The 115,343-nt window shown below is 37.3% G+C and carries 105 protein-coding genes, 1 pseudogene and 1 other annotated feature; of the genes and pseudogenes, 21 read left to right on the forward strand and 85 right to left on the reverse strand.

Annotation, left to right across the window (positions count from 1 at the left end; all coding sequences use genetic code 11):
- Positions 1–455: 455 nt before the first annotated feature.
- From secY to yfcE, 26 genes are all read right to left on the reverse strand, one after another.
- Positions 456–1,769, reverse strand: coding sequence for a preprotein translocase subunit SecY (secY, locus tag FYJ25_RS03810; protein ID WP_096241124.1), 1,314 nt, complete (start codon positions 1,767–1,769; stop codon positions 456–458).
- Complete coding sequence (gene rplO, locus FYJ25_RS03815; protein WP_005347555.1) at positions 1,769–2,212, reverse strand: 50S ribosomal protein L15; 444 nt, start codon at positions 2,210–2,212, stop codon at positions 1,769–1,771. The genes secY and rplO overlap by 1 nt, the downstream gene beginning before the upstream one ends.
- Positions 2,213–2,236: 24 nt before the next feature.
- Positions 2,237–2,419, reverse strand: coding sequence for a 50S ribosomal protein L30 (gene rpmD / locus FYJ25_RS03820; RefSeq protein WP_005347554.1), 183 nt, complete (start codon positions 2,417–2,419; stop codon positions 2,237–2,239).
- Between the two features lie 15 nt (positions 2,420–2,434).
- Positions 2,435–2,938, reverse strand: a complete 504-nt coding sequence (rpsE, locus tag FYJ25_RS03825) for a 30S ribosomal protein S5 (RefSeq protein WP_021907837.1) — start codon at positions 2,936–2,938, stop codon at positions 2,435–2,437.
- A gap of 16 nt (positions 2,939–2,954) precedes the next feature.
- The gene (gene rplR / locus FYJ25_RS03830) at positions 2,955–3,323 is read right to left on the reverse strand and encodes a 50S ribosomal protein L18 (RefSeq protein ID WP_005347549.1); all 369 of its coding nucleotides are present in this window, start codon (positions 3,321–3,323) and stop codon (positions 2,955–2,957) included.
- 16 nt (positions 3,324–3,339) lie between these two features.
- Positions 3,340–3,882: a 50S ribosomal protein L6 gene (gene rplF / locus FYJ25_RS03835; protein WP_154580584.1), complete on the reverse strand. Its 543-nt coding sequence runs from the start codon at positions 3,880–3,882 to the stop codon at positions 3,340–3,342.
- 99 nt (positions 3,883–3,981) lie between these two features.
- On the reverse strand, positions 3,982–4,383 hold the full coding sequence (gene rpsH / locus FYJ25_RS03840) for a 30S ribosomal protein S8 (RefSeq protein ID WP_154580585.1): 402 nt from the start codon (positions 4,381–4,383) through the stop codon (positions 3,982–3,984).
- A gap of 26 nt (positions 4,384–4,409) precedes the next feature.
- Positions 4,410–4,595: a type Z 30S ribosomal protein S14 gene (locus tag FYJ25_RS03845; RefSeq protein WP_021907835.1), complete on the reverse strand. Its 186-nt coding sequence runs from the start codon at positions 4,593–4,595 to the stop codon at positions 4,410–4,412.
- A 15-nt stretch (positions 4,596–4,610) separates the two neighbouring features.
- The gene (gene rplE, locus FYJ25_RS03850) at positions 4,611–5,150 is read right to left on the reverse strand and encodes a 50S ribosomal protein L5 (protein ID WP_021907834.1); all 540 of its coding nucleotides are present in this window, start codon (positions 5,148–5,150) and stop codon (positions 4,611–4,613) included.
- A 24-nt stretch (positions 5,151–5,174) separates the two neighbouring features.
- Positions 5,175–5,483, reverse strand: coding sequence for a 50S ribosomal protein L24 (gene rplX, locus FYJ25_RS03855; protein WP_005347539.1), 309 nt, complete (start codon positions 5,481–5,483; stop codon positions 5,175–5,177).
- A 13-nt stretch (positions 5,484–5,496) separates the two neighbouring features.
- Positions 5,497–5,865, reverse strand: coding sequence for a 50S ribosomal protein L14 (gene rplN, locus FYJ25_RS03860; protein ID WP_005347537.1), 369 nt, complete (start codon positions 5,863–5,865; stop codon positions 5,497–5,499).
- A gap of 22 nt (positions 5,866–5,887) precedes the next feature.
- Positions 5,888–6,091 carry a 30S ribosomal protein S17 gene (rpsQ, locus tag FYJ25_RS03865; RefSeq protein ID WP_154580640.1) on the reverse strand — a complete coding sequence of 68 codons (204 nt, stop codon included), beginning with the start codon at positions 6,089–6,091 and terminating at the stop codon, positions 5,888–5,890.
- 71 nt (positions 6,092–6,162) lie between these two features.
- A complete protein-coding gene (gene rpmC / locus FYJ25_RS03870) occupies positions 6,163–6,369 on the reverse strand; it encodes a 50S ribosomal protein L29 (RefSeq protein WP_021907833.1) in 207 nt (68 codons plus the stop codon).
- On the reverse strand, positions 6,356–6,796 hold the full coding sequence (rplP, locus tag FYJ25_RS03875; RefSeq protein ID WP_021907832.1) for a 50S ribosomal protein L16: 441 nt from the start codon (positions 6,794–6,796) through the stop codon (positions 6,356–6,358). Before rplP ends, rpmC begins: the two co-directional genes overlap by 14 nt.
- Positions 6,796–7,458, reverse strand: a complete 663-nt coding sequence (rpsC, locus tag FYJ25_RS03880; protein ID WP_021907831.1) for a 30S ribosomal protein S3 — start codon at positions 7,456–7,458, stop codon at positions 6,796–6,798. Before rpsC ends, rplP begins: the two co-directional genes overlap by 1 nt.
- Positions 7,459–7,469: 11 nt before the next feature.
- Positions 7,470–7,856 carry a 50S ribosomal protein L22 gene (gene rplV, locus FYJ25_RS03885; protein ID WP_021907830.1) on the reverse strand — a complete coding sequence of 129 codons (387 nt, stop codon included), beginning with the start codon at positions 7,854–7,856 and terminating at the stop codon, positions 7,470–7,472.
- A gap of 27 nt (positions 7,857–7,883) precedes the next feature.
- The gene (rpsS, locus tag FYJ25_RS03890) at positions 7,884–8,165 is read right to left on the reverse strand and encodes a 30S ribosomal protein S19 (protein WP_005347529.1); all 282 of its coding nucleotides are present in this window, start codon (positions 8,163–8,165) and stop codon (positions 7,884–7,886) included.
- 15 nt (positions 8,166–8,180) lie between these two features.
- The gene (gene rplB, locus FYJ25_RS03895; protein WP_147608911.1) at positions 8,181–9,023 is read right to left on the reverse strand and encodes a 50S ribosomal protein L2; all 843 of its coding nucleotides are present in this window, start codon (positions 9,021–9,023) and stop codon (positions 8,181–8,183) included.
- A 74-nt stretch (positions 9,024–9,097) separates the two neighbouring features.
- The gene (gene rplW, locus FYJ25_RS03900) at positions 9,098–9,397 is read right to left on the reverse strand and encodes a 50S ribosomal protein L23 (protein ID WP_096241127.1); all 300 of its coding nucleotides are present in this window, start codon (positions 9,395–9,397) and stop codon (positions 9,098–9,100) included.
- Positions 9,397–10,017, reverse strand: a complete 621-nt coding sequence (gene rplD, locus FYJ25_RS03905; RefSeq protein WP_021907828.1) for a 50S ribosomal protein L4 — start codon at positions 10,015–10,017, stop codon at positions 9,397–9,399. The genes rplW and rplD overlap by 1 nt, the downstream gene beginning before the upstream one ends.
- 25 nt (positions 10,018–10,042) lie before the next feature.
- Entirely contained in the window at positions 10,043–10,672 is a 630-nt protein-coding gene (gene rplC / locus FYJ25_RS03910; RefSeq protein ID WP_096241128.1) for a 50S ribosomal protein L3, read from the reverse strand.
- A 134-nt stretch (positions 10,673–10,806) separates the two neighbouring features.
- Positions 10,807–11,124, reverse strand: a complete 318-nt coding sequence (rpsJ, locus tag FYJ25_RS03915; protein WP_005347514.1) for a 30S ribosomal protein S10 — start codon at positions 11,122–11,124, stop codon at positions 10,807–10,809.
- Positions 11,125–11,553: 429 nt separating this feature from the next.
- Positions 11,554–12,753 (reverse strand): FAD:protein FMN transferase, encoded by a 1,200-nt coding sequence (locus FYJ25_RS03920; RefSeq protein WP_154580586.1) that lies wholly within the window; start codon positions 12,751–12,753, stop codon positions 11,554–11,556.
- A 1-nt stretch (position 12,754) separates the two neighbouring features.
- On the reverse strand, positions 12,755–13,240 hold the full coding sequence (locus FYJ25_RS03925) for a HEPN domain-containing protein (RefSeq protein ID WP_154580587.1): 486 nt from the start codon (positions 13,238–13,240) through the stop codon (positions 12,755–12,757).
- Positions 13,228–13,671 (reverse strand): nucleotidyltransferase domain-containing protein, encoded by a 444-nt coding sequence (locus tag FYJ25_RS03930; RefSeq protein ID WP_154580588.1) that lies wholly within the window; start codon positions 13,669–13,671, stop codon positions 13,228–13,230. Before FYJ25_RS03930 ends, FYJ25_RS03925 begins: the two co-directional genes overlap by 13 nt.
- 43 nt (positions 13,672–13,714) lie before the next feature.
- On the reverse strand, positions 13,715–14,308 hold the full coding sequence (yfcE, locus tag FYJ25_RS03935; protein WP_154580589.1) for a phosphodiesterase: 594 nt from the start codon (positions 14,306–14,308) through the stop codon (positions 13,715–13,717).
- A gap of 487 nt (positions 14,309–14,795) precedes the next feature.
- On the opposite strand from yfcE, the gene FYJ25_RS03940 reads away from it, so the two are divergent.
- The gene (locus FYJ25_RS03940; protein ID WP_243145678.1) at positions 14,796–15,326 is read left to right on the forward strand and encodes an Rpn family recombination-promoting nuclease/putative transposase; all 531 of its coding nucleotides are present in this window, start codon (positions 14,796–14,798) and stop codon (positions 15,324–15,326) included.
- A 458-nt stretch (positions 15,327–15,784) separates the two neighbouring features.
- On the opposite strand, the gene FYJ25_RS03945 is transcribed toward FYJ25_RS03940, so the two are convergent.
- The 18 genes from FYJ25_RS03945 to FYJ25_RS15120 all read right to left on the reverse strand — a co-directional run bounded on the left by FYJ25_RS03945 (position 15,785) and on the right by FYJ25_RS15120 (position 32,459).
- On the reverse strand, positions 15,785–16,501 hold the full coding sequence (locus FYJ25_RS03945; protein WP_154580590.1) for a hypothetical protein: 717 nt from the start codon (positions 16,499–16,501) through the stop codon (positions 15,785–15,787).
- Positions 16,502–16,964: 463 nt separating this feature from the next.
- Positions 16,965–17,387 (reverse strand): ATP synthase F1 subunit epsilon, encoded by a 423-nt coding sequence (atpC, locus tag FYJ25_RS03950; protein WP_154580591.1) that lies wholly within the window; start codon positions 17,385–17,387, stop codon positions 16,965–16,967.
- An 11-nt stretch (positions 17,388–17,398) separates the two neighbouring features.
- Positions 17,399–18,796, reverse strand: coding sequence for a F0F1 ATP synthase subunit beta (gene atpD, locus FYJ25_RS03955; protein ID WP_005347489.1), 1,398 nt, complete (start codon positions 18,794–18,796; stop codon positions 17,399–17,401).
- A gap of 31 nt (positions 18,797–18,827) precedes the next feature.
- A complete protein-coding gene (atpG, locus tag FYJ25_RS03960; protein WP_154580592.1) occupies positions 18,828–19,718 on the reverse strand; it encodes an ATP synthase F1 subunit gamma in 891 nt (296 codons plus the stop codon).
- Positions 19,719–19,733: 15 nt separating this feature from the next.
- On the reverse strand, positions 19,734–21,245 hold the full coding sequence (gene atpA, locus FYJ25_RS03965) for a F0F1 ATP synthase subunit alpha (RefSeq protein WP_408608958.1): 1,512 nt from the start codon (positions 21,243–21,245) through the stop codon (positions 19,734–19,736).
- Positions 21,242–21,760, reverse strand: a complete 519-nt coding sequence (gene atpH, locus FYJ25_RS03970; RefSeq protein ID WP_096241141.1) for an ATP synthase F1 subunit delta — start codon at positions 21,758–21,760, stop codon at positions 21,242–21,244. Before atpH ends, atpA begins: the two co-directional genes overlap by 4 nt.
- A complete protein-coding gene (gene atpF, locus FYJ25_RS03975; protein ID WP_021907809.1) occupies positions 21,738–22,190 on the reverse strand; it encodes a F0F1 ATP synthase subunit B in 453 nt (150 codons plus the stop codon). The genes atpH and atpF overlap by 23 nt, the downstream gene beginning before the upstream one ends.
- A gap of 43 nt (positions 22,191–22,233) precedes the next feature.
- Positions 22,234–22,464 (reverse strand): ATP synthase F0 subunit C, encoded by a 231-nt coding sequence (gene atpE, locus FYJ25_RS03980; RefSeq protein ID WP_005347476.1) that lies wholly within the window; start codon positions 22,462–22,464, stop codon positions 22,234–22,236.
- A 47-nt stretch (positions 22,465–22,511) separates the two neighbouring features.
- Positions 22,512–23,198, reverse strand: a complete 687-nt coding sequence (locus tag FYJ25_RS03985; protein ID WP_096241142.1) for a F0F1 ATP synthase subunit A — start codon at positions 23,196–23,198, stop codon at positions 22,512–22,514.
- A 304-nt stretch (positions 23,199–23,502) separates the two neighbouring features.
- Positions 23,503–24,405 carry a LysR family transcriptional regulator gene (locus FYJ25_RS03990; protein ID WP_096241143.1) on the reverse strand — a complete coding sequence of 301 codons (903 nt, stop codon included), beginning with the start codon at positions 24,403–24,405 and terminating at the stop codon, positions 23,503–23,505.
- Between the two features lie 419 nt (positions 24,406–24,824).
- Positions 24,825–25,331 (reverse strand): Gx transporter family protein, encoded by a 507-nt coding sequence (locus tag FYJ25_RS03995; RefSeq protein WP_154580593.1) that lies wholly within the window; start codon positions 25,329–25,331, stop codon positions 24,825–24,827.
- Between the two features lie 14 nt (positions 25,332–25,345).
- On the reverse strand, positions 25,346–26,209 hold the full coding sequence (locus tag FYJ25_RS04000) for a class I SAM-dependent methyltransferase (protein WP_154580594.1): 864 nt from the start codon (positions 26,207–26,209) through the stop codon (positions 25,346–25,348).
- A gap of 90 nt (positions 26,210–26,299) precedes the next feature.
- Complete coding sequence (locus FYJ25_RS04005; protein WP_154580595.1) at positions 26,300–28,669, reverse strand: transglutaminase-like domain-containing protein; 2,370 nt, start codon at positions 28,667–28,669, stop codon at positions 26,300–26,302.
- Positions 28,659–29,849: a DUF58 domain-containing protein gene (locus FYJ25_RS04010; RefSeq protein WP_154580596.1), complete on the reverse strand. Its 1,191-nt coding sequence runs from the start codon at positions 29,847–29,849 to the stop codon at positions 28,659–28,661. Before FYJ25_RS04010 ends, FYJ25_RS04005 begins: the two co-directional genes overlap by 11 nt.
- Positions 29,846–30,793 (reverse strand): AAA family ATPase, encoded by a 948-nt coding sequence (locus FYJ25_RS04015; RefSeq protein ID WP_167513771.1) that lies wholly within the window; start codon positions 30,791–30,793, stop codon positions 29,846–29,848. Before FYJ25_RS04015 ends, FYJ25_RS04010 begins: the two co-directional genes overlap by 4 nt.
- Before the next feature lie 113 nt (positions 30,794–30,906).
- Positions 30,907–31,746: a 4Fe-4S binding protein gene (locus FYJ25_RS04020; protein WP_154580597.1), complete on the reverse strand. Its 840-nt coding sequence runs from the start codon at positions 31,744–31,746 to the stop codon at positions 30,907–30,909.
- The gene (locus FYJ25_RS04025) at positions 31,746–32,237 is read right to left on the reverse strand and encodes an FMN-binding protein (RefSeq protein ID WP_096241149.1); all 492 of its coding nucleotides are present in this window, start codon (positions 32,235–32,237) and stop codon (positions 31,746–31,748) included. Before FYJ25_RS04025 ends, FYJ25_RS04020 begins: the two co-directional genes overlap by 1 nt.
- Before the next feature lie 117 nt (positions 32,238–32,354).
- Entirely contained in the window at positions 32,355–32,459 is a 105-nt protein-coding gene (locus tag FYJ25_RS15120) for an FMN-binding protein (protein ID WP_096241150.1), read from the reverse strand.
- Between the two features lie 146 nt (positions 32,460–32,605).
- Here FYJ25_RS15120 and FYJ25_RS14970 point away from each other — a divergent pair.
- Positions 32,606–32,860 (forward strand): annotated as a pseudogene (locus FYJ25_RS14970) (fibronectin type III domain-containing protein); the annotation flags it as partial.
- A gap of 587 nt (positions 32,861–33,447) precedes the next feature.
- On the opposite strand, the gene FYJ25_RS04040 reads toward FYJ25_RS14970, so the two are convergent.
- Positions 33,448–34,353, reverse strand: a complete 906-nt coding sequence (locus FYJ25_RS04040) for a DegV family protein (protein ID WP_154580598.1) — start codon at positions 34,351–34,353, stop codon at positions 33,448–33,450.
- A gap of 224 nt (positions 34,354–34,577) precedes the next feature.
- Positions 34,578–36,593, reverse strand: coding sequence for an HAD-IIB family hydrolase (locus tag FYJ25_RS04045; RefSeq protein ID WP_154580599.1), 2,016 nt, complete (start codon positions 36,591–36,593; stop codon positions 34,578–34,580).
- A gap of 259 nt (positions 36,594–36,852) precedes the next feature.
- Between FYJ25_RS04045 and FYJ25_RS04050 the strand changes: the two genes are divergently transcribed.
- Together FYJ25_RS04050 and FYJ25_RS04055 are read left to right on the forward strand one after the other, a co-directional pair.
- Positions 36,853–37,422 (forward strand): sigma-70 family RNA polymerase sigma factor, encoded by a 570-nt coding sequence (locus FYJ25_RS04050; RefSeq protein ID WP_154580600.1) that lies wholly within the window; start codon positions 36,853–36,855, stop codon positions 37,420–37,422.
- Positions 37,423–37,548: 126 nt separating this feature from the next.
- Positions 37,549–38,787: a DUF4179 domain-containing protein gene (locus FYJ25_RS04055; protein ID WP_096241154.1), complete on the forward strand. Its 1,239-nt coding sequence runs from the start codon at positions 37,549–37,551 to the stop codon at positions 38,785–38,787.
- 724 nt (positions 38,788–39,511) lie between these two features.
- On the opposite strand, the gene FYJ25_RS04060 is transcribed toward FYJ25_RS04055, so the two are convergent.
- The 3 genes from FYJ25_RS04060 to cbiM all read right to left on the reverse strand — a co-directional run bounded on the left by FYJ25_RS04060 (position 39,512) and on the right by cbiM (position 42,133).
- Positions 39,512–40,177: an energy-coupling factor ABC transporter ATP-binding protein gene (locus tag FYJ25_RS04060; protein ID WP_154580601.1), complete on the reverse strand. Its 666-nt coding sequence runs from the start codon at positions 40,175–40,177 to the stop codon at positions 39,512–39,514.
- Between the two features lie 121 nt (positions 40,178–40,298).
- Complete coding sequence (locus tag FYJ25_RS04065) at positions 40,299–41,126, reverse strand: energy-coupling factor transporter transmembrane component T (protein WP_096241156.1); 828 nt, start codon at positions 41,124–41,126, stop codon at positions 40,299–40,301.
- Positions 41,126–42,133: a cobalt transporter CbiM gene (gene cbiM / locus FYJ25_RS04070; protein WP_118380307.1), complete on the reverse strand. Its 1,008-nt coding sequence runs from the start codon at positions 42,131–42,133 to the stop codon at positions 41,126–41,128. The genes FYJ25_RS04065 and cbiM overlap by 1 nt, the downstream gene beginning before the upstream one ends.
- A 221-nt stretch (positions 42,134–42,354) precedes the next feature.
- Between cbiM and FYJ25_RS04075 the strand changes: the two genes are divergently transcribed.
- From FYJ25_RS04075 to FYJ25_RS04085, 3 genes are all read left to right on the forward strand, one after another.
- Entirely contained in the window at positions 42,355–43,563 is a 1,209-nt protein-coding gene (locus tag FYJ25_RS04075; protein ID WP_154580602.1) for an MYG1 family protein, read from the forward strand.
- Positions 43,564–44,433: 870 nt separating this feature from the next.
- Positions 44,434–45,063 (forward strand): uracil phosphoribosyltransferase, encoded by a 630-nt coding sequence (upp, locus tag FYJ25_RS04080; protein WP_154580603.1) that lies wholly within the window; start codon positions 44,434–44,436, stop codon positions 45,061–45,063.
- Positions 45,064–45,157: 94 nt separating this feature from the next.
- On the forward strand, positions 45,158–46,540 hold the full coding sequence (locus FYJ25_RS04085; RefSeq protein ID WP_154580604.1) for an NCS2 family permease: 1,383 nt from the start codon (positions 45,158–45,160) through the stop codon (positions 46,538–46,540).
- A gap of 767 nt (positions 46,541–47,307) precedes the next feature.
- Here FYJ25_RS04085 and FYJ25_RS04090 read toward each other — a convergent pair.
- From FYJ25_RS04090 to FYJ25_RS04100, 3 genes are read right to left on the reverse strand one after another with little or no spacing between them, the layout of a single operon-like run.
- Entirely contained in the window at positions 47,308–49,335 is a 2,028-nt protein-coding gene (locus FYJ25_RS04090) for a DUF6449 domain-containing protein (RefSeq protein ID WP_154580605.1), read from the reverse strand.
- Positions 49,310–50,209: an ABC transporter ATP-binding protein gene (locus FYJ25_RS04095; RefSeq protein WP_147607661.1), complete on the reverse strand. Its 900-nt coding sequence runs from the start codon at positions 50,207–50,209 to the stop codon at positions 49,310–49,312. The genes FYJ25_RS04090 and FYJ25_RS04095 overlap by 26 nt, the downstream gene beginning before the upstream one ends.
- Positions 50,206–50,577, reverse strand: a complete 372-nt coding sequence (locus FYJ25_RS04100) for a GntR family transcriptional regulator (RefSeq protein WP_005351150.1) — start codon at positions 50,575–50,577, stop codon at positions 50,206–50,208. The genes FYJ25_RS04095 and FYJ25_RS04100 overlap by 4 nt, the downstream gene beginning before the upstream one ends.
- 690 nt (positions 50,578–51,267) lie before the next feature.
- Between FYJ25_RS04100 and FYJ25_RS04105 the strand changes: the two genes are divergently transcribed.
- The 4 genes from FYJ25_RS04105 to FYJ25_RS04120 all read left to right on the forward strand — a co-directional run bounded on the left by FYJ25_RS04105 (position 51,268) and on the right by FYJ25_RS04120 (position 54,420).
- The gene (locus FYJ25_RS04105) at positions 51,268–51,597 is read left to right on the forward strand and encodes a PadR family transcriptional regulator (protein ID WP_005351149.1); all 330 of its coding nucleotides are present in this window, start codon (positions 51,268–51,270) and stop codon (positions 51,595–51,597) included.
- The gene (locus FYJ25_RS04110) at positions 51,587–52,201 is read left to right on the forward strand and encodes a DUF1700 domain-containing protein (protein WP_154580607.1); all 615 of its coding nucleotides are present in this window, start codon (positions 51,587–51,589) and stop codon (positions 52,199–52,201) included. The genes FYJ25_RS04105 and FYJ25_RS04110 overlap by 11 nt, the downstream gene beginning before the upstream one ends.
- A 1-nt stretch (position 52,202) precedes the next feature.
- Complete coding sequence (locus tag FYJ25_RS04115; protein ID WP_154580608.1) at positions 52,203–53,162, forward strand: DUF4097 family beta strand repeat-containing protein; 960 nt, start codon at positions 52,203–52,205, stop codon at positions 53,160–53,162.
- Positions 53,163–53,505: 343 nt separating this feature from the next.
- Positions 53,506–54,420, forward strand: a complete 915-nt coding sequence (locus FYJ25_RS04120) for a calcium/sodium antiporter (protein WP_154580609.1) — start codon at positions 53,506–53,508, stop codon at positions 54,418–54,420.
- A gap of 250 nt (positions 54,421–54,670) precedes the next feature.
- Here the strand turns inward: FYJ25_RS04120 and FYJ25_RS04125 are convergent, their stop codons facing one another.
- Positions 54,671–56,047, reverse strand: coding sequence for a TrpB-like pyridoxal phosphate-dependent enzyme (locus tag FYJ25_RS04125; RefSeq protein WP_005351131.1), 1,377 nt, complete (start codon positions 56,045–56,047; stop codon positions 54,671–54,673).
- Positions 56,048–57,056: 1,009 nt separating this feature from the next.
- Here FYJ25_RS04125 and FYJ25_RS04130 point away from each other — a divergent pair.
- A complete protein-coding gene (locus FYJ25_RS04130) occupies positions 57,057–58,073 on the forward strand; it encodes an aldose epimerase family protein (RefSeq protein ID WP_330578259.1) in 1,017 nt (338 codons plus the stop codon).
- A 109-nt stretch (positions 58,074–58,182) separates the two neighbouring features.
- On the opposite strand, the gene FYJ25_RS04135 is transcribed toward FYJ25_RS04130, so the two are convergent.
- From FYJ25_RS04135 to FYJ25_RS04215, 17 genes are all read right to left on the reverse strand, one after another.
- Positions 58,183–59,214: a galactose ABC transporter substrate-binding protein gene (locus FYJ25_RS04135; protein ID WP_154580610.1), complete on the reverse strand. Its 1,032-nt coding sequence runs from the start codon at positions 59,212–59,214 to the stop codon at positions 58,183–58,185.
- A 196-nt stretch (positions 59,215–59,410) separates the two neighbouring features.
- Positions 59,411–60,388 carry a sugar ABC transporter substrate-binding protein gene (locus FYJ25_RS04140; protein WP_154580611.1) on the reverse strand — a complete coding sequence of 326 codons (978 nt, stop codon included), beginning with the start codon at positions 60,386–60,388 and terminating at the stop codon, positions 59,411–59,413.
- The gene (locus tag FYJ25_RS04145) at positions 60,385–62,226 is read right to left on the reverse strand and encodes a cache domain-containing sensor histidine kinase (protein WP_243145679.1); all 1,842 of its coding nucleotides are present in this window, start codon (positions 62,224–62,226) and stop codon (positions 60,385–60,387) included. The genes FYJ25_RS04140 and FYJ25_RS04145 overlap by 4 nt, the downstream gene beginning before the upstream one ends.
- The gene (locus FYJ25_RS04150) at positions 62,213–63,811 is read right to left on the reverse strand and encodes a response regulator (protein WP_154580613.1); all 1,599 of its coding nucleotides are present in this window, start codon (positions 63,809–63,811) and stop codon (positions 62,213–62,215) included. Before FYJ25_RS04150 ends, FYJ25_RS04145 begins: the two co-directional genes overlap by 14 nt.
- A 331-nt stretch (positions 63,812–64,142) precedes the next feature.
- Positions 64,143–65,792 (reverse strand): galactose/methyl galactoside ABC transporter permease MglC, encoded by a 1,650-nt coding sequence (locus FYJ25_RS04155; RefSeq protein WP_021907961.1) that lies wholly within the window; start codon positions 65,790–65,792, stop codon positions 64,143–64,145.
- An 18-nt stretch (positions 65,793–65,810) separates the two neighbouring features.
- Positions 65,811–67,319: a sugar ABC transporter ATP-binding protein gene (locus FYJ25_RS04160; protein WP_154580614.1), complete on the reverse strand. Its 1,509-nt coding sequence runs from the start codon at positions 67,317–67,319 to the stop codon at positions 65,811–65,813.
- 215 nt (positions 67,320–67,534) lie between these two features.
- Positions 67,535–68,824, reverse strand: coding sequence for a substrate-binding domain-containing protein (locus FYJ25_RS04165; RefSeq protein WP_154580615.1), 1,290 nt, complete (start codon positions 68,822–68,824; stop codon positions 67,535–67,537).
- A 180-nt stretch (positions 68,825–69,004) separates the two neighbouring features.
- Complete coding sequence (locus tag FYJ25_RS04170; protein WP_154580616.1) at positions 69,005–69,799, reverse strand: HAD family hydrolase; 795 nt, start codon at positions 69,797–69,799, stop codon at positions 69,005–69,007.
- Between the two features lie 880 nt (positions 69,800–70,679).
- Positions 70,680–71,426 carry an amino acid ABC transporter ATP-binding protein gene (locus FYJ25_RS04175; protein ID WP_154580617.1) on the reverse strand — a complete coding sequence of 249 codons (747 nt, stop codon included), beginning with the start codon at positions 71,424–71,426 and terminating at the stop codon, positions 70,680–70,682.
- Positions 71,427–72,221, reverse strand: coding sequence for an amino acid ABC transporter permease (locus FYJ25_RS04180; protein ID WP_096241178.1), 795 nt, complete (start codon positions 72,219–72,221; stop codon positions 71,427–71,429).
- 21 nt (positions 72,222–72,242) lie between these two features.
- Positions 72,243–73,100, reverse strand: coding sequence for a transporter substrate-binding domain-containing protein (locus FYJ25_RS04185; protein ID WP_154580618.1), 858 nt, complete (start codon positions 73,098–73,100; stop codon positions 72,243–72,245).
- 339 nt (positions 73,101–73,439) lie between these two features.
- Complete coding sequence (locus FYJ25_RS04190; RefSeq protein ID WP_096241180.1) at positions 73,440–73,997, reverse strand: TetR/AcrR family transcriptional regulator; 558 nt, start codon at positions 73,995–73,997, stop codon at positions 73,440–73,442.
- 181 nt (positions 73,998–74,178) lie between these two features.
- A complete protein-coding gene (locus FYJ25_RS04195) occupies positions 74,179–75,648 on the reverse strand; it encodes a sensor domain-containing diguanylate cyclase (protein WP_167513772.1) in 1,470 nt (489 codons plus the stop codon).
- Between the two features lie 210 nt (positions 75,649–75,858).
- Positions 75,859–77,628: a threonine--tRNA ligase gene (gene thrS / locus FYJ25_RS04200; RefSeq protein WP_096241182.1), complete on the reverse strand. Its 1,770-nt coding sequence runs from the start codon at positions 77,626–77,628 to the stop codon at positions 75,859–75,861.
- A gap of 143 nt (positions 77,629–77,771) precedes the next feature.
- Positions 77,772–78,026: a binding site (T-box leader), on the reverse strand.
- A 46-nt stretch (positions 78,027–78,072) separates the two neighbouring features.
- On the reverse strand, positions 78,073–79,317 hold the full coding sequence (locus FYJ25_RS04205; protein WP_154580620.1) for an NAD(P)/FAD-dependent oxidoreductase: 1,245 nt from the start codon (positions 79,315–79,317) through the stop codon (positions 78,073–78,075).
- A gap of 510 nt (positions 79,318–79,827) precedes the next feature.
- A complete protein-coding gene (locus FYJ25_RS04210; RefSeq protein ID WP_096241185.1) occupies positions 79,828–82,065 on the reverse strand; it encodes a SulP family inorganic anion transporter in 2,238 nt (745 codons plus the stop codon).
- Positions 82,066–82,147: 82 nt separating this feature from the next.
- Entirely contained in the window at positions 82,148–82,600 is a 453-nt protein-coding gene (locus FYJ25_RS04215) for a DUF2798 domain-containing protein (protein WP_096241186.1), read from the reverse strand.
- A gap of 413 nt (positions 82,601–83,013) precedes the next feature.
- Here FYJ25_RS04215 and FYJ25_RS04220 point away from each other — a divergent pair, with 413 nt between their 5' ends.
- The 3 genes from FYJ25_RS04220 to FYJ25_RS04230 all read left to right on the forward strand — a co-directional run bounded on the left by FYJ25_RS04220 (position 83,014) and on the right by FYJ25_RS04230 (position 85,994).
- Positions 83,014–84,915: an OPT family oligopeptide transporter gene (locus FYJ25_RS04220; protein WP_154580621.1), complete on the forward strand. Its 1,902-nt coding sequence runs from the start codon at positions 83,014–83,016 to the stop codon at positions 84,913–84,915.
- A gap of 277 nt (positions 84,916–85,192) precedes the next feature.
- Entirely contained in the window at positions 85,193–85,567 is a 375-nt protein-coding gene (locus tag FYJ25_RS04225; protein WP_154580622.1) for a PqqD family protein, read from the forward strand.
- 61 nt (positions 85,568–85,628) lie between these two features.
- The gene (locus FYJ25_RS04230) at positions 85,629–85,994 is read left to right on the forward strand and encodes a hypothetical protein (RefSeq protein WP_173854301.1); all 366 of its coding nucleotides are present in this window, start codon (positions 85,629–85,631) and stop codon (positions 85,992–85,994) included.
- Between the two features lie 300 nt (positions 85,995–86,294).
- On the opposite strand, the gene FYJ25_RS04235 is transcribed toward FYJ25_RS04230, so the two are convergent.
- A complete protein-coding gene (locus tag FYJ25_RS04235) occupies positions 86,295–86,879 on the reverse strand; it encodes a 50S ribosomal protein L25 (protein WP_096241189.1) in 585 nt (194 codons plus the stop codon).
- Positions 86,880–87,327: 448 nt separating this feature from the next.
- Entirely contained in the window at positions 87,328–88,011 is a 684-nt protein-coding gene (locus FYJ25_RS04240; protein WP_096241190.1) for a Crp/Fnr family transcriptional regulator, read from the reverse strand.
- A 90-nt stretch (positions 88,012–88,101) separates the two neighbouring features.
- Here FYJ25_RS04240 and FYJ25_RS04245 point away from each other — a divergent pair, with 90 nt between their 5' ends.
- The 4 genes from FYJ25_RS04245 to pyk all read left to right on the forward strand — a co-directional run bounded on the left by FYJ25_RS04245 (position 88,102) and on the right by pyk (position 93,298).
- Positions 88,102–88,437 carry a cupin domain-containing protein gene (locus FYJ25_RS04245; protein ID WP_096241191.1) on the forward strand — a complete coding sequence of 112 codons (336 nt, stop codon included), beginning with the start codon at positions 88,102–88,104 and terminating at the stop codon, positions 88,435–88,437.
- A gap of 35 nt (positions 88,438–88,472) precedes the next feature.
- A complete protein-coding gene (gene hcp / locus FYJ25_RS04250; RefSeq protein WP_154580623.1) occupies positions 88,473–90,113 on the forward strand; it encodes a hydroxylamine reductase in 1,641 nt (546 codons plus the stop codon).
- Positions 90,114–90,463: 350 nt separating this feature from the next.
- Positions 90,464–91,756, forward strand: a complete 1,293-nt coding sequence (locus FYJ25_RS04255) for a homoserine dehydrogenase (protein ID WP_154580624.1) — start codon at positions 90,464–90,466, stop codon at positions 91,754–91,756.
- 120 nt (positions 91,757–91,876) lie between these two features.
- Positions 91,877–93,298 carry a pyruvate kinase gene (gene pyk, locus FYJ25_RS04260; protein ID WP_154580625.1) on the forward strand — a complete coding sequence of 474 codons (1,422 nt, stop codon included), beginning with the start codon at positions 91,877–91,879 and terminating at the stop codon, positions 93,296–93,298.
- A 1,156-nt stretch (positions 93,299–94,454) separates the two neighbouring features.
- Here pyk and FYJ25_RS04265 read toward each other — a convergent pair.
- The 5 genes from FYJ25_RS04265 to FYJ25_RS04285 form a co-directional block, all read right to left on the reverse strand.
- Complete coding sequence (locus tag FYJ25_RS04265; protein WP_154580626.1) at positions 94,455–95,384, reverse strand: GTP-binding protein; 930 nt, start codon at positions 95,382–95,384, stop codon at positions 94,455–94,457.
- Between the two features lie 105 nt (positions 95,385–95,489).
- Entirely contained in the window at positions 95,490–96,146 is a 657-nt protein-coding gene (locus FYJ25_RS04270) for a YczE/YyaS/YitT family protein (protein ID WP_154580627.1), read from the reverse strand.
- Positions 96,147–96,161: 15 nt separating this feature from the next.
- Positions 96,162–98,393 carry an alpha-galactosidase gene (locus FYJ25_RS04275; protein WP_154580628.1) on the reverse strand — a complete coding sequence of 744 codons (2,232 nt, stop codon included), beginning with the start codon at positions 98,391–98,393 and terminating at the stop codon, positions 96,162–96,164.
- A 23-nt stretch (positions 98,394–98,416) separates the two neighbouring features.
- Positions 98,417–99,841, reverse strand: coding sequence for a melibiose:sodium transporter MelB (gene melB, locus FYJ25_RS04280; RefSeq protein ID WP_154580629.1), 1,425 nt, complete (start codon positions 99,839–99,841; stop codon positions 98,417–98,419).
- Positions 99,842–100,058: 217 nt separating this feature from the next.
- Complete coding sequence (locus tag FYJ25_RS04285; protein ID WP_154580630.1) at positions 100,059–100,958, reverse strand: AraC family transcriptional regulator; 900 nt, start codon at positions 100,956–100,958, stop codon at positions 100,059–100,061.
- A gap of 397 nt (positions 100,959–101,355) precedes the next feature.
- Here FYJ25_RS04285 and FYJ25_RS04290 point away from each other — a divergent pair, with 397 nt between their 5' ends.
- On the forward strand, positions 101,356–101,730 hold the full coding sequence (locus tag FYJ25_RS04290) for a DUF6483 family protein (protein WP_005350747.1): 375 nt from the start codon (positions 101,356–101,358) through the stop codon (positions 101,728–101,730).
- Between the two features lie 19 nt (positions 101,731–101,749).
- On the opposite strand, the gene FYJ25_RS04295 is transcribed toward FYJ25_RS04290, so the two are convergent.
- From FYJ25_RS04295 to FYJ25_RS04330, 8 genes are all read right to left on the reverse strand, one after another.
- Positions 101,750–102,520 carry a TIGR03915 family putative DNA repair protein gene (locus FYJ25_RS04295; protein ID WP_154580631.1) on the reverse strand — a complete coding sequence of 257 codons (771 nt, stop codon included), beginning with the start codon at positions 102,518–102,520 and terminating at the stop codon, positions 101,750–101,752.
- A gap of 32 nt (positions 102,521–102,552) precedes the next feature.
- Entirely contained in the window at positions 102,553–104,061 is a 1,509-nt protein-coding gene (locus FYJ25_RS04300; protein WP_154580632.1) for a putative DNA modification/repair radical SAM protein, read from the reverse strand.
- 735 nt (positions 104,062–104,796) lie between these two features.
- Positions 104,797–107,529, reverse strand: a complete 2,733-nt coding sequence (locus FYJ25_RS04305) for a hybrid sensor histidine kinase/response regulator (RefSeq protein WP_154580633.1) — start codon at positions 107,527–107,529, stop codon at positions 104,797–104,799.
- A 564-nt stretch (positions 107,530–108,093) separates the two neighbouring features.
- Positions 108,094–110,127 carry an ABC transporter permease gene (locus FYJ25_RS04310; RefSeq protein ID WP_330578261.1) on the reverse strand — a complete coding sequence of 678 codons (2,034 nt, stop codon included), beginning with the start codon at positions 110,125–110,127 and terminating at the stop codon, positions 108,094–108,096.
- On the reverse strand, positions 110,117–110,884 hold the full coding sequence (locus FYJ25_RS04315; RefSeq protein ID WP_154580634.1) for an ABC transporter ATP-binding protein: 768 nt from the start codon (positions 110,882–110,884) through the stop codon (positions 110,117–110,119). The genes FYJ25_RS04310 and FYJ25_RS04315 overlap by 11 nt, the downstream gene beginning before the upstream one ends.
- Before the next feature lie 108 nt (positions 110,885–110,992).
- Positions 110,993–112,006: a sensor histidine kinase gene (locus FYJ25_RS04320; RefSeq protein ID WP_154580635.1), complete on the reverse strand. Its 1,014-nt coding sequence runs from the start codon at positions 112,004–112,006 to the stop codon at positions 110,993–110,995.
- A 15-nt stretch (positions 112,007–112,021) separates the two neighbouring features.
- The gene (locus tag FYJ25_RS04325; RefSeq protein ID WP_096241203.1) at positions 112,022–112,696 is read right to left on the reverse strand and encodes a response regulator transcription factor; all 675 of its coding nucleotides are present in this window, start codon (positions 112,694–112,696) and stop codon (positions 112,022–112,024) included.
- Between the two features lie 9 nt (positions 112,697–112,705).
- Positions 112,706–113,617, reverse strand: a complete 912-nt coding sequence (locus FYJ25_RS04330) for a selenium metabolism-associated LysR family transcriptional regulator (RefSeq protein ID WP_096241204.1) — start codon at positions 113,615–113,617, stop codon at positions 112,706–112,708.
- Positions 113,618–114,139: 522 nt separating this feature from the next.
- Here FYJ25_RS04330 and selD point away from each other — a divergent pair.
- The gene (selD, locus tag FYJ25_RS04335; protein ID WP_154580636.1) at positions 114,140–115,168 is read left to right on the forward strand and encodes a selenide, water dikinase SelD; all 1,029 of its coding nucleotides are present in this window, start codon (positions 114,140–114,142) and stop codon (positions 115,166–115,168) included.
- The last annotated feature ends 175 nt before the right edge of the window (positions 115,169–115,343 follow it).

The following is a 115,343-nucleotide window of genomic DNA, read 5'->3' on the forward strand; positions in this document are numbered from 1 at the left end:
AGAGCATTGTTTTGGTGTGCCGTCAAGGGTGGCGTACGCTGCCGAAAGCTAACATATCTGCAATTTTCAAGGTTCCGATGGAGCCTTTTTTTCAGCTCCATTTTTTCATAGGCTACTTTACACTACCTTCTCCTTTCTCATCTTGACTAGACGTTTGCAAAAACACTCATATCCATATACATACAGCAATTTTTTTGGCTATGGGTATTTCGTAATTACCTATTCTTCTTAAAATATCAACATTGATTTAATATTGTATTAAAGACAAATAATCTAACTTATTATATACTAATCTACATATAAAAAAAAGCCCGTTTTACTAATTCATAAAATTAATAAAAAGGGCTTTTTATTGTTATATTATAACGTTAGGGTCAAAAGGTATTCTGTCCCTAACTTGATGTCATGAATTATTCCGTAGCTAACGCTACTTCCGTAATTCTTACATCTACATATTATTCTGTTAAAAATCCGGTATACTGACGTACTAATGTCTGGGATTCAATCTGTTTCATTGTCTCTAATACTACACCAGCGATAATGATGATAGATGTTCCTCCAAAGGAGACATTCGCGCCGAAGAATCCGTTAAAGAAAATCGGAATTACTGCAACGATACAAAGACCAATCGCACCGATAAAAATAATATAAGTTAAAATTGAATTTAAATAATCAACGGTTGCTTTACCAGGACGTACACCTGGAATATAACCACCCTGTTTCTTCATATTATTAGATATTTCTAAAGGATTAAAAGTAATCGATGTATAGAAATATGCAAATACTACGTTAAGAAGCAGGTAAATGATTAAACCAATTGACCAGTTCCAATGATCTGGATTACACCAGTTAGACTGATTTAACGCGTTGAAAATAAATCCAGCAGTTCCTTTTGGATTAGCTCCAACGAGCTGCTTGATTACCAGTGGGAACTGTAACAGGGAAGATGAAAAGATAATTGGCATTACGTTTGCTGTATTTACTTTTACAGGTAATGTTGATCCTAATCCTCCAAGCTGGCTTCCACCCTGGATTTTTCTTGAATACTGCACAGGAATTCTTCTCTCTGCATCATTTAAAACAATTGTAAAAATAATTGTTCCAAGAATAACAAGGAAAATGATTACTCCGGCAATAATTACATTGCTAATCTGTTTACCTTCCATAAATTTCTGGTACAGATTAAATAAATCACTTGGCATACGGGAAACAATGTTACAAAGAAGGATAATGGAAATACCATTTCCTACACCTTTATCTGTAATCTGTTCACCGAGCCACATAACAAAGACGGAACCTGCTGTTAAACAGACAATCATCTCTATTACGATCAGCGGACCATAGTTTGACAAAAGTCCCTGTTTTCCAAAGCCAATTGCCAAACCAGCACTTTCAAGAACGGAAAGTGCAAGCGTAACAAATCTTGTAATATTGTTAATCTTTTTACGTCCATCCTCGCCATCACGATACAGCTCTTCCAATGCCGGAATGGCAATGGTAAGAAGCTGAATGATGATGGATGCTGTGATGTATGGTGTTACGTTTAACGCGAACAGTGACATAGATTCAAATGATCCGCCAGTAAAGGAATTCAAAAGGTTGAAAGAATCTCCTAACAATGAGTTTAAATACTGGCTGATTGTATCAGTGTCAATTCCCGGTATTGGAAGCTGACTGCCCAATCGGCAGATAACTAAAACTACTAATGTAAATAGGAGTCTCTTTCTAATATCCTTCACTTTCAGAGCATTTCTGAGAGTTTCGAACATTAAATCACCTCAGCTTTTCCGCCAGCAGCTTCAATCTTAGCTACAGCACTCTTAGAGAATGCGTTAACCTGAACTGTAAGCTTCTTGCTTAATTCTCCGTTTCCAAGAATTTTAACACCATCAAAGGTATTTTTTACTAAACCACTTTCAATTAAAGTGTCGATTGTTACAACGCTATCTGCTTCGAATCTTTCAAGTTCGGAAACATTGATTGCGATGATTTTCTTTGAGTTGATGCAAGTGAAGCCTCTCTTAGGAAGTCTTCTGTATAAAGGCATCTGTCCACCTTCAAAACCTACACGAACTTTTCCGCCAGAACGAGATTTCTGACCTTTCTGTCCTCTGCCTGCAGTCTTTCCGTTTCCTGAACCATGTCCACGACCTACACGGAAAGCATCGCTGTGTTTGGAACCTGCAGCAGGATGTAAATTAGATAAATTCATTTACGGGTACCTCCTTATCTGCAATTAAATTTCTTCAACTTTTACCAAGTGTCTAACATGCCAAATCATTCCGCGTACAGCATCGTTGTCAGGCATTTCAACTGTTTTGTTGACTTTTTTAAGTCCTAATGCTTCTACAGTTGCTCTCTGTTTAGGAATAGCACCGATAGGAGACTTAACTAATGTGATTTTTAATTTATCTGCCATCTTTCTTTCCTCCTTTTACAGTTCGTCAACTGATTTGCCACGAAGTCTTGCAACTTCTTCTGGAGTCTTGATTTCTTTAAGACCAGCGATTGTAGCAAGTACTACGTTCTGTTTGTTGTTAGATCCTAATGCTTTGGAACGGATATTCTTATATCCTGCAAGTTCAAGAACCGCACGAGAAGGACCTCCGGCGATGATACCGGTACCTTCTGGAGATGCTTTTAATAAAACTTCTGCACTTCCAAATTTTCCAATGAAATCATGTGGGATGGAACCTACTTCATTTACAGGAACCTTAACCAGTTTCTTCATAGCGTCTTCTTTTCCCTTACGGATAGCTTCAGGAATTTCAATCGCTTTACCTAAACCAGCTCCAACATGACCGTTTTTATCACCAACTACTACTAAAGCAGCGAAACGCATATTACGTCCACCTTTTACTACCTTAGTAACACGTTTGATTGATACTACTGTTTCTTCTAATTCTAATTGACTAGCATCAATTAATTCGCGCTTCATGTTATATCCTCCTTGTTTAGAAATTAAGACCAGCTTCACGGGCTGCATCTGCCAGTGCCTGAATCTTACCCTGGTAAATGAAACCTCCTCTGTCGAAGACAACTGTTGTGATACCTTTTTCAATTGCTCTCTTAGCAATTACTGTTCCTAAATGGGCTGCTGCTGCAACGTCATTCGTTTTTTCAAGCTCTGCCTTAACTTCTTTCTGTACTGTAGAAGCTGAAACGAGAGTTTTTCCAACGGTATCATCAATAATCTGAGCATACATATGATTGTTGCTTCTGAATACGGCTAAACGTGGAGTAGAAGCAGTTCCGCTGATGCGGTTACGAAGTCTTCTATGTTTTTTAGCACGAACTTCACTTCTTGATTTTTTATTAATCATTCTTACTTCCTCCTAATTATTTCTTACCTGTCTTGCCGACTTTACGTCTGATTACTTCATCAGCATACTTGATACCTTTTCCCTTGTAAGGTTCTGGTTTTCTCTTTTCTCTGATTTCAGCTGCGTACTGTCCAACTTTCTGTTTGTCGATTCCCTTAATAGTAATCTTGTTCTGTCCTTCTAATACAGACTCAAGACCTTCTGGGTCTTCTATTTCTACAGGATGAGAATATCCAAGAGAAAGAATAAGTTTCTTGCCCTGTTTCTGAGCTCTGTAACCAACACCGTTGATTTCAAGAACTTTTTCGTATCCCTTTGTAACACCTGTTACCATATTTGCAACCAGAGTTCTTGTAAGACCATGTAAAGATTTCATTTTCTTTAAATCGTTAGGTCTTGTAACAACTACCTGATTATTTTCAACTTTAATGTCCATCTCTACAGGAAGACTCTCTGTGAGTGTTCCTTTAGGACCCTTTACAGTCACAACGTTGTTCTCTGCAACAGTAATTTCAACACCTGCAGGAATTTCAACTGGTAATCTACCAATTCGTGACATATCGCACCTCCTTAAATTGTCGGAAAAGACTGCGTCTTTTCTGTTTTCAGTAGTATAAAATATCTATAATATCAGATGTAAAGTAGTTCTGTTGAAGAACTACCATACAAATGCTAATACCTCTCCACCTACGTTCATAGAACGAGCTTCTTTGTCTGTAACAACACCTTTATTTGTGGAAATAATTGCTACGCCTAAACCACCAAGTACTCTTGGCATGTTCTCAACGTCTGCGTATACTCGAAGTCCTGGTTTAGAGATTCTCTTTAATCCAGAAATAATTCTTTCATTCTTATCAGCACCGTATTTTAATGCAATACGGATTGTTTTGAATGCACCATCCTCGATGATGTCATAACCTTTGATGTATCCTTCTTTTAAAAGGATATCAGCGATGGAAATTTTCATTTTAGATGCAGGAACATCTACTGTATCGTGTTTTGCAGTATTTGCATTACGAATTCTAGTAAGCATATCTGCAATTGGATCGCTCATTGTCATTATTAGCTGCCTCCTTCCTAATATTTCTACCAGCTTGCTTTTTTAACTCCAGGAATCTGACCTTTATATGCTAATTCACGGAAGCAGATTCTGCAGATTCCGTATTTTCTTAAATAAGCATGTGGGCGGCCACAAATTTTGCAACGAGAATATTCTCTAGATGAGAATTTCTGATTACGCTGCTGTTTAACTTTCATTGCTTTCTTAGCCATTAGAAATCCTCCTAACTATTTTGCGTACGGCATTCCAAATAAAGTAAGTAATTCACGAGCTTCTTCATCAGTATGAGCTGTTGTAACGAAGATAACATCCATACCTCTAACTTTGTCTACCTGATCGTACTCGATTTCAGGGAAGATTAACTGCTCTTTAATACCAAGAGCGTAGTTTCCTCTTCCGTCAAATGCGTTAGGGTTAACACCTCTAAAGTCACGTACACGTGGTAAAGCAAGGTTAATAAGACGATCAGCGAATTCGTACATCTTATCGCCTCTTAAAGTTACTTTACATCCGATAGGCATTCCTTCTCTTAACTTGAAGTTAGCAACGGATTTCTTTGCTTTACAAACTACAGCTTTCTGACCTGTGATCTTTTCCATATCACCGATTGCAGAATCTAATAATTTATGATTTTCTTTTGCATCACCAACACCCATGTTTACAACGATCTTAACGAGCTTTGGAATCTGCATTTCATTTTTATAGCCAAATTTTTTCATCATGGCAGCCTTAATCTGGCTGTCATACTGTTCTTTCAGTCTACTCAACTTCGGTCAGCCTCCTCTCTTGAATTAGTCGATTACTTCGCCAGTTGATTTTGCGAAACGTACTTTCTTTCCATCTACAAATTTGAAACCAACTCTTGTAGGCTGTCCATTGTGGAGCAGCATAACGTTAGATACGTCGATTGCTGCTTCTTCCTGAACAATACCACCAGCCTGATTCTGCATGCTTGGTTTTGTATGTTTTGTAGCCATGTTGATGCCTTCTACAACAACTTTATGATTCTTAGCGTCAACGGAAAGAACTTTTCCTTCTTTATCAATATCTTTACCGGCAATAACTTTTACCATGTCATTTCTTTTAATTTTCTGAGCCACAGTAGTTACCTCCTTATAATACTTCCGGTGCTAAGGAAACAATCTTCATGAATTTCTTCTCACGAAGTTCTCTAGCAACTGGTCCAAAAATACGGGTTCCTCTTGGATTCAGGTCATCTTTGATGATAACTGCAGCATTTTCGTCAAATTTGATGTAAGAACCATCTTTACGACGAGCGCCTTTTTTGGTACGTACAACTACGGCTTTTACTACGTCACCTTTTTTTACAACACCGCCTGGTGTTGCATCTTTAACTGTAGCAACGATAGTATCACCGATATTAGCATATCTTCTTGTTGAGCCACCCATAACACGGATACAAAGAAGTTCTTTTGCTCCAGTATTATCAGCAACTTTAAGTCTAGATTCCTGTTGGATCATACTATATCTCCTTCCGTGCTAACTATTTAGCCTTCTCAACGATTTCAACAAGTCTCCATCTTTTATCTTTAGATAAAGGTCTTGTTTCCATTACTTTTACTCTGTCACCAATTCTACACTCATTGTTTTCATCATGAGCTTTTAATTTATAAGTTCTTTTTACGATCTTGTTATATAAAGGATGTTTTACGTTGTCTGTTACGCTTACAACGATTGTTTTATCCATTTTATCGCTTGTTACGAGACCTACACGAGTTTTTCTAAGGTTTCTTTCCACAACAAATTCCTCCTTCCCGATTACTCAGCACTATTCTGTTCAGCAATGATTCCCTGGATTCTGGCAATATTTCTTCTGACTTCTTTAATTCTGCTGGTGTTATCTAACTGATTTGTTGCGTTCTGGAATCTCAAATTAAATAATTCCTTTTTAGCAGCTACTAATTCTTCATTAAGTTCTGCGATGGATTTTGCTCTTAAATCTTCTACATACTTAGTTGTTTTCACTGTTATCACCGCCTTCTAAATCTGCACGAGATACGATTTTACATTTTACTGGCAATTTATGCATTGCAAGACGTAAAGCTTCTCTCGCTGTTTCTTCAGGTACTCCAGCAACTTCGAACATTACACGACCTGGTTTAACTACTGCTACCCAATATTCCAGTGAACCTTTACCAGAACCCATACGAGTTTCTGCAGGCTTTGCTGTAACCGGTTTATCTGGGAAAATTTTGATCCAAACTTTACCACCACGCTTCATATAACGAGTCATGGCTACACGGGCTGCTTCAATCTGGTTGGATTTAATCCAACATGGATCACAAGCTACCAGTCCGAAATCACCATAAGTGATAGTTGTTCCTCTTGTAGCTTTTCCAGCCATGGAACCACGGAACTGTTTACGACGTTTTACTCTTTTAGGCATTAACATTATTTATCGCTCCCTTCCTTAGTTTCCTTTGTAGGAAGTACTTCACCATGGTATACCCAAACTTTTACACCAACTTTTCCGTAAGTTGTGTTAGCTTCAGCGAAACCATAATCAATATTTGCTCTAAGTGTCTGCAGTGGAATTGTTCCCTCGCTGTAGAACTCTGTACGGGCCATATCTGCTCCACCTAAACGTCCGGAACAAGATGTCTTAATACCTAATGCACCGTTTCTCATAGTTCTCTGCATACAGGATTTCATTGCACGACGGAAGGAAATACGATTCTCTAACTGCTGTGCGATGTTCTCAGCTACTAACTGAGCATCTTTATCTACATCAAATCTCTTAACTTCTTTGATTTCGATGATGAGTTTCTTTCCTGTAAGCTTTTCAAGCTCTTTCTTTAACTCATCGATTGCAGAACCGCCACGTCCAATAACGATACCCGGTTTTGCTGTATGAATAATGATCTTTACACGATCGGAAGCACGTTCGATTTCTGTTCTAGAAATTCCTGCGCTGTATAAACGTTTTTTAATATATTTTCTGATTTTATCATCTTCAACAAGATTATCTGCGAAATCTTTTTCTGCATACCATCTTGAATCCCAATCCTTGATGATTCCGACTCTTAAACCATGAGGATTAACTTTCTGTCCCATTGTAAACCTCCTTATCTTTCATCCAGAACAACAGTAATATGGCACTGTCTCTTTTCGATTCTGTAAGCACGGCCCTGTGCTCTAGGCTGTATTCTCTTCATTGTAGGTCCTTTATCTGCGTAACACTCTGCTACATAAAGGTTCTCTCTATTCATGCCATTATTGTTCTCTGCGTTTGCAATGGCAGATTTTAATAACTTTCCAATGATTTCTGAAGCGTATCTTGGATTATATTCTAAAATTCCTAAAGCTGTTTCAACATCTTTACCTCTGATGGCATCAAGTACGAAACATGCTTTTGTTACAGAACATCTAGCGTAAGAAAGCTTAGCAGATGGTCTGGTATCTTTATTTGCATTTCTCTCTCTTTTAATCTGGGATCTATGTCCTTTTGCCATGGATGAACCCTCCTTTCAGGCTGTTATCTATCTAACTTTACTCTTCTTTTCGTCTTTTCCATGTCCTCTGTATGTTCTGGTTGCAACGAATTCTCCTAATTTATGTCCAACCATATCTTCTGTAACATATACAGGTACATGTCTTCTTCCATCATGAACTGCGAAGGTATGACCTACGAAGGATGGGAAGATAGTAGAACGGCGGGACCATGTTTTAATAACACTCTTGTCGCCGGACTGATTCATCGCATCTACTTTTTTTAATAAACTTGCATCAGCAAATGGTCCTTTTTTTAATGAACGAGCCATGAGTTACCTCCTTAATTATTTAACGTTCTTTCCGTCTCTTGTTCTTACAATCAATTTGTTAGACTGCTTGTTTTTCTTTCTGGTCTTTAAGCCGAGTGCCGGTTTACCCCATGGAGTACATGGACCTGGACGACCGATACTAGCTTTACCTTCTCCACCACCATGTGGATGGTCGTTAGGGTTCATAACAGAACCACGAACTGTAGGACGGATTCCCATGTGACGTTTACGTCCTGCTTTACCAATGTTGATCAGGTCATGTTCAATGTTTCCAACCTGGCCGATTGTAGCACGACAGTTCAGAGGAACCATTCTCATTTCTCCGGATGGAAGTCTTAATGTTGCATATTTTCCTTCCTTAGCCATAAGCTGTGCGGAGTTACCAGCGGAACGAACTAACTGAGCTCCTTTTCCAGGATGCATCTCGATGTTGTGAATTTCTGTACCAACTGGGATGTTCTCAAGTGGAAGGCAGTTTCCAATATGAATTTCAGCGTCTGGACCGTTCATGATTGTTGTGCCAACCTCTAATTTATTAGGTGCAATAATGTAGGACTTCTGTCCATCTACGTAACAGATTAAAGCAATGTTTGCTGTTCTGTTTGGATCGTACTCGATAGCAACAACTTTTGCTGGAATACCATCTTTATTTCTCTTGAAATCGATTAATCTATATTTCTTCTTAGCACCGCCGCCACGATGTCTAACTGTGATTTTACCCTGGTTGTTACGGCCGGAATTCTTCTTTAAAGAATAAGTGAGAGATTTCTCAGGACTTTTCTTTGTGATCTCTGAAAAATCAGATCCGGTCATATGTCTTCTGGAAGGTGTATATGGGTTATAAGTTTTGATTCCCATTACTTTCACTCCTTTCGTTTCCGAATATTTGATATCACGCTTTTATGCGTATAATTTCCTGTTATCTTTAAATCTTACAGACCTTCAAAAATCTGAATATCAGCGCTATCCTGTGTTAACTGAACAATGGCTTTTTTCTTGGCAGCAGTTCTTCCGTAAACCATGCCTCTTCTTTTCTTTTTACCTTTTAAGTTCATTGTGTTAACTTTAGCAACTTTAGCACCCTCGAACATTCTCTCAACTGCTTCTTTAACCTGAGTCTTAGTTGCATCTGGATTTACGTAAAATGTGTATTTCTTTTCGCCCATAGCAGTCATACTTTTTTCAGTAACGACTGGCTTTAAGATGACGTCATAATATTTTAAATCTGCCATTATGCGTATACCTCCTCGATTGCTGCAACTGCCTCGCTTGTAACAACAACTGTATCGTATTTAAGAATATCGTATACGTTGATGTTGTTTAATGCAGTAGTTGCTACTTTAGGTAAGTTGTTAGCTGACTTAACCACAACATCGTCTTTTTCTTTTGTTACGATTAAAGCCTTCTCAACTTTGAGATTATCTAAAACTGCTTTGATCTGTTTTGTTTTAATCTCAGCTAATTTTAACTCATCTAATACGATGAATTTGCTCTCATTAACTTTAGATGTTAAAACAGATTTCATTGCGAGCTGTTTTTCTTTCTTATTCATCTTTACGGAATAATCTCTTGGTGTTGGAGCAAATACAACTCCGCCGCCTGTCCACTGTGGAGCACGGATAGATCCCTGTCTTGCATGACCTGTTCCTTTCTGTCTCCATGGTTTTCTTCCGCCGCCTCTTACTTCAGAACGTGTTTTAGCTTTCTGAGTACCCTGGCGTTTATTTGCAAGCTGTGCTACAACAGCCTGATGTACTAAATGTTCATTCACAGGCACTGCAAAGATAGAATCGCTTAATTCGATTGTACCAACCTGAGCACCTTCCATATTATAAACAGATACTGATGCCATTTGTAAGTCCTCCTTCCTTAAGCGCCTACGCTTTAACTGCTGCTTTTAATGTTACTAAAGACTTCTTAGGTCCTGGAACGGATCCTTTTACTAAAATAACATTATTTTCTGCATCTATTTTAACTACTTCAAGATTCTGGATAGTGATCTGTACATGTCCCATCTGTCCAGGCATCTTCTTGCCTTTCATTACCTTGGATGGGTCAGATGCCATACCGTTTGATCCTGCATGACGATGGTATTTAGAACCATGTGTCTTAGGACCCGTATGCTGTCCATGTCTCTTGATAGCTCCCTGAAAACCTTTACCTTTTGAAATAGCAGTTGCATCAACTTTATCACCAGCTTCAAAAATATCAACTGTGATTTTCTGACCTAATTCGTAATTCTCTGCATCGTCTAATTTAAATTCTTTGACGAATCTCTTAACAGATACTCCTGCTTTTTCGAAATGTCCTTTCATTGGCTTTGTGGATAACTTTTCTCTCATATCCTGGAAGCCAACCTGTACGGCACTGTAGCCGTCATTCTCAACTGTTTTAACCTGTGTTACTTCACAAGGTCCAGCCTGTAATACTGTAACCGGAATTAATTCACCATCTTCTGCGAAGATCTGAGTCATACCGATCTTTGTTGCTAAAATAGCCTTCTTCATTTCGTCTTCCTCCTAATTTTCTACAGCGGATTGCTTCAAACATCTGATGCAATCATTCTAGTCTACAGCGGATTACCCTCTCAAAATGTCTTACGTTACCGTCTGGATAATCATACTAGCTATAGGACATAAAATTATTTCTGTTTCATCTTGATGTCGATGTAAACACCTGCTGGCATTTCGAGTCTTGATAATGCATCAACTGTCTTCTGTGTTGGTGTAATGATATCAATTAATCTCTTATGTGTTCTCTGCTCGAACTGCTCTCTGGAATCTTTGTATTTGTGAACCGCTCTAAGAATTGTAACTACCTCTTTCTTAGTTGGCATCGGTACTGGACCGCTCACCTTAGATCCTGTTTTCTTTACAGTTTCGATAATGCTCTTTGCGGATGCATCGATTAACTGATGATCATACGCCTTCAACGTGATTCTCATAATTTGACTTGCCATAAAAAAAGTCGCCTCCTTTTCGCACTTAATCTAGTACGACAAGCGGTGACTGTACACTCCTCCGTGTGTATCATCTAAGATACCACACTGCGTCTCTACGCTGAATTTGTAGATTGTAATTATTGTACAGTGACTTGTCGCCAGTTTCTAAACTTGACATTCGCTCCACGGAAAACCTGCAATGGATTTTTCCATCACAGCAACCTCTCGCTTCATCGCTATCATGTCACACAACGCTTTTTATTATACACGATTTTCCCGAGAAATCAAGTACTTTTTTAAAAAACTTTTGAAGTTATATCAAGAAGTTTTTTGTGCAGATTGACGAAAGAATTATTTTTATCATAGAGACAAAACTTCATGATATGCGGGAATCATGAAGTTTCGTTCTAAATACCCTGGGGACAATCCCATCTGTTTTGATTTTCTCTATTGTTTATATTCTTTATTCAGTATAGTAAATTTATCTTTGAGTCCTTTTGTAACAGTAACTTTTTTATTCTGGTCGATGAAGATGCCTTCGGCTCCGTAGGTTTCTAAAAGTTTTTGGCCTTTTTCTTTGCCGAGGACAAAACAGGCTGTAGATAGACCATCGGAGAGCAAGCCGCTATCGCTTACGATTGTTACGGAAATCAATCCGCTGTCTGCCGGATATCCAGTTGACGGATCAAGGATGTGATGATATCTTTTTCCATCCTGCATAAAATACTTTTCGTAATCTCCTGATGTGGAGACGTTGGTTGTGCCGGAGAGGGACAGGACGCCCATCGCTTCCCCGTCTTGTCCTCTTGGGTTTTGTACGGCAACGTTCCAATCGCTTCCATCTGCTTTACTTCCATATAAAAGGATGCTGCCTCCGACAGCGATAACTGCTCCACTTACTTCTTTTTGCTTTTTTAAATAATCCTGCACTACATCACAGGCAATCCCTTTTCCTACCGCTCCAAGATCAAGAGTGCATTTATCCCCTATATATATAGAAGAAACACTTTCATTTGTATTGGTATTTGTGCTTGTATCTTCGGATGTTTCTTTATTTTTAGCTGTATTATCTTTTATATCTTTATCTACGTTCTTTTTCGTATTCGCTGTATTCTGAGATTCTACTTTCTCCAGATGTATCTTAGTATACCCAGTATCTTCTAAAGTATTCTTTATTTCCTGTTTTGACGGAACTTTCTGGTTGTCCCCTTCTATGTTCCATAATCTTGTAAGTCTGCCGATTGTCGGGTCAAATGCTCCGTTACTTCGCTTTGCAAGTTCTAAAGAATCCTCTACCCATGAAGTCATATCAGAATCCAGTTTTGTCTTTATCCCTTTTTGTGCATCTGCATTAATCTTTGAAACAACGCTGTGATCCTCCCTCCAGGAAAGCTGATCTTTTTCAAGTTTATCAAGTTCTTCCTTTATATCTTGGGTAACATCTTTTGTTCCGTATATTTTTTCACTTAATACGGTACTCATGACGAAGTCAGTTTTGCTATATTCCTGAGGCGAGGAAGTTTCTATAGAAGCATCTGCTGTTGTTTGTTCGAATGCCGGTTTCATATTTCCCTTATCAGAAGAACAGGCTGTCATAGATAAGAGGAGGCAACCTGCCATAATAATAGATAAAATTTGTTTCTTCATATTAGATATCCCATTCCTCGTCTTCCACTATTGGAATATTCTCAGATATTAGTTCTTTCTCTTTATTTTTTTGCTTCTTTTTTCCATCTATACTCAACACTAGTTCTCTGCAAGCATCCAATCCTTCTTTACATATTTCTATGTCATCCTTACTTACAAAAAAAGAATTGTCTCCTGGATATCTTGCATTGAAATAATAGTCATTCAACGCATTAATATCACGTTTTACTCTCAATGGAATCTGAATACTCATTTCATTAGATAAATAATTCATCAACTGCGATAAATTATATGTTCGTAAAGTTCTCGTTCGCAAATCAAGTCTTTGCTCATCATGGTCATATTGGTCTATCAGGTGTTTTAAATACTTCTCGGCAGTATTCTGTGCATTCGCAGCCATATTATTGGCTACATATCCTGATTCATAACTATGCATAAAATATTTATAATCATTTTCTGCAAAATCTAAATAAGTCATACTGTCCATAATTCTAACCCCTCCTTTTTTATATTTGTATGGTATGTGCTATTTGATTTCAAAAAAATATTCCTATTTTCAAAGTGAATATCTATATCTATATCGTTAAACGAGCTGTTTTCTATACGAAACTTTCTACACTCTTCTGCCGTTAAATCATTATCGTTTAATACAATAAAAATATCCAAATCACTCATTCCATGTGCAGACCCTCTGGCAACACTTCCATAAAGATATACAGCAGATACTAATTTTTGATTATCCAATTCTTTAATCTTTCTTGCTATATGCCCTAACGCTTTCGCTTGCTTCTCATTCAGCTTAGTTAACACCTGATTATCTTTTACAATTTTAACTTCTCCTTTTTCATTGATTGCACCAAATAGTGAACGATGGAGTCTTCCATTTGCAAGATAAAGATATTGATCGGTTCTTTTCACAGCACACCTCCTGTCCTGTATTAATATCTCACATCTGATATTACTATCTATACTCCTCTCTGCAATACCCTCTTTCCGGCTTACTTCCTTTAAAATTAAGGTAAGTCTCACCGTCTAATGTCTTCCACCAGAACGCTCCAGTCTCCAGTATCATATAACTATGTTCCGAATTTTCCTTTGGAATAGATACGGAACCTGGATTCATGTAAGTATAACTTTCATGTACTCTGCATACTGGAACATGGGTATGCCCATGCAATAATATCAAACCCTCCTGTGTCTTTTCAAACATCGGCGGCAGCTTCTTTTCATTAAAATGATGACCATGAGTTGCAAAGATATTCAAATCTCCTTCTGTAATCATCACATAGTCTGCCATAATCGGAAATTCTAATACCATCTGGTCTACTTCCGCATCACAGTTTCCACGAACACAAAGAATCTTTTCTTTTATATTATTAAGCATCTCTATTACTTTTTTTGGTGCATATCCTTCTGGCAGGTCATTTCGTGGTCCATGATAGAGAATGTCCCCTAACAAAAGTAATTTATCTGCCTGTTCTCTTTTAAATGCCTTAAGCATCTTCTCGCAGTAAAATGCGGAACCATGTATATCTGATGCAATCATCCATTTCATTGTATTTTTCTCCCTGTTTTTTCTATCTGATTTTGCGAGGAAATCAAAATTCCAACTGTACTTTTTTGTATTATATACTCGATTTCATAACAGGTAAAGTCCTTTGCATTAAATAATAAGTTAGTCCAGGCAAAGCTGACGCTCTCCAAGAAAGAAGATATCCTATATTTGTGGCTCTATCACTGCGGGTTGAATATTCGCTTAATGGCTCACATTCAATCCTCGCTCTAAGGTCACAAATATAGGATATCTTCTTTCTTGGAGAGCTGGCATTGGCTGGAGGAAAAATTACTATTTAATCCCGGAGAAATTTGTTTTATTCCAAGTAAATATTACTGCGTCCACCGTATATTTTTTGTCAGATACTCAAAAAATGAAAGTGATCATTCTCCATTTGCGAAACTATACAAAAAAACATCTGTGAAAGGAAAATATTAGTAAATAAATAAGAAAAAGTATTTGCTATGAAGATATAGCATGAGCTATAATGAAAGATAACTTATCACAGGTTATTGTGAACATAGAAGCACAGAAAGCAGAACCATCGGCATATGATATAATAAATAGAGCAGTCTTCTATATTAGCAGAATGATTTCCTCACAGAAAGGCAGAGAGTTTATAAAGTCCAATTATAATGATATAAAACGAGTATATTCCATATGGCTTTGTATGAATATGTCTCAAAACTGTATGAATTATATTCACTTTACACAGGAAAGTGTAGTCGGTACTTATCAATGGAAAGGTGACATAGACCTTGCAAATATTGTTTTGATTGGTTTGGCAGAAGATCTTCCAGAAAAAGAAGAAAAATATGAACTTCATCGTTTACTTGGAGCATTATTATCTGCTAAACTGGATGTAAATACGAAATTAGATATTATAGGAAATGAATTTGATATTCCATTGGAAAGTGATATCAGAAAGGATGTAAATGATATGTGTAATCTGAGTCAGGGAATAAAAGAACAGGCATATGTGGAAGGTACTGAGAATGGAATCGCCATTGGAAAATAAGAAGGAATTGCCGAGACTATAATTAAGATGTACCGAAAAGGGTATAAACCAGCGCAGATAAGTGATTTATTAGATATGGAACTAGATGAGATACAGGAAATCATTGAGAATGAGTAAGCCAGTCCAATCTAATAAAAAAGAAACCGACATAACGCCGGCTTCTAAAGAGAGGAAAGTATGAAAAAATCTATCAAAAATCTGTTGTTGTTTTTGATGGTTTTATCATACTGTAGATTTGTGAACAGGTTGTGAGCAAAGAATGAAGATAATCTGACAAAACAGAAATCACTGACGTTTTTCTGTAAGAAATAAGAAATAGAATAAGTTAATAGTATTAAAAGTAGACCGCTAGGTTTGACAACTCATATCAAAATGAATGTCAAATCTAACGGTCTGTTTTATTTCTATGCTTTGAAGTATTAAGGTCTTGATAGTATTCTGTAAAATCACTATAAAAGCTATTTTTCCAGTAACCGTACTACATTTTCTGCTTCTTCATAACATGCTCCCTCTATAGCAATATCGTTCTCGGAATATTCTCCTAGTCCTGCTTTAATATGATACACATCCCCATCTGATGTGTAAGCCAGTGCTGTAAGATTGTAATCGTGGAACTCGTCTTGTCTTTTATCAAGTTTTTTAACTGCCTTTATAAACTGTTCTGTTTTCTTTGCAGAAAGCTGATATTCCTCATTATTGTATTTTACTATGATTCTCTCAATTTTATCAAAATCTGCCGTAGATAATACTCTATATCCAGTATGCTTCGTAATAAATTTTACAAGTTTCTTATTCGGCCCTATTCGATAATCTTCTCCTGAAGAATCGCAAAAATGTAATACGTCTCCTTTAAAAGTATTCAGCCACACATTCTGTACTTCTCCATGATTATTTTTATAGACAATACAGATTTTTGCATATTTTTCCTGCGTATTCTCTTTAACACCATAGTTACTGAGCGAATCGCCATCTTTTAAAATAGGACTTTCCTCAATCAAATCTATCAATTCAATAACCTCTTTTTTATTTAAAGATAGAAAAGTATCATTTGAGGCTTCTGTAGTAACACCTGTATCATTTACGGATGTAGAAACACTTTCCTCTTTTTTATTATGACAGGCTGATAAAATACACATTATTAAAATTATCGCAATACAACTATACCTTCTTTTCATTTTGCAACCACCCCTCTATGAATATCTAAAGTATCATCCTATTCAGTATTATATTTCTACAAGATCTATTTTTCTATATCCTGTCAAGAATTTTGTAAACTTTATTTTAAGAAGGAGTGGTTCTGTATAACCCAACATAACCAGAAATACTTTAAAATACACAGAAAATCGAACCCAACTCTCTACGCAGATGATTCGCTCAATACTTATAAATAGAAAAAGATTAAAAGCAAAAAAGAGGTTTTATGCCTTTGTGCTATGGAATTCTGACTCTGGAAACTTCGGACTGCTTTCTCCGAAGTTTCTGCTTTTTGAGGCAGAATGGAATGTTCAGCACAAGAGTATACAAACCTCTTTTTTGCTTTTAATCTTTTTCTCTTACATACCAACGAAGCGAATTGTCGCACCGATATATGAACTTTATTCGATTTTCGTCTGTCTTTCGTCAGCTTTCTAAAGCATCCTAAACATGTTTCTGTCTATGACCAACCCGAAGTCTCGCCATCGCACGGGAAAGGGAAGCCTGTATATGATAATACTCCTGAATACTCTGTTTCTGACGTATTTTTTCCAAAGCTCTCTCTTTTGCTTCCTGTGCTCTTGCAATGTCGATTTCTTCTGGGCGTTCCACGCTTTCTACGAGAAGGGTGACTCGGTTATTAATGATTTCGATGAAACCGATGCCGACTACGGCATACTGCCATTCGCTTTCCTCTTCTGGAAGGAAACGCATCTCTCCTTCATTGACAGCAATAACCATGTTTTCATGATGTGCCAGTACTTCTTTTTGTCCGTCATATCCCGGAACGATAATAGACTGGCATCTTCCTGTAAAAAATACACGATTGGCGGATATGATTTTTAAACTAAATGTATTTGAAGCCATATCTACCCCTCCTAGTTTGCTGCTTTCATTTCCTCAGCTTTTTTCTTTACGTCCTCGATTGTTCCGACGTTGAAGAATGCATTTTCCGGATATTCGTCCATTTCACCGTCAAGGATTGCCTTGAATCCACGAATAGTTTCTTTTACTGGTACATAAACACCTTTGATACCGGTAAAGTTCTCTGCTACATGGAATGGCTGGGAAAGGAATTTCTGAATCTTTCTTGCTCTGAATACGACTGTCTTATCTTCGTCAGATAATTCTTCCATACCAAGAATAGCGATAATATCCTGTAATTCTTTGTATTTCTGTAATGCTTCCTGTACTTTTCTGGCTACTTCGTAGTGTTCTTCTCCTACGATATCTGCCTCAAGGATACGGGATGAGGATTCAAGTGGGTCAACGGCAGGATAAATACCCTGTTCTACAATCTTTCTTGAAAGTACAGTTGTTGCATCTAAGTGAGCAAATGTTGTTGCAGGAGCCGGGTCAGTTAAGTCATCGGCTGGTACATATACGGCCTGTACACTTGTTACGGAACCGTTCTTTGTAGAAGCGATTCGCTCCTGTAATTCACCCATTTCTGTTGCTAATGTTGGCTGATAACCAACGGCGGAAGGCATACGTCCAAGTAAGGCGGATACCTCGGAACCTGCCTGTGTAAAACGGAAAATGTTATCAATGAATAATAACACGTCCTGTTTCTTTTCATCTCTGAAATATTCTGCCATAGTCAGTCCGGTTTCTGCTACTCTCATACGAGCTCCCGGGGGTTCATTCATCTGTCCAAATACTAAGGCTGTCTTCGCAAGAACTCCGGATTCTCCCATTTCTGTCCAAAGGTCATTACCCTCTCTGGAACGCTCTCCTACACCGGTAAAGATAGAATATCCACCATGTTCTGTTGCGATATTACTGATCAATTCCTGAATCAGTACGGTCTTACCTACACCGGCACCACCGAACAGACCAATCTTACCACCTTTTGCATATGGCGCAAGAAGGTCGATAACTTTAATTCCAGTTTCAAGAATTTCTACTGCCGGGTTCTGTTCTTCGAATGTCGGAGGTTCTCTGTGAATTACCATCTTTGGAGCATCTTTAATTGGTTCCCCATCATCAATCGTTTCACCGAGTACGTTAAAGAGACGGCCTAATGTTTTCTCTCCAACAGGTACTTTGATACCGCTTCCCTCAGCAGTAACTTCCATATCTCTGTGAAGACCTTCGCTGGCTGCCAGCATAATACATCTTACAACATGATTACCGATATGCTGTGCAACTTCCATCACACATTTTTTATCTCCATTTTGTACTTCGAGAGCATCTCTGATTGCAGGCAATTCTTGATTTTCAAATTCAACATCGACTACAGGTCCAAGAACCTGAATAATTTTTCCTGTTTTCATCAAAAAAGCCTCCTTATATTATTTCCGCTTTTTATTTCTTCTTTTTCTTCTGCGACTTCGCGCCGGCTATTACTTCGGTAATCTCCTGCGTGATCGCAGCCTGTCTGGCTCTGTTATATTCAATATCCAGTTCCTTTAACATTTGTTTCGCACTGTTTGTCGCACCTTCCATCGCCATCATTCTGGCATTTTGCTCACAGGAAAATGCTTCTACTAATGCACCATACACAAAACCTACTACATAGTTTGGAACGATGTGGTCCATAACCTCTTCAGCAGAAGGTTTTAATGAAAGTCCCTCTAATGGGATATCAATCGGAACCGGAATCTTAAAGTCTGCTTTTTTCAGCGGCAGGAGCTGTGCAACCTGTGCCTCCTCCTGCATTGCATTTACCATAGTTGTATATATAATGTAAAGTTCATCAAGTTCATTTGTATGGTAAAGCTTTAATAAATCCTCAGCAATTCTTCTAGCACGGCTTAAGGATGGATCCTGAACAACAAAATGGAACTGCTTATCAATATTAATTCCTTTCTGTTCAAAGTAATGCCGGCCTAACTCACCGAGAACAAACAGTTTATAATCGTCTCTTTTTGCAAGTTCTTCTTCTGCAATTTTTAAAATATTATGATTATAAGAACCAGCCAGTCCCTTATCTGCTGTAATGACGATATAGCCGGCTTTTCTTTTTCTTTCCGGAATCTCTGCATTTGTCTTAAAATAAATACTGTTCACGTCCGGAAGATGTCTTAAGATTCGGCTCATTTCAGACTGAAGGGTATAGAAATACGGCTCTGTGTCCGCTAACATTTTTTTTGATTTTTTCAGTTTGGAGGAAGAAATCATATACATTGCATTTGTAATCTTCAATGTATCTTTGATGCTTCGCATCCTGTCCTGAATTTCTTTTGCACTTGCCATACCAACACCTGCCTGTTATTTATCAGTGTATTCCTTTGCTGCTTCTATGATCTTTTTAACCATTTCGTCAGATAAATCTTTCTTTTCTTCGATTTCTTTTCCGATTTCCGGATGTTTGAGATCAAGATAAGAAAGAATATCTTTCTGATATTTCTTTACTTCTTTTGGCATAACGATATCAAAGATACCATTATTTGCGAGACATAACGTAATAACCTGTTCATGTAAGGATAACGGATGACATAATGGCTGCTTTAACAGTTCCATAATAGCACGACCATGTGCTAACTGTGCCTTTGTTGCATCATCAAGATCTGATGAGAACTGAGTAAATACTTCCATCTCTCGATACTGTGCCAGGTCAATACGAATACTTCCGCATGCCTTCTTCATTGCTTTTGTCTGTGCTGCTCCACCTACACGAGATACGGATAAACCAACGTTTACCGCCGGACGCATACCTTCGAAGAACAGATTACTCTCTAAGAAAATCTGTCCGTCTGTAATAGAAATTACGTTTGTAGGAATGTAGGCAGATACATCACCTGCCTGTGTCTCAATGATTGGAAGTGCTGTAATAGAACCTCCTCCCAGTTTATCACTAAGACGACTGGAACGCTCTAACAGTCTGGAATGTAAGTAGAATACATCTCCAGGATAAGCCTCACGTCCCGGTGAACGCTCTAACAAAAGAGATATTGCACGATATGCTACCGCATGTTTTGATAAATCATCATATACGATCAGCACATCTTTTCCCTGATGCATAAAATATTCTGCTAATGCGGTACCTGCATATGGTGCAATGTACTGCAGAGATGCAGGTTCACTGGCTGTAGAGGATAATACGATAGAATAATCCATTGCATCGTATTTTTCTAAAGTATTTACAATCTTAGCAACACTAGATGCCTTCTGTCCGATTGCAACGTAAATACAGATAACTCCTTTTCCTTTCTGGTTAAGGATCGTATCTGTTGCAATAGAAGTTTTACCTGTCTGACGGTCACCGATGATCAACTCACGCTGTCCACGTCCGATAGGGAACATAGAATCGATAGAAAGAATACCTGTTTCCATTGGAGTATTTACAGACTTTCTATCAATGATTCCAGGTGCTTCTTCTTCAATCGGGCGATAGCCATCTGCTTTAATCTCGGCACCGCCGTCAATCGGCTCACCTAAAGCATTGATTACTCTTCCGATATACTCATCACCTACAGGAATACCTGCTTTTTTCTTTGTTCTAACTACTTTTGTTCCTTCTTTGATTCCGGTATCACGTCCAAAAAGGATTACACCAATCTCATTCTGACGGATATCCTGAACCATTCCTTTTACTCCATTATCAAAAACAACAACCTCACCGTACATCGCATGGTCAATACCGTAAACCGTAACGATTCCGTCACCTACATATATGACCGTACCTGTCTCTTCACTTGTGTTGTCCACATCAAAATTTTCGATTTCACTCTGTATAATAGAGATTATATCTTCTGCACTGATTGCGCCCACAAGATTCACCTCCCTGTTAATTTTCTTTCTAACCGTCTGAGTTTTCCTTCATAACTGTGGTCGTACTCTTCATAGCCAACATGAACGACATAGCCGCCAAGAAGGGAAGCATCTGTCTTTTCTGAAAGAACGATTTTTTCTTTCGGATAAATGCTTTCTAACTGCTTTAAAATGGATGCTTTTTCTTTCTTTGTCTCCTCATCTGCGTAAATAACCTCCGCATGGAGAATGTGATTCCTTTCATCCCAGTATTTATAATAGCAGTTAAAAATATCTGTAATCTGCCCGATCTCACCAATCCGGCACATCATCTTCATAAAATTTCCAAGAAGATTCGGCAATCCACTCTGTCTTACGATTTTATCAAGCACTGCCTCTTTCGCTTCCTCGGAAACAACTGGATTTGTCAGTGTTTCAAGAAGGAAAGGGGCCTTCTTGAAAATTTTATGGGCTTGTTCCACATCACTTCTTAAAACATTCAGCCGGTATAATACTTTCGCATTATTTACTGCCTTCTGCGTCATGGGCCTCACCTGTCTCTATAATCTTTCTTGCGGCGATAAGTGCAAGCTTCGCAATCTCACCCTGCACTTCCTGCTGTGCCTGTTTCTGTTCTTTTTCGATATCTGCTTTTGCTTTCTCAATCATTCTATCTGTCTTAGCCTGCGTCTCAAGTATCGCATTCTCATGCTCTTCTTTTGCCTGATCTCTTGCTGCAAGAATGATCTGATCTGCTTTTACATTTGCCTGCTCTAATTTTTGTTCATAATCAGCTTTTAACGCAAGAGCATCATCCTGTGTCTTTTTCGCAGAATCAAACTGTCCCTGAATCAATTCTTCTCTCTGATGAATCACATTCATAACCGGCTTGTATAAGAACTTTCGAAAAATCGCATATAATACAAGAAGATTTATTACAATCATTACCATATTCCATGGATCTATATTAAGCATATTCTTCGTCCGCCTTTCTTTTTCCTAATGTTTATATATTCTATTATTTAAGGAAAAGGATGATTAATAACGCGATAACGAAACCGTAAATAGCTGTTGCCTCTGCTAACGCACAACCAAGTAATAATGCTTTACTGATCTTACTTTCTGCTTCCGGCTGTCTAGCGATCGCATCTGTTGCGGCTGCGGTAGCTTTACCGATACCGATACCTGCTCCAATACCTGTTAATACTGCAACTCCTGCTCCAATTGCTACAAATAATGCTGATGACATAATTACAACACTCCTTTTCTTTTCTCTTTAAATTTTTTGTTGTTTTCTTATTCTGTCGCTTCCTTAATAAACAACGATGTAAGGAATACAAATACGTAGGCCTGAATCAAACCATCAAAAATATCAAAGTAACAGCTAAACACTGCCGGTAGTACTGCCGGAACGATTAACTTTAATAATTCCATGATAACGAAAGAACCAAGTACGTTACCAAAAAGTCGCATGCACAGAGATAATGGTTTAATAAAAATCTCCATAATATTGATCGGCAAGATAATTGGAATTGGTTCCGCAAAGCTCTTTACCCATCCTTTTGCTCCTTTTTGTCTGATGCCGGCTACTTCAATTAAGACAATACTCATAAATGCTAATGCCGCCGTCACGTTCATGTCCTTTGTCGGTGGTTTAAAACCAAGCAGTCCGATAAGATTGGCAATACCGATGTAGAGGGTCACTGTCATAAGATATGGAATATATTCCGCTCCATGTTCTCCCAGTGTGTCCTTGAAGAAATTGTGTCCGCCGCTTACGATTGTTTCCAGTATGATCTGTCCACGACCTGGATTTTCTACGCTTAAATTTCTGGTTAACGCTATACAAAGTACCAGAATGACCGCCATGATGATCCATGTTACTACTACAGATTCTTTAACCGGGATTCCTCCGAGTACCGGAATCGTAAAGACAGTGTCGCAATTCAACTCTTTCATCAGTTCATTGACCAGAGCATCCATCTGCCACACTCCTTCCTGATTCTTATATTGGTGAACATACTCTTTGCAACCCTATTTAATAGGAAGAAATTGTTCGCCCTGAACCATTGCTACACATTCTACCCCTCTTTTTGTTATCGTGGAAATGTTTTATTTTTTTACCCATCATGTAATTTTTACATAGTACAAAGATTTCTCATATAAATACTGTTTTTTTATTCAATTTAACAAAACGATTTGTATGAATATGAGAAATCTTTTCAGAAAGCAGTCGGAATTGCTAAAGAATATTTAAGAAAAAAAGAAAATATATTTACAAATTGTCTTACAATTTCGTTTCAATATAATTATTTATGAATTGTTTTAATGCATTTGCCGCGATACTAAGCGGTGTTCTTTTTGATTCTACCAGACAGATCTGTCTTTGAGGAATCTTCTCTATAAGGGGTACTTTTATTATTTTCCCATCTTCTAAGGCTTCTATACCTACATTTTCTGGTAAAAAACCTACTCCAAGATCATAGACAACCATCGGAAGAATCTGATGAATTGTTCCGGCTTCAATATCTGGATTTAACTTTAAACCATATCTTTGATAAAAATTACTGAAAAACTCATATGACTTTGTTCCTCTCCCAAGACAAATGAGTGGATAATCCTGCATCTTTGAAAGATGTATCGGCTTCTCACATAATTCTTTATGCGAGCTGCTCACTACCATTACATCTGAAAAATCCATCAAAGACGTAGATTTTAATGTAGCAGGGATATCGGCCGGTGTAGATACTACTGCCAGATCAACCAGACCATCTTTTACTTCCTGAATCGTCTCCGGCGTAGAATGATTGGAAAGGCGGATGCGGATACCCGGATATGCTTTTCGAAAGTCTGCCATTACCTGTAAGATCAGCAAATGTAATGCGATCTCACTTACACCAACGGTTATAATTCCACTCTGCAGACTTTTATCATTCGCCAGTTCTAATTCTGCCAGTTGAAAATGCTGATATGCAATTGTTACATGCTTGTATAGCTTTTCCCCTTCTCTTGTAAGTGTTACCCCTCTATTTGAACGAATAAACAAACGACAGCCAAGCTGATTCTCCAGATTATTCATAAAATGCGTAATATTTGGCTGGTTGCTCATCAGAATCTCTGCCGCCTTTGAAAAGCTCTTATATTTAGCCGCATAATAGAATATGCGATAGTAATCGTATGTAATTTCCATTTGTGTTTCCTCCTTTATCTCGTCATTCAACAGACGAAACTAAGCTAATAGATATATGACAGCTGTTCTGTATCACTGCGTTCATAATGCTCGCCCGCATTATGAACTTGCTCCAAAGTCACATCTGCCATATATCTATTAGCTTAGTTTCTGTTTTCGAAAATGCCAGAGAGAATAAAAATTCGGTATTGCTCAAAAGTGGCAATATTCCATATTCGATTTCTATCTCTGAAGAAAAAAGGGGATTTGTACTTTCATCTACTATTCTCCAGTATTTCTATAAACAGAAAACTCTAAACATCTTATCTTGGCAGATGCGGCTTCGGAGCAAGTGCTGGATGTGAGCGCGAAAGCGAACATTCAACACGCAGCGACTATAGAGCAGCTGTCAAAATAAGATGTTTAGAGTTTTCGTCAGCTTATAGAAAATGCTGCTTGATTATCGGATTTAATCTCTTTGTTAATATCCCGCTTAAGATTCCGATTAAGATTCCCGCTGCAAGTCCTGAAAGAATTAAAATCGGCAGATAATATGCTAATGCCTTTGTTTCTAATACAAGCATGGCGACTATAATCTGGCCTACATTATGAAAAATGCCTCCTGCTACGCTCACTCCTACAGAAGAAAACTTCTTTGTTTTCTTCAAAAGTGCCATAACAAGCATACTCATCGCCGCTCCTGCCGCACTGTATACCATTGCGAATCCGCTTCCAAAGAGGAACCCGGATAATAGGATTCTAAGTGCGGAAATAAGGCAGGCTGCCGGTACTCCTGCTATATAAAGAAGAAGCATTGTAACGATGTTGGCAAGTCCCAGCTTCACTCCCGGAACTCCAAGATTAACAGGTATAAGCTGTTCAATATATCCGGCTACTAAGGCAAGTGCAAGAAACATTCCATAAAAAGCTGTCTTTTTGGCACTCATATGCTATCTCCCATCTATTCCTTTTCCCATCGTCCGGAAGCACCGCATGGAAGAACAAGTCCGCTTGCACTAACAGGAAGACCGACCTCGTCTGCACTAACTTTGCCGCCATGCTTTTTAGCAATGGCACTTCCTAACATATAAGAAAGAACCGCAGGCTGTAATCCTGTTGTATAAGAATTAATTAAAAAGAAGAGTGGATCTTTAGAAAGAAGCTTCTCACAAAGACATACTAAAGAATAAATCTTCTCTTCAATCTTCCAGATTTCTCCCTTCGGACCTCTTCCATAAGATGGTGGATCCATAATGATTCCATCATAATGATTGCCGCGACGAATCTCTCTTTCTACAAACTTCACACAATCATCTACAAGCCATCGAATTGGTGCATCTCCAAGACCGGATGCCACTGCGTTTTCTTTTGCCCATGTAACCATTCCTTTGGAGGCATCTACATGAGTGACAGAAGCACCTGCCGCTGCGGCTGCTAATGTCGCTCCACCTGTATAGGCAAATAAATTCAGTACCTTGACCGGACGGCCTGCTTTTTTAATCTTATCAGAAAACCAATCCCAGTTCACAGCCTGTTCTGGGAATAGCCCTGTATGTTTGAAACTAAATGGTTTCAAGTGAAAAGTAAGACTTCTGTAATGAATATCCCACTGTTTTGGAAGATTGAAAAACTCCCACTCTCCGCCACCTTTCTTACTTCTGTGATAATGTGCATTCAAATGCTTCCAATGCTTATCTTCCTTCTTTGTGTTCCAGATTACCTGAGGATCCGGACGAAGAAGGGTGTATTTACCCCAGCGCTCCAGCTTCTCGCCCTCGCTGCAATCTATTACTTCATATTCTTTCCAGTTATCTGCTAACCACATATTTTATCCTCACTTAATTTAAATCTAACTATGAAAATATTCTAATCGCTATAGTTTTCTCTGTCAATAGAAACGAAACTTAAAATACCTTTATTTCAGTTTTTCACACTCTTTTTTCAGAAAATGTACTGCGGCTTCTGCTTCTTTTCTCGTGATTCCTTCTGGTGAATACACCGCTTTCTGACGAATCTTCATACAAAGATGTAACTTTTTCGGTTCCACTTCTCTGTCAAAGGTACGAAGTCTTTTTTCAAAGGTTCTTACACGATTATCACTTATTTTTTCTTTGCCATATATTGTTTTACACAAAATATCATACCAGAACATGACTGCCTGACTATACTTTTGCTGTTTTAAAAGTTTATCTGTTTTATAATTTCGGTATACTTTTTGCAGTCGTTTTCTAAACACAAAAAGCAGAAGACCTGCTATGAAAATAAAGAAACATAGAATATACAGGATTTTATGAACCGTTCCTCCCCCTTTGCTTTGCTTTGAACGATCCTGCGGAATCTGCTGCGGTGTTTCTACTGTTTTCTTTTCTGTTGTCTGTTCTTTTTCCTGCGTTTTTTGTTCCTGCTGTTTTTCTTGTTTCTTCTTATCGTCATTTTCTAAAGATTGATCTGACGAACTTGAATTACTTACCGCAGTTTCCTGTGTCTCATAATATGGTGTTCCCATAATGTTTTCATATTTGGGAGTAACTTCTACCGGAATCCATCCCATTCCATCCAGATAAATTTCCGGCCATGCATGCGCGTATTTTTGTGAAACTGTCACCGTCTCTGCCGTTCCTGCCTCTTTTACTGTTTCCGGTGTAAGAAGGTATCCTTCCACATAACGGGATGGAATTCCATAATAACGAAACATCATTACTGCTGCCGCCGCATACTGCACATCATATCCTGTTTTTTTATCTTCAAAAAACCATTGGGCAAAGTCTTCATCTTCCGGGATACTTCCTGGATTTTCATTATAGGTAATCGATGTCTTCATGAAGCTTTTTACCCGGTTTATAATTGCTAATACCGACAGATTACTTTGAATACTTCCTTCTGTTGCAGAAGAAATCAATGTTTTTGTTTCTTTATTTAAAAATAGACACGTTGCATTTACATATTCTTTATAGCTTTCCGTCATTTTTTTTGAGGAAAGATTCTTATCCTCCGTCTTAATATTGGTAGACGATTTCAACTTTCCAGCCATTGTTTCCATTGCTTTAAAAGAATATTCTCCTGCTCCTTTTATTCCGGAAGCGAATATATTCTCTGTTTTATTGACCGCTGCCTTCCCTTCTTCTTCGTATATCGTTGGTAAAACAGCACTTTCATAAGGAAGATAAAGATACTTTCGATTCGCCCCTACATTTTTTACAGATAAACTGTAAATAGACGGGTCCGTTTTTCCTTCCGAAAGCTTTTTCCGCCTTACAAAATGATACATTACTGTGTTTCCGTAAAATTCTTTATTATGAAGCCACAATAAAGATTCGTATGCTTCCCGGTCAGAAGCTGCAAGCATACTCCTGTCTGAGCCAAAAATATTCCAGTTATTTGTACTTGCTTTCCAGCAATTATTCTCATAAGTTGTTCCAACAAATCCTTTCAGATAATAACTGTTTTTCTTATAAATGTTTACTTTAAGAGCCTCTTTATCTGTCCGCTTCATCTTTTTTGCCTTTGTAAGCTGACCTTCCGGAAGAACAGATACATCCTCTTTATATCGTTCTTTATTCCACTTCTTTTGAATTGCCGACATCTGTCCGGTATTTGTCATTCCTGAGAAAGTTCCTAAAAGAAGTAAAATAATAAGAATTGAAGTTCCAAGTACTCCTCCCCAAAAAGACGGAGCAAAGAAAAAGAAACAAAAAATGAGAAAGCTTAACACTGCAAACAATTCTGGCCGGACTCCCCATACAAAAAATGGAAAAGTAAAGCAGATCGCTACGGTAAAAAATAAAATACAAGGCTGGACTTTCCACAACAATGCCATAAAAAGAATAAGCCACAAAGTTATCCCCAATATTCCGACAACAAATGACAAAAACTCCACATTTCCTGTCTGCATATCTACCGATGTATTTTGAATTATACGATGAAAAATATTTTTGCTCTGTCCATAATCTGCCAGATAATCAAAGACTGTCCGGGAGAAAATCAATAAAGCTCTTCGAATATTCTCCATAGAAAGAATGAAAAATGGAACAAAAAAATACAAACCGCTTATAAAAACCGCAAAACCTTTTCCAACAGAGATTCCAACGAAATACAACAATATAAAAAAAGCGACACCGATAAAAAGAACAACACCGGCTGTATACATTTCAAAACGGCCGGCAGCATACCAGATAAAACATAACAGCGCAGCAAGCCACACATACCCGGCCCGCATCATTTCTGCCCAGCCATATCCACTCTGATGATTCAATTTTTTAATGTGAAATGAGTTTTTATGCTCCATAATCTGCACTCCTGTACGCTGTCAAAATCCGATCGATATCTTCTCCCAGGGTTTCTGCCGAAAAAATATACGGTACTAACGCTTCCCCTTCTTCTTTTCTTGCTTCCCGTCGTTCTAATAATAAAGTCAGGTTCCAGTCATCGAAAACTTCCTGTTTCTCGTTCCAATACTCTGTAATATAAATCACTTCTGAAAACTGTTCTTTTCTTTCTTTTTCAAAAGAATCTATCGTTGCATTCCCCTGAGAAAAAAACATACTTTGAAATACATGGGCATACACTTCTTCCAACTGCACTACATTTTCCACACTGTAAAAATTCCACCCATCGGTCTTTTTATCCCACCAGCAAAGGCAATGCTTCTGCCTCTCCTGTGCCATATGCTGTGAAATAGAAAAAAATGCTTCTAACAGCCCATCGATCATAGCAGCATCCTGCTTCTCTACCCTTGTTTCCAGAAAAATAAGAGGCATCCGCATCATCGGCACTTCCACTTCTTTTACCATATATTCATCTGTTTTTCCTGTCAGTTTCCAATGAATCAGTTTCATAGGATCCCCATCAACATATGGACGGATTCCGAAATATTCTCCCGGACCATTTCCCTTTTTACCACTTTGCTCCTCATCAAAAAAAGAACAGACAACTCCGCTGTTTTGTACTGGAAAATGCAGTTCCGTTGTTTGTGGCAGAACCATTACCACCTTCTCCTGATTTATATATGTTACCTTTTTCATACATCCAAAAAAGCTGTACAGCTCCACCCGCAAAATCGTGATTTCCAAAAATCCCATATATTCCGAATCTATAACAAAGGCAGCCGCACCATTTTTTCGTCCCGCTGCCCTGATATTCATAGAAAACATTTCCTGTTCCCCACTGATCATCTTCTTTACCTGTAAAAAAACTTTCCCAGATAAAACAGGGAACACTCCTGTATTGCTGATACAAAGTCGTCCGGTAATTTTTTCTTCCTTTTGTGCGTAGGCAGGAATAATCAGATGAGTAGAAACTTCTTTTGGAAGATAAAGATTATAAATGACAGCCACCAGCAACATAATTCCTAATGCCATCCCGGCAATCTTCCCTGTTGTTCCAGAAAGAAAAATAATGAATGCAATCCACAGTAACAGACAGACAATCCCGCTAATTCGATTCATCCATAATCTTTTTCGGGTCATCTTCTTCCTCCTGCCGCTCTTCGATCCGGCACATGTACAGTGGCACAGATTTCATCCATAATCTTATCCGCATCTTTACTCGATAACCTTGCTCTTGACTTTAATACCAGACGATGACGGAAAACATCTTTTACAACATCCTGAACATCTTCCGGCACAACATAATCTCTGCCAGCCAAAAATGCACTTGCTTTTGCCATTCTGCATAAGGCCAGGGAGCCTCTTGGGCTGACACCCAGCTGAATCATATCATGTCTTCGTGTCGCATCAGAAAGCATTGCAATATACTGATAGATTAACGAGGAAACCTTAATCTCATTCACTTCCTTTTGCATAGAAAGTAACTCTTCCTTTGAGATAACTTCATTCACATCATCTAAAGGATCACTCACCTTTCTCTGACTCATCAGAATCATTTCTTCCTTTATTGTTGGATATCCCATAGATAAAAGAACCATAAAACGATCCATCTGTGACTCTGGAAGCATCTGCGTACCCGCAGAACCAAGCGGATTTTGCGTTGCAATAACAAAAAATGGTTCCGGTATATTTCTTGTCACACCATCTACCGTTACCTGTCCTTCTTCCATAACCTCCAAAAGTGCTGACTGCGTTCTACTTGAAGTACGGTTAATTTCATCTGCCAACAGAAGGTTCGTCATAACTGCTCCCTGACGGTATTCAAACTTCCCACTTTCCTTATTATAATAGTAGAAACCGACCACATCCGATGGCATAACGTCCGGTGTAAACTGTATTCTTCGATAGGAAAGTCCCAAAGCCTTTGAAAAAGCCAGCGCCATCGTTGTCTTTCCCACACCGGGTACATCCTCAAGCAAAACATGTCCACCAGAGAGAATCGTCATCCACACCTTACGGATAACCTTTTCTTTACCAATAATTACTTTATTCACTTCTTCTATAATTAAATTTGCTTTATTCAAAAAATACTCCTTTCTTATGAGGGTAGCAATATACAGCAATTACCGTCCATTATAACACGAAAAAGGATTTTTGATATAATAATTTATCTGATAGACAAAATCTGGAAAAGTTTTTAATACAATATTCTAAATATCACGAATAATATCACAGCCTTTCCTACAAGCATTGGTAACCATAACCTTCCTGGAAGACTATTATGTGTGTTTTGTTTTGGGCATTTTCCGATACATTTTCCACAGGAGAAACATTCACCGGATGTCGCATTATCCCCTTCTTTATCCGATGGTATCTCAAGGTTTGCCGGACACACTAAATTACACGCTTTACAGTTTGAAATACAGTTTTCTCTGTTTCGTTTGATTACAGAAAATGGTAACACCGGCATCAGGGAAAATACTGCTCCCATTGGGCATAAGAAACGGCAGAAAAATCTTGGTTCCAATGCCATTCCTGCTGTAACCAATAAAAAGAGACCTGTTCCTATAAGGCTGTCTGCCATCTTCAACTGATGAAAACGGGAAAATGCACTGAACGGACTGTGTACAGCAACTGCACTACTGTAACCTTTTATGCAAAGAAGCAGGACAACAAGCAGTACAACATATTTTAAATACCGGAGTATCTTTCCCGCTTTTGAAAAACATTTCAACGGTTTCTTTTTTCTTTTTTTGCGAATCATAGATGAAATAAAATAAACGAAATCACCCCATGTTCCAAATGCACAGGCAAAACCACAGAAAAATCGTCCAAATACAATGGTAAAGACCAGCAATACAACAAGTGTCTGTACAAAGGAATTCCACTGCAGACTTGCACGCTGTGTAATTTGTTCTACAATTAATTTTATTCCGGTAAATGCAGTGGAAAATAACGCTGGATAGATAATAAAAAATACTGCCCGTATCATCACTTCTATGATTGTCTGCACCGATATTTTTTTCTTTTTCTTCATTATTTAGCTGCTCCTTCTAATGCCTGTCCTACTGCATTCTTTATTCCTGTAGATGAATAGGTTGCTCCGCTTATTGTATCAACCTCTGTCGTCTGCTTATCAAGTATTGTCTTCACAATATCTTTTGCCATTGATAAATAAGCCTCATCTTCTCCACTTGCTTCTATAATATCTATCGCACTGATCTTCTCCCCGGATACCGTTACTTTTACTTTAATTGCTCCGCCAAATCCCTGTGAACTTCCAGTATATGTTCCATCTTTATACGTTCCTGCCTGACCAGCAGATGCACCACCTTCTCCTAGCTTTCCGGAATTTTTTGCTGCTTCAAGAATATCCTCTTTTTCTCCTTGAAGCTGATTTACCTGGCTTTTTAATTCTGCAATTGTGGCTTCTTTATCACGACTGTAAATCACAGCCTGATATCCTGCTAAAAGCCCCAGAACGAGAATAAGATCAAATAAACGGATTAAAAAGTTTTTATATTTCATTCGTTGTCCCTTCTAAAATGCTTTCTATTGTCTTTTATAAATTTTCTTACTATTTTAAATATTTAAATATTCAAATAACTTTTTCTTAAATAAACACAAAAGCTTCTCTTTTCAAAATTACTTCTTTGCCGCATTAAATGCCTTCTGGCATGCATCTTTAATTGCTTTAGAAGAACAGGTGGCTCCTGATACAGTATCAATCCACAGAAGCACCAACACCATCCACACCAGACAGTACAACAGCTTCTAAACCAAATACAACAACTGCTGCCAAACCAGCTACAAAGCCTGCTACTACAGCAAAGAAAACAAACACAACAGCAGCCGCAAAGGTAAAACTTACAAAACAGACTACAAAAGTAAAAGCAAATGGAAAGAAAAAAATAAAAGTATCCTGGAAAAAAGATAAAAATGCTTCCGGTTACGAAATCACGTATTCCACAAAGAAATCTTTCAAAGGAAAGAAGACAATTGTAGTAAAAAGTAACAAGACAACAAGCAAAGTAGTAAAGAAATTAACATCTAAAAAGAAATACTTTGTAAAAGTACGCTCCTACAAACAGGTTGGAAAGACTAAGACTTATGGTGCATACAGCAAAGTAAAAACTGTAAAAGTAAAATAAGTTTCTCTTAAACATTTTATATAATTGGTATTTTATTTAAGCTAAACAGACGAAAAAAGAAATAATCCCCTGTCCCATCTGCTCTGTAATCGCTGTGTTAAAGATGCTCATCCGCATCATAAACACGCTCCGAAGCCGCATCTGGGACAGGGGATTATTTCTTTTTTCTGTGTTTTGGCTCCAGAAGGAATAAATGCAATAGTCTTTGGGGAGAGAAGGGGAAGGAAATCAGAAAACTACCGCTTGCTCAGAAAGTAATCTCATCAGAAGCGTATTTTTCTCTCATATATTGCGACAATATAATGATAATTTTATTATATACAGTGATAACTGGCGATATCATCTTATCATCATTAACCTCATCGCAGAGACAGTCTCAAAATAAGCCACGACCTTCTGACCTATCCCCTTTCTCTCTCCAAAAACTATTTCATTCATTCCTTCCGGAGCCAAAACACAGAAAATAAAAAGAATAAACTATTACAAATGTAATGTGAGAGCAAGTAAAAATGCCGGTCAGGCATTTTCTACGCAGTGAAATCTTTACATTTGTAATAGTTTATTCTTTTTATTTTCGTCTGTTTCCTCTAACGAATTAAATAATTCTCATACTTCTTAACACACCCGATTCCAATCGCATATGGTCCGGTATGTACCGCAATGGTTGCCCCAATCTGGCAGATTCCCACCTGATCTACATGGCTCTCTCCATAAATATGATTTGCAACGGTATTATAATATTCCTTGCCTTCCTCTATATCATAGCCAAAACCAACGCGGAAAGAATAGTCTTCCATCGCATCTCCGGTTTCTTTAAAATAATCATCCATTAACGCAATCGTTTTGGCAACTGTCTTCTTACGGCTTCGTCCGATTCCTGAAGCTTCGATCTCACCATTTACTAAAGTAATCAGAGGCTTTAAAGAAAGGGCGCTGCTTGCGATCCCTGCAAGCTTTCCGATTCTTCCGCCATGTTTTAAATAATCTGTGTTACCGACAGTAAAGAAAATTCTATTCGTCTTTTTCATCTTCTCAAGAATATCTACACACTGTTCATAAGGAATTCCATTCTGACACATTCTTCCTGCTTCAATAACCATAAGACCCTGACTTACTGTTCCTGCTTCAGAATTGATCACAGCAATTTTGGCATCCGGATAATCCTCACAGACAATTTCTCTGGCATTACATGCACAGTTGTAAGAACCACTCAAAGATGGAGTAAAACAAATACAGACTACCGGTGTCCCTTCTTTCACATATTCTGTAAAAACATCAATATAATTCTGTACAGATGGAAGAGAGGTCTTAGGATATACATCTGGATTCCCTACCATTCGCTCATATACTTCACGAATTCCGATTTCTTCAATCTCTTTATAATATGTCTCCTCATCAAATGATATATAAAAAGGTATAATACGTAAATTATACTGTTCAATGATCTCTTTTTCTAAATCACAACAGCCATCACTAATAATCTTGTAATCCATTTCATCCTCCAGTATGCATTATTATATTACTATACACAGAAATTAATACACTGCAAAATATCACTCTAAAAGAAGCATTCTCTCTTACTGCAGTGTAATCTGTGTTCTCATTTCCATGTAATGTAGTTTTCATATCTATATTTTAATATTACCAAAACTCTTTGTCAACTATCTTCTCTATATAGTCTCCGGTAAATTCCAGATTCTATGCCCGTCTTGATAATTTATTTCATTTCCTTTTCCAGAAATTTTACCACTTCCGCATTCAGATTGGTATCTAAAATATAGTCTGCCCTTTCTTTTACTTCCTTATGTGCATTTCCTACCGCACAGGAACGATCACAAGCTTTAAATAAAGGAATATCATTCAGATTGTCACCCATTCCGGTAATCGCGGCCGGATGAAGAAGCTTTCGCAGCTTCTGTATTCCATAATATTTTGAAGCATTTTTATGCGAGATTTCTAAATACCACAGACCATCTCCATAAACATCCTTATAAAAATTCAGATTCAGCCGCTCATCTTTTTTCAAATATTCATAAAATGGTCGTAACACTTCTTCTTCATAACAAATGGAAAAATAAATGATATCTTCACCTGAAATATCTTCTAATTTTTCCACTTTACTAAATGGCTTATGGTATAAATCTCTTCGTTCCGTATAAAACTTTTCCATATGCTGTGTCGCAATTTTTTCATAATAGGTTGCCATCTTTCGTCCAGACTTGCCGACTCGTCCGGCACTATCTACAACAGATGTTTCGCCAGACTTTGAGCAATCCTCGGAAATTTCAGGAGACAATGCATACGCAAATCCTGTCACTCCAAACTTCTTTCTTCCTTTTAAAATATATTCCACAGAATCTCTTTCAATAATTTCCGCATGAATACAGCTTTTTTTCACCGGATCGTAAATCATAACCCTATTCATCAAAATCATAGGACAGGTGAGATTGACATCTTTCATAATAGAATTCACAGTTGCATAGGTCCTCGCTGTAGCAACAGTAAAACAAAGTCCCTGCTCAATCAGAGCATTTAATCGTTTGGGCACATCTTCGTTAAGTAAAGCATCACTATTTAATAAGGTACCATCTAAATCTGATACATATAACATTTTCCCGGAAAGATTATATCTATTAGCCTCGGATCTGGCTTCTTCTGATTTACCTTTTTGTAATCTATCTTTTTTTAATTTACTTTCTTTTAATTCAATCTTTTCTAATTTATCTTTTTTAAATCTACTTTTTTCTAATCTATTTTCTTCTAAACTATTATTTTCTGGAGAAATCTCATTTTTTCTCTTTGTTTGCTTATCTATTTTTTCTGTCATTTCTTCTTCAAATAAAGCTTTTGAAGCAGCCTTCTCATTCACCTCTCTTTTCATCTCAAGAACCACTCTCTTATCCGCATCTTCACGCACTCTGAAAAAGAGATACTGCTGCATGATTCCTGCCGCGTCCTTATACTTTTCTACTGGAAAATGCCCGTTATAATACATTTTTTCCACTTTTGCAATCCATGTATCAATCGGAAATAAGGAAAGCTGATGTAAACCAAAAAGCTGAATACAAGATGCTACCTTTTCTCCCACACCTTTTAATTGCTTTAGCATCTCCTTTACCTGCTCTGGAGTTTTTCCTTCATCCACAGCATCTTTTACCTCTTCTAAATCAAACTTTCCCTCTAAAATATCCTCCGCAGTCTGCCTTATATAATTCTCCCGGTATCCAAACTTAAACTCCGACAGATCAGCCTTTGCAAGAACTTCCGGTTCCGGAAAACTATAACCAATAAGATGCTCCTCTTCATAATCAAATACTATTTTTTCTCCAATTTTCTCACATAATGCATCAATACTCTTCATAATACGTGGAATATTATTTCTCTGACTGATAATAAAACTAATAATCATTTCCCACAAATCCTGGCGAAGAATCCGAATCCCTTTTCCCATCTTCGCCGCTCCAGAAAGAAAACGATCTTCCGGATCAATCTGTTCTATTATTTTCCCGTAATCTGTATCTAAATCCAAATACCTTCTAAAATATTCCTCATCCTTCTCATGACACAAAATACGGATTCCTGTCTTTTCCTGAAAAAAACATGCCGCCTGTCCTGCTGAAATCACGAAATACCTGCCCGGACATATTTTCTTCCAGCGGAAGCATTGGCCGCTTTCTGCAATCTGCTTTAAATCTATATAATCGTTTTTTATAAAAATATCAATATAATCCATAGGTAGTTTCCTCTTTCGAAAATTTATACTCCCATCTTAACAGGTTTTAGGGTAACATTCAAAGGAAATAACTCTTTTGGTTCTCTGCGGTTTGGAAGACGGAAATAAGGGCATCGATAGAGAGCATCTGCCTTTTCAAAAAAATCAAAATATTTTCAAAAAAGTGAGAGATTCTCATCCCTTATTTGCGAATATATAGTGTAACCGATATAATTATCCATATATTTTTTACATTCGAATGTACATAAAGGAGTAACCTATGAAGATAAAAGAATCGAATTTTGTGGAAGAGTTATCCCACAGAAATGAGAGAGCTTTAGAATATGTGATGGTACATTATGGTGGACTTGTAAAGTCTGTTGTGCATCGTTATCTGAATGTTCTTTCTCAATACGAAGAAGAATGTATGAATGACGTTTTCTTCGCTGTATGGGAACATATCGACTCATATGACTCCGCCCGTAATCCATTTGCAAACTGGATTGGCGGAATTGCCAGGTTAAAGGCTTTAGATTATAAAAGGAAATACGCCAATCGCCTTTTAGAAACAAGCTGGGAGAATGCACAACATACGACCGGGATTGATGATGCGATTGAATTACAAACACAGTTTGATGAGGAATTTTCTGAAGAAACAAAGCAAATATTATCCTGCCTAAAACCACAAGATAGAGAGCTTTTCATCAAACTATATGTAGAAGAAAAACCATTTGATGAGATATCCAAAGAAATGAATACAAACAAGCCTGTACTGTATAATCGGCTTTTCCGCAGTAAAAAGAAGCTGCGTTCCCTTTTCCCCAAAACAAAATCAATGAATATTACTTAATGTACACAAAATCACTCAGCTTATGAAACGAATCATAGTAACAAAATCAATGAATATTACTAGTATATCCGTTGTCAATTATCTACCACAAAAAATGTGTTTTCATGACAACTGAAAGGAGTTTTTATGAAAAATGATATTTATGATTTATTAAATGATATTGATAATCAGATAGACACTTTTGAAAATATCGATATTACCAGTACTGATTTAAAAAACTGGAAGCAGTCCTTTACTTCAAAGAAAAAAGCATCCCTCAAAAAACATACATGGAAAAAATACGTTGCCGCTGCAGCCGCTTTTGTCCTCATTCTCGGCGGAAGCAGTGCCCCGGTAAGACAGAACGTATACGCACAATCACGGCAGATTATGGAGAGTTTATCCACACTTTTAGGTGTTGAGGAAGACCTTAGTCCTTATAGTACTGTGGTTGGTAAATCTGTATCTAAAAACGGGATTACTGTTACATTAAATGAAGTAATTCTTGACGGACACAGCCTCATCATTTCCTATAAAACAAAAATAAAAGACAATGCCACATTAAAAAATTTAAATATTAAACGCATTACTGAACTCCCAATTGATACAGACGTTACTATCGGTGGACAAAATATTGTAAACAGCATCGGAAGCAGCTCTACTCCTATAGACAAACTAACCTCTATCTCCGAAAGCGAAATACAATTAAATGATTCTTCCGTTCTATCTGACAAATCTAATTTTACGATTAATTTTTACACATTAGATAAATCAAATACTACTATTGGAAAATTAAAATTTGCAGCTTCCGGCAAAGAATTAAATGCTAAAACAAAAAATGTAGCTTTAAATCAATCCTTTACTCTGCCAGATAAAACAAAAATAACTCTGAAAAATTATAGAAGCAATATAATCAATCAGAAAATAATATTTACTATCTCCCCAGACAATGCCGGACTTTCTGGAGATATCCTCTTAAAAGGAAAAGACAATCTCGGTAACCCTGTAGAGTTTTTCCTTGATGAATCAGACGGAACAAGCGGCACTTTCAGAGTAGATAAATCAGTAGGATCTATCTCCCCTAAAGCCACCAGCCTTACTTTAACTCCATATTGTGCTGCTTACTCTAACCTTTCCTCTAATAGCAGCTCGAATGAATCAAATGCCACAGAGGAAGCCGACTCTGCCAAAATAATTGGCAGTGGAAATACACAGACTTTTTCTGTATCAAAATCAGAATCTACAAAAAAAACTACCAAAGATACAGCCTCTGATAAAACCGAATCTACTGCAATTAAAGTCGATAGTGAACATACCGATACCACTCAGGAAATTACCATTTCCGACTATAAACAAATCGGAAAATCGTTTACTATTACTATTTGATTCATTAGAGAAAACAAACGAAAAAAGAAATAATACCATATCCCATCTGCTCTGTAGTCGCTGTGTTTAAGATGCTTATCCGCATCTTAAACACGCTCCGAAGCCGCATCTGGGATATGGTATTATTTCTTTTTTCTGTGTTTTGGCTCCAGAAGGAATGAATGCAATAGTCTTTGGAGAGAGATGGGGGAGAAATCAGAAGATTACTGCTTGCTCGGAAGATGTATCGTCAGAAGCTTAGGTGCTTTCTCTAACGAACAGTAAAGAGAGAGGGCATTGTCATTTTCCAAAAAATTAGAGGAGTCCCCTTTAGATTCATTGTATACTCTAATTCAAGAATACCTCGGTATTCTTGCTACGAGATGTGCATCATGTAACGTATGACATACATCGAGACAAACGATATATCGCAACAATATAATGATAAATTTATCATGTATAGTGATAGCTTGCAGTATCATCTTATCATCATTGAAACTTGAAAAAAGGTTCAGCATAGCGGAGAGAGTAAGTAGCAGACTCCTGACCTCTCCTCCTTCTCTCCTCAAAAACTATTGCATTCATTCCTTCTAGAGCCAACAAGCAGAAAATAAAACTATTAGCCCATAGCCAATGTAATGTGAGAGCAAGTAAAAATGCCGAACAGGCATTTTCTACGCAGTGATATCTTTACAGTGGCTATGGGCTAATAGTTTTATTTTCGTCTGTTTTTCTTCTTAATGAATCAAATAGTAATCTCATGTTTATCATTCATTTTTATGAACCGGGTTCCCAGTTCTTTCGCAAGCTGATTATTATGGGTAATGATAATTAACGTTTTCCCTGCCGCATGAAATTTCTTTAGAAAGTCTATGAGCATTTTCTGCGTACTTTCATCAAGCCCAGCCAGTGGTTCATCAAGAATAAGTACCTCCGGATTCATGGACAGGATACAAGCTAATGATACTTTCCGCTTTTCTCCTCCACTTAAATGATACGGTGGGCGTTCTCTTAGTTTTTCAATTCCGAATAACTTAAGACAGTCATCTGTTCTCTGTTTGATTTTGCCTTCGGAAAGTCCCATCTGGATCGGACCAAATGCGATTTCTTCTTCTACGCTTCCACAAAAAAGCTGTGTATCTGCATTTTGAAAAACATATCCCATCTGCTGGTGAAACCATTTGGCAAATCTAGGGTCTTTTAATGTTTTTTCTGTAATTTCGTGACCTTGATATGTATAACTGCCTTCCATTGGAAAAATAATTCCATTTAATAATTTTATCAATGTAGATTTACCACATCCATTTGGTCCCTGTATTATTACAGATTCACCTTTTTGAATATTTAAATTAATGTATCGTAATGCAATTTCATTTCCATATGCATAACATACATTTTTTAATTCTATCATTTTGAATCTTCCTTTTATTTTTGTTATTCTTGATTTTACTTTTTATTCTGTTCTCATAGAAAACTGCTATATGTTGGGAGCAAAAGGTATTTTGTCCTCTTTGATATTAGATTGCTTTGTGCTATTTCCACAGACCCTCGAAATAAATGAATATTCCTGTTACTCCTATCATCAAAAGAAGACTCAAGATATCCTGTTTTCGAAAGGTAGATGTTTTTTGTGTTTTATATTCTCCAACAAATCCACGGCAGCACATCGCTGCATACATTTCCTCTGCCATTTCTCTTGATTTTAAAAAGGAAATCCCCAATATCCCAGAAAAGGACTGTGCTTTTTTCCTGTTTTGTCCTACAGATCGTAAGCGAAGTGAGGTAAGGATTTCCATGCAGATTTCTCCGAGTACAGCAATATATTTTAATGTAATATCCAATGTAAAAATAAAGATATCCGGTATATGAAATGAGCGGAGACTTGCTGTTAATTTATTCCAGGATGTTCCCGCTGACAGAATACCTATAAGTGTAACGGATACAAACACTTTGGTTGTGATAATGAGTAAAATCTGCGGATTTCCTATAAACACTGCCGGTAAAAGTATTAGTGCAGAAAAAAGTACTGCTCCAAATGTTCCCGAAAGTATCTGTTTCATTGCTTCTGCCGAATAAGTTGCAAGTGCAAGAATAGTTCCGCCTGCCATAATTAATGAAAATACATAGTTTTTTGAACAGGCAGTAAGTAAAATATATAGGAATGTATAACATAGTTTTAAAGAAGGACTGGCGCTTAGGCACCTGTCCTTCCCTTCTTTCCATTTTAATTTTGACAGTACGCCAAGAACTGCCTGCGTACTTTTTGTAATAAATCCATCTTTATCAATACTTGGAACATATTGCTCCGTTTCACACATCCATGATGGAAGAAAACTATTATTTTTTTCCTGATTTTGCATTACACTGACTGCCCTTTTGAAAAATCTATTTTATCTTTTTTACTTCCAGCTAAAAGCTTAAAGAAGATAACAATAATCGCTACGCCAACAACTGCAGATAAAATATATCCTATCCACTCCGGCATTCCTGCCATAGAGTAATCCGGGAAAAGCGAAGCAAGGCTAAAGCCCTTTTCCATTCCTGCCGGTGTATACCCCAGTGCTTTTCCATTACTTACAAGAGATGCCATCTCTTCAACACCCCATTCTCCCCAGGCGGTTCCACTTGCCAGAAGACCTAATGGTGTGAATATAATCAAAACTGCCATAAGAATATATAATGGCTTAAATGCAGACTGTGCTGGTTTTTCTTCTAATGTTTCCGGTGATATCTTTTCCACAAATGCAAGGATTGCTGTAGTAAGAACTATTTCCGCAATTCCAAATAACGTAAGATGTCCAATCATCATTGCTGGAATAGAAATAGTAAGCGGATATGGACAATAGAGTGCCTTTCCTGCTGCATCGGTAAACAGCAATGGCTGAATTCCAAACTCAATCGCTGCACAAAATGCTGCTGCATTAATGCCGATGTAGGAACCAATTCCTGCTGCTAACTTTCTTTTTCCTGTTTTTTCCCAGATAAGCTTGTAAATCGCAAATCCGAGAAATGGCAATATGAAAGCCATATTAAAACAGTTTGCTCCAAAAGCGAGAATACCACCATCACCAAACAACAATGCCTGGATAAGCAGTGCGATCGTAACGGCAATACAGCCTGCCGACGGACTTCCCGTAAGAATCGCAATCAATGTTCCTCCTACCGCATGTCCGGTTGTACCTCCAGGCAGCGGAATATTAAACATCATTCCAAGAAAGGAAAACGCTGCTCCAATTCCAAGCAATGGCATCTTCACCTTCGGAATTTCTTCTTTTACTTTCTTAACAGAGTATGTCCATACCGGAACCATTGCTGCGGCCATTACCGCACAGGTCGAAGGACTCAAATAATTTTCAGGTATATGCATCTTTCTTTCCTCCTATAAAGCTTTTATGTTTTAACCCTAGGATATACCTTTCTATTTTTCCTCACAAGCTCCCCCGGGGGATGTTTTTTCTTATTTTCTATATTTTTTGTGTAAATTTTTCTATTATTCTATGCTATACTAATGACTGTTTATTTCTAACTATTCCAACCCACTTACATATATCTGGTAACTTATTTTCAAAAACTATCGAGGTAAATTTTATGAATACATTATTAGAACAAATTAAAATGCAGGATGCCACTGCATTTACACATGGCGGTAAATTCCATGCAGACGATGTTTTTTCTTCTGCATTACTTTTATATTTTAATCCTGAAATCACAATCACCCGTGGAAATAAAGTTCCTGAAGATTTTAAGGGAATTATTTTTGATATTGGAAGGGGCAAATACGACCATCACCAGCGCGACAGCCGTGTCCGTGAAAATGGTCTTCCTTACGCTGCATTTGGTCTTTTATGGGAAGAACTTGGTGCAGAAATTCTTGGCGAAGAACTTGCCGTAAAGTTCGATGAGTCATTTATCCAGCCACTTGATATTAACGACAATACCGGCGAAAAAAATGAACTTGCCACTTTGATTGGCAATTTTAATCCTTCCTGGGATGTGGAAAATGGAGAAAATGAAGCATTTTCCAGAGCAGTGCAGACAGCTGGAATGATTCTTGTAAATATGTTCGAAAAATATAAAGGAAATGAACGCGCCGAGAAACGTGTAGAAGAAATTTTAGCCGCACATAATTCTTCTGTTTTGTCTGGGGAAAAATCTGAAAGCGAAGCAAAAATTCTCGTTCTACCTGAATTCGTCCCCTGCCAGAAACAATTACGCGAAACAGATATTGCCTTTATTATTTTTCCCTCAAACCGCGGAGGCTATTGCATTCAGCCATTAAAAAAAGAACATTCTCTCAATTACAAATGCAGCTTTCCTGAAAGCTGGCTTGGTTTAGAGGGAGAAGAATTAAAACAGGCAACTGGATTAACCAGTGCAAACTTCTGCCACAAAGGCGGTTTTATCATGACCGTTGATGATGTAAACGATGCAATTTCTGCCTGCAAAATAAGCCTTGAAAACTTTACCGAAAGCTCCTGCATTATAAATTTAGGCGGCTCTCACGAAATGGATGAAAGCCTGAAAGAAATACCGCATATGGATAATACAATGATTATCCATCTTGATCTGCCAGAAATGCCTGCTCTTACATTTGACGGAAACTTTGGCGAAATTTCTATGGAAAAATCTGACTTTAAATCTTATATAAAGGATTATGTTAAGGGAATTTTAAAATACAAACCTGACGCAGTTTATATAGAAGGAGAACTTCTCATTGTCTATCCCGTTATCCGAGCTTTACGAAAAAAACATATCCCAGTCTACATCAACTACCAAACGGGGATTGTTACTATTTGATTCATTCAGAAGAAAACAGACGAAAATAAAAATAATAGACCATTGCAACTGTAAAGATATCACTGCGTAGAAAATGCCTGTTCGGCATTTTTACTTGCTCTCACATTACATTTGCAATGGTCTATTATTTTTATTTTCTACTTGTTGGCTCCAGAAGGAATGAATGCAATAGTTTTTGAGGAGAGAAGGAGGAGAGGTCAGGAGTCTGCTACTTACTCTCTTCGCTATGCTGAACCTTTTTTCAAGTTTCACTGATGATAAGATGATACTGCAATTTATCGCTGTACATGATACATTTATCATTATATTGTCGCAATGCATCGTTTTTATCAATGCGTGTCATACGTTGCATGATGCACATCTCGCAGTAAGAATACCGAGACATTCTTGAATTAGAATGTACGATAAATATAAGGGCGATTTCTTTACTTTTTTGGAAAATGATAACCCCCTTTATTTTTACTGTTCGTTAAAAAGAGTACCTAATCTTCTGGATGATACATTTTCCGAGTAAGCAGTAGTCTTCTGACCTCTCCCCCCTTATCTCTCCCAAAGACTATTGTATTCATTCCTTCTGGAGCCAACACACAGAAAAAAGAAATACTACCATATCCCAGATGCGGCTTCGGAGCGTGTTTAAGATGCGGATGAGCATCTTAAACACAGCGACTACAGAGCAGATGGGATATGGTAGTATTTCTTTTTTCGTCTGTTTCCTCTAATGAATCAAATAGTTGACTTATTCTTTTTTGTCTACTACAATAGTGCTAGTGTTGTGGTACTAAATTAGTATATTTCAGAGGGAGCTATTTTTCTGAAATAGATTTTTTTAATGTATCTGCATGACTACATTACAGATTGGAGAAAATTATGAATAATGTTATCGAGATGAGTCACCCGCTTATTAAGCACAAGATTTCTCTTTTAAGGGATAAGAACACAGGAACGAATGAATTTCGTAAATTAATTGAAGAGATTGGTATTTTAATGGGCTATGAAGCTTTAAGGGATCTTCCGTTAGAAGATGTGGAGGTTGAGACACCAATTGAGACTTGTATGACACCTATGATTTCTGGTAAGAAGCTTGCGATTGTTCCGATTCTTCGTGCCGGTCTTGGTATGGTGAATGGTATTCTGGCTCTTGTTCCAAGTGCGAAGGTTGGTCATATTGGTTTATATCGTGATGAAGAGACACACGAACCTCATGAATATTATTGTAAGCTTCCGGACCCGATTGATCAGCGACTTATCGTTGTATTAGATCCAATGCTTGCTACCGGTGGTTCTGCTATTGCTGCCATTGACTTCATCAAAGCTCATGGTGGAAAGAATATTAAGTTTATGTCTATTATTGCCGCTCCAGAAGGGGTAGAACGTCTTGCAAAGGCTCATCCGGATGTACAGATTTATTGTGGTAATATTGATCGTCAATTAAATAAGGATGCCTATATCTGTCCGGGTCTTGGAGATGCCGGTGATAGAATCTTCGGAACGATTTAAATCTAACTCTTATGTCAGTATTAGTTAGATTCTATAAAAGAACCCTCATAAAAAGCCCTTATTTTGAGGATCTCATTTAAGAAAGGAAAGTATTATGTTAGAAAAACTTTTTAAACTATCCGAAAATCATACGGATACGAAGACAGAGGTTTTAGCGGGTATTACGACATTTATGACTATGGCGTATATTTTGGCTGTTAACCCAAGCATTATGGCTGCTACCGGTATGGATTCCGGAGCTGTATTTACCGCTACTGCTCTTGCCGCTTTTGTCGGAACATTACTGATGGCGATTTTCGCAAACTATCCATTTGCTCTGGCACCGGGTATGGGACTGAATGCATACTTTGCCTATACTGTTGTAATCGGTATGGGATATACCTGGCAGTATGCACTGACTGCTGTATTTGCAGAAGGTATTATTTTCATCCTTCTTTCCCTTACAAATGTGCGTGAGGCGATTTTTAATGCAATTCCGATGAACCTGAAATCTGCCGTTAGTGTGGGAATTGGTCTTTTTATTGCATTTGTTGGTTTACAGAATGCACATATCGTTGTGGGCGGTTCTACATTACTCCAGTTGTTTTCTGTAGATGCGTACAATAAAGCGAATGGTGTGGAAGCTTCTTTTAACAATGTCGGAATTACGGTAATTCTTGCATTGGCAGGTATTATCATTACCGGAATTTTAGTTGTTAAAAATATTAAGGGAAATATCCTCTGGGGTATTTTGATCACATGGGGACTTGGCATCATTTTCCAGTTTGCAGGACTTTATGTACCGAATGCAGATTTAGGATTTTACAGTCTTTTACCTGACTTTAGCAAAGGGCTTTCTATTCCAAGTCTTGCTCCTATCTTTGGAAAGCTTCAGTTTAAGGGAATTTTCTCTGTAGACTTTATCGTAATTTTATTTGCATTTTTATTCGTTGACCTTTTTGATACGATCGGAACACTTGTCGGTGTATCTGCCAAAGCAGATATGTTAGATGAAGAAGGAAAGCTTCCTCATATTAAAGGGGCACTTCTTGCTGATGCTGTAGCTACTACTTTTGGTGCAATCCTTGGAACTTCTACCACTACTACTTTTGTGGAAAGTGCTTCTGGAGTATCCGAAGGAGGAAGAACAGGACTTACTTCTGTAACGACAGCGATCCTTTTTGGATTATCTCTATTTTTATCACCAATCTTCCTTGCGATTCCATCTTTTGCTACCGCGCCTGCTTTAGTAATTGTTGGATTATATATGCTTAGTAATGTTACAAACATTAACTTCACTGATATGTCCGAGGCTATCCCTGCTTACGTATGTATCATTGCAATGCCATTCTTCTATAGTATCTCCGAAGGTATCTCCATGGGAGTTATCGCTTATGTTGTTATTAACCTTATCACAGGAGAGGCAAAAGAGAAGAAGATTAGTGCATTGATGTATGTACTGGCAATCCTGTTCATCTTAAAATACATTTTTCTATAATTTTCAAGTTTTCTAAAGCGTGTTTAAAAAATTATGGGGCTGTCGCACCAAAAACAGCCCTACCCTATGGCAGGGATTCATGCATTGCATGGAATCACTGCTATATTTTTATAACAAGCGTGGGACCTATGGTATAAAGAGCAGACGACTTGCGTTTTGCTACTCAACTTTCGAACGTTTATGGAAACGCCATTCGCACTAAACTCGCTGCCGCTCAGACAACGTGCTCGGTGGCGGGTTCGTTCTCAAGTTTCGTGACGCAAAACCTGCAAAGCATCTGCTCTTTATACCATAGGCATCCACGCTTTTTTCATAAATCTTCGGAATCCGATTCCATTGCAAATACATGAATCCCCTCCATTCGCCACGCCCGATGCCAAAAGCTGTTTTTGTTTCCCTAGTCTGTGGCAAAGCAAAAATGAACCATATCTATTCCAGCAGGGATATTGAAACTGCCTGATCTTTTCGTCTATCACATTTTTTTGCGCAATTTTCTACTTTTCCTGCCTGTGTTCCATACCATATTGTTCCATCATCTTCACATACGCTTCCTCCTCTGCCTGTAATGCATCCCCATTTGCCCAGAAGGACAGGGCAAATATAGAAATACAAAATAGTATAACTGTGCTTAAAATTCTTATGATTCCATATATATACACCTTTTTATCAAAGAGTTCCAGAAATCCTTGTGCGGTCAAATACCCGACAAGGAATCCTGCTGTATTTGCAATCAGGTCATCAACTTCAGGGAGTCTTCCTGTATTAAATTACTCCTTTAATAATTGCTGCATTTCATCATCTGTACAAATAGAATAGCAATATATGCTATTTCCTCCATTTTTATTTTCATAATTTACCTGAATATCCATGTTTCCATTTATTACGGTTATTCCCGGAACATTTACCATCTGCTGAAGAACAAGTTTCTCTTTTACTTTATTAATTCGTTTTTTATCTGTTATTCTATATCTGGTATTTTCTCCGGTATTTTCATCATATCCTTCAACCCAAATACTACTGATATTTAAGTTATCTATTGTCTGGTTTACAGCACAGCCTTTTTGTGCTAAAAATGCAAGTGTCTTTTTAAAAGATGGATAAATATAATACGTATCCTGTGTTGCATTTTCACTTTCCATTGTTCCACCTATTGATATATCTATATTTCCTACGGGAACTGTTTTTTGTACATCTGTGTAGCTTAAGCCGTCTAACTCACTTAAATAAGTCTCAAAGAACTGCTTTTTCTCTTCTTTTGTAAGGTTTAAATATTCTGTTTCTATCCCTGACCAGGTTATTTCTTTAATATCATTATAATTTCCTGTATAGAGAGAATAGATATTCTTTTTAAATTCTCTTGTCGCATACAGTTTATTATAAAGTTCTTTTGCCTTTTTGGAACGAAGGGTATAGTTTCTTACTTTACGGTTTCCGTTTTTCATACAAAATGTTGTAGAAATCTCAATATCACCGCTCATCACTTCTTTTTTAGATACAGATGCAAAGAATAAAAACTTGCTGTTTTTCTCATAGTACCCTGAAGAGGATGTTGCTGCACTGTTTTTTACTTCTGCTGATTCTTTGATTACGGAAAGAGCAAGCTGTTTTTCTTCTCCTTTTAATCCTGCTCGTTCTTCCCCTTTCCCCCAATATCCGTAACTATTTACTTCTGTTGGCTTTATTTCGATGCTCTCTACGCTGGATGCTTTTGGTATATACCTGTCATATCCAAAAAGATCTGCACTAAAGCTTGCCATGATAAACAAGGAACCAAGCATGATAACTATGAGTTGTTTTTTATGACAAAAAATCGCTCTTACATCAAATTCATAAATGCATTCAATTAATGCGTGTATGACGAACACACCAAATACAACTCCGAATATAAGCCAGAAAATGGAGCTTGCATTTCCCAATGAATAGAAAATGATTCCTGAATATAAGGCCGATGGAATGACTAATAACACTTTAATTGCTGTATTTGCCTTTGTAAATGCCATGGCCCGTTCTGCACTTTCTGCCGGTCGTCTATTATAGAGCGCGCGGCACAGTACATATAAACCGATAATCCATAAAAGAAGAATCATTATATACTTTATCTGTATTTCTCCGCTGCTATTGATATCTGCCATTCCCCGAAGTCCGATCCATACCGGAGAAAGATAGTTGGTTATATTATTATAAACATTATCTGCTGTATTCCCAGAATAGGTGGCGAAAAAAGAGCCAGCGTATAATGGGAAAATGTTATAAATAACAATTGGAAAATAGCTTGCAAATACTCCAAATCCTAATATACCAACGATAATATTCCCTGTCATAATCATTGCCAGAGCCATCGTCAGCCATGTTGCTGCAAAAATTAACAAATACCAGAGACTAGAACTGACTATTTCCCATCCTCCTCCAGAAATCTGTTGCTGCGCAATGACAAATTCTATTGCTTCTTCTACAACAAGCGGAATCAGAAAAATAAAGAGGCTGTTTTGTACTACCAGACGAAATAATGTAGCTCTCTTTATTGGAAGGGATTCATAAAAATCTGTCTGCTTTCTGGAATGTAAATAATAAAGACTTACTGCCGCACTGCATACTGCCAGGCCGATTACCACACCTGCCATTCCCATATTCGGACGAAACAAACGAAGCACTTCCGCATATGAGGAACATTCATTTACTCCCATTACTAAAAAAACTGCTTTTATAAAAAATGTAAGCACTGTGACAATCGTCATGCCAAGCATTCTCTTTCTATTTTCCCTGCTTAGCTTAGAGTATGAGATTCTTGATGTCATAACCTACTACCTCCGTTTCACTGATAAATATTTCTTCTAAGGACAGCGGAATACATTCATAAAATACCGGTTTTAATACAGATAACTTCGCCATTACCTGTTCTTCACTGCCCCTGACTGTCATTGTGACAAGCTTTCCTCTTCGGTTAAATTGTAAAATGTCAAACATTTTCTCCAGCTTCTTGTCATCCTCTCCTGGCAATGCACACTGTACTTTCTGAATATTACACTTCATCGTTTCTAAATCTTTCGATAAGAGAACACCACCCTTATGCAACAGTCCGACATGATCACAAATATCTTCTAATTCTCTCAAATTATGCGATGCAATAATCGGAGTAAACTTTCTTTCATCAATTTCATTTGCCAAAATACTTTTAATCCCCTGGCGCATAACCGGATCAAGCCCGTCAAACGTCTCATCACAAAACAAATACTCTACTCCACTGCATATTCCAAAAAGAATCGAAAGCTGCTTTTTCATTCCTTTAGAAAATGTCTGAATCTTACGATCTTTTTGTAAAGTAAACTTCACCAGAAACTTACGGAATCTCTTCTCATTAAACGCAGGATACAATGTCTTATAAAACGCTGCCATATCTAACGGTGTCGCATTTGGAAAAAAATACTGCTCATCAGAAATATAGAAAAACTTCTGCTTCGCTTCCACGCAATCCCATACAGCTTCCCCATCAATCAGAATCTCTCCTTCCTCTGGCTTTAACACCCCTGCCATCATACGAAGAAGGGTACTCTTTCCTGCACCATTCGTTCCAAGGAGACCAAAAACCTGTCCCTGTTCAATAGAAAGACTGACATCACTTACGGCTGCAATCTTATCGAAACGCTTGCTGACCTTCTTAATTTCTATCATCTTTCCACCTCCTCATAAGCTTCATTAATACAGGCCAGCGCCTGTTCTTTCAAAATACCTCTCGCTCTCAGCTCCTCTACATTTTCTTTAAACTTAATCAGAAGCTTCTCCTGTTCTTTTATAATCAGATTCTCATTCATCTTCACAAAATTCCCTCTTCCCTTTACGGAATAAATAAATCCTTCTCTCTCCAGCTCACTATATGCCCTCTGAATCGTATTGGGATTAATCGAAAGTTCCATCGCCAGCGAACGCACTGATGGCAGCTTTGAATCCGGCTCCAGCACTCCATTCAAAATCAATGTCTGAATCTTCTCTGTAACCTGTTCATAAATTGGTCTTTTGTCATTATAGTCAATAAAAATCACATCGAACCTCCTTCCTTTCTGTACTGCTAAATTCAAGTCGAACATCCGTGAGACTTGGCGCGTGATTCTGGTCAGCGAAGCTGACATGTTCTTATCAGAATCACTGCGCATCCTCGTGGAGCGTTTATCTCAGTCGGAGATTGGACTCCCACTGAGACAAATTTGCTATTACTCACCACCTGAAGAGGTGGGAGTCTTCTCGACTGAGATTAAACTTCAAAAATTTTAAGCGTGCGTGATTTGCGATTTCTTGTTGTTCGAAGTGTATTAAACATGTTAGTAGTGTATTAATACTATTAATACACTTAATATACCTTAGAGATACCCCAATGTCAAGGGGGAGACGAAAAATTGAAAACTCTATCATACAATAAATGCTTCGTTTCCCTGCGTCCAAACTGCTCGTCCGCAGCTTGAACTTGCTCTAAGGCGCATTTATTGTATGATAGAGTTTTCACTTTTTCTGTCTTTGACAGTATTTGAGGTAGAAATCAGAAATTGAGAAAATATAGTATCGCTTCTATAAGTTCAGAGCTGCGAAGACAAACTACGGTAAAAGGCTTCTTCCTTAAATTTATTGATTTTGCAATTTCGTCAGCTTTTCTCTTGACAAATGCCATATATGTATTATAATTCAATATATAAAATTTTTATATATAAATATTTAAAATATAGAAAGGATGTGATTTTATGTTTTACTATCCACTTTCTTCTTTACTGATCGAATGTCTGATTCTCTCTATTGTTGAACGAGAAGATTCTTATGGATATGAGATCAGCCAGACAGTGAAGCTGGTGGCCAATATTAAGGAATCTACGCTTTATCCGATCTTAAGAAAGTTAGAACAGAATGGATACCTGCATACTTACAGCCAGGAATTTCAGGGGCGTAACCGCAAGTATTATTCCATTACCGATTCCGGGAAGGAGCAGCTCATTTTCTTAAAAAAAGAATGGAACGAATATTATCACACAATTGATGACATCATCGAAGGGAGGATGATACCTGATGGAAAATAAAAGATATAAAAAGGAACAGGATATCCATTTAACAAAAGAAGAATATCTTGCCCAGCTAAAGAAATATTTAAAAAGACTTCCAAAAGAAGATTACAACAATGCGATGGATTATTTCACAGAATATTTTGAAGATGCCGGTTCAGAAGGAGAAACTTCTCTGATGCAAGAACTTGGTACACCAAAAGAAGCTGCCTATGATATTCTTGATAATCTGATCAGCGAAAAGAAAAAAGATCCCGGCACTCCGGTATGGAAGATTATACTACTTACCTTCCTTGCAATCTGCGCCGCACCTCTCGGCGGTTCTCTGCTCATTGCTGTGATCGCTGCTGCACTTGCCTGTGTTCTTGTAATCATTGCCGGGCTTCTATGTATTTTTGCTTTAGGAGCTGTCTCTGTTATTATAGGAGGAAAACTTTTTCTCCGGGGCGCAGTTGCCATAACTGCATCTCTTTCTGGTGCAAGCTTAATTTCCGGTGCAGGATTATTTAGCATTGGACTTGGTATTCTCGCTGTTTTAGCAGTCATTTATTTTTGCAAATGGATTATTTTAGGACTTGCTCATCTAATTCAGAACATGAGCAGAAAAAGGAGTGTGAAATAACATGAAAAAAACTACAAGAACACTTTTAGGAATTGGCAGTGCTTTCTGTCTGATCGGCGCACTTTTATTTGGAATCGGATTTGTGAGCGGTGGCACAAAGTACGTTCATGCCACGAATTTAAATACAATGAATGCACAGTCAGACCAAGATGCAAAAGAGAATCATTTTACATTAGAGAAAACAGAACTGTCTGATTTTAACTCTTTAAATGTAAACTTAAAAAATTCAGATTTTAATATAAAAGAATCTCCCAATGAGAAAAGCTACATTGAATATGTGCAGGAGACAACAAAGGCAAAAAACCCTCTCTCCTATTCCATAAAGAATAATACATTAACTTTAAAAGAGAACGGAAACACCGGAGCTTCTTACACTGTTTCTGTCGATATCAGTTTTTTACAGCCTCTTCTTTCCGGAAAAAATATGGCTTCCTACATGGACGAAAAGTCCAACTATAAAAACTATGTCACTCTCTATCTTCCGAAAGGCAAGCTGCTGTCTTCTGCCAAAGTCAATCTTGGATACGGTGATTTTTCTTTAAACAGTGCTTCCCTTAACACTGCCGATATCACACTTGACGACGGAGATTTCATTGCTGATACGATAACGGTAAATAATGGAACAATTTCTCTTTCTTATGGCGACTGTGATTTTAAAAAAGCTTCCCTTAGCAACACAACGATTAAATCAGCCGATGGAGACATTTCTATGAATAATCTTTATTTATCAGAAAAAGTAAAACTCGACCTCTCCTATGGTGATGCGGTACTTACTTTAAATGATTCCACAAAAAAGACAGCCGGATTCGACCTCATCACCCATTACGGAACAATCAATACTTCTTCTCTTACCGGAAGTAAAACAGAAAAAGACGATGAGGAAACTTTTAAATCAAAACCAACAGATGGAAAAACAGTGCTTAACATAAGCTCTGAAGATGGAGATATTACAATCAAGTAACTAACCAATGCCATTCATCTGCTATCTTAGATATGTAAGTCTTCTAGTAAGAAGATAATAAAAAATTTTTTATTGACAAAACCCCTTTTTTTAACATAGAATATAAACAATAAGAGGGAGTAGTTGATATCCATAGAATTCCTGATTTCTTGGATGAATAACAGTCGTCATCACGCCACAAGGCCGGGTGTTATTGAAATAACGAGACTTTTATCAATCATCTATAATTATTTCAGAATCATTTTATATTCACTATAATCACTATGATTTTGAATAATTACAATTATTTTTGATGTGATAAAGGTCTTTTTTTATTTTCCTTTATCACAAGAAAGGAGAATATATGGAATATGTATTACTAGTAGTCGGATTTGTTCTTTTAATCAAGGGGGCGGATTTCTTTGTAGAAGGAAGCTCTTCTCTCGCCCAAATCCTGAAAGTGCCCAGCGTTGTAATCGGTCTTACCATTGTTGCAATGGGAACAAGCGCACCGGAAGCCTCCGTCAGCATCAACGCCGCCCTTGCAGGAAGTAACGATATCGCCATCAGTAATGTTGTCGGATCGAATATTTTCAATGGATTAGTCGTTGTCGGGGTATGTGCCTTTTTATCTGCATTCAAAACAAATCGTGATATTTTAAAAAGAGATATGCCACTCAACATCCTTGTCACATTTATTTTATGCCTTATGTTTCTTGATGGAAAACTCAGCCGGATAGAAGGCGGTATCCTCTTTGCCGGAATGATTTTATATATTGCCGTCATGATCTATCACGCAATCAAAAATCAATCGGAAAACGAACCAGAAAAAATTCTTTCTTTGCCAAGAAGTATTATTTACATGATTGCCGGTCTCGCTGCAGTCATCTTCGGCGGTGACTTAGTCGTTGATAAAGCATGCATCATTGCCACTAACTTCGGCGTAAGCCAGAACTTTATCGGACTTACTATCGTCGCTATCGGAACCTCGCTTCCGGAACTGGTAACTTCCATTGTTGCCACCAAAAAAGGAGATAGCGGTCTTGCACTCGGAAATGCTATCGGCTCTAACCTGTTTAACATCTTGTTTATCCTTGGGTTCTCAGCCATCCTTTCACCACTGCACGTACTAAATGAATCAATCATCGACTGCGGTATTTTATTAATTAGTAGTATCCTTTTATTTATCTTTGCAAAAACAAAGCAGCATATGTCAAAACTTGAAGGAATTGTCTGCATCGGACTGTACCTGGCATATATGGGATATCTTTTGATTTAATTTAGCGGATACAGACGAAAAAAAGAAAGCCAGCCTATAGCAAAGGTAAAGATAGTCGCGGCGTAAAAAATGCCTGACCGGCATTTTTACTTGCTCCGACATTACCTTTGCTATAGGCTGGCTTTCTTTTTTTCTGTTCTCTGACTCCAGATATGATAATTAAATCTTCTATAGGATATTCGGTAATCATCCACTAGAGCGTGTTTGAAAAATGCTTATAATTAAACACAGAAACGGTCTGTTTACATTATTATTCCGGTTGTTTTGGTAAGCCGGCAAATCCTGCTTCTAAATCCTTATCTGTAGGAATATAGTCGCTCATCTCACCATTGTTATATTTTTCATATGCTACCATATCAAAGTATCCGGTTCCGGTAAGTCCGAAAAGAATTGTCTTTTCTTCTCCAGTTTCTTTGCATTTTAAAGCTTCATCAATGGCTACACGAATCGCATGACTGCTTTCTGGTGCAGGTAAGATTCCTTCTACTCTTGCAAACTGCTCTGCTGCTTCAAATACTGATGTCTGTTCTACACTTCTTGCCTCAATCAAGCCCTGATCGTATAATTCAGATACGATACTGCTCATTCCATGATAACGAAGTCCTCCTGCATGATTTGCAGATGGGATAAATCCGCTTCCTAATGTATACATCTTTGCCATTGGGCATACTTTTCCGGTATCACAGAAATCATAAACATATTTACCACGTGTTAAACTTGGGCAGGAAGCCGGCTCTACTGCAATAAAGTGGTAATCGGCTTCTCCACGAAGCTTTTCTCCCATAAATGGAGAGATTAAGCCCCCAAGGTTGGAACCACCGCCGGCACATCCAATAATAATATCCGGCTTAATTCCATATTTATCCATAGCAATCTTTGATTCTAATCCGATAACAGACTGGTGAAGAAGTACCTGGTTTAATACACTTCCTAAAACATAACGGTAACCTTCATGCTTCGTTGCAGTCTCAACCGCTTCTGAAATCGCACAGCCAAGGCTTCCTGTTGTTCCCGGATGTTCTTCTAAAATCTTCTTTCCAACTTCTGTTGTTGTAGATGGGGATGGTGTTACACTTGCTCCATAAGTACGCATTACTTCACGACGGAAAGGTTTCTGTTCATAAGAAACTTTAACCATATATACTTTACAATCAAGATCAAAATACGCACACGCCATAGAAAGCGCTGTTCCCCACTGGCCTGCTCCTGTCTCTGTAGTAACTCCCTTTAATCCCTGCTGCTTTGCATAATAAGCCTGAGCAATTGCAGAATTAAGCTTATGACTTCCACTTGTATTATTTCCTTCAAATTTATAATAAATCTTTGCAGGTGTTCCAAGCTTCTTCTCTAAACAGTATGCACGTACTAATGGTGATGGACGATACATCTTGTAAAAATCTTTAATCTCCTGTGGAATTGGAATATAGGCATCCGTATCATTTAACTCCTGCTTCACTAATTCTTTACAGAAAACAGGCTCTAATTCTTCTGGTTTTAAAGGCTCTAATGTTGCTGGATTTAATAAAGGTGCCGGCTTCTTCTTCATATCTGCACGCACATTATACCAGCTGTCAGGCATCTCATTCTCTTCAAGATAAATTTTGTAAGGGATTTCTTTATTGCTCATATCCTTCTCCTTTGCAAATCTTTTTCTTTTAATTTAATAATTTAACACTCTAGTCTAATACATTATGCTATACACAGTTTATACTATCTGTCTTCCTACGTCAAGTAGATTAACTATTTGATTCATTAGGGGAAACAGACGAAAAAAGAAATAATCCCATATCCCATCTGCTCTGTAGTCGCTGTGTTTAAGATGCTCATCCGCATCTTAAACACGCTCCGAAGCCGCATCTGGGATATGGGATTATTTCTTTTTTCTGTGTTTTGGCTCCAGAACGAATGAATGCAATGGTTTTTGTAATGGATAAGGAGAGAGGTCAGAAGACTACTGCTTGCTCGAAAGGTATACCATCCAGAAGAGAAAAATGATATATTGCCACAATATAGTAGTGAATTTATCGTATACAATGATAGCTGACAATATTATCTTATCAGCATTGACAGCATCGCGGAGATAGTATCAGAATAAGTCATAACCTTCTGACTCCTTCCCCATCTCTTTTCCAAAGACTATTACATTCATTCCATGTGATACCAACACACAGAAAATAAAAATAATAGACCATAGTAAATGAAATGTGAGAACAGGTAAATAAAATTCCATGACAGAGATATCTTTCGAACAAGCAGTAGATTTCTGACCACTCCCCCTTCTCTTCGCCAAAGACTATTGTATTCATTCCTTCTGGAGCCAACAAGCAGAAAATAAAAAGAATAGACTATCGCAAATGTAATGTGAGAGCAAGTAAAAATGCCGAACAGGCATTTTCTACGCAGTGATATCTTTACAGTTGCGATAGTCTATTCTTTTTATTTTCGTCTGTTTCCCTAATGAATCAAATAGTAAAAATTTATATTTTTTGAGTAGAATATCAAATGTTTTTCTATAAAATGACATGATAAAATATGTTTATATTGGCTGACTGTTCTGTTGACACATTTTATAGAATTGCTATAATTTTATAGAGAATAAAGATCAGTACATGAATATATGAGAAGGAGAGATTATTGTGGTTAAAGTAGAACTATTAAAAGAACTGAATAACGGCATTCGTTTTTACGCTTTGGAGAATGAATCTTTGAAGCTTGTTGTTGTAAATATGGGATGTAGAATTATGGAAATCCTTGCACCGGATGCTTCTGGAAAAAAGTCTGATGTGATTCTTGGTCTTAAGAATATTGAAGATTATGCAAATGATCCGGCTTATTTTGGAGCTGTCATCGGTCGTGTTGCTAATCGAATCGGAGATGCACGTTTCACATTAAATGGAAAGACTTATGAACTCTATGCTAATAATGGAAAGAATCATTTACACGGGGGAAAAGAAGGATTTGATAAGAAAATCTTTGATGTTACTCCTTTAGAGAATGGTCTTCGTTTCCACTATCTTTCAAAAGATGGAGAAGAGGGTTATCCGGGTAATCTGAATCTGTATGTAACGTACACTTTAAATGACAATACATTTTCCATTCATTATGAGGCAGATACGGATGCGGATACTGTCGTAAACTTTACAAACCATCTGTATTTCAATCTTTCTAATACATTAGAAAAAGTTACCGAGCATTCCCTTCAGATTAATGCAGATTACATCGGCTGCGTAGATGATACTTGTCTTGCAACAGGGGAACTGCTTCCTGTAAAGGATACTCCTTTTGATTTTAATGAAATGAAGAAAATCGGACAGGATATTGAAGCGGATCATATTCAGTTAAAGAATGCTTTCGGCTATGATCATTCTTTTGTATTAAAGGGAGACGAACGACAGTTAACTTTAGAAGAACCGGTTTCTGGCAGAAGACTTGTTATCTCAACGACCGCTCCTGTTGTGCAGGTTTACACTGGTAACTTCCTGAAGGATGGCTGTATCGGAAAAGCGGGAAGAGTATATGAAAACAGAGAAGGCGTTGCTCTGGAAACACAGCTTATGCCAAATGCGATTCATACCGAAGAAAACCCTTCTATTATTTTAAGAAAAGGGGAAAAATTTGAATCCACCACAAATTATATTTTTGAAACAATATAATTATAACTTGCCCCGCCAAAAATATTATAATTATGTAATCTATTAAGAAAAAGCAAAAACAAAACAGAATTCCCTACTATAAACTATGGCAGGGAATTCTGTTTTTTCTTTATGGAATCATGCTTGATACATTTTCTTTTGTTACTTTTTTATATGGCAGATAAATACATTTTTTGTTTTCGAATGTAATGTTCTCCATTCCTTTTCCTGTGACTGCGGCTGTGATAAGTTTCACCATCGCTTTTGCCTGTCCTTCTTTATCGTTATATACCGTTGCGGCGATTTTTCCTTCCTGCACTGCTTTTAATCCTTCTTTTGTGCCATCAATTCCAAAGAAAACAGGGATATTGGATTCTGTGTATCCAAGCTTTTCATAAGCATCTACCGCTCCAAGTACCATAGAATCGCTGTTTGCGATTACCATCTCTATATCTGTTTTATATTCTCCGATCAGCTGCATCATTCTTGTCTGTGCCTGGGCACGATTCCAATTTGCAATCTGATAGCTTAGTTTTTCCAAGGCAATTCCATTGGCTTTTAGACATTCTACGACACTTTCTGTACGAATGATCGCATCCTGATGTCCCATCTCTCCTTCTAAAATAACATACTGTATTTTTCCATCGTTATTTCTGTCAACTTTTTTATTGTCTTTAATGTAGTTTGCTGCAAGTTCTCCCTGTAATTCTCCCGACTGCTTTGCCTTTCCTCCTACATAGTAAAGTTTATCCCATCGCATCAAATCTTCTTCTACTGGCTCACGATTAAAGAAAATAATTGGAATATCTTTTTCTCTTGCTGCATCAATAATTTCAGACGGCTCTGTTCTGTCTGCCAGATTCACACACAAAACATTACATCCATCATTTATCATCTGCTTTATCTGATCGTTCTGAACTCTTTGTGACTTTGCCGCATCCATGATCGTCATACTTATGGCATAGCCCTGCTTTTCCATTGAACTGCATTCCTCTTTAAATGAATCTAACAATTCTCCAATAAAGGTGTCCTTTTGATCATAGCAGGCAACACCTATATAAATCTGATGATCCGTTTTGGGCTGGTTTTTACTGCACATAGAAAAAATCAAAGTCCCTGCAAACGCTGCCATTATGATTATTCCTGTGATTTTTATCTTCATGCGGTCCTCCTGTTATCTGTTCTTTTACTTTATATTTATTCAAGTCGAGCAGCCGCGAGACTTGGCGCGTGATTCTGGTCAGCGTAAGCTGACATATTCTTTACAGAATCACTGCGCATCCTCGCGGAGCGTTTATCTCATTCGTCAAATCATATTGGGGCTGCTTATTTGTCGCAATAAACTTGCTTGTCTCATTTTATTGACTGAGCGTAAATAACAAATCTTGATTTTCCTGCGAGAAAAGGTTCTGTCTGGTAAGTATAGTATACGGTACTTTCTGATTTTCCATCTGATAAAATGATGTACGTAACTTCTTGACTGTTTCAGCAACACATTGATAACCTGCCGTAAATTCATCAGATACAATAAGACTCTCTGCCCACCTTGTATCAAGACAATATACAGCCTCGGTGGAATTACCGATTCCATATACGATCGCTCCAGATAAATTATTTTGTTTGGCAGCTTCTCCGGCTTCTACAAGACTAGTATCATCCAATGCCAAAACTATATCTACCTTTCTTTGTGACTGTAATATTACTTTTTTCTTTATTCCTTCATCGCGAGATACCGACCATAAGATTTTTGCTCCACTATCCTTTAATGTATCACGAACTCCTTTTTCACGCTTGCTATCTGCTCCTGAACGACTACTCTCTGTATAAATACCTATTTTCTTTCCTCTAAGATTTCCATTGTTATTTTCAAGAAGTTTTCCTGCTAAAGCGACACCCATATCGTACTGATCCGGCTCCGTTACCGGAATAGCTGATTTTTTTTCTACGTTGTTATCAGGACTTTCTCCCGCCAGCATTATCGGTACTTTTTTCTGTATTTTTTTTAGCTTGGAATACTCTTTACTGCCTCCACCCATCTTTACAATAATCGCATCGGCACCTTTATCAATTTCCTGCTGAACGACTTCTATCTCATCTTCCGACATATTGATATTCGCCTTACTGATTAGCACCGTATTCACTCCGTATTCCTGCGATGCCATTTTTAATCCATACTTAAAGGCGGACCACTGGCTCTCTTCTATGTCAGGAATGACCACAGCAATTCTTTCTGCTTTTTGCTCATTTTTATTATACAGCATAAAAAAAGCTAACGTTGCAACCAGAAGCCCTAAAACAATTTCGGTTAAAATAAAGGTTCTTTTTCCATTCTTCATGTTTCTTCCTGTTTATCTTTCTGAGACGAACTCTCAAACTTCTTCCGGTTTTCCTCTGAATAAATGATTGCCGGTATTTTGATTGAAACGGTTGTTCCTTCGTCTAATTCACTTTCAATATGTAATCCGTACTGCTCTCCAAATAAAATCTTTATTCGGTTATTTACATTTACCAGTCCCACACCGGAACCTTTTTTATGTACTCTCTTCGTATCGGTGAGGAGAAATTCCACTTCCTCTTCTGGGATTCCCATTCCATTATCTGTTACAGACAGAAGAATTTCATCCTTCTGTCTGCTTCCACGAACAATAATTTCTCCGCAGTCATCCATTTCTCTTACACCATAATTAATCGCATTCTCTAAGATGGGCTGCAGAATCAGCTTTACGATACAACAGTCCAAAATATCCGGTGCGATATCAAAAGAAATCTGAAATTTATTTTTATAGCGTACCTTCTGAATATTCATATAACTTTGTGCATGCTGCAGTTCATCCTTAATAGATATAATCGTATGTCCTTTAGAAAGACTGATACGGAAAAGTCTTGCAAGCTGAGAAATCATGAATACGGCCTCATCATTCCTTTCTCCTTCGATCATCCATGTAATAGAATCCAATGTATTATAAAGAAAATGTGGATTGATCTGACTTTGGAGAACTTCCAATTCACTCTTTCTTCTCTCTGTCTGTTCCCATACAATTTTTTGCATTAACGCTGTATTTTGTTTATAAGATTCTCGAATAGATCTTCCCAGATGGCGAATCTCACGTGAACCTCCAATATAAATTTCTGACTCTTTTCCTTCTTCATATTCTGTAACGGAATTATTAAGCTTCATGATCGGACGTGAAATTCTTACGGATATAAGACGGTTAATTAATGTAAGCATCATCGCCATCAGTAAAATTAAAATAAGCACAAACTGCTTTATGTCAAGCATCTTACTTGAAAAAATAGAATATGGCATAACGCAGACTAACTTCCAGCCTGTATAACCAATCGTATCTACAACAATTTCTCTTCGCTCTCCATTGACTCTTTCTTCATACACACTTTCTTTTGCTGTCGCAGCTTTCTTACTGCTCTCATTTTTCATTCCATTATCAAGCTGTACCTGATGGGGATGATAGATAATCTGTCCATTGCTGTCACACAAATAAAAATACTGCCCGCTCCCCGCAGTATTAATTCTATCCATCATTCTTGCAATTCCTGAATAATCCATATCAACAAGCAGCACACCTAATTGTGTATTACTTCCATTCGTCAGCTCGACAACACGACTTGAAGAGATAACCCAGTAGTATCGACAGGACCCATCATCAAATAAATTCTGTACATGCGGTGTGGAAAAATGAATATTTTCCATCTGATTCATCGCATGCATAAACCACTCCTGTTTTGTCACGTTCGGATCTTCTTTCTGTGCTACAACAGGTTCTGCTTCCATCAGGCTTCCGGATTTGTTATAAATAGCAATGCTGCGAAGATTTTCTTTATTCGCTTCATATAAAAGATTCATCCCACTGTGAATCTTATCTGATTGACTGGAAATATCACTTTCTTTTATAATATCGTAATATAAAGCATCAGATATCTGCCGCATATTAATCAGATAATCTTCCACACTCTCTATGGTCTGATCCATCAATTTTTGATTATTTTCTAATATCTCCTGCCTTGACATACTGGAAAAACGCAAGTACATCACACTTCCCATACACAGCATGATCACTGCGGAAATAACAGAAAAGGCAATCATCAATGTTGTCTGTATATTTCCCGGTTTATACATAAATAATTTTTCTTTACATCCCTTCTTAAATGTTTTCATACTCTGTCCTGTATTTTGATGGGGATACCCCATATTGTCGTTTAAATACATAGCTAAAATAATTAGGGTCTGTGTATCCTACACTTTTTGCAATCATATAGCTCTTTTCATTTGTCTCTACAAGCATCCTGGCTGCCTTTTCCATACGATAACCTGTAAGATAACCAACGAAAGACTTTCCTGTTTCTTTTTTAAATATACTGGAAAAATAAGAATTAGAAACTCCTAATTCCCTGCATATATCGTCTAAACCAAGTGACTCTTCCTGATAATTATTGTGTACATATTCCTTTGCCTGATCAATAAGAGATCTCTTTGAATGATCTCTGGCATTTGCCATATCTTCATGTAATGCCAGACACAAGTTTAAAAGCCATTTTTCAAGTACCTGTGGTTCCATATTGCTTAGCAGCGTATATAACTGCCCTGCTCCACCGGATAATTTTTGAACATCCAGTTCATTATTCACCATAAAATGATACATTTCACTGATAAGTTCCATTACTGCTACGTGATATTTCTCTAGAGACTTTGCCGGAACAATCTTATGTTCCATATAGCGTTCTACTGCACTCTTAACATCCGGATTCTTCCCAAGACAGATCATCTTAAAAAGATATGCCAGTTCTGTTCCATCAGCTGCCTCTGTCGCTACCTTTCTTTTTGGAACGATCTCTTTTAAATTAATTGCCTGGTTGCTTCCATATAGTACCCGGTAAGAAACTGCTTCTCTTGCACTCTGATAAGACTTCACAAGCTCAAGAATGTTATCACAGACCTGACCAACTCCTACCGTCACAACTGCTCCGATCATATGATTTACATATTTACAAAAACGATCACAGGAATCCGTAAGTTCTGAAACTTCTTCTTTGCTTTCTAACTGAACAATCATTACCGTATCCCCTAAATAATTAAATCTCTTTCCTCGCCACTTCTCTTCTAGTCTTTCTCCAGCCTGGCGGTCAACAGAAATAGCTAAAAGCTGAATATCTATATCTTTCGGCACCTGTGTTGTTGACGTATGTATAATAATGCAGGCATACCATGGACCTGTAAAATCAATCTCATAGTTCATAATATACTTGCCAAGTTCCTCTTCCGGAACTCTTCCTTCTATCAGTGTTGAATAAAAGTTCGCCTGCAGCAGCGGTAGAGAATCCTTATAATACCTTTTAAGAAGCTCTGCACCTTTCTTTTCATTAATTTCTTGATCTAATTTCTTCTTTAAATCTTCAAAAACTTTTGTGATTTCTGCAGCATTCAATGGTTTTAATATATACTCTTCAATTTCAAGATGTACCGCTTCCTTGGCATATTCAAAATCATCGAAGCCAGTAAATAAAACTAACTTCGTTGCAGGATATTTTTCTCTTATCTGACCACATAATTCCAGCCCATCCATATATGGCATCCGAATATCCGTCATCACTACATCCGGTTGGATCTCCTCCAGCATTTCTAACGCTTTTAGTCCATTATTCGCATGTCCTACAACGGAAAATCCTAATTCGTTCCATTTTACCTTTTTTGCAATTATCTGAGTTACTTCTTCTTCGTCATCAACTAATAATAATGTATACATATCCTCTCTCCTCATTTATTAGTATTATATCAATTTTCCAAACATAAGTAAATCTCAGCACAACAAAAATAGTGCCAGCAGCTGCGATCCTTAGATCGTTTCTTCTGACACTATTTTCTCATATATTTATCTCAGTCAAGAAGACTCCCACCTCTTTCAGGTGGTGAGTAACAGCAAATTTGTCTCAGTGAGAGTCCAATCTCCGACTGAGATAAACGCTCCGCGAGGATGCGCAGTGATTCTGTAAAGAATATGTCAGCTTACGCTGACCAGAATCACGCGCCAAGTCTCGCGGTTGCTCGACTTGAATATTACCAAAGAGGAATTTTAATTATTTCTTCTGTACGTATTTCAGACAGTCAAGTGTTACTGCGATAAGAATAATGATACCTGAGAATACGAACTGAAGGTTTGTATCAATACCAAGAATTGTAAGGGAGTATGTTAATGCTGTAAAGATACATACACCAGTAACTACACCGGAAATCTTGCCAATACCACCAGTAAAGGATACACCACCAACTACGCAGGCTGCAATGGCATCCATATCCCAGCCCTGTCCATAAGCAGCGGAACCGGAACCTACCATTCTCGCACATTCAAGCCAGGAACCGAATCCATAAAGGATACCAGCCATAACGAATGCTCCAAGTGTAACTGCGAATACAGAAATACCGGAAACTGCTGCAGCTTCTGGGTTTCCACCAACTGCGTAAAGATTCTTTCCAAATGTTGTTTTATTCCAGATGAACCATACGATTACGATAGCAGCAAGTGCCCATAAAATAATTGTTGGGAATCCATTTACTTTAGGAATAATCATATTTGGAATGGTTGCTTCAATAGAACCAAAGGATACACCTTTTGTTGCATAAGTTACTAAACCAAAAATTACAAGCATGTTCGCCATTGTCGATATGAATGGATGCATCTTGAACTTCGCTGTAAAAAATCCTGCTATACTTGTAAATACCGTACATAAAACAATACATACAACTAAAGCTAAAATTACTCTTCCAACAACCGGAACGTTTGTAAAATCAAAGATATGTCCGAATACAGAACCAGTATTTACACCCTGATGCATAATAATAGTTGCAGCGGTCATACCCATACCAACCATTCGTCCAACAGACAAGTCTGTACCTGTGAGGAGGATTAATCCTGCTACACCAAGTGCCAGGAACATTCTAGGGGAAGCCTGCTGGAGAATATTCAGTATGTTATTATATGTGAGCAGAGGGGTTCCTTTTTTAATAGGAGTGATCACACATAATGCAATAAAGATTAAAATAATAGCAATGTACAATCCATTCTGTAAAAGGAATGTTCTACGATTGAATGTATATTTATAGTTCTCCCACTTCTGTGCCATCTCTTCTGCGAATGTGAAATCTGACAAACGCAGTAAATCTATAAGATGATACTTATAAGTAAGAGCATCATGTTTTCTGTCTTTAATTCGCTGTTTTTCTTTTTCCAGCTCTAACTTTTCATTAGAAATACGGTTCTTATGTACGTAATTCTCTTCTTTAATCTCAACCTGGTCAGACATACCTGCCAGTGCTTCTTTATGCTCTTTTTCTAACTGAGCAAGACGCTGTTTATGGTCTTCTAAAGCTTTCGCTTTTTCTGCCTCACAGCTTTCTTTTACTGCATTATAATACAGTTTTTCAAAGTTCTCTTTCAGGTAACCTTCTGCATCTGCGATCAGTTTTGCAACTTTATCTTTATTCTGTGCTTCTACAGCTTTTGCCTGATTTAACTTTGCCTCAAACTCTTTAATTTCATATTCTTTCTCTCCTTTAGAGAGAGTTTTATCTCTTTTTACACTTTCGATAAGATTCTGGTACTCGATTACTTCTGCTGTACCATGTTCTCTTAATTCATCAATTTCTTTTTGAATTTTACCAACATATTCATCAATTGGCTGTCTCAGCTGTCTTTCCTGTTCAGCCGTAAGAATTTCACCATTTGCCATATCTATCTTCTCCCTTAATTATAGGTATTTTGCACTCAGTCTCAAAAGTTCTTCCTGATTTGTTTCCTTGGTATTTACAATTCCGGAAAGATGTCCGTTTGACATAACACCAATACGGTTTGTAATTCCAAGAATCTCCGGCATCTCAGAAGAAACAACAATAATTGTCTTTCCTTCTTTTGCCATCTTGATAATCAAATCATAAATTTCATATTTTGCTCCAACATCGATACCACGAGTTGGCTCATCCATCATAAATACCTGTGGACTACGCTCCAGCCATCTTCCGAAAATAACCTTCTGCTGATTTCCACCGGAAAGACTTGAAATCATATCTCCAGGACCCATACATTTTGTATGCATGACTTTAATTTCATTTGCAGTTGCCTTTACCATCTTAGAATCAGAAATGGCAGCTCCACTTTTATATGAATGTAAGTTTGCGATCGTCGTATTGAAGGTCAAATCTCCTTTTAAGAAGAGACCATTCGCTTTTCGTTCCTCTGTAATAAGCGCAAATCCATAATCCATCGCTTCTTTTGCACAACTAAAGTTCATAAGTTTATTGTTCAGATAAACTCGTCCTGACGCTCTTGTTCGTATACCAAAAATCGTCTCTAACAATTCTGTACGGCCTGCTCCAACCAGACCATATAATCCAAAGATTTCTCCTTCTCGTACATCAAAGGAAACATCCTGTAAATACGGCTCAAACTTTGTTGATAAATGCTGAACCGACAACACAACATCTTTCGGCTGATTATCTACAGGTGGGAAACGATTCTCAAGAACTCGTCCTACCATCGCTGCGATCAGCTCATTCATATCTGTCTCTTTTGCACTCTTTGTCATAACAAGATTTCCATCTCGAAGTACTGAGATTTCATCACAGATTTCAAAGATCTCATCCATCTTATGAGAAATATAGATAAGGGAAATACCCTGATCACGTAACATTCTCATCATTTCAAAAAGCTTTTCTACTTCCTGTACTGTAAGAGATGAAGTAGGCTCATCTAATACAATTACTTTAGAATTATAAGAAATTGCCTTTGCAATTTCACACATCTGTCTCTGAGATACAGACATGTTTCTCATAGGCTGATCCAAGTTTACTGTCATACCTAACTTACGGAATAACTTGGATGCCTCATTCTTCATTCTCTTTTCATCAATTACTCCAAGAGAATTCACTGGATATCTTCCAAGGAAAAGATTATCCACTACGTTTCTTTCAAGGCACTGATTCAATTCCTGATGTACCATTGCGATTCCATTTTCCAATGCATCCTTTGGACCGGAAAAGTTTACTTCTTTTCCATCCAGATATATATTTCCTTCATCTTTCTGGTATGTACCAAAAAGACATTTCATCATTGTTGACTTACCGGCACCATTTTCTCCCATAAGGCCCATAACAGTTCCTTTCTTCACATCAAGATTGATGTGATCAAGTACTCTGTTTCGACCAAATGATTTACTCATACCACGTATCGATAAGATAGTATCGTCTCTCTTATCCTCCATACTTTCTGCTCCTATAACTAATATATTTACTGATATTACTTCTTTACTTCTTGAAAATTTCAGGGAGAATAACTTCTCCCTGAAACCTTCCTTGTTAACTTCTTGTTAACATCACTATAAATTCTCAAAAATATGTTCATTATATGCAAGTATGTTCAACTACATAATCTGAAACATCTGAAATTGAAAATCTGTACGCTCTAAATAGTTAGAAACTACTGATTTAAAATAGCTGTGTAAGAAGCTGCGTTATCTGTCTTAACCATGTTGATTGCAAATGCATCGTACTGGCTTGGGTTTCCAAGACGGTTTGTAACGTTAGATTCTGTCTGTCCGTCACCACCGATGTACTCTACATCAAGATTTAAAAGATCATCATATTTCTGTAAAAGTGGCTGATATGTTGAGCTTAAGAAGTTATCAGAAGCATTGTAGATATTAAGCCATACTTTCTTTGTTGCATGTTTAGAAGAATCTAACTGATTAGATACTGGTTCCCAAACAACTGTAGAATCTGTGAAATCTTTATAGTTATCTGCTGTAACTGCAGCGTTTAATGCATAGTAAGATCTCTCTTCTTCGCTATATTTATATACATCTTCGCTAAGTACGTTTCCAGCTTCATCAGCTGTTCCGATACCTGTATCTACGTCAACACCATCAAGTGCGTTACGAAGCACTCTAAGTGTAAGATAAGCCTGAACATCGGCATGCTGGCTGACTGTTCCGCCGTAACCTTCTGCAATAGCTGCTACTGCATCACTGTTAGCATCGTATCCAAATGTAGGAACTTTGTTATCTTTTGACCAAGCGTTAAACATTGACATTCCCATTCCATCGTTGTTAGATACAACTAAATCGATAGAATCTCCAAAAGAAGAAGCCCATGTTCCGATTGCGTTACCAGCTGTTGCTGCATCCCATGTAGCACCTGCGGAGTTTTTCATTTCCTGAGAAGCAAGCTCTCTGATCACATATTTCTTACCATTAACTTCAACTTCTCCGTCTTTAACCTCTGCAGCTTTTCCATCTGTGTTTGTTCCTGTAGGAGCACTGTTAAGTTCTCCGCCTTTTTCAACACCTGTACCAAGAGCTTTACGAACACCTCTTGTACGAGCGATAGAATCGTTATGTCCGATGTCACCGATTGCTAAAACATAACCGATAACTCCGTCACCATTACGGTCAACTTTATCAATGTTTTTCTCGATATATTCTTTAACCATCTGACCCTGAACTTCAGCACCCTGGTTAGCATCGAAACCTACATAGTAAGTATCTTTGTTAAAGTTAAGAGCTGTCTTGTCAAGTTCACCTGTAGAACTGTTAGAAGGCTGACGGTTAAACCATACGAGTGGTTTATCCTTGTTAGCTACTTCAGAAGTTGCTGCTGCTTCACTTCCTGTGTTAGCCTCTCCTTTAGTATCTCCCCCACTGCTACCGCATGCTGCTGTAGAAACTACTAAAGCTGCTGCCATCATCATTGCTACAATTTTCTTTCTCATTATTATTACCCTCCTCGGTTTTTGTTGATATTGCCAGTATAAACGATTTTTTAACAAGAAACGATAGAATATTTTTAGATTCACATTAAAAATTCTATGATTTTATTAGCAAAACGAATAAAAAATTCTATGATTCAATACATTATATGGCAATGCCAAGTTTTCTCCCCTCCCATATGTTCAAGACAAAAAAGTTTTTAATACCTTCAACACTCCATCTTCTGCATATCCTGGTATAATTTCATCTGCTGCTTCTTTCGTTTCTTTTCTTGCAGTATCAACCGCATATCCCTTCCCCGCATATTCAAGCATCGCAATATCATTGATATTATCCCCAAAAGCAATCGTTTCTTCACGTGAAATCCCCAACTCCTCACAAATACTCCTCATTGCCGTTCCTTTATTTGCTCCTGGTCTGACAATATCAATCCAATACTTACCCGAATTTAAAAACTCCAGTTTTCCTTCCCATTTATCTTTTATATATTTCTTACAAATCTGATCTACGTTTTCCGGATGATACATCGTCATCATACTGAAATCTTCTTGTGGAACATTACTCCATCCTCCCGTTCCGATCGTATCATAATGATATCCATCTATTAATAACTTATGCATTGGTGTTCCCTCAAAAGGACAATATGTATTCGTTGGTGTATTCAAAATTCCCTCTAGCTGATCAAATTTCGATAACTGTTCCCATAATTCTTTTCCCCATTCCTGCGGAATCGGTTTCATAATTTTCGACTTTCCATTATGAGATACTACATTACCATTCTGCGATGCAATCCATAGTTTATCCATAACAGGTGCAAACACCTCTTTTATGCTAACCATATGTCTTCCTGAAGCAACCACAAATACGATTCCTTTTTCAACAAGCTTTTCAATCACCTCATAATATTCCGGATTGATCTGTAAAGTCCCATCTTTAATCAATGTTCCATCGATATCTGTCATAACCATTTTTATCATAATTTTTATTTTCCTCCTATGTTTAAATAAAATCAGTATACTCCATGATTGATATAGGCGCAAGCAAGTGCTATTATATTGTAGATTTAATGTAGACGAAAAAAGAAATAATACCCTATCCCATCTGCTCTGTATTCGCTGTATTTAAGATGCTCTTCCACATCTTAAACACGCTCCCAAGCCGCATCTGGGATAGGGTATTATTTCTTTTTTCTGACTATTTTAAATCCACAGTTGGTGAGAATGGGGATTCTCCAGAAGGTTATGGATTCCTGGGGAATTAAAGTCTAAATGATTGACACATTTTTTCTGGAAGTTTCCATCTGAATAGAAAGCGTAGACTTTTGGGGAATCCGACTGATTTGTAGATTTAGTATAGACGAAAAAAGAAAACATACGATATTCCATCTGCTCTGTAGTCGCTGTATTTAAGATGCTCTCCCGCATCTTAAACACGCTCCCAAGCCGCATCTGGGATATCGTATGTTTTCTTTTTTCTGACTATTTTAAATCCACAGTTGGAGAGAATGTGGATTTTCCAGAAGGTTATGGATTCTCGGGAAATTAAATTTTAAAGGATTGATAATCTAATTGTTGGATATATCTGGTATTTAGTTATACAAAGAGTTCTATTTCTTTTGGATGTTTCCATTTGAATAACAATCGTAGACTTCTGGACAATCCCCCTCTATTCAAGATCAAAATACTAATTTCCATCTGGAGCCAAAGGACAGAAAAGCAGAAATTTGATATAGAAGAAAATGTGATGTCGGAGCCAGTAAAAATGCCGGTCAGGCATTTTCTGCGCCGCGACTATCTTCACATCTTCTTCTATATCAAATTTCTGCTTTTCGTTTCTTTAGTCCCTCAAATTAGCATTTTAGAGATTTCTAAAGCGACTCAGGAATTCTTTTGTTTTTTCTTTTTGTGGTGTTTTGAAGATATCATCGCTTGTTCCCTCTTCTTCGATTACTCCGTCTGCCATGAAGATTACATGGCTGGAGATGTCTCTGGCGAATGCCATTTCGTGGGTAACGATGATCATTGTCATACCTTCTTTTGCAAGTGCAGCCATGACATTTAATACTTCTCCTACCATCTGTGGGTCAAGTGCAGATGTTGGTTCATCGAATAAAAGGACTTCCGGTTCCATTGCCAAAGCTCTTGCAATAGCAACTCGCTGCTTCTGACCACCAGATAGCTGTTTTGGCTTTGCATTGATGTAAGGGTCCATTCCTACTTTCTGTAAGAACTTCATGGCAAGTTCTTTCGCTTCTTCCTTGCTCTTCTTTGCTACCTTGATCGGACCGACCATACAGTTTTCAAGCACGGTTAAGTTTGCGAACAGATTAAAGCTCTGAAATACCATTCCTACTTTTTCACGATACGTACATACGTCCATTTTAGGATCTGTGATATCTTTTCCATGGTAGTAAATATTGCCTCCTGTTGGAGTTTCTAAAAGATTGACACAGCGAAGCATGGTGGACTTTCCAGAACCGGAAGCACCAATAATAGAGATAACATCTCCCTTTTCTACACTAAAGTCAATGTCTCGTAATACTTCATGATTACCAAAGCTTTTTACAAGGTGGGAAATTTCAAGTATTTTATTATTCTCACTCATTTATCTTCCCTCCCTTGTTGCTTTTTTAGAACCTAACTGTGTTCCAATGTCCATGTTGTCAACTACCTCATAACTGTCATTACCATCTAACGCTCTCTCCCACAGATTTAATAATCTTGAAGAAATCAGCGTCATAATCAAATAGATAATCATTACGATCGTTGCCGATTCAAAGTAAGTATATAATGCTCCGGCAACACTCTTATGCACAAAGAATAATTCGGTAATACCGATGACGGATAATACAGAGGTATCTTTGATATTGATAATAAGGTTATTTCCAATCTGTGGAAGAATATTACGGAAAGCCTGCGGAAGAATAACATTTGTCATTGCCTGAAAATGATTCATACCGATTGCTTTCGCCCCTTCCATCTGTCCTGGATCAATAGAAATAATACCACCACGAACAGATTCTGCCATATAAGCACCTGTATTAATCGATACGATGATAAATGCAGACTGCCACATTCCCATCTGAATATTAAATAACTGGGATGCACCGTAATAAATAAATACGGCCTGTACAATCATAGGTGTTCCACGAAATACTTCTACATAAATTTTTAAAATAATTTTTACAAGCTTTAAAATAATTCTTTTTGGCAGACTGTCTCTCTTCTTATCTTCCGGTATTGTCTGCACAATACCAATTGCCAAACCAATAATACATCCGATTATTGTAGCAATAATTGCTATAACTAATGTAGTACCTGCACCTTTTAAATAAGATGTTCCATACTGCTGCAGCAGATAAGCAATTCTCTGCCCAAAATTCATATCAGCCAAATTCATGACCTATTCTCCTCCAGACTACTATTTAGATAAAGGCTGTACAGAAATAGCCTCATCCATCATCTTGTTGTAGTCATCTTTTGTCATCTTAGAAAGAACACTATTGATGCTGTCAACTAATTCTGTGTTACCCTTCTTTACAGAAATACCAATGTTGATGTCTTCATCAGATACTTTAAAATCATCGTCACTTCCTGAGAAATCAAGTAATTTAAAATCAGGGTAAGCAACTAATGCTGCCTTTCCTGTAGGCATATCTGTTACAACAACGTCTGTTCTTCCACTGTTTAATGCAACTAACATAGCTGGTGCAGATTCCTGTGCTGCCTGAATGTCGGCATCTTTAATCTGTGGAAGGCACTTATCATACCAGATTGTTCCAAGCTGAGAAGTACATGTAGCACCTGCAAGGTCTGCTACACCCTTTGCATTCTCATACTTGCTTCCCTTCTTTACAAGTGTAACGATGGATGCATAGTAATATGGCTCTGTAAAGTCTGCCATCTGCAGTCTTTCAGATGTGATAGACTGACCAGCGATAACGCAGTCAACCTGTCCGGACTGTACCGCAGGAATTAAGGAATCCCAGTCAAGCTTTACGATCTGTAAGTCATATCCCAATTCATCGGCAATCTTCTTTGCCATCATAACATCATAACCATATGCATAGTCAGAACTGTCTTTAATAGGAACTGCTCCGTTAGAATCATCAGACTGTGTCCAGTTATATGGTGCGTATCCACACTCCATTGCTACTTTTAAAGTCTTTTTTCCTGCATCAGTAGAACCTTCTGACTTTGCTGTGTTTGAACTTCCGCAAGCAGCAAGACTTAATACCATTGCTGCTGCTAAAAACATACTAATGATCTTTTTCTTCATAATACTTCTTCCTCTCTATATAATTTGTATTGTTGGGAAAAACACTTCCGAACTAAGAAAGTAGAGAAAATGCATCGCTGCTGTATAGTATACACACGAAATCGTCTTATGATTTACGATTATATTTGCAACTCATTCGAAGATATCTTTCATGCCCCATTATTATAAGCTTTGTATACTCCTTCTCCGATTACATAAAAACAGAGAAGCCCAGATGGACTTCTCCCTCGAAATCTTCTCTGCTATTCTCTTACTTCATCGTATTTCTCGAAATATAGTACATTGTAGCATGTTATTTTTAAGATTGCAATTACTCTTTGCAATTCTCTTCATATTAATTTATATTATTTTATATTTTTGACATACCATACGCATACTTCCTGCAAACATTCGGCAAAGTATACGAGAATGTTCCACAATATCATATGACATATCGTGATTAAGCCAGTCAATCAGCTGGCCAAACAACTCACATTTTAAATAACTTATCACAAATTCCAAATCCTTTGAATCTACTCTTTCCGAATACTCCCTGGAACGAATATAAGTACGTGTCACATGCTCACAAATCTTCATGAGCTGTTTCTCATAAAATTCTCTGTTGGATGAACCATAAATATGATAAATCATTCTCTTATTTAAATTGATTTCTTTCAAGGCTGCAGTGACTTTCTCTTCAAAAGTAGATTCCTCCGGCAAATTCTCTATCACCTTCGCCGTCATCTCCACAATAATCTCTTCTAATAAAGAAGGAATATCCTGAAAATGATAATAAAATGAATTTCGATTCACACCACAGTCCTCTACAATATCTTTCACTGTAATCTGGGAAATCGGTCGTTCTGTTAGTAACTTTATAAAAGAATTTTTAATTTCTCTTTTGGCAAAAGGGGGCATTCTGTGCACTTCCTTCCTTAAATTTATAAATTTATCAAATTTATCACCTTATATACTGCCACGCTCATTACGCACTACATGCAACATAATATCATAGATTCTTTCTTTATTCCATTAAAAATTCCAAAAAATCTATAGATTGTTTCTTTGAATTTGTGTAAAGTACATATATTCTTTATTTTTATACTTTATGATAAATACTAAATCCATCACGACCGTTTCTTTTTGTCCTGTACATTGCCTCATCTGCATTTCGATACAGGCTGTTAAATGTTATACCATCTTTTGGCATAAAAGCTGCTCCGATACTGCAGGTTAACCTATGGTCTTTTATTTCCTCTACCGGAAGCTCATGAAAATACTGTATGAGACTTTCCATACGACGAATCACAAATTCCTCAGACGTTACACCTTTCATAAATATGAGAAATTCATCGCCCCCAACTCTTCCTATGATATCATCCTCTCTAAACGAACTTTTTAAAAGATGTCCCACTTTATATAAAACTCTGTCACCTACCGCATGTCCAAAATTATCATTAATCTGCTTAAAATGATCAACATCCAGCATAAGAAGAACACCTCCAGATTTACTCTCCTTACTATCGAGCCATTCTGTAACTAAATTCTCCGTTCCGATTTTATTATGAAGCTGTGTCAGACCATCAATACTAGCAAGCTCCTTCATATACTTTTGCTTCTGAGACTCTCTGTATAAGATAATAAGCAGAAATGCAATCATTCCTCCACCTATAACAAAAACTAGAATGACCTGTCTGTCCTGAACAAACTGATAGCTTTCCTGTGCTTTACTCTGCGGAATCACATAACAAAGCATCCAGTCATTAATTCCAAGTGTATCATAGGCAAGATATCTTACTTTTTTTCCCTCCTTAAGTACAAGAATTCCAGCTTTCTGGTTCTTTATATTTCTTTTTGTCTCTGCCATATCCTTTTTAGAAACTTCTTTATTTGTTACATAAAAATCATATACATTATCGCTAATATTGATATTTCGATACGCCTTTCCACTATCACAGGAAATAATTCTTCCGGAATAATCTATGATCATAGAAAAACCTACTCCATCATAAATATCGTTAAATAGCATCTGATTTAACGCGCCAACGTTATAAGAAGCCCCCAGAGCCCCCATTATTTCTCCATCTTTGTAAATAGGTACTGCAAGTATTACCTTTGTTTTCCCATCGACCATACTTTCCACAGGACGGCTCATTACTCGCTTTCCTTCCATCACATCATTAAAATAATTTCTGGTTTTCACCGACTTTCTCGCTCCATTACTGTAATAGGCATTCCCATCTGCATCAATAAGTGCAAGGAGATCTAAATCCTGTTCTTTTACAATACTCTGAATCAGTCTCTTATTTTCTCCTGAAAATATATTCTCTCTTTCCCCTACATAAGTAGCCATACCGGATAGATAACTAAATTGAATATCTATAATCGAGTTTAAATGATAACTTTGCCTTTCCACATTCGTAGCAACATTCTTCTGACTATTTATTTCCACATCCTTCTGAAGCCAGGATAAAAAAAACAAAAGACAACCTATCATAAAAATAAGAAAGGTACCTATAATCAGCAAATATTTTCTTACTTCATTCTGCTCCATTCCTTTTTTCCCCATGCTGTTCCCCTCCTTATAGAATTCTAATGATAGTACAATGTAAACTATTATTGTATTTTTTATCATACCATAATCCTTTCTCATTGTCATTTGTTTTTTACATTTGTTAACAACTTCTCAATTTAATTCATTAATGGAAACAGACAAAAAAATTCCAGCTTATAATAAAGATTATAAGCTGGAATTCTTTTTGCTGTTTATTCGCTCTATTTAAATTTCTTTTTCGATGATCTCGGCAAATTCTTCTACAGACATTGCACCTAATTCCGGACTGTCATTTTGATCTGCTACATCTCTCTTTCGAACAGATACCGTTCCTTCATTCTGTTCTTTTTCTCCAACGATCAGCATATATGGTACCTTCTGAAGCTGTGCCTGTCTGATCTTGTAACCAAGTTTCTCATCCCTGTCATCCATTTCAACACGAACCCCTTTTGCCTTCAGCTCCGCAGAAACTTTCTTAGCATACTCTGCAAATTTGTCGGATACAGGAAGAACTTTTGCCTGTACCGGTGCCAACCATGTTGGGAACTTTCCTGCATAATGTTCAATTAAGATTCCGATAAATCGCTCAATAGAACCAAATACAACACGGTGAATCATGATTGGACGATGTTTTTCTCCGTCTGCTCCAATATATTCTGCCTCAAATCTCTGTGGAAGCTGGAAGTCAAGCTGGATTGTTCCGCACTGCCATGTTCTTCCGATAGAATCCTGTAAATGGAAGTCAAGTTTTGGACCATAGAATGCGCCGTCTCCCTCATTTACTTCGTAAGGAATATTCATGGCTTTGATTGCATTTTCCAATGCATTTGTTGCTACTTCCCACTCTTCTTCTGTTCCCATGCTATCATCTGGACGAGTGGATAATTCTACATGATAAGTAAATCCAAATTTCTTATATACTTCATCAATCAATTTTACGACTTTCTGGATTTCATTTTCAATCTGCGCCTCTGTCATAAAGATATGGGCATCGTCCTGTGTAAAGCATCTTACACGCATCAGTCCATGAAGCTGTCCGGACTTTTCGTGACGGTGCACAAGGCCAAGTTCCCCAAGACGAAGTGGAAGTTCTTTGTAAGAACGAGGCTCCATCTTATAAACAAGCATTCCACCTGGACAGTTCATTGGTTTTACAGCAAAATCCATGTCGTCAATTACTGTTGTGTACATATTTTCCCGGTAATGATCCCAGTGTCCGGATGTCTCCCAAAGCTGTCTGTTTAAAAGAATTGGTGTAGAGATTTCCTGATACTCTTCTCTTGTATGAATCTTTCTCCAGTAATCAATTAATGTATTTTTCAATACCATTCCCTTTGGTAAGAAAAATGGAAATCCCGGACCTTCCTCCATAATTGTAAATAAGCCAAGTTCTTTTCCAAGCTTTCTATGGTCTCTCTTTTTCGCTTCCTCAAGCATATGCAGATAATCCTGCAATTCTGATGCTTTTGGAAAAGAAATTCCATAAATCCTTGTAAGCATCTTATTTTTCTCATCACCACGCCAATATGCACCTGCTGTAGAAAGAAGCTTAATTGCTTTAATAACACAGGTGTTTGATACGTGAGGACCCGCACAAAATTCCTCATAATCTCCCTGCTTATAAAATGTAATCGTCTCATCTTCAGGAAGTTCTTCGATCATCTCCACCTTATAATCTTCCTGTCTTTCTTTCATATAGGAAAGAGCTTCTTCTTTTTTCACTTCAAAAACTTCCAGTGGAAGGGACTGTTTTACAATCTTTTTCATCTCTTTTTCAATTGCCGCAAGATTCTCTTCTGTAAATGAAAAAGAAAAGTCAAAATCATAATAAAATCCGTTGTCAATTGCTGGTCCGATCGCACACTTTGTATCCGGATATAATCTCTTTACTGCCTGTGCCAGCACATGAGCGCTTGTATGCCAAAATGCTTCCTTTACCTCTTTGTTGTCAAAATCACCTTCGATTACCTGTCCATTTTTTTCCAGAACTTTCATTTCATTACCTCCAAAATAAGAACGAATCTGACTGGGACCTTTCTTTTTTATTTGCTCCAGACATTTTAAGACATCAGCCTTCAAAGTCAGGAGTAATTTTCTGTAAATTAAAAAAGCACCCATAGATTACAATATGACTATAATCTAAGGGTGCAGTAAATACACGGTTCCACCTTATTATTTCACTTCAGATTCTATGATTAAATCCTATCCCTTAACGCGGGCATACGGCAACACTTGTGAAATATCCCAAAATGTCTTACCCATCTCAAAAAATACTTCTTTTCGCATCGCAGCTCAGGAATGGTTTTCATATATTTCCTCATAAATAACTCTCAGCACTCGTTACTCTCTCTGTATAATTCTAATATATTACTCTTTTCCTTCATCGCTTTTCGCTGTTTCGAGTGTATGGTAGCACTATTAAAAATATTTGTCAATGTTTTATTTTTTATACTTTTGAGGTCTGAATGAAAATCTGTCTGAAATCGTATCCTTTATATTAGAAAAATACTGTGGAAGTAAAATCTTTCGCTCTGTAGAAAACACTTCTTTCCATGAATAATTGACAGCCTCTTTCGCTTCTACAAACTTATCTTTCAAAATTATTTCCGTTAAAAGCATGGCGGCAGTCATCGCAGAAGTCATTCCCCAACCATTAAATCCTGTTGCCACATACAGACCCGGTGTTTTTCTTTCAGAAGCATAAGATCCGATATATGGTATACCATCTAAACTGAAACAATCCTGTACTTTCCAGCTCGCCTTCTCTTTTGCTTCAGGATAGTACATTGCTGCTGCCTCCCTTAGTTTCTCCCATTCATGAGCCTCCCTGTCACTTTCTGGCTTGTACATTCCTCCTGTCATTAAAAGTAAATCCCCATAACTTCGAAAAGAGAGTCCTCCCTGCGCTTCATCTGTATACATCCCATTCATCTTCTGTGCATTCCCCAGTGCCAGAATACAGGACTCTTCCATATGCAGCTTTCTGTTATACTTGCCAAGCTTCTCATAAAATGGAATATGTGTTGTGCAAATAATATGATCTGCTACCGTAACGTGTATTCCACACCATATAACATGCCTGAACCAGTCATCAATCTCTACACCTTCATATATATGTATATTCTGATGCTTTTCCAGTTCTTTTACAAGACCATTCAACAATTTTACCGGATTTAGCTTGGCCTGTCCCGGAAAACGTACTGCTCCTGATATATCAAAGGGCAATTCTGTTGTCTCACAAAAATCTGCCTTCCCGCCAATTCGATCTACTGCATCAATCTCTTTTTCAATCTTTTCTCTATCATTCTTAGAATAAACATAAGAACTCGTTTCTTCAAAATCACAATCAATCTGTTCAGAAAGTTCCCGATACTTCTGTATTGCCTGTTCATTCGCCTGAAAATACATCCTGGCCTTCTCCTCACCATCTCGTTCTAATAACTTACTATAGATCAGACCATGTTGAGAAGTTACCTGTGCCATCGCATCTTTCCCTGTTCCTTCAGCGATTCGATCTTTATCTAAAAGAATACAGTCTACTCCTGAATCTTTTAAAAACCAAGCACATAGTATACCACATAAACCGCCGCCAACAATCGCTACATCGGTCATCTCCATACATTCCATCTTTCCATAATCAGATTTTTCTGCTGTATCAATACTCCTCCATATAGAATCTGACATCGATCTATCCTCCTGAAATTATTAACCATTATACCATCTTTAACATTTTTATTATATAACTAAAAAGAAAAAGAATATTATTAATTTTTCTTAAACATTCTTTTTCTTCTTTTCATACTGTTTTTTTAATATAATTACTGTTTATATAGTTTATTTTGTTCTGTGTATTATTCGTTTAATTTAAAATTTACTTTTTATATGATGCCAAATTCAAAGAAATATCCTATAATTCAGATGGCTTACTTGCTTCATAATCCTTCCATGCTGTACTTTCTGTCACACCGGACATATCTGCTTTCATAGAATAAAAAGATACGGTTATTGTATATTCACTGTTTCCTTGTACATATACCGTTCCATCTGGAGCCAGCTAGCAGAAAAGCAGAAATTTTATATCAATTAGAATGTGATGTCGGAGCAAATAAAAATGCCGGTGAGGCATTTTCTATGAAGCGATTATCTTCACATTCTAATTGATATAAAATTTCTGCTTTTCGTCTGTTCTTCCAATCAAATTAGCAATTTTTTCTCTAATTCATGTAATTTTCCTGCAGCTTCCGGATTCTGTTTTTGCAGTCTTCGTTCTAAATTCTCTCTGCTTTCTACTAACTTTTCCCATATCTCTGGATTTTCTTGTTTTAATTCTATCTCCAAATGATGACGACGTTTTTCGATCATCTGGAATATAAGCTGTTTATTTTTATCCTCTTCTAGATTTGCGGAAAGTTCATCTAAATGAAGTTCCATTCTTCGAAGAACCTCATCCTCATCAATAGCACCGAGATTGTGCCATGCCTGCATTTGTTTTGAAAGACCTTTTTCCGAAATTTCTTTGATTTCCGGCCAATGATGCAGATTCGCTATTACCCGATGTACTCTTTTTTCGATTTCATTTACTGTATCTTCACCAAATGCCCATGCAAACTCTTCGAGTGTATTTTCTTCTTCGGCAGGTAATGTATGTAGCCACAGTGCTTTTTTTAATTTTTCTATTTTTTCTGTATTATGCTTATGAACAGGCAGTTTTCCTGCATGTTCCCGCAATTCTTCTAAGCTTTCCTGCAGATTTGCCGGAATACCTTCCAGTGGAAATGGTTTTTGTAATCCTGAATCAAGAAGCGCTGCCGTAATCGTTCTTCTGATACACCCTTCTTCTATTAATCCACCCATTCCAAGATTTCGAAACTGTGTATTAAGTGCCTGCATATGTTCTGTAATGTAAAATGCAATTCCTTTTTTCTCTAAGTTTTGTTTTAACATAAGAATCGTATCCGCTGCTGTTATATCAATACTTGTAATTGTTCCGGCATCTACGATTACGGTTTTTATGTCTTCTTTTAAATTATTTTCGATATCTTCCTGAAATAATTTACTATTTGCGAAGAAAAGGGTTGCATTAAAACGATAGATCATCGTGTGTTCAATCGGATGTGCATAATGATTTTTATCTAAATCATAAAAACCATCTCTTCCTGGAATACCTCCAAGAAATGCTCTTGTCGGATTCGTTTCCCGAATAACAACTGCCACAAAGGATAGAATGATTCCTATAATTACTCCGTAAATTGTTCCAAGAAAAAGTACTGCCATGCAGGCTGCTACAAAAATATAAAATTCTTTTCGACTTACTTTAAATAAACGAACTGCCAAATGCCATTCTACAACATTCATTAATGCAGAGATCACAATTGCCGTCAATACCGGAACCGGCAAGTATCCTATAAACCCTGCTGCAAATAAAAGAACCATTACCATAGAAATTGCTGCTGTAATAGAGACAGCCTGCGTCCTTCCTCCAAACTGTTCATTCATTGATGTTCTTGAAATACTTCCATTTACCGGACAGCTTCCTGTAAAAGCAGAAATAATATTTCCTGCCGCACAGGCAAGGATTTCTTTATTATCATCTATTTTATAACCATTTTTCGAAGCAAAATTATTCTCGGAAAGTAAAGTTTCTGCCATAACAACAACAGCAATCATCAAGCCACGACCTGCTGCATGCTTAAGGTCTACATGAAATACAGACGGTATAATAAATTTAGGAAGTCCTGGCTCTACTTTCGATAGTAAAGCCACTCCATAATGATCCACATGAAATACCAATGTAGAAACCATTCCAAGAGCCATGATCACAACTGCCATCGGAAACTTCGGCATTACTTTTTTAGAAATAATCAATATTGCCAGCGCTCCGACACCTAATCCGACCGATACCCAATTTATATGCAATGCTGTCTCATACAAATGTTTTAACAGTTCTGGAAGTTCACCAGAACCGGATTTACCTCCCATAATCTTTGGAATCTGCATCAAGATAATTGTCAACGCGATTCCGCTGATAAACCCTCCCATAACTGGAGTAGAAATAAATGTAACGAGCTTACCTGCTTTCAAAAAATAAAATAAAAGCAGCCATAAACCAACGAATAGTGCAATAACTGGAATATACCGGAGTGCATCCACACTCCCACTCTCAATTCCAAGACTTGCAAGCGCTGCTCCCGCGATGGCCGCCGGTGCCGCATCCACTCCAAAAATAAACTGAGGAGAAGTGGAAAAAAGTGCAAAAAATAAAATAGGAAGTACAGAGCCATACAGTCCAAAAACTGCTGGCAGACCTGATACTTCCGCATACCCCATAGAAATAGGAATAGAAACAGCCGCAATCATGATTCCAGCTGTAAGATCTTTTCCAAAATATTCTTTTTTATAATTCTTTAATGTAGGAAATAAAGAAATTTTCATAAATCGTATGCCTTCCTTTCTATAAAACTTACCATATAATATAGAAGATTCTTGAGGCAATGTAAAGAGAAGAAGAAAAGATCTATTTAACAAACTTTCCAAATACATTTCTCACCAATGGTCCTGCAAAGAAAATCTGCCAGCACAGTGCCATTGGGAAGTTCATTGCAGTTGTCTGTAACCAGACAGCTATAATTTCTTTTCCCGGATGTTTAAATAATACCGTTGCAATAAAACTCATTGCCGGACACATCAGACAAACAATCATTGATGAAATTGCCAGTATGATAAAAATCGGTTTATCTGTTGGGGATACAATACGAAATGCAAGAAATTTAGATAATTTCTCTACAACAAAAAATTCTAAAATAAATGCTGCAGGCCACATAATCGGCATCTCATAAAATGCGAGTAAGAAAATCTGGTTGCTCATACCTCCCTTATCAATAGAAATGTTGTAACAAACCATAGCATAGACCATGACAAAAGCCATGATGAGGGTGAAAATAACGTTCTGTAACTTTGTTTTTGGCATAATCAGCCGCCTCCTTTTATTCTGTCTACCGAAAATTTACTTTTCGATGAAATAGTATAAAAATAGGATGTGTTGTTCGTTATCAATATTTTTTCAAAATATTGTGCGTTTCCAATTAGACCAAAATATTTTTATGATATTTTCTTGATACGAGTCGGTATTATAGCATAAAAATTTTTTTTGCGTAAGTACTTTTTTATTTTTTTATTTAGGACATACTATAAAAATACTGTAAAATAGGTAGATTGCCCAATTATATGACCATTTTATACTACTTTATAGTAATTCTTTATCACTACAAAGTGCCATAATACGCAAAAAAAGTGCATTTTTTTACCTTTATTTCATTTTAAATAAATGTTATAATTGTTATGTTTTTGTAAGGAAATTGTAAAAAAGAAAGGATAAACGTAATGAAGGAAAACAAAAACGATTTTAAACCGTATATTCCTGCGGACCAGGTAGTTCCGGAATTTACAGTCACAGCCTTAATTCTTGGTATTTTACTTGCAGTTATTTTTGGTGCTGCTAACGCATATCTTGGACTTCGAGTTGGTATGACCGTTTCCGCATCTATTCCTGCAGCCGTACTTTCCATGGGTATTATTCGTATCATTCTTCGTAAGAATTCTATCTTGGAAAACAACCTTGTTCAGACAATCGGTTCAGCCGGTGAGTCTGTTGCTGCCGGAGCAATCTTTACTCTCCCTGCTTTATTCTTATGGGCAAAAGAAGGTAAGATTGATTCTCCTAGTATTTTAACTATCTTTTTAGTTGCACTTGTTGGTGGTATCCTTGGTATCTGTTTCATGGTTCCACTTCGTCAGGCTCTTATCGTTGAAGAACATGGTGTTCTTCCTTTCCCTGAAGGAACTGCCTGTGCAGAAGTTCTCCTTGCCGGAGAAGAAGGTGGTAACAAAGCTGGTATCGTATTCTCCGGTCTTGGTATCGCTGCTATTTACAAATTCATCGCTGATGGAATTAAACTTTTCCCTAGTGAAATTGGTTATGATATTCAGGCATATGCCGGTTCTTCCGTAGGTATTCAGGTTCTTCCTGCTCTTGCGGGTGTTGGTTACATCTGTGGACCTCAGATTTCAAAATATATGTTCGCAGGTGGTACTTTAAGCTGGTTTGTACTCATGCCTATGATTGCATTATTTGGTAAAGATGCTACCATCTTCCCTGGAAGTGAAGTAATTTCTACTCTTGCTCCAGGATCATTATGGGGAACTTATATCAAGTACATTGGTGCCGGTGCCGTTGCAGCTGGTGGTATCATGAGCTTAATCAAGACTTCTCCACTCATTGTCCGTACATTTAAACAGGCAATGGGCAGCATGGCTAAAAACCGCGCTACTGCTGATGCTTCCCGTACACAGCGTGACTTACCAATGCCGATCATTCTTGGTATTATCGCTGTTATCGCTATTGCCATCTGGTTACTTCCAATTTTCCCTGTAAGTTTCCTCGGTGCAGTTCTCGTTGTTATATTCGGATTCTTCTTTGCAACTGTTTCCGCCCGTATGGTTGGATTAATCGGTTCTTCTAACAACCCAGTTTCCGGTATGGCAATTGCTACTTTAATTATTTCTACTTTAATTTTAAAAGCTACAGGAACTACAGGAACTACAGGTATGATCGGTTCCATCTGTATCGGTAGTATTATCTGTATCGTTGCTGCTATCGCCGGCGATACTTCACAGGATTTAAAGACAGGTTTCATCGTAGGTGCTACACCTAAACTTCAGCAGATTGGTGAAATGGTTGGTGTTATCGCTTCCTCCGCTGCAATCGGATATGTTTTATATCTGTTAAATGCTGCATGGGGATTCGGTTCTAACGAGATTCCTGCTCCACAGGCTACAATGATGAAGATGCTCGTTGAAGGTATCATGAATGCAGAACTTCCATGGGCACTGATCCTTGTTGGTGTATTCATCGCTATCGTTGTTGAGATTCTTGGTATTCCAGTACTTCCATTTGCCGTTGGTATGTACCTTCCATTCTCACTGAGTGCTGGTATTATGGCAGGTGGGGTTGTCCGTTGGATTCTTGAACGCCGTAAAGCAGCGAATGAAAGCGAAGAAAAAGAAAAGAAAGCTTGCATCGAACGTGGAACATTATTTACTTCCGGTCTGATTGCCGGAGAGGGACTCATGGGAGTTATCCTTGCTATTTGTGCGGTAGCAAAAGTTGACTCTAAGTTTGTTTCCCCTGTTGCCCTTCCACAGATTGCCAGCTTAGTTATTTTCATCATTTTACTTGCTTATTTATACTTCTTATGTGTAAAAAAGAACAACAAAACTAATTAACAATTAAATTACAAAACATATTTAATTTCTGGCAGTGAGAGAACCTCTTTCACTGCCAAAATTATTGAATCACGCGCCAAGTCTCGCGGCTGCTCGACTTGAAATATACATTTGATTTTAATACCAAATCGTTATAAAATATAAATTGTTTCAGAATTATGGGAGTAGCATTCGCTGTGGAGTAATTCGCGACGTCATGCTGGGAGCAAAATACCTTTTAATCCTAATATCACTGTATAATTTAATTTATATAATTTAATTATAGAAAGGATTCTCTATGACCAAACAGAAAATAGATAAAAACTATCTTGACTATATTCCTGTCAAAAACCCTGACATAGAATATGAAAAAAATGAAAAAGGAATTATCACTGTTTTTATTCGCTGGGAAGGTTTCTTTAATAAGATTGCTCAGAAATTTTTTCACCGCCCAAAAGTAAGTTCCATCGATCTTGATGATTACGGAAGCTTTGTCTGGGGCATCATCGATGACAAAAAGGATATTTACACACTTTCAAAAGAACTCGATCAAAAGTTCCCTAACATGGAAAAGTCCCTGTCCCGTCTCATTAAGTTCTTAGAAATATTAAAAGATCATCATTTAATCACTTATTCCGAAAAAAAGAGCAATTCAAACATAAAAACTTGCTAGAAATAGCCAGTAATATGTATAACACAGATTTACGATTGAATAAATATGAAAGGATCATACTATGGAATTACTGAAAAATCTGTTACAGTATCTCCCTTATATTTTACTCTTTGCCATAGCTACCATGTTAATCTACGGCTGGGGATTATGGCGTTCTCTGCACCAGAAACAAGATTTAAATAACCTATTGACCTCAAAAGGAATCAGTAAAATAAAAAAAGAACTAAAACGTAATGGGAAGATGACAAAAAAAGAACTCGCCGACTGTATACAGGGGCTCACCGCTCAACAGCCTTTTAGCAAACAACGCATCGGTGTCACCAATCCCACTCAGTTTCTTGACTCGCTCCTTCCTTACATGGAACGTCAGGAAATGATAACAAAAACAAAAGAAAACGGAAAGGTATATTACTATTTGATTCATTGAGAGAGAACAGACGAAAAAAGAAAACATACCATATCTCATCTGCTCTGTAGTCGCTGTGTTTAAGATGCTCGTCCGCATCTTAAACCCGCTCCGAAGCCGCATCTGAGATATGGTATGTTTTCTTTTTTCTGTGTTTTAGCTCCAGAAGGAAGGAATGAAATAGTCTTCTGACCTCTCCCCCTTCTCTCACCAAAGACTATTTCATTCATTCCATGTGGTAGCAACAAACAGAAAATAAAAAGAATAGACCATCGCACATTACATTTGCGATGGTCTATTCTTTTTATTTTCGTCTGTTTTCTATTCTTCTTCCGTTTCTGTTTCTTCATCTTCCGGAACTTCATTGTGTACTTCTGTTACCTGTACAACAGTTTCCTCCGGATTCGTTTTCAGATGAATGCCTTCTGTAGTTGCAATTGGTAAATCTGCAACTCTGATTGTATCACCAGCCTGTTTACCAGTTAAGTCAATCTCAACTTTTTCAACCAGATCCTCCGGTAATGCTTCATAACTGATTTCTTCTAATAATAATTCTACAACACCAGATTTTACCTTATCGTGATTTAAAAGTACAACCTCTGCTACAGAATGTACTTTCTCACCCTTTACTAATGCCTGGAAATCCATCTCCACAATCTCATGTTTCATTGGATTATAGTCAATCTCTTTTAATAAGACTGGCATTGTCTCTCCATCAACAGTGAGTTTTAACTGACTTCCCTTATTACAGGTTCTTAAGATTCTTTCTGCCTCTTTTTTCTCAATTTTCAGCGGCATGGAGCCTTCCATGTTCTTACCGAACACATTGCCTGTAACAAATCCTTCCCTTCTAAGCTTTTTTGCCTTGATTTGCATATCTCTTTTTTCAGCACTTAAAGTATTCATTTATCTTTTCCTCCAAAATGTCTGATGCTTAGAGGCCCTACTTTATCAGGTCTGATAAGTATTTTTCACGGTTATTCTTTTTAAATAACCTCTTCTTTGTTACGCTGCAATTATAGCACTGCTGTCAGAAAAAAGATTCACAAACATTTTTATTTTTAAAGGATTTTTTTATTAATTTTTAAAAACATTTTAAAAATGTGTAGACAATTTAAACAAAATATTTTTTCTATCACTTAACAGATGTTCTATAAAACATTTTTCCAGACATTCATTTTTACTCAAAAGGTGAAGTGGATTTAGAAAATACTTTCTATAAAATGTGTATTATATTCATGGAAACTTTCACCAAAACAGTAGTAGTTCATCACGGACTACGTCAACTGAATAAAGTAAAATATCCCACAAATCAGGGAGAGTACAGATTACTTATTGATTCTTCAAACAAATTCTAAGACTCTCCTTCAAATAATTCCTGCACAGATAATAGACGAAAATGATTCTTTTTCACATAAACCAATCCTTCTTTGGACATTTTACCAAGTTCTTTTGAGAGGGCGGAACGGTCTACGCTTAAGTAGTCTGCAAGCTGCTGGCGGTTAAATGGTATATCAAATTCTTTACTGTTACATAATACTGCCTGATTAGATAAATAGGATAACAGTCTTCCCCGGATAGATTTGGAGGAAGTGTTAAAAATTCTTCGGGACAGGGCGAGATTTTTCTGTGCGGAAACCTGTAAAAGATTTTCTATGAGTTTATTATGGAAAATGCAGGAATTAGAGCAGATATGAAGCATTTTTCCCACATTTAAAAATAAAATTTCTGTATCTTCTGCAGCAATGACATTGACTATCATTTTCTGGTCTGGGATACTGGCATAGGTTTCTGCAAAGATTTCTCCTTCACCTGCCCGCTCTAACACGCTGCGATTTCCCCAAATATCATCATTTTCTATTAAAACACTTCCTGATAAAACAACGCCGACACAGGATACGACTTCACCAGCCCGGTAAATCATTTCTTCCTTTTTATATTTGCGTTTGCCCGCCTTTAAGCAGGACAACATCTGCTCTGTTTCTTCCGGCGTTGCCCCCTGGAAAAGCACTGTTTTTGATAATTTATAAAAATCCATAATTTTCTCCCCGTTTGTTGTCAAAACAACATATTTATTAAATCAACTATATTATACTGCGTATAGAAAGTCAATTAAAGGAGGATAACAATGGCTTATATCAAAAATATTTCACATGAAGAAGTTTTACATCTTGCTGACCAGGTTTCTGCCGATAAAGGACAGATTGTCAGCAAAACATTAGCACAGAATGACCATGTAAGTGTGACACTTTTCGCATTTTCCAAAGATGAAGAAATCGCTACACATGATTCTACTGGTGATGCAATGGTTCTCGTTCTTGAAGGAACCGGTCAGTTCACTGTTGATGGCAAAGAATATATTTTACAGGCAGGAGATACCCTCGTTATGCCAGCGAAAAAACCTCATTCTGTTTACGCAAAAGAAGACTTTAAGTGGCTTCTCACTGTTGTATTTCCTTCATAAAGGAATTTTGTAGAAGAAAAAGGAGATTAAATTTTATGGAAAACCAAATGTTTTGTTATCAGTGTCAGGAAACTGCCGGATGCAGTGGATGTACTCGTGTTGGAGTCTGTGGAAAACAGCCCGATGTCGCTGCCATGCAGGATTTATTGGTCTATGCTACAAAAGGAATTTCTGCGGTAACTACTACTTTAAGACAGGAAGGAGTAGCGATTCAGCCAGCAGTCAATCACATGATTACACTGAATTTATTTACTACAATCACCAATGCCAACTTTAGCAAAGAAGCAATTATCGCCCGGATTCAGGAAACACTTTCCGAAAAAGATTTGCTCCTTTCTAAACTAACAAATATAGATGCACTCCCAGAAGCAGCTCTCTGGAACGGCTCCGTGGAGGAATTTGATACAAAAGCTGCAGCTGTCGGCGTTCTTTCTACAGAAAATGAGGACATCCGAAGTCTTCGTGAACTGATTACTTACGGATTAAAAGGACTTTCCGCTTACTCCAAGCATGCAAATGTTCTTTTACAGGATAATGAGGAAATTGATGCATTTATGCAGCGTGCCCTTGCCGCAACTCTCGATGACAGTTTATCTGCTGATGATTTAATCGCTCTTACTTTAGAAACTGGTAAATACGGTGTGGACGGTATGGCTCTCCTTGACAATGCCAATACTTCCACCTACGGAAATCCAGAAATCACAAAGGTAAACATCGGTGTTGGCACCCGTCCAGGCATCCTTGTTTCCGGTCATGACCTTCGTGACCTTGAAATGTTACTCAAACAGGCACAGGGAAGCGGTGTGGATGTATATACTCATTCTGAAATGCTTCCTGCACACTATTATCCCGCTTTCAAAAAATATCCAAACTTCGTCGGCAACTACGGAAATGCATGGTGGAAACAGAAAGAGGAATTTGAAAGCTTCCACGGCCCGATTCTCATGACAACAAACTGCATCGTTCCACCAAAGGACAGCTACAAAGACAGATTATACACAACCGGAGCAGCCGGTTATCCAGGTTGTAAACACATTTCTGGTGAAATTGGGGAAGAAAAAGACTTCTCCGCAATTATTGAGCAGGCAAAACACTGTGCAGCACCAGAAGAAATCGAACGTGGAGAAATTATAGGCGGATTTGCCCATAATCAGGTACTTGCCCTCGCCGATGATATTGTTACCGCTGTAAAATCCGGTGCAATTAGGAAGTTTGTCGTTATGGCAGGCTGTGACGGCCGCATGAAATCACGAAACTACTACACAGATTTTGCAAAAGCATTACCAAAAGATACGGTAATTCTCACCGCAGGCTGTGCAAAATACAAATACAATAAGTTGAATTTAGGTGATATTGGCGGTATTCCACGAGTACTTGATGCCGGACAGTGCAACGACTCCTACTCCCTCGCCGTTATTGCCCTCAAATTAAAAGAAGTATTTGGACTTGAGGATATTAATGAACTTCCAATTATCTACAATATTTCCTGGTATGAGCAAAAGGCAGTCATCGTTTTACTTGCCCTTCTCTACCTTGGAGTAAAAAATATCCACCTCGGACCGACACTCCCTGCGTTCTTATCCCCAAATGTTACGAAGGTATTAGTGGATAACTTTGGTATCGCTGGGATTGAAAGTGTGGAAGAAGATTTAAAACTCTTTGGATTATCAGAGTAACTAGAGCGTGCTTGAAAAATGCTCTAGTAATTTGGGTGGCTAAACAGACGAAAACCATCTGTCTCCCTCCATTTCCTCTTCAAATCCTCCTTCCTTTGATTTGATTCCCCAAATCCAGCCAAGGTCAGCCCGTTGGAAGATAAATAAATCATATTTGTGGCCTCGGAGCAAGGTTTGGATGCGAGCGCGTAAGCGAACATTCAAACCGCCGCGACTAAAGTCACAAATATGATTTATTTATCTTCCAACGGGCGTCCTCTCATTTAACAAATCAAAGGTTGTGTATTTGACAGGACTCTGTTAAAATGATACACAACCTTATTTATTGATTTTTTATTTGGAGGTAATTTATGGAATCAGTTCAGAATAAAATTGTGAAAGCCGCTTTATTAGGTGCCGGTACTGTCGGAAGCGGCGTATATGAACTCGTAAAAGAGCGTCAGGAAGATTTTCCACATATCTGTGGCGCACAGATCGAGATTGCAAAAATTCTTGTTCGTGATGCTTCTAAAGAAAGAGCGGGAATCCCATCTGATCTTCTTACTGATAGCTGGGAAGAGATCATCGCTGATGACAGCATCTCTATTATTATAGAAGTAATGGGTGGAATCGAACCCGCAAAGTCCTATCTTCTTGAAGCGATGAAGGCAGGAAAACAAGTCGTAACTGCCAATAAAGATTTAATTGCTGAGCATGGTCATGAACTTTTAGATACAGCGGAAAAATATGGCTGTGATTTTAAGTTTGAAGCTGCTGTTGCCGGATGTGTTCCAATCATTCAAGTATTAAAACAGAGTATGTCCAGTGAAAATATTACTGAAATCATGGGGATTGTAAACGGTACAACAAATTATATTCTTACCCGCATGACACAGAGTGGCATGAGTTATGATGAAGCCCTAAAAGAAGCAACCGATCTTGGTTATGCAGAAGCAGATCCTACTGCTGATGTAGATGGTCTTGATGCCGGACGTAAGATTGCTATTATGGCTTCGATTGCCTTCCATTCACGTGTTACATTTTCTGATGTCTACATCGAAGGAATTAGAAACATTACTGCAAAGGATATTTTTTATGCAAAAGAATTTAATTCAGTAATTAAGCTTGTCGGTATTGCCAGAAAAGATGAGAACGGTATCGAAGTAAAAGTTCTTCCGATTCTCATCCCACAAGAGCATCCTCTTTCTACGGTAAATGATTCTTTTAATGCGGTATTTGTTCATGGAACTGCTTCTGATGATACAATGTACTATGGTCGTGGAGCCGGCAAACGTCCAACTGCCAGTGCAGTAACTGGAGATTTATGTACTGTTGCAAGACATATTATTGAAAAACATTCAAATCTTCATGTATGCTCTTGCTATAAGGAACTTCCGATTAAAAATATCCAGGATACTTACTCCCGTTTCTTCCTTCGTATGCAGGTTGCTGACCGCCCAGGTGTCCTCGCAAACATTACAAGTGTATTTGGCACAAGTCAGGTAAGTATTGCTCAGATTATTCAGAAATCACGCCAAAACGGAATTGCCGAACTGGTTATTATTACTGACAGAGTAAAAGAACTCTATTTTTCCGATGCTCTTAATATTTTGAAAAGACTTTCCATTGTTAACAGTATTTCCAGTCTTATTCGGGTATATTAAGGATATTTTACATTCTTTTCTCGTAAATACCTTCAAATACCCGTTGACAAATTAATTGAAATTATTAAAATAGAATGGTAATGCTAATTTTAAACCACGGAAATAGGAGGATTTATTGCTATGCGAAAAACCAAGATTATTTGTACCCTTGGACCGGCAACAGATAAGGGGAATGTTCTGGAACAGTTAATGCTTTCCGGAATGAATGTTGCCCGCCTTAATTTTTCTCATGATACTTACGTGAATCAGAAGAAAAGAATAGATAAAGTAAAAGCCTTACGTACAAAGCATCACCTTCCGGTTGCATGCCTTTTAGATACAAAAGGACCAGAAATCCGTTTAAAGACATTTAAAGAGGAAAGAGTTACTCTTGAAATGGGACAGGATTTCTGCCTGACTACAAGAGATGTAGAAGGAACAAAAGACATCGTCAGTGTCACACATAAAGATTTGCACAAAGATATCCATGTTGGTTCTAATATCTTAATCGATGATGGACTGGTTGGATTAAAGGTAGTGGCTATTAAGGGGCAAGATATCCACTGTAAAGTAGAGAATGGCGGAACGATTTCTAACAGAAAGGGAGTAAATATCCCTGGTGTGGAACTTTCTATCCCATTTATGAGTGAAAAAGATAAAGAAGACCTTTTATTTGGTATCAAACAGGATGTTGACTTCGTTGCTGCTTCTTTCACAAGAACTGCTGATGATATCAAAGAAATGAAAGCATTCTTAAAAGCAAACGGCGGAGAAGATATCCGTATTATCGCTAAAATCGAAAACTCTCAGGGTGTTGATAATATCGATTCTATCATTGATGCCTGTGAAGGTATCATGGTTGCTCGTGGTGACATGGGTGTAGAGATTCCTGAAGAAGAAGTTCCTATTATCCAGAAGATGATTATCAAAAAAGTAATCGCAGCTGGTAAAGTAGTTATCACAGCTACACAGATGCTCGATTCTATGATGAAAAATCCTCGTCCTACTCGTGCAGAGACTACAGACGTTGCAAATGCAATCTATGATGGAACAAGCGCTATCATGCTTTCCGGAGAAACAGCAGCAGGTGCTTATCCTGTAGAAGCTGTTCAGATGATGGCTAAAATTGCGAAGCGTACAGAAGAAGCCATCAATTATCGTAAACGTTTTGATGATATGGCTAAATACACAAATCCTGGTATTACAGATGCCATCTGCCATGCTACATGCAGCACAGCTTATGACCTTGATGCCAAAGCAATCATCACTGTAACCAAAACTGGTTTCTCTGCAAGAATGATTGCAAAATACCGCCCAGGTTGTGATATTATCGGATGTGCTATGGACGAAAAAGTCTGCCGTCAGTTAAACTTATCCTGGGGTGTGCAGCCTATCCTTCTTGGAGAGGAATGGGAAGTATTCGTACTCTTTGAACGTGCAATTAATGCATGTAAAAAAGAAGGTCTCCTTGAAAACGGTGACATTACTGTTATTACTTCCGGTGTACCAATCGGACGCTCTGGAACAACAAATATGTTAAAAGTTCAGGTAGTAGCTGATTAAATACTATTTGTAGATTTCGTGTAGACGAAAAAAGAAATAATACCATATCCCATCTGCTCTGTAGTCGCTGTGTTTAAAATGCTCGTTCGCATCTTAAACACGCTCCGAAGCCGCATCTGGGATATGGTATTATTTCTTTTTTCTGACTATCTAAATCTACGGTTTAACAACATGGAATGTGCCAGAAGGCTATGGTCTTCCGGAAAATTAAATTCTAAAGGATTGACACTCAAATTGTTCTCCTTCCAACATAAATCACTAATTTGAGGGACGAAAGAAACGAAAACCAAAAATTTAAGATAGAAGAAAATATGAAGATAGTCGCGGCGTAGAAAATACCTGACCGGCATTTTTACTGGCTCCGACATCACATTTTCTTCTATCTTAAATTTCTGATTTTCTGCTGTTTGGCTCCAGAAGGAAATTAGTATTTAGATTTGAGGAAGAATGAGGGGATTGTCTAGAAGTCTATGGCTTTCATCTAAATAGAAGCTCCAGACGAGGAATATTTTCTTATGGCAAAATAGTTCTTTGATCAAAAATCATAATCTTCTGGAGAACCCCCTTCTCTTTCCAACATAAATCACTAATTTGCTATTTGTTATCAAAACTAGACAGCCGCTGAAACAAAATTTCCTGCTGAATTGTAAGGAAACTATGGTAAAGAAAAAAGAATGGTTATAAGTATTGCGTTTTGTGACTTTGCGCTGTGGAATTCTGACCATGGGAACTTGGGATTCGTTTTTCCCAAGTTCCTGTTTTTCTGGACAGAATGGAATGCTTAGCGCAACGGAACAAAATCTAACTTATAACCATTCTTTTTTTCTTTAGAAGACTGAGTACAATTCAGCAAGAAGATACCCCTTCTGGACAATCCCCTTTTTTCTCAAACAAAAGTACTAATTTGATAGACTAAAGGGATGAAAACCAGAAATTTGAATGTCAACCCTTTAGAATTTAATTTCTCGGAAAGTTGTAGTCTTCTGGTGCATTCCATGTTGCCAAACTATAGATTTAGATTAGACAGAAAAAAGAAATACTGCCCTATCCCAGATGCGGCTTCGGAGCGTGTTTAAGATGCGGATGAGCATTTTAAATACAGCGACTACAGAGCAGATGGGATAGGACAGTATTTCTTTTTTCGTCAATATGAAATCTACAAATAAGTATTTATCTTTTCTTTGTTTAGTTTTTCTCCTATTACTATGAAGATTTCCTGTCCTTTTTTTATCGGTTGTATAGTAATATTTTGATGTGTGGCATTAAGTTCGATCCACTGATCTGGTTTTGACTGCATAAATCCTTTTATTCGGAAGATATTTCCACATTCTTTGTCGTTAAATATTTGTTTTACTTTTTCTTCAAGTTTCTCTACCGGTATAGTTAAATTCATAAAATATAATGACTGAAATGCATCTTCTTCTGCAATGTCTTTTTTCTCATAATCTGCACCAACATAACCTGCTGACTGAATTCTTTTAAAATCTGTGTCAGAAAGTTTATTCCAGTCTTTGGCAAAAATTTCTTTTTCAAATCGGCGGTCGCAATGGACAGATTCCATTGCTTTATTAAGGTGTGCTTTTATACGCTCTATATCGGTCTCTGCTGCCTCCTGCGCTTTACTTAATAAAACAATGCCTGCACTGGCTACTTCCGATGCAAGGATGAATTCTGCGTCTTCTGAGAGATTCTCTTCAAGCATTGCATCTACGACTGTAATTACATTTCCTATTTCATACCATCTGTCAAGCGGAGATTCATGAAGGGCATCGAAGAATTCGTCCATATCGAAAATTCCGGACGGCTCAATCAACACTCTGTCATATCCGCACATTCCCATTGCAATGAGTTTGGTGCGAAATCTTCTTCTATGACAATCTTTATCACATCCACCTGCTACCATTTCCAATGTACATTTTTCTCCTGCAATGTCCTGAAGTAACATCATATCGACATTTACTGCCCCAAAATCATTCTCTAATATACCGATATTTAATCCCTGATCTATAAGATACTTTGCATATTTTTTTATAAATGTGGTCTTACCTGAACCTAAGAATCCTGTAATTAAATCTATTTTTACCATTTTATTTTTCCTCCTGTTTTGGCAAGGATATTATAACAAAAAAATGATTTTGATTCTATGCCAAAATACATAGATCAAAATCATTTTTATAAATATACTTATTTTTTATTTTTGTCTTATCAAATGTTTTATAACCTTTTCTTTAAAAAATTGTATCATCGGTCCATTGCAACATGCATTGATTATCGTTCCGATTCCTACAATACTCCACACGCTGTTTTTACCTATAATGCAAAACAGCACCCCGATCATCACTACTGTAATATCTGAACTTACTCTTGCAATATGAAATGGAATTTTTCCTTTTGTTACTTTTTCAATAATAATAGCCACCGCATCATATGGGGCAACTCCCATGTCTGCTGTCATATACAATGCTACTCCCATTGATGCCATGAATTGCCCAAGTATTAATGCAATAATACGAAGCGGCATTGTTATATGTATCTGTGCAACGTCGTTTACCAGGAAACAAATAAAGTCTGCAATATATCCTACAAATACCATATTGATGATTGTCCCTAACCCTATGCAATGCCGCACCGTAAAAAATACAATAATTAGTAATACGATGTTTATAACAAGTTGCCAGTTACCAAATGACCATCCAATAAATCCACTAATTGCAAGATTCATTCCACTAAATGGATCAACACCAAAGCCTGCAATTCGAAGGAAAGACACGCACAGACCGATCAATAAAATACCTGTTACCATCAACAGAATTCTTATTTTAGATTCTATCTGATTTTCTTTTTGCATAACATACTACCCTTTTTATTTTTCTTTTGCCTTTAAAATATAAATTCTTGATTCAAAATCTGTACATGGAGTTGCATCACCCGGAACTTCTCCTGCCGTTACATCTGTTGTAATCAGACCAAAATTCATCAGTTCATCTCCATAATTTTCTGTTTTATTTAAAATATTTTCGTAAAGCATATCTGGATCTAATCCTTGTAATTTTATTCTACTATATGCCTGATTCACTCCATTTAACGTACGATAATATCCAACAATTGCTGTCTTTTTATCTTCACTCACAACCATCCAAATCGTCTCATTTCCTTCAAATGGACTTTTGAGTCTGTAAAAATCACCAAACTGAAATAATTTTCTATATTTTTTCATAAAAATAATCTGTTCTTTTACTTCTGCGATTTCTTCTTCTTTCAGACTATTTAAATCAAGCTCATAGCCAAAAGTACCAAAATAAGCTACGTTTGCTCTGGTATGTAACGGGGTTTTTCGGAATACCTGATGATTCGGAATGACCGACACATGACTTCCCATACTGCTTATTGGATAACAAAGAGAGGTTCCGTATTGAATTTTCAAACGTTCAATCGCATCGGAATCATCACTCGTCCATCCCTGGGGTGCATAATACAACATTCCGGGGTCAAAACGTCCACCACCGCTTGAACATGATTCAAAAAGTACTTCTGGAAATTCTGATGTCAGTCTCTCGTATAAGTCATATACGCCAAGAATATAACGATGGAATACTTCTCCCTGACGATCTGCCGGCAGTGCCACACTGTAACATTCTGTAATACTACGGTTCATATCCCATTTAATATAAGAAACTTTTGCTTCAGATAAAATCTTTGCCATCATCTCATAAATATACTCTACTACTTCTTTGCGTGAAAAATCTAAAACATACTGATATCTGCCATGAGATGCATTTCTTCCCGGTGTATGCAAAATCCAATCTGGATGCGCACGATACAAGTCAGAATCTTTATTGGTCATTTCCGGTTCAAACCACAGTCCGAATTTAATTCCCATCGCTTCAATTCGCTCTGATAATCCTTTAATACCATTCGGAAGTCTTTCTGGATTTGCAACCCAATCACCTAAACCTGCATGGTCATCATTTCTTTGTCCAAACCATCCATCATCTAATACAAAAAGCTCTACTCCACATTCTTTTGCTTTAGAAGCAATTTGAACAAGACGATCTTCTGTAAAATTAAAATAAGTTGCTTCCCAATTATTATTTAAAATTGGTCTTGGACGGTCCCGCCAATAACCTCTGGCAAGTCTTTTTGCATATAAACGATGAAAAGTCTGACTCATCTTATTTAACCCTTGATCAGAATAGACCATAACCGCTTCCGGAGTTTGAAATTCCTCCCCTGGTTCTAATTTCCAGTCAAATCGATCTGGATTAATTCCTACAGTAATCCTTGTTACATCATGGGTATCTACTTCTGCCTGCATTCGGAAATTTCCACTGTAGATTAAACTAAATCCAATAACCTCTCCCGATGTTTCTCCTGCATTCGGACGTTTCAGTACCATAAATGGATTGTGTTCATGTGAAGAATTTCCTCGCATACTGTCTATTGCAGTAATGCCCTGTTCTAATATACGATTCTTTACATATCGTTCTCTAGACCATGCCCCAGAAAGCTGCATCCACACATAATCCTTGTCCGGAAGATCTAAATTAAGACTCATCATCGTCTGCAAATGTAATACTTTTTCTCCTTCATTACATATATGTGCGCTTCTGGCTATTGCACTTCCTTTAGAAAAAATAGTATATAATAATGTAAGTTTTGCTCCTGTCAGACTATCTTTTAATATAATTTTTAATGTTTCTGCCTCTTCCTCACTTTCTGTATAAGTTGCCGGAAGTCCTTTTAACGATGGTTTTCCCTTTAAAATCTCATAACCTACATACTTAAATTCAGAAATATTACTTCCATTTTCCTGCATAATTTCAATTGCCGGATGTCGATAATCTGTTGTTCCATAGACAGGATATTCTTGTCTTATATGCTCTAAAGAAAAGCTTCGGTCTCCCTCAAAAATGTAAGAAGTCATCGGACGACCACATTTTTCTACAAGGTAGGAGAAATCTGGTTTGTCATGAATTCTTTTTCCATAATATAATTGTCCCATATGTCCGTTTTCTAAGACACACATAATATAGCTGATTTCTTCGTTATATAAATGAAATGTTTTTGTTTCTTTGTGAAAAATAATTTTTTCCATAAATGATTCTCCTGCCTCTCTTTTTATTCCGTCACTATTTTTCTCTGTGCATGAATTTCATTTACTTTCTCTGTTACTTCTTCCATTGCGGCACCTTTTAACTTATAGCATTTCTTATAAATTAAGAAACTAACTACTGCAAGGATAACCGGAATGACAATCATAAGTACACGTATACCTAAAATAGTTCCTGCACTCTGTACTGCTGCTTTTGCATTATATCCTACAACCTGAAGTCCTACTCCGCTTAAGCCTCCAGCTGCTGCTGTTGCTGCTTTCATCAAAAATGTCTGTGCTGAACAGGTAACACTTTCATTTCGAACTCCAAATTTTACTTCTCCATAATCGATAACATCTGCCATACAGCATGTTGTAACTCCTAAGGAAAGTCCTGAACCAAAGAATAATAACGCACAACAGATTACAACAAGTACTGCACTTTTTGGTGCAATGAATCCTGCGATTCCAAGTAAAATAAATCCTGCAATCGGAAGCACACACGCATATGCATATACTTTTTCACGACTAATCTTTGTTGAAATTTTAGGGAAACATACCAAACCGGCCATTTCAGCAATAATGGCAAATCCAAAAATAGAATATAAATATTCATTTCCACATACGCACTTGAAATAATAAACGGCAAAACTTTTTGCAATCTGTGTACAAAGGTTAAATGTAAGTAAAATTCCAATAAAAGCAAGTAACTGATCATTTTTAATAATGATACGGAAAGCCTGTTTTAAACTTGTTTTCTCTGCGTAAACTCCGATTGTTGATTCTTCTTTTACGTTAAATACAGTAATACCGATTGCTACGATAAAGATAACTGCAATAATTATCGCAAATAATGTATATCCTGTTTCTGCATAGAGATTTTTCTCCCCAGCTATTTTATTTAAATGATTAATGATATACAGTCCAAATGTTGCTACTGAAAATCCTGCAAGACTTGCAAAAAATCTTGGAATAACAGATACTCTCTCCCGCTCATGTGGATCATTTGTTAAGTTTGGAAGCCATGACCAATATGGTACATCCATAATCGTATATGTCATTCCATAAAGTATATACATTACCGATACATAAATATATAATGAAGTGCCTGATAAATGAAAGCTATGGAACAATAGTACGAATACAACAGAATTTAGTAATGTTCCAATAACAAGCCATATTCTGAACTTTCCAAACTTTGTATGTGTATTATCACAAATCATTCCCATTACGGGATCATTAATCGCATCCCATATTCTTGCCACCAGAAACAGTACACCAACAAAAGCTGGTGCTAAATATAAGGTATCTGTAAAATATAACATTAAAAAAGAGCCAACCAGATTACAAATGGCATCTTTACCTATCGCACCGATACCAAAACAATATTTTTCTCTTGTAGACGCATATTTATACTGCGGATGTTTATTTGTACTTTTTTGATTACTCATCCTTTTCCTCCTCCAGAACAATCTATCTCTTAATTTAATTATTTTTCTGAGGAATTTTGCGCGCTTGTTCCTAACTGATTACAGTATAACCCCAAAAAATAACACCCGTTAGCACATTTTGTTTGTAAAACCATTCAAAATGTTGTCTATCGGGTGTTGTTTATATCATTTTATATGTAAATTATTTCTATCTATGATTTATAACTATCTTTAACAACTACAAATATTTTGTCTTTTTGTCTCCATATTCCTCCAGTTCTTTTTGTACACGTAATAAACGTTCCTTTGTTGTCTTTCTGTTTTCTTTGCGATATTTACTTGGGGTACCTCCCGTTTCCTGTTTAAATGCTTTTTCAAAATTTAAAGCACTTTTATATCCACAAGAATGTGCGATATATTCAATTGAAAAGTCCGTTAATGTTAGTTGTTCCTTCGCTCTTGAAATACGAAACTTCGTCAAAAAAGCTTTCGGAGAGATATTTAGACTTTTTTTAAAAACAGTATACAGATAACTTCGGTTCAAAGCCAGATAATCCGCTATATCATTTACCGTAATCCCCTGCGAATAATTATTCTTGATATAATCAATTGCCTCCTGAACATGCATACTTTCCGTTGTATCATCTTCAAACTGCCTCAATGTAATTTCTCTTGCAAGAACCGAAAAAAAATCGAACAATCTTCCCTGTAAATAATATAAATTCTCTGTTGTTGATTTTGTATGTTTCAACATGGAAAATACTATTTCTTTAAGTTCTTCTCCTCCTTCACACTGACAGACTAACTGTCTGCTGTTCAATCCAACATCCTGAATAAAACTCTTTGCTTCTGTTCCTCCAAATCCAACCCATAAATATGTCCATGGTTCCTCTTTATCAGCCTGATAAAATGTCAGGCTCTCTGGTTCAATTAAAAATATCTGTCCTTTGGAAATATGGTACTTCTTTTCTCCAACCTGATATATCCCCTTTCCTCCCATTACATAATGAATAATATAATTTGGCCTTGTTGCCGGTCCATAACTATGTAGAGGTTCACACTCCGCATACCCACAAAACAACAAATGAAACCCTTTAAACTTCGGTTCTAAAAGCTGTAATACATAAGCATCTTCCATACGATTTCTCCATCCCCAATTACTTCTCTAATCCCAATAGAGGTTATCATGCATTGCATGATGCGTATCTCACAATAAGAATGACGAAGTATTCTTTAATACTTATAATTTATGACAAAATATTCCTAATGTCAAAAGATTTTTAATCATAACTCTTCTATAATACTTCTCTATAATACTTCGTAAAACGTCTCATGCTTTGTAAATATATTTCATTTACAATTCTGAACTTTTATGGGATTTTACTTAATTGCCATAAGATAAATATTGAAATTTCCGCGAACTCTAGTGTATAATTATAAAGTTTAATGATGCTATGTACTTTGGGATTCTTCACATCCTTACTTTTGTGAGAAGAGTCTATGAGTACATTATAAAAAACAGGAGGTTTTACAACATGCTTCGTGATGATTTTGACTTACGCTTAACAAATGAATTAATAGAAACTTATCTTAAAATTGCTTATGGAATCAAACCGGGATGCTGGCTTGATGCTGAAAAAGGTCTTCTTCAGGAAAATACGCTCTATCCTAAGTTAAAGCAAATGATCAACGATGGCAATATTAATGATGCAGAAGATATTCTCTATGAATATGCTAATCCAATTAATCCGGACATATTAAAAGTCGGTCTGTTCTTCTATTATGATCTAAATCGTATGGCTGATGCTGAACTTGAAGCAGCAGATTTTACTCGTGATGAAGTAAAAGAAGGCGTACAGGAATTACTTAAAATTTACGATCAGGAAAACTTTGGAACAATTTTTCGTTAGAAACCCGATTCTTTCAGGATTAATCCTGCATTTCTGACATGTGCTTTCTATACCAGAGCGGTATAAGATTGCGCTGACATACGGGATTCTTACGTTCTTTAATCCCAATCGTCTGAAAGAATGTTTTCCACAGTGCAGTCATACTATCGGTATCCTTTGCTGTAGATTCTCTTGCTAGGAATTCTGACATTTCTTCTTCGGAAAGAGATGTCAGATAATATGGCTGGTCTGCCGGATGTACCACTGCTGTTCTTCTGTTATCATCTATGATCATCCAGTCTTCAGAAGGTAATCTATCCACAAAATGTGGTGCAAGTAAGGTAATAACATCACATCTAGGAGAAATTATCCCCACAAGTATGTGATGATCCATCTCGGTAAACCGAATACATTCCCGAAATATATGTGCTTCATTACTTGCTTTTCGTTCTAGCTCAAATATTTTCATTACGATCGGATTCTGTAGTGAATCTAGAATCTGCCTTCCATAATGGAATCCCAATATTAAAAAACGATAGATGCTATCAAGCTTCTCCTCTTCATCCGCTGCCATCGCTGCATGATATACCATCTGATATGCACGAAAGGAAATCTTTTGTTGAATCGTTCTTATTACACTCTCTGTTTTCTCTTTATCTGCCTCCACATGACGGTATTCACAAAAAAGTTTCATTGTTCCAATCGGCTCTGTTCTTAACTTTATATTATTATGTCCAAGATGGGATGCCCACGCTTCGTAAATACAGGTCATCATATCATCAAATCTATCTTTACATGTAAAAATTACCATATCATTTCTGCTTTCTTTAGGTGCTGGGGAGTTCACGTCAAATTAAAATCATCAAATAAAGATAGCTGTCTGTATGTTGTTGGATGCTCTATCTTCCAGTTATCTTTCTGATTCGTCCCAATAAGCTGGCGGGTAATAAAGTCTTCTTCTATCGGTGTATGATACTTCATCTTACCTCTGCAGGTTATAAAATAAACTGCCCGCTTTAATACCACTCCCATCTTCTTGATATCTTCAAAATCAAGTGCCGCCTGTCTTCTTGCCCTGACAATTCGCCCTGCGGACTTATTCCCTATTCCCGGAACACGAAGCAGCTGTTCATAGCTTGCCTGATTAATCTCTACAGGAAAGTATTCTAGATGTCGCAATGCCCAGTCGCACTTCGGATCTATAAATGTATTAAAATTCGGCCGGTCCGAACTTAGGAGCTCATCCGCCTGAAATCCATAGTACCGAAGCAGCCAGTCTGCCTGATATAAACGATGTTCCCGTAAAAGAGGTGGTGCGGTTCCAATTGCTGGAAGTTCCGGATCATCATTCAATGGCACATACGCTGAATAAAAAACCCTCTTCATATCATACTGCTGGTATAGCTGCTGTGTCAATGATAACAAATGAAAATCACTCTCACCTGATGCCCCTATAATCATCTGGGTACTCTGCCCCGATGGAACAAAGCGGGATTGTGTTCTCTTTCCTATATTCTGTAAAAAATTAGACGGTAAAAAATCTTTATCTTGCAAATTATCTTTATTATTCCCTATATTATTCTCCATATTGGTTTCATTTTTCTGTGTACCTTCCATGAGGGAAACAACGGACTTTCCATGAATACCAGAAACATTCTTCTCATTAAATATGCTATTCGACAAATATTGATTTCCCTTCGCCCGCTCCATTCGGCTATCCTTACCAAGTGCTACTCTCTGCGTCTGTATCCCTCTCTGAATCTGCTGAATCGGCCGAATCAGATTCTTTGGCTTCTTATTCGGTGCCAGTCTCTTCAAACCTTCGGCAGTAGGTAATTCCAGATTCACACTCATTCTGTCTACTAAAAATCCAAGTGCATATATAATATCATCCGGTGCCCCTGGTATCGCCTTCACGTGAATATAACCATTAAAATGATACTTATTCCGAAGCATATAAATCGCCTCGTACATTCGCTCCATCGTATATGCCGGACTCTTCACCACCGCAGAACTTAAAAACAGCCCCTCAATATAATTCCGACGATAAAACTCCACCACAAGCCTGCAAATCTCTTCCGGGGTAAATGTTGCTCTTTCCTTCTCGTTCGCAGCACGACTCGGACAATACTTGCAGTCAAAAACACAATCATTACTAAAAAGAATCTTTAAGAGCGAAACACAGCGCCCATCTGAAGAAAATGTATGACAGATACCCGCAGATACCGTATTCCCAAGATGCCCCTTCTTCCCTCTTCGACTTGACCCACTCGAAGTACACGCAACATCATACTTCGCTGCATCTGCTAAAATCTTTAACTTTCTCTCCAGAGAAATCTCTGTTTCTGTCATAGTATCACCTCTTTATAAACATATGTTCCGAATATTTGTTTGCATACATTCTAACACAGCTCTCCTACAAAATCAAGAACTACTGATTTGTAGATTTGGTATAGACGAAAAAAGAAAAAAATAATACATCCCATCTGCTCTGTAGTCACTGTGTTTAAGATGCTCATCCGCATCTTAAACACGCTCCCAAGCCGCATCTGGGATGTATTATTTTTTTCTTTTTTCTGGCTATCTAAATCTACAGTTGGCGAGAATGGGGCTTCTCCAGAAGGTTAAGGATTATCGGGGAATTAAAGTCTAAAGGATTGACATTCAAATTGTTGTATGTGACTGAATTGTATTTAATCTTCTTTTCTTTGCTATACTTTCCTTACAATTCAGCAAAAAGTTCTATTACAGCAGCTATCTAACCTCTTCCTACAAATTAGTTAAAAAATAAGAGAGAGGGGTTTGTCCAGAAATCTACGATTCTTATTCAGATAAAATTTCCAGAAGAAATGCGTCAATCCTGTAGAATTTAATTTCCTGGAAAGTCATATCCTTCTGGTACATTCCACGTTGCCCAACTAGTGGATTTAGCATAGTCAGAAAAAAGAAAAAATAATCCATCCCAGATGCGGCTTGGGAGCGTGTTTAAGATGCAAATGAGCATCTTAAATATAGCGACTACAGAGCAGATGGGATGGATTATTTTTTCTTTTTTCGTCTACATTAAATCTACAAATCAGGAGTTTATTATTTTAATTGGTTTATAATTATTTTTTTTATTGTTTTTATATTTAATGGTTTAGCAGCATGGGCATTCATTCCTGCATCCATTGCATGCTGAATATCTTCTGCAAATGCATTTGCTGTTAATGCTATGATGGGAATGGATTGAGCATCTGTTCTGTCTAGCCGGCGAATCTGCCTTGTTGCTTCGTAGCCTCCCATAACCGGCATCATAATATCCATCAGGATAAGATCATAGCTGCCCGCAGGATGTGTAGAAAATGCTTCTACTGCTTTTTGCCCATTATTTACACAAAAGACTTTGGCTCCTTCTTCTTCTAAAAGAATTCTTGCAACTTCCTGATTTAGTTCATTATCTTCTGCAAGAAGAATTTTTATATCTTGAATAGATTCTCTTTCTGTTTTTTCTATAACCGTTGTCTTTAACTCCCGTGCCCGTTCAAAAGGAAGTGTGATAACGAAGGTGCTTCCTTCTCCCAGCTTACTGAAAACCTCAATACTTCCTCCCATCTGTTCAAATAATGCTTTTGCAATACTCATTCCCAGACCGGTTCCCTGATAAACACTTCTTGCATCTGTTCCTTCCTGTGTAAACGGTTCAAATATCCTATTTAGATAGTCTTCACTGATACCAATTCCTGTATCGCTGATCGTCCACTGATATGTAAGTATTTTTTCATCTGAATGAAGAAGTCTGACATGGGTTCGAATCTCTCCATTCTCTTTATTATACTTTATACAGTTGCTGTAGATATTCATCATTGCCCGGATTAAATGTAATGGACTTCCATAAATATAAGGATTCTCATAAACTTCCGGCTCGACCTCCATTACTGTAGTAAGTCCCTGTTCTTGTGCCTGCATACCAATAATCGTCATAATCTCTTGCCCCTGTTCAATAACATTAAACGGTTCATGGGACAATACCAGTTCCCCTTCTTCTATTTTAGACATATCAAGAACATCATTAATCAACGACAAAAGATGATTCGCAGCAATATTTGCCTTCTCGCGATTTCTCTTTAAAAACGTTATATCCTCTTCATGTTTTTTATCAATTTCTAAAAGACCGATAATACCATTTAATGGCGTGCGCATGTCATGAGACATTCGTGAAAGAAAGTTTGACTTTGCTGCGTTGGCCTGTTTTGCTGTACTTAAAGCTTCCTGAAGTAATCTCTTCTGGTGAATTTCTTTTGCAACAACATCATCTACATTTAAAAATCCAAGAACGATGATCCCTGATTCTTCATCTCTGATAAACCGGAACTGATAATACTGTATTTTGCCTTCTTTGACAATACGGTAATTTCCTTTATATTCTTTTTCCCCGGAAAGGGTCTCCATTACATTGTCAAATTGCAGTGCCTCCTGCATCATCAAACGATCTTCTGCGTAGACACATTCATTAATATATTTATCAAAAAATGCCTCATAGGCATATACATTTTCATTTTTTCTATCAGATTCGGATACTGTATAATCTTCCTGCTTAATAATGGACAGTGTTTTTTCCCGCGAGTGGATTAAATAAACATTCAGGTAATTACTACTTAATGTCTTAACAATGCTGACCTGGGTCTCATAGGCTTCCTGGACTGCTGTAACATCTTTTCCATATAATACAGCTTCTAGATGATCATTAGCAGGATTTACAAAAAGACGCGCTGCATATCGGGAAATTCTTGCTACATCATCATCATAGTAACAACGTGATACCCGGACAATCTCTACTTGACCGGACTGATAACTGCGAAGCATTGATTCCCGGCAATAAGCTGCAATAAAATCCTGACGGTCTTTTAACGAAGGAATATATTTTGCTGTACCTGCAATAAACTCATCAATTGACAATTGTTGATCGATCATATAAGCAATCTGAGAAGTTCCTCCAACATTTAATATTTTATCTGCAGTCACATCCATATGAAAATATCCTGCTGCATCTGTAATAGATGCAATGAGCAAATTTAACTGCTTCTCATAAATCTTTCGAGCACTTACATCATCATCTTCACATACCAGTGCAATGACAAAATCTTCATAACTCTCTACTTCCCCATCTCTGGCTATCATTAAATAATAATAGTGTGTCTGGGTTGTTTTTATTCTGCAATGTAATTTAAAACCAGATGTCTGAGAAAGTCGTTTCTGCACCACCGAAAGTTCTGTCTGCTCAAACATATATGCCTGTTCATCCGGGTGTACATATTTTTTTATAAAAGCTTCCCGTAAGATATCATATTGCATCCTGTCATCTGTATCTCTATAATCTATACTTTTTTCATCCCATTCTAACTGATACTGAGAACGGTACACAGAAACGGCTCCTGTCTGCCTGCTCACTCCATAAACAGCTATATAGTCTGATGCCAGAAGATTAATCGCTCCCACTAACCTAAGAGCCTTCTCCCCTGTAGGAATAGCGCTTGCCAGACGTTCTCCTTCCGCAACCGTACTAAATACCATTGCATGTCCTACTTTTTCATCTGAAAGCTTCAGCTCTACAGCATCAACAGTTTCATAAATCTTTCGAATAGGATCAAGATATGTTCTCGGTCCGTAAATCTTATTCATTACCGGACAGGGTGGACAGGGCGAGTCCAGTCCCATCAATGCCTTATAGCACTTTATCCCTTTCTGAAGATTTGGATAAATCTCCTTTGCTGTATCATTAAAACCAATAATCGTATACTCTTCGTCAATACTGTAATACCCCGATGAATGTGTGTTCATATCCCCGCACCTTCCTTTTTATTCTTCATAACTATTTATAGTATAGCATTACTTTACTACATCCACTACTTTTTTCAGCAAAACCGTAAGAACTATTTATCCATAAGAAAATAACAGTGAAATCCACGCCTTCTACTTAATTCGTTTTCTTTCACTATAATATCCTTACAATTCTGTAAGAAGAAATTTCTCTTCTGGCGAATTTTTCTCTGGTTAACTCTCATAATCTTCTGGATAATCCCCTTCTCTTTCCAACACAAATCACCAATTTGCTATTTACTTCCAAAAACAGACAGCCGCTAAAACAAAATTTTATGCTGAATTGTAAGGAAACTATGGTAAAGAAAAAAGAATGGTTATAAGTATTGCATTTTGTGACTTTGCGCTATGGAATTCTGACCATAGGAACTTGGGACTCGTTTTTCCCAAGTTCCTGTTTTTCTGGGCAGAATGGAATGCCTAGCGCAACGGAACAAAATCTAACTTATAACCATTCTTTTTTCTTTAGAAGACTCCATACAATTCAGCTCAATATCTTCTATTAAAGCGGCGTCTGGGTCCCCATCAAATTAGTATTTTGTAATATTCTCTTGCTGTTATGCTATAAATTATCGCATAGATTACTGCAAATACCGCTACTGTTCCTACTGTATACATGAAAAATAATGATATATTCGTAAGGTTTAACACACTGAGTAGCTTTGTGATAATTTTAAAAGCAAATGCCAGATGAATGACCGCCATAATCAGTGGCAGGAAGAAGACGAGTAGCACCTGGCTTCTTATGGACTGTCTGACTTCTTTTTTGCTCATTCCGACTTTCTGCATGATCTGGTAGCGTTCTCTGTCATCATACCCTTCAGATATCTGTTTGTAGTAGATGATGAGTGTCGTTGCCATCAGGAATATGATTCCGAGGAAGATACCGATGAAGAGAAACCCACCGTAAAGTTCATAAAAACTTTCTCTGCTTAATTCTCTACTTTCAATGGAACAATTCGCAAATTTTTTCTGAAGCTGTTTCTGAATACTTTTTTCTGTTTTTGCACGATTTGCTCTGTTTCCGTTTAAATTAAAACTGTAACTGTACTGTATTTTCCCATAATATTCTTTCAGTCCATCATATATATTACTATTCTCGTAAATATCTTTTAAATAGGATGTGATGATACTGCTGTCTTTGACTACTACATACCATCCATCTATGAAACTAGTTGTATCAGCTTTTGCTATTGCTAGTCTGTCTAATTCATCGACTACTTTATATGAGATGCTATTTAACTGAATGACTTTCTTATTTTTTAGGGCTTCTGTATCACTTTTTTTATGAGTTCTTTTATGATTTCTATGATAAAGAAGAACTTCATTTTCTTTCAGTTTTACATTCTTCCCTTCTGTTTGATTGTAATCAGAAAGTGGAATCATGACTAAATCTACAGCATTTGAATTGCTATAATCCCCCGCTGCCATCATATCAAGCTTCTTCGTTTTGTTATTATATACTGTTGTAAATCGCCCTACATGAAAACGTATCTGTGAAGTTGGCACTGTGTGATTTTTCTTTGTCATATTCTTTATAATTTCTTCTATCTGTCCTTCTTCTTTTTGATTGATTCCTGAACTTGTGATTTGTGCCTCATATGGAAAACGGGTCACAATCACATCATTCAATCCCCCATATAAGGATACTGTCATAGAAACCATCACAAGAACCATTGTGCTTAATATGCAGATGTTTGCAAGACCTACCGCATTCTGTTTCATTCGGTAGATCATGCCTGATACGGCTGTAAAATGTCTCGTCTTATAATAATAGCTTTTTTTGTTTCGGAGCATTTTTAAAAATGCAATACTTCCTGCCATAAACAGGGCATACGTCCCTATAATAACAAGTATAACTGCAATGAAGAACTTTCCTAATGCCGCCATCGGTTCTTTTGTTATAAGTGCGATAGAATAACCTCCTGCTAAACAGAGGATTCCGATTATCGTCATAATCCATTTTGTCTTTGGCTCTCGTTCTCCCGTATTTCCTCCACGCAGCAGTTCGATTGGATTTGAAAGCTTCATCTGTAAAAGGTTATACAGAAAGATCAAAATAAAAATTGCGCCAAAAAAAATCGTTGTCATTCCAATAGATGCCAGTGAGATTCTATACTCTATCTTTCCACCCATATGCAGTATTTTCAATAATATAAGATACACGAGTTTGCCCAAAAGAATGCCTGCTAAAATACCACCAATGATACTTGCCACCGTTGTTATTACAGATTCAAGAAAAAGCATTTTGCCAAGATGTCCTTTTCCCATTCCCAGAATATTATATATTCCCAATTCCTTTTTCCGGCGTTTAATTAAAAAACTATTGATATAAAACAAAAAGATAATCGAAAAAATAAGAATTACCGCTGCTGCATAAGACAACATAATCGCAAGCGGACTACCTTTTTCTACTAGAGAACGATTTCGGTACAGATTATCCATAGTAAAATACATCATCACAGAAAATGCAGATGCTAAAATATATGGAATATAACTTTTCCTATTATTTTTTAAATTCGTTACTGCAAGCTTTCCATAAATTTTACTATTCATCATCCTCACCTCCCGCTGTAATTGCAGTCATTGTATCAGAAATCTTCTGATACATCTGTGTCTCGCTGAGGTTTCCTTTGTAAATCTGATGAAATACTTTGCCGTCTTTAATAAATAAAACCCGCCCTGCTGTGCTTGCCGCTTTTACACTATGTGTTACCATAAGGATGGTCTGTCCATCCTGATTTAAATGGGTAAATAAACGCAACAGTTCTTTTGCTGCCTTAGAATCCAGGGCTCCAGTCGGCTCGTCCGCCAGCAGAAGCTGTGGCTGTGTGATAACTGCTCTTGCAACGGCAGCTCTTTGCTTTTGTCCTCCCGAAACTTCATAGGGATACTTCTCCAGCAAGTTTTTGATACCAAGTTTATCTGCAAGTGGAAGAAGTCTTCTTTCCATTTCTTTATGAGATGTTCCGGAAAGTACAAGAGGAAGAAAAATATTATCCTTTAAAGAAAAAGTATCTAAAAGATTAAAGTCCTGAAATACAAATCCCAGATTATTCCTGCGGAATGCCGCCATCTCTTTTTCTTTTACTTTACTTAAATCTTTTTCTTTTAAAAATACCTTTCCTTCCGTCGGCCTATCGAGTGCCGCTAAAATATTAAGAAGTGTACTTTTTCCTGAACCAGATTCCCCCATAATTGCTACATATTCGCCCTGCTCCACAGAAAAGTTTACATCTTTTAATGCTTCCACCTGATTTCCGCCAAAACGTGTTGTATATACTTTACGAACATTTTTTACATCTAATAATGCCATTATAATTCCCTGCCTTTCTTTTTCAAACACTCTCTAAGCTTACAGGTTTATTATAAAAAGAAAGTGCCGCTGCTTCCATCGAAGTACCTAACACTTTCTGTTCTTACCTTACATTTTTGTAAGATATATCTTTGTTCCGCTTCCCACCTCTGAATCTACTGTAATATTCCACTGCAATTTATCCATAATATTTTTACATAAATACAGACCGATTCCGGTAGACTTCTTGTTCTCTCTGCCATTATATCCGGTAAAGCCTTTTTCAAAAATTCGAGGCAGATCTTCTGCCGGAATTCCGATTCCTGTATCTTTGATTACAAGAGATTTTTCTTTCATATAAATAAAAATCTGTCCCTTCTTTATATATTTCAAGGCATTCGATATGATTTGCTCGAGTACAAAAATAAACCATTTTTCATCTGTTACTATACAAGCTTTTGTCGGTTTAAAATCTATTTTTATCTTTTTAGATATGAAAATCTTTGCGTATTTTCGGATAACCTGACGCACCATATCATCTAGTTCATGCTTTTTAAACACTAAATCAGAAGATATATCTTCTACCCGAAGATAATTTAATGCCATCTCTACATATTGTTCAATCTTGAAAAGTTCCATCTTCATATCAGAAACAGATATTGCCTTCTGCATCATCTCTTTCTCATCGAGCTGATATAACATCCGTTCGGTATTCTGTAATAAAATATCCAATGCAGCAATCGGTGTTTTGATCTGATGAACCCACATGCCATAATAATCAAGCAGCTCTTTTTTTGCAATTCGATTCTTAGAAATAAGCTCCTGCTTTGCCTGATATAATTCCTTTGCAAGTTCCTGATAATCATATTCAATAATATCCATATGCTCTGGGAGTTGTTCTGCATCGTCAAAAAACTGCTCCCTGTTGATATGTAATAACTTATGCCGTTTATAATATTTGTAAAAATCAATAAACAGACATACTGCACACCACACAAAAGACAATTCGCATCCATAGATAATCGCATCAAAAGGAATATCATATAAATAAAATAGTATTCCAAATATCACAACGATTCCTGTAAATATAATAATTAGCACTTTGCGGATTTTCAAAAATGAAAAAATACTTTCTTTGATCATTTCTCTTTCTTTCCTCTATTTATCCAAATAATACCCAATTCCTTTTTTCGTCTTAATTCGTCTTTCCATACCTACATTTTCTAACTTTTTACGGAGCCTTGCTACATTAACTGTCAGAGTATTATCATCAATAAAGGCATCACTTTCCCAAAGTCTTGCAATAATATCATCTCGTGCTATAATCTTTCCTGAATTTTCCATAAGCATCTGCAAAATACGAAATTCATTTTTTGTAAGAGATATTTTCTCCCCCTTATAAGAAAGAGAAGCGTCATTTAAATTAAGGAGCATACCTTCATGCTCTAACACATTGACATTTCCTTGAAAGGAGTAGGCCCGGCGTAGTAATGCCTGTACCTTGGCTGTTAGTACATTTAGATCAAATGGCTTCTCGATAAATTCATCGCCGCCCATATTCATTGCCATCACTATGTTCATATTATCATTCATAGAGGATAAAAACAGAATTGGAACACTCGATATTTTCCGGATTTCCTGGCACCAGTAAAATCCGTTATAGAACGGCAAACCAATATCTAAAATAACAAGCTGCGGATCAAACTGCTGAAATGCTTCCATCACGCATTTAAAATCTTCTATCTGTTTAGTCTCATAATCCCACCGCTCCAGATGTGCTGCCACATTCGAAGCAATCGTAGAATCATCTTCGACAATTAAAATTCGGTACAATTTTTCTCCTTAAAACTCTTCTCTAAAACACTTCTCTGTATAATGAATAAACTTTTTCACTATTTCTGGAAGAAAAGATTCATTTTTATAGATAAGATATAATTCCCTGCAAAATTCCTTTTCCGGCAATCTATAAATCAATATCTTTCCAGACTCATGTAATTCTCTTATCATTTGATATGACAAAATCGAAATTCCCATTCCAGCTTCCACACAATCTCTTAGCATCTCTGCACTATCAAAGGTTGCAATAATATTTAAGTCTTCTTCTTCTATTCCAAAATATTTCAAGCTGCCGAGTGCCTCTTTCATCGTTCCAGAGTACTGTCTTCTTGCTAAAAATGGTGCTTCTAAAATCTGTCTTAAATCGCTCTCCCCAGAATCACTTTCTCCGGCAAAAATCTTCTGATACTCCTTTGTATTTGGTGCTGCCAAAACCAAATGGTCTTTTATCAGTGGAATGTACTTGCACTGCTTTTCTACCTTTGTCCCAACAAATCCAATATCGAGACTTCCCTCTTTTACCCGATGAATAATATCTAAACTATCCGCACTCGTCATCTCCACCTGCGTATTTACATTTTTCTTTAAAAATCCACTCAATATTGTAGGAACAAACCACTGTGCCGGAACAGAAGATGTACCAATCCGAAGAAACTCACTTCCATTCCCCCCAACTTCCATTATTGCTTTCCGATGTAAAAGTAAAATGTCTACTGCATACTTATAAAGTTTTACCCCATCTTCTGTCAATTCAAAATTTCTTGCTGTACGTCGAATCAGCTTTTTCCCAAGCTCATGCTCTAAGGCTGACACATGTGTACTAACTGTAGATTGCGATAGATGCATTTTCTTCGATGCTGCCAAAAAACCTTTACATTCTGCAACATTTGCAAAAATCTGCAATTGATGTATATCCATTTTCTCACTTTCCTTTCCGGTAAGTTTAAAATACTCTGGTCGAAAACACTCCAGATTCAAGTCGAGCAGCCGCGAGACTTGGCGCGTGATTCTGGTCAGCGTAAGCTGACATATTCTTTACAGAATCACTGCGCATCCTCGCGGAGCGTTTATCTCAGTCAGAAATTGGACTCCCACTGAGACAAATTTGCTGTCACTCACCACCTGAAAGAGGTGGGAGTCTTCTCGACTGAGATAAATACATTTTACCATATCTATCGTTTTTATCAATAATCATATCTATATTATCGAAATAATGAACTTTACTTTCTGTACAATATCTATTAAACTAATTTTAGAATAAATTACATTATGTTGGGAAATTTTACCCAAAATGTACTCGCAAAATCGGTTACAAAAGGAAATATATGAAAAGTTCTGAAATTACATTGAAGAGGAACCATAAAAGTATTTTTCAGTGGTAACAAGCACATACATAAAAAGCACTGAGAGTACATCCCACATAAAAGGAGGTTGCCTATTATGGAAAAAGAAAAACTATTTTGCAAGGGAGGAGGATGTACCGCTAAACTTGGTGCCGGTATTTTAAGTCGTATATTATCGAAGCTGCCGCAGGGACCGGAAGATGAGAATCTTCTTGTCGGTTATGACAGCAAAGATGATGCCGCTGTGTATAAAGTTTCCGATGATATTGCTTTTGTACAAACTCTTGATTTCTTTCCACCGATGGTCGATGACCCTTACACTTTTGGGAAAATTGCTGCTACGAATGCATTAAGTGATATTTACGCAATGGGCGGTGAAGTAAAGACCGCCTTAAATATTGTCTGTTTTCCTGAAAAAATGGATTTGAACATTTTAGGTGAAATTATGCGTGGTGGTGCTGAAAAGGTTATTGAAGCAGGTGGAACACTTGCAGGCGGCCATTCTATTGCTGATTCCGATGTAAAATACGGCTTATCGGTTACTGGTCTTGTGAATCCAAATAAAATCTATACCAATAATGGCGCAAAGCCTGGCGATGCCCTCATCCTTACTAAACGTCTTGGTGTTGGTATTATCTGCACAGCAAATCGAGTAGGAGAAGCTTCTGTGGAAGCAATGAAAGCCGTAACAGACTCCATGACAACCTTGAACAAGTACGCCGCAGAGTGTTGCAGGAATTTCGAAATCCATGCCTGCACCGACGTTACAGGATTTAGTTTTCTAGGCCACCTTCATGAAATGATGGATGGACAGCTTTCCTGTCATATTCACGCAAAACAGGTTCCTGTCTTTGAAGAGGCCTTACGACACGCCGATGAATTCCTTTTAACTGCTGCCGGACAGCGGAACCGGAACTTTACCGGTCCATTTGTTCAATTTGAAGATGTTTCATTTGCTATGGAAGAAATTCTTTTTGACCCACAGACCTCCGGTGGTCTGCTCATTTCTGTTGCAAAAGAAGACGCGCCTGCTCTTCTTGACAAGTTAAAAGCTTCCGGTCTTCCTGCTGAGATTGTCGGAGAAGTTTTAGCAAAAACAGAACCGGAAATTTTAGTCACAAATTAATTCAAGAATGCCCCGGCATTTTTGCTGCGAGATGCGCGTCATGCAATGCATGACATACTTCTTCTGCGCATCTCTGCAATCCTACCGGAGGCTATATCAGATGGGGGGATTGACTCCCCCACTGATACTGATTTATTGCTTGCCACCTACAAAGGTGGGAGTCATCTTATATCTG

Origin of the sequence: Anaerobutyricum soehngenii, assembly GCF_009697165.1 — a bacterium.
Lineage (GTDB): Bacteria > Bacillota > Clostridia > Lachnospirales > Lachnospiraceae > Anaerobutyricum > Anaerobutyricum soehngenii.

Coding starts and splice junctions, on each gene's coding strand:
- secY (WP_096241124.1), bottom strand. CDS start 1,769: ATGTTCGAAACTCTCAGAAATGCTCTGAAAGTGAAGGATATTAGAAAG.
- rplO (WP_005347555.1), bottom strand. CDS start 2,212: ATGAATTTATCTAATTTACATCCTGCTGCAGGTTCCAAACACAGCGAT.
- rpmD (WP_005347554.1), bottom strand. CDS start 2,419: ATGGCAGATAAATTAAAAATCACATTAGTTAAGTCTCCTATCGGTGCT.
- rpsE (WP_021907837.1), bottom strand. CDS start 2,938: ATGAAGCGCGAATTAATTGATGCTAGTCAATTAGAATTAGAAGAAACA.
- rplR (WP_005347549.1), bottom strand. CDS start 3,323: ATGATTAATAAAAAATCAAGAAGTGAAGTTCGTGCTAAAAAACATAGA.
- rplF (WP_154580584.1), bottom strand. CDS start 3,882: ATGTCACGAATTGGTAGATTACCAGTTGAAATTCCTGCAGGTGTTGAA.
- rpsH (WP_154580585.1), bottom strand. CDS start 4,383: ATGACAATGAGCGATCCAATTGCAGATATGCTTACTAGAATTCGTAAT.
- FYJ25_RS03845 (WP_021907835.1), bottom strand. CDS start 4,595: ATGGCTAAGAAAGCAATGAAAGTTAAACAGCAGCGTAATCAGAAATTC.
- rplN (WP_005347537.1), bottom strand. CDS start 5,865: ATGATCCAACAGGAATCTAGACTTAAAGTTGCTGATAATACTGGAGCA.
- rpsQ (WP_154580640.1), bottom strand. CDS start 6,091: ATGGATAAAACAATCGTTGTAAGCGTAACAGACAACGTAAAACATCCT.
- rplP (WP_021907832.1), bottom strand. CDS start 6,796: ATGTTAATGCCTAAAAGAGTAAAACGTCGTAAACAGTTCCGTGGTTCC.
- rpsC (WP_021907831.1), bottom strand. CDS start 7,458: ATGGGACAGAAAGTTAATCCTCATGGTTTAAGAGTCGGAATCATCAAG.
- rplV (WP_021907830.1), bottom strand. CDS start 7,856: ATGGCAAAAGGACATAGATCCCAGATTAAAAGAGAGAGAAATGCAAAT.
- rpsS (WP_005347529.1), bottom strand. CDS start 8,165: ATGGCTCGTTCATTAAAAAAAGGACCATTTGCTGATGCAAGTTTATTA.
- rplB (WP_147608911.1), bottom strand. CDS start 9,023: ATGGGAATCAAAACTTATAACCCATATACACCTTCCAGAAGACATATG.
- rplW (WP_096241127.1), bottom strand. CDS start 9,397: ATGGCAGATTTAAAATATTATGACGTCATCTTAAAGCCAGTCGTTACT.
- rplD (WP_021907828.1), bottom strand. CDS start 10,017: ATGGCATCAGTATCTGTTTATAATATGGAAGGTGCTCAGGTTGGTACA.
- rplC (WP_096241128.1), bottom strand. CDS start 10,672: ATGAAGAAGGCTATTTTAGCAACAAAGATCGGTATGACTCAGATCTTC.
- rpsJ (WP_005347514.1), bottom strand. CDS start 11,124: ATGGCAAGTCAAATTATGAGAATCACGTTGAAGGCGTATGATCATCAG.
- FYJ25_RS03920 (WP_154580586.1), bottom strand. CDS start 12,753: ATGAAGAAACAAATTTTATCTATTATTATGGCAGGTTGCCTCCTCTTA.
- FYJ25_RS03925 (WP_154580587.1), bottom strand. CDS start 13,240: ATGGACAGTATGACTTATTTAGATTTTGCAGAAAATGATTATAAATAT.
- yfcE (WP_154580589.1), bottom strand. CDS start 14,308: ATGAAATGGATGATTGCATCAGATATACATGGTTCCGCATTTTACTGC.
- FYJ25_RS03940 (WP_243145678.1), top strand. CDS start 14,796: ATGAAAGATAACTTATCACAGGTTATTGTGAACATAGAAGCACAGAAA.
- FYJ25_RS03945 (WP_154580590.1), bottom strand. CDS start 16,501: ATGAAAAGAAGGTATAGTTGTATTGCGATAATTTTAATAATGTGTATT.
- atpC (WP_154580591.1), bottom strand. CDS start 17,387: ATGGCTTCAAATACATTTAGTTTAAAAATCATATCCGCCAATCGTGTA.
- atpD (WP_005347489.1), bottom strand. CDS start 18,796: ATGAAAACAGGAAAAATTATTCAGGTTCTTGGACCTGTAGTCGATGTT.
- atpG (WP_154580592.1), bottom strand. CDS start 19,718: ATGGCAAGTGCAAAAGAAATTCAGGACAGGATGCGAAGCATCAAAGAT.
- atpH (WP_096241141.1), bottom strand. CDS start 21,760: ATGACGCAGAAGGCAGTAAATAATGCGAAAGTATTATACCGGCTGAAT.
- atpF (WP_021907809.1), bottom strand. CDS start 22,190: ATGCTTAATATAGATCCATGGAATATGGTAATGATTGTAATAAATCTT.
- atpE (WP_005347476.1), bottom strand. CDS start 22,464: ATGTCATCAGCATTATTTGTAGCAATTGGAGCAGGAGTTGCAGTATTA.
- FYJ25_RS03985 (WP_096241142.1), bottom strand. CDS start 23,198: ATGGATGCTCTGGTCAATGAACTGATGAAAGAGTTGAATTGCGACACT.
- FYJ25_RS03990 (WP_096241143.1), bottom strand. CDS start 24,405: ATGGAAATTACATACGATTACTATCGCATATTCTATTATGCGGCTAAA.
- FYJ25_RS03995 (WP_154580593.1), bottom strand. CDS start 25,331: ATGAGTGCCAAAAAGACAGCTTTTTATGGAATGTTTCTTGCACTTGCC.
- FYJ25_RS04000 (WP_154580594.1), bottom strand. CDS start 26,209: ATGTGGTTAGCAGATAACTGGAAAGAATATGAAGTAATAGATTGCAGC.
- FYJ25_RS04005 (WP_154580595.1), bottom strand. CDS start 28,669: ATGGAGCATAAAAACTCATTTCACATTAAAAAATTGAATCATCAGAGT.
- FYJ25_RS04010 (WP_154580596.1), bottom strand. CDS start 29,849: ATGACCCGAAAAAGATTATGGATGAATCGAATTAGCGGGATTGTCTGT.
- FYJ25_RS04020 (WP_154580597.1), bottom strand. CDS start 31,746: ATGAAGAAAAAGAAAAAAATATCGGTGCAGACAATCATAGAAGTGATG.
- FYJ25_RS04025 (WP_096241149.1), bottom strand. CDS start 32,237: ATGAAATATAAAAACTTTTTAATCCGTTTATTTGATCTTATTCTCGTT.
- FYJ25_RS15120 (WP_096241150.1), bottom strand. CDS start 32,459: ATGGTGTTGGTGCTTCTGTGGATTGATACTGTATCAGGAGCCACCTGT.
- FYJ25_RS04040 (WP_154580598.1), bottom strand. CDS start 34,353: ATGGATTACAAGATTATTAGTGATGGCTGTTGTGATTTAGAAAAAGAG.
- FYJ25_RS04045 (WP_154580599.1), bottom strand. CDS start 36,593: ATGGATTATATTGATATTTTTATAAAAAACGATTATATAGATTTAAAG.
- FYJ25_RS04050 (WP_154580600.1), top strand. CDS start 36,853: ATGAAGATAAAAGAATCGAATTTTGTGGAAGAGTTATCCCACAGAAAT.
- FYJ25_RS04055 (WP_096241154.1), top strand. CDS start 37,549: ATGAAAAATGATATTTATGATTTATTAAATGATATTGATAATCAGATA.
- FYJ25_RS04060 (WP_154580601.1), bottom strand. CDS start 40,177: ATGATAGAATTAAAAAATGTATGTTATGCATATGGAAATGAAATTGCA.
- FYJ25_RS04065 (WP_096241156.1), bottom strand. CDS start 41,126: ATGCAAAATCAGGAAAAAAATAATAGTTTTCTTCCATCATGGATGTGT.
- cbiM (WP_118380307.1), bottom strand. CDS start 42,133: ATGCATATACCTGAAAATTATTTGAGTCCTTCGACCTGTGCGGTAATG.
- FYJ25_RS04075 (WP_154580602.1), top strand. CDS start 42,355: ATGAATACATTATTAGAACAAATTAAAATGCAGGATGCCACTGCATTT.
- upp (WP_154580603.1), top strand. CDS start 44,434: ATGAATAATGTTATCGAGATGAGTCACCCGCTTATTAAGCACAAGATT.
- FYJ25_RS04085 (WP_154580604.1), top strand. CDS start 45,158: ATGTTAGAAAAACTTTTTAAACTATCCGAAAATCATACGGATACGAAG.
- FYJ25_RS04090 (WP_154580605.1), bottom strand. CDS start 49,335: ATGACATCAAGAATCTCATACTCTAAGCTAAGCAGGGAAAATAGAAAG.
- FYJ25_RS04095 (WP_147607661.1), bottom strand. CDS start 50,209: ATGATAGAAATTAAGAAGGTCAGCAAGCGTTTCGATAAGATTGCAGCC.
- FYJ25_RS04105 (WP_005351149.1), top strand. CDS start 51,268: ATGTTTTACTATCCACTTTCTTCTTTACTGATCGAATGTCTGATTCTC.
- FYJ25_RS04110 (WP_154580607.1), top strand. CDS start 51,587: ATGGAAAATAAAAGATATAAAAAGGAACAGGATATCCATTTAACAAAA.
- FYJ25_RS04115 (WP_154580608.1), top strand. CDS start 52,203: ATGAAAAAAACTACAAGAACACTTTTAGGAATTGGCAGTGCTTTCTGT.
- FYJ25_RS04120 (WP_154580609.1), top strand. CDS start 53,506: ATGGAATATGTATTACTAGTAGTCGGATTTGTTCTTTTAATCAAGGGG.
- FYJ25_RS04125 (WP_005351131.1), bottom strand. CDS start 56,047: ATGAGCAATAAAGAAATCCCTTACAAAATTTATCTTGAAGAGAATGAG.
- FYJ25_RS04135 (WP_154580610.1), bottom strand. CDS start 59,214: ATGAAGATAAAAATCACAGGAATAATCATAATGGCAGCGTTTGCAGGG.
- FYJ25_RS04140 (WP_154580611.1), bottom strand. CDS start 60,388: ATGAAGAATGGAAAAAGAACCTTTATTTTAACCGAAATTGTTTTAGGG.
- FYJ25_RS04145 (WP_243145679.1), bottom strand. CDS start 62,226: ATGAAAACATTTAAGAAGGGATGTAAAGAAAAATTATTTATGTATAAA.
- FYJ25_RS04150 (WP_154580613.1), bottom strand. CDS start 63,811: ATGTATACATTATTATTAGTTGATGACGAAGAAGAAGTAACTCAGATA.
- FYJ25_RS04155 (WP_021907961.1), bottom strand. CDS start 65,792: ATGGCAAATGGTGAAATTCTTACGGCTGAACAGGAAAGACAGCTGAGA.
- FYJ25_RS04160 (WP_154580614.1), bottom strand. CDS start 67,319: ATGGAGGATAAGAGAGACGATACTATCTTATCGATACGTGGTATGAGT.
- FYJ25_RS04165 (WP_154580615.1), bottom strand. CDS start 68,824: ATGAGAAAGAAAATTGTAGCAATGATGATGGCAGCAGCTTTAGTAGTT.
- FYJ25_RS04170 (WP_154580616.1), bottom strand. CDS start 69,799: ATGATAAAAATGGTTATGACAGATATCGATGGAACATTGATTAAAGAT.
- FYJ25_RS04175 (WP_154580617.1), bottom strand. CDS start 71,426: ATGAGTGAGAATAATAAAATACTTGAAATTTCCCACCTTGTAAAAAGC.
- FYJ25_RS04180 (WP_096241178.1), bottom strand. CDS start 72,221: ATGAATTTGGCTGATATGAATTTTGGGCAGAGAATTGCTTATCTGCTG.
- FYJ25_RS04185 (WP_154580618.1), bottom strand. CDS start 73,100: ATGAAGAAAAAGATCATTAGTATGTTTTTAGCAGCAGCAATGGTATTA.
- FYJ25_RS04190 (WP_096241180.1), bottom strand. CDS start 73,997: ATGCCCCCTTTTGCCAAAAGAGAAATTAAAAATTCTTTTATAAAGTTA.
- FYJ25_RS04195 (WP_167513772.1), bottom strand. CDS start 75,648: ATGGGGAAAAAAGGAATGGAGCAGAATGAAGTAAGAAAATATTTGCTG.
- thrS (WP_096241182.1), bottom strand. CDS start 77,628: ATGAAAGTTCTGGAAAAAAATGGACAGGTAATCGAAGGTGATTTTGAC.
- FYJ25_RS04205 (WP_154580620.1), bottom strand. CDS start 79,317: ATGTCAGATTCTATATGGAGGAGTATTGATACAGCAGAAAAATCTGAT.
- FYJ25_RS04210 (WP_096241185.1), bottom strand. CDS start 82,065: ATGAAAATTTCTTTATTTCCTACATTAAAGAATTATAAAAAAGAATAT.
- FYJ25_RS04215 (WP_096241186.1), bottom strand. CDS start 82,600: ATGCCAAAAACAAAGTTACAGAACGTTATTTTCACCCTCATCATGGCT.
- FYJ25_RS04220 (WP_154580621.1), top strand. CDS start 83,014: ATGAAGGAAAACAAAAACGATTTTAAACCGTATATTCCTGCGGACCAG.
- FYJ25_RS04225 (WP_154580622.1), top strand. CDS start 85,193: ATGACCAAACAGAAAATAGATAAAAACTATCTTGACTATATTCCTGTC.
- FYJ25_RS04230 (WP_173854301.1), top strand. CDS start 85,629: ATGGAATTACTGAAAAATCTGTTACAGTATCTCCCTTATATTTTACTC.
- FYJ25_RS04235 (WP_096241189.1), bottom strand. CDS start 86,879: ATGAATACTTTAAGTGCTGAAAAAAGAGATATGCAAATCAAGGCAAAA.
- FYJ25_RS04240 (WP_096241190.1), bottom strand. CDS start 88,011: ATGGATTTTTATAAATTATCAAAAACAGTGCTTTTCCAGGGGGCAACG.
- FYJ25_RS04245 (WP_096241191.1), top strand. CDS start 88,102: ATGGCTTATATCAAAAATATTTCACATGAAGAAGTTTTACATCTTGCT.
- hcp (WP_154580623.1), top strand. CDS start 88,473: ATGGAAAACCAAATGTTTTGTTATCAGTGTCAGGAAACTGCCGGATGC.
- FYJ25_RS04255 (WP_154580624.1), top strand. CDS start 90,464: ATGGAATCAGTTCAGAATAAAATTGTGAAAGCCGCTTTATTAGGTGCC.
- pyk (WP_154580625.1), top strand. CDS start 91,877: ATGCGAAAAACCAAGATTATTTGTACCCTTGGACCGGCAACAGATAAG.
- FYJ25_RS04265 (WP_154580626.1), bottom strand. CDS start 95,384: ATGGTAAAAATAGATTTAATTACAGGATTCTTAGGTTCAGGTAAGACC.
- FYJ25_RS04270 (WP_154580627.1), bottom strand. CDS start 96,146: ATGCAAAAAGAAAATCAGATAGAATCTAAAATAAGAATTCTGTTGATG.
- FYJ25_RS04275 (WP_154580628.1), bottom strand. CDS start 98,393: ATGGAAAAAATTATTTTTCACAAAGAAACAAAAACATTTCATTTATAT.
- melB (WP_154580629.1), bottom strand. CDS start 99,841: ATGAGTAATCAAAAAAGTACAAATAAACATCCGCAGTATAAATATGCG.
- FYJ25_RS04285 (WP_154580630.1), bottom strand. CDS start 100,958: ATGGAAGATGCTTATGTATTACAGCTTTTAGAACCGAAGTTTAAAGGG.
- FYJ25_RS04290 (WP_005350747.1), top strand. CDS start 101,356: ATGCTTCGTGATGATTTTGACTTACGCTTAACAAATGAATTAATAGAA.
- FYJ25_RS04295 (WP_154580631.1), bottom strand. CDS start 102,520: ATGGTAATTTTTACATGTAAAGATAGATTTGATGATATGATGACCTGT.
- FYJ25_RS04300 (WP_154580632.1), bottom strand. CDS start 104,061: ATGACAGAAACAGAGATTTCTCTGGAGAGAAAGTTAAAGATTTTAGCA.
- FYJ25_RS04305 (WP_154580633.1), bottom strand. CDS start 107,529: ATGAACACACATTCATCGGGGTATTACAGTATTGACGAAGAGTATACG.
- FYJ25_RS04310 (WP_330578261.1), bottom strand. CDS start 110,127: ATGATGAATAGTAAAATTTATGGAAAGCTTGCAGTAACGAATTTAAAA.
- FYJ25_RS04315 (WP_154580634.1), bottom strand. CDS start 110,884: ATGGCATTATTAGATGTAAAAAATGTTCGTAAAGTATATACAACACGT.
- FYJ25_RS04320 (WP_154580635.1), bottom strand. CDS start 112,006: ATGATCAAAGAAAGTATTTTTTCATTTTTGAAAATCCGCAAAGTGCTA.
- FYJ25_RS04330 (WP_096241204.1), bottom strand. CDS start 113,617: ATGGATATACATCAATTGCAGATTTTTGCAAATGTTGCAGAATGTAAA.
- selD (WP_154580636.1), top strand. CDS start 114,140: ATGGAAAAAGAAAAACTATTTTGCAAGGGAGGAGGATGTACCGCTAAA.